This window comes from Bacillus sp. SD075, assembly GCF_017355165.1.
GTDB lineage: Bacteria > Bacillota > Bacilli > Bacillales > DSM-1321 > Peribacillus.
The window spans coordinates 1-115,343 of sequence record NZ_JADILK010000011.1 but is presented as its reverse complement, the minus strand read 5'-3'; the positions used below and the strand labels follow the sequence as shown (position 1 = coordinate 115,343).

Below are 115,343 nucleotides of genomic sequence, written 5' to 3'. Positions count from 1 at the left end.
ACAGACCTTCCTCAAAAAATCGATATGGTACGGGTTAAGGAAAAGGCGGCATCCCATAAAATTGTTTCCACTTCATTATTGGAGGATCGCGGGGTCGATGAATTGGAGGAAGCCATCTCTTCTTTATTTTTCGAAGGTTCTTTAGAAACGGGAGACCTGACCTATGTTTCAAATGCCAGGCATATAGCTTTGCTGGGACAGGCGTTACAGTCTATCGAAGACGCAATTGAAGCTATTGAAATGGGTACGCCGGTTGATTTGGTTCAAATCGATTTCACGAAAGCATGGGAACTTCTTGGAGAAATTATTGGCGAAAGCGTTCAGGACAATTTAATCAACCAATTGTTCTCTCAATTTTGTTTAGGAAAATAAGAGTAAAAGGAGGAAAAGGATATGCAATACGAAGCAGGTAGCTATGATGTCATTGTTATTGGTGCGGGCCATGCTGGCAGTGAGGCAGGACTTGCAGCTGCAAGGGTCGGAGCCAAAACGTTGATGATCACCATTAACTTGGATATGGTCGCCTTTATGCCATGCAATCCCTCCGTTGGCGGGCCGGCAAAAGGGATAGTCGTTAGGGAAATTGACGCTTTAGGCGGTGAAATGGGGAAAAATATCGACAAGACCCATATTCAAATGAGGATGCTCAATACGGCTAAAGGCCCGGCTGTTCGTGCGTTGCGGGCGCAGGCAGATAAATTTCTCTATCAACAAGAAATGAAAAAGACGATAGAAGACCAAGAAAATTTGACCTTGATTCAAGGAATGGTAGAGGAATTAATTGTTGAAAATGACGTATGTACGGGTGTCATCACTAAAACAGGCGCGATGTACCGTGCGAAAACTGTCGTAATCACGACGGGAACATATTTACGCGGTGAAATCATTTTAGGTGAACTGAAATATTCAAGCGGCCCTAATAATCAGCAGCCTTCCATCAGGCTTTCTGAACATTTAGAGCAGTTAGGATTTGATTTGGTCCGTTTTAAAACGGGAACCCCGCCACGTGTGAATAGTTCTTCCATAGATTACAGCAAAACGGAAATTCAGCCTGGCGATGAAGTGCCACGTGCCTTTTCTTATGAAACAACAAAGTTCATAACGGATCAATTGCCATGCTGGTTAACATACACGAATGAGGGGACACATCAGCTCATCGATGAGAATCTACACCGTTCACCAATGTATTCCGGAATGATTAAAGGAACTGGTCCGCGTTATTGTCCATCGATAGAAGATAAAGTCGTACGTTTTAATGATAAACCACGGCATCAAATATTCCTGGAACCTGAAGGTCGCAATACAAAGGAAGTATATGTGCAAGGTTTATCCACCAGTCTGCCTGAAGATGTACAAGTGAAAATCCTGCAAACAATTCCAGGACTTGAAAAGGCGGAAATGATGCGTGCTGGATATGCAATTGAATATGATGCTATCGTTCCTACACAGCTATGGCCTACGCTTGAAACGAAGAAAATCAAAAATCTTTATACTGCTGGCCAAATTAACGGGACATCCGGCTACGAGGAAGCAGCAGGACAAGGATTGATGGCCGGTATTAATGCAGGATTGAATGCAATGGGTAAAGAAGAACTGATTTTAAGCCGTTCGGATGCCTATATTGGTGTTCTCATTGATGACCTTGTAACGAAAGGCACGAATGAACCATACCGTTTGCTGACTTCACGTGCAGAATACCGTTTATTATTGCGTCATGATAATGCCGATTTACGCTTAACGGAAATTGGATTCAATATCGGAATGATTAAAGAAGAACGCTACAATCGATTCCTCATGAAAAAAGAAGCGGTTGAAATGGAAAAGGAACGACTAAAATCAAACTTCATCAAACCGACCAAAGAGGTACAAGAAGTCATTACTGCAAGTGGCGGCAGTGAGTTAAAGGATGGAATCCGTGCCTCCGATTTATTGAAACGGCCTGAAATGGATTATTCCCATATTCAGAAGTTGGCGCCAAGTGATGCCGAACTGAGCGATGAGGTGACGGAACAGGTCGAAATCCAGATCAAGTATGAAGGATATATCGAAAAATCCTTGCAGCAAGTCGATCGCCTGAAAAAAATGGAGAATAAAAAGATTCCAGAGAATATCGATTATGATGCAATTTCTGGTCTTGCTACGGAAGCACGTCAAAAATTAAAGCAGGTCCACCCACTATCAGTAGCCCAGGCTTCAAGAATTTCCGGTGTGAATCCCGCTGATGTTTCCATTTTGCTTGTTTATTTGGAACAAGGTAAGATTGCCAGAGTATCTCAGTAATGGAAATACCCGAAAAGGATTGAAGAAAACATGAATATTGAACAGTTCCAACAAGCACTGCTGGAGAAAGGGATCAAGCTTTCTTCTCAACAGCTTGATCAGTTTGACACTTATTATCGATTATTGGTGGAATGGAACGAAAAGATGAACTTAACAGCCATCACCGATAAAGAAGAAGTTTATCTTAAGCATTTTTATGATTCAATCAGTGCAGCCTTCTATTTTGACTTTAACAAATCCTATCGAATTTGCGATGTGGGGGCTGGAGCTGGATTTCCAAGTATTCCATTGAAGATCTGTTTTCCTGATATCCACGTCTCGATTGTGGATTCCTTGAATAAGCGAATTTCTTTTTTGAATCACCTTGCGGATTCCTTGCAGTTAAAGGGAGTTTCCTTCTATCATGACCGGGCGGAAACCTTCGCCCAAAAACAGGAGCATCGCGAATCCTATGATATTGTCATGGCAAGGGCAGTAGCCAGGATGTCGGTTTTAAGTGAACTATGTTTGCCGCTCGTTAAACTGGATGGGACGTTCATTGCCATGAAAGCAGCTAGTGCACAAGATGAAATGGACACAGGGAAGAAGGCGATTTTTACGTTAGGCGGAAAAATCGAAGAAATTCATCCTTTCACATTGCCAGAGGAAAATAGTGAAAGAAATATCATTACTGTAAAAAAAGTGAAAAAGACGCCTAAAAAGTACCCGAGAAAACCAGGGACACCGAATAAGCAGCCTATAGAATAATCTTTGCAGAATGATTATGTTTTTATAGTTAGCGCAGTTGATTCAGATATATGGCTGGTACTTGCCCTTCTTTTCTTTTACTATAAATGTATGACTTTGTTATTCTCACTCAATACGGCATTTGCCAACAAGAAGGCATTTTCGGTACATGTTAAAACATGTGCCCTGTGTTGGATGATTCAGGGAAATAATCTACGGCAAGCCAGCTGATATGTATAATAACTGGCTGTCCCTTTCTCATTATTGCCTAGATGGCGCCAGTCGACATGTTTTTTACAGTGAAGGGCCATATGTATAACCATGTCGGGAAATGTATGCAGGACTTGTCCTTTAAATAGAGAATATGTTATTTGGGAGTTTTAAAAGGTGGTGTAGGAAGATGAAGCATCCTTTTTCGCGGTTCTTTGGGTTTGGCGAAAAGGAAGAAGAGCAACTAGAGATGGAGACACCTAGCAATAATAATGAAGAGATAAGAAAAATTTCCATTTCTGATATTGTGCCTAATCGATTTCAACCAAGGACCGTTTTTAATGACGATAAAATTGCTGAATTGGCTCAAACGATTCATACACATGGGATCATTCAACCGATTGTAGTAAGGGCTTATGGTCAGGGGAAATATGAAATCATTGCAGGTGAGCGACGTTTCCGGGCCATGCAAAAACTTGGCTGGGAATTGGCACCGGCTATAATCAAGGATTTCACCGATACAGAAACGGCTTCCGTTGCGCTGATAGAAAACCTTCAGCGTGAAGAATTGACACCGATTGAAGAAGCTTTGGCTTACGGAAAACTATTGGAACTGCATAGTTTAACCCAAGAAGCTCTGGCACAAAGACTGGGAATAGGCCAATCTACCGTGGCGAATAAGCTTCGGCTGCTGAAGCTGCCACGGGAGGTTCAGGATGCACTTCTTCAAAAGCAAATTACGGAACGCCATGCCCGCTCGTTGATACCGTTAAAGAGTCCTGAAAAGCAGCTTAAACTGCTTTTGGAAATCATCGAAAAAGGGTTAAACGTCAAACAGACCGAAGAGCAGGTCGTCAAGCTCTTAACAGGTACTGTGCAGAAGCCGAAACCTAAGAGAAAAGCGTTTAGTAAAGACATGAGGATTGCCGTGAATACCATACGCCAATCACTCAGTATGGTTACAGACAATGGAATAAATTTGGATGCAGAGGAAGAAGAATTCGAGGAGTATTATCAGTTCACGATTAAAATACCCAAGAAAAAATCTTGATTCCCTATCCTTAGCCCGCTTGGTAGTCTCCGATTACCAAGCTTTTTTTATTTTCCCTCCAAAACTGGTATTTCCACCTTAAAAGCATTCAACGTTTCCCGAATTTTTAATTGATTCTAGATATATTTCAAAGTTTAAGAGGAATTTCAGAAAACGATTTCTTCCAGTAACATTCATGATAAAATAGAAAGAAATAAATGGATTTACGGTAAAAATCAATAGATATAGCGTGATGAAGATAGTTGAAAGCAGGTGAATTCGTGGGTAAGATTCTCGCCATTGCCAATCAAAAGGGCGGTGTTGGAAAAACGACAACTTCTGTCAGTCTAAGTGCCTGTCTTGCATACATAGGACAGAAAGTCTTAATGGTCGATATTGACCCGCAGGGAAATGCAACAAGCGGTGCAGGCATTGACAAAGCAGATGTGGAACAATGTATTTATGATGTATTGGTCGATGATGTCGAAGCCAGTACCGTTATCATGGAAACAAAGGTAGAAAACCTATATGCTATACCTGCGACTATTCAACTTGCAGGTGCAGAAATTGAACTTGTCCCAACCATCTCAAGGGAAGTCCGATTAAAAAGGGCGTTAGAAGAGGTACAAAGCCAATATGATTACATTGTGATTGACTGTCCTCCGTCATTGGGTTTGCTTACGCTTAATGCCTTAACGGCCGCTGATGCGGTTTTGATTCCGGTACAATGTGAATATTATGCATTGGAAGGTTTGAGTCAGCTATTGAATACGGTCCGCCTCGTCCAAAAACATTTGAACCATGATTTAAAAATCGAGGGTGTGCTATTGACGATGTTGGATGCAAGAACAAATCTAGGTCTCCAGGTCATAGAAGAAGTCAAAAAATACTTTCAGGATAAAGTCTATCAAACTATCATTCCCCGCAATGTCCGTTTGAGTGAAGCACCGAGCCATGGAGAACCGATAATTATATATGATCCAAAGTCACGAGGAGCGGAGGTCTATTTAGAACTGGCAAAGGAAGTGGTATCAAATGGCTAAAGGGCTTGGCAAAGGACTTAACGCACTTTTCAACAGTGGGGAGATCAGTAAGGATGAAATCGTGCGCGAAATCAAATTAAGGGAATTAAGGCCAAATCCTTATCAGCCCCGTAAGAGCTTTCGGCTTGAAGCTATAGAGGAATTAAAGAAATCTATCATGGAACACGGGATTTTACAGCCGATTATTGCCCGGAAAAGTATTAAGGGATATGAAATCGTGGCTGGGGAAAGGCGTTACCGTGCTGCCAAGGAAGCTGGTTTGGAGACAGTTCCGGTCGTTGTGAGGAAATTGAGTGAACAGCAGATGATGGAACTGGCGATTTTGGAAAACCTGCAACGAGAAGATTTGAATCCCATCGAGGAGGCAGCCGCTTATCAAACGCTTCTTGAAAAATTGGAATTTACTCAGGAGCAGTTGGCCAATCGGCTGGGAAAAAGCCGACCACATATAGCAAACCATCTTAGATTACTCTCTTTGCCTGAAGGGATTAGGAGATATATCTCCGATGGGGAAATTTCGATGGGGCATGGCCGGGCATTGCTAGGTTTAAAGAAAAAGGAGATGCTTAAGCCGGTAGTGGATAAAATCCTCAAAGAAGGTATGAATGTCAGACAGCTAGAGCAATATATACATCAGTTGAATGATACCGTTTCACGTGAAACCAAACCTAAGAAACAACAGAAAAAAGATATATTCATAAAACAACGGGAGACAAGTCTGCGTGAAAGACTAGGAACGAGCGTAACGATAAAACAAAGCAAGAAAAAAGGAAAAATAGAAATAGAATTCTTTTCAAAAGAAGATTTAGAGAGAATTTTGAACTTGATCGATCAAGAGAACCTTTCCTCTTAGATCCCCTTTATGGAAAGATCGTGATGACATATGCAGAAAATTAGGTGGATGAGATGGTATTATTAGGGGCTTTGGTGAATGGTGCCTGTATTATAATCGGTTCGATTTTAGGAAGGTTTTTACAAAATATACCTGAAAAGATAAAAGAAACGGTCATGAGCGGTATCGGTTTAGCCGTCATGGTCTTAGGTTTGCAGATGGGATTTAAAAGCGATAATTTCCTTGTTGTCATTATAAGTATTGTCGGAGGAGCTGTCCTTGGTGAATGGATGAATCTTGAGGGTAGGCTTAATTCTTTAGGCAATTGGATTGAACGCAGGATGAAAGCGAAGGAAGGAACTTCGATATCTCAGGGGTTTGTAACGGCTACGCTCATATTTGGAATTGGGGCGATGGCCATTATTGGTGCCTTGGATAGCGGCATCCGGAATGATCATGACGTTTTGATAACAAAAGCGATCATCGATGGATTTACAGCACTGGTCCTCGCCAGCACGCTTGGCATAGGGGTGCTTTTTTCAGCATTTCCGATCATTCTTTATGAAGGATTCATCGCGATTTTTTCAATGCAGATCAATACGATGATCCCAACTGCTTTAATGGATTCCTTCATATTGGAAATGACAGCAACTGGGGGAGTCATGATTTTGGCAATTGGTTTGAATATTATCGGTGTCACCAAAATAAGGGTGGCGAATCTGCTTCCAGGCATATTGATCACTGCCATCCTGGTTACTTTCATGTATTATGTATAAAAAAGAAGGAAGGAGATCACCCCTTCCTTCTTTTTGATGATAAGCATAAAACGATCAAAGGGTTTTTTCCTGCTTGAATGACCATGTGAAAGGAGTGATGGAGGGTTTTATTGGATAATGATTTTGTGCTTCAAAAATCCCCTCGGCAATGGTTTTGGCCATTTTTAGTACAAGATTAAGACGTGTGTTCTGCAAGACCATGAACTCCATGAATCCACTTACATTCACGATTCCTGTAATATGAGCATTTCCAACCGATGGAAGATCTTTATTGACCCCAGCACCTGGCTTTACGGGTCCCTGGCCGATTTGAACTATGCCGACACTTTTCATTTTGCCCAAGCAAGCATCGATTCCGATTATAAAGGGATTGGCATGAATCTTTTTAATTGCATTTAATTTTTCCTGTAAATTCATCGCATGTATAGGATCATCCAGAGTACCATAAACATGGAATGAAGAAGAACCGTTTTCAGTTTTCTCACTAAGCAGAGTGCCGACAAGAGGTCCGAGTGAATCGCCTGTGGAACGGTCTGTACCTATACAGACGATGACGATTGGTTGAAGCTTTCCGGTTGGAAGGATGTTGATTAATTCCTGGGAAATTTGTTTGGATGCATCCATATCTTCATGCAGGATGCGACTCAATCTATTTTTATTATTATTAAATAGACTAGAATTCAGATTCATCGGCTCAACTCCTTTACTTTATTTGGTATTACAGTATACGGATAAAAAGGGGAAAATATACGGTATTTAACATTTTGGATGAAGGAATTTTTTGTAGGAAATACAAACAGGTGAAGGGGATATGGATCGACGTTCTTCCTCTACCAATTGCTCTCATTTATATTTTCTAGTAAATAATTACTTGAATATCTTTGGGGGACTTCTAATTCTTTTACCTATATACCCATAATTTTTTTGTACAGAAACCATTATTTATTGATAAAATAGAGAAAATCTCTCTAATTCGTGGTTATCTCCATACATGGAAGGGTAGAGGTATAGGTCCATATGGGAAAAAACATATGGAAGATATAAAAGTTTTGCAGTTATTTGCAGTTGGCAGGGGGAAAATATGGATCGCATTTATGATAACGTTACAAAAGAGATATTGGACGAAAAGATATGGTTGCTGATGGGCGAGGGCATTATTAAAATCTTCCTTGTTCTGTTATTATCGCGTATCATTATTTCAATAGGAAAGACTATTCTGAATAAATTTTTCAAAGCACGTTTAAGAAGTCCCATTCGGGTATCGGAACGCAGGGAAGCAACTCTCATTAAATTGCTGGAAAATATCATTACCTATGTCATCAATTTCATTGCCTTGATGATGATTCTGGAGATTTTTGGGCTAGAAGTAATGCCATTACTCGCCGGTGCTGGTGTTCTCGGTTTGGCCATTGGGTTTGGTGCCCAAAGTTTGGTCAAGGATATAATTACAGGGTTCTTCGTTATTTTTGAAGATCATTTCTCGGTTGGGGATTATATTAAAATAAATAATTTTGAAGGGGAAGTCATTGAAATCGGGCTTCGTACTACGAAAATTAAAAGTGGTACAGGGGAATTGCACTTCATACCCAACGGTAGCATCATCCAGGTTACGAATTATTCCATTTTAAACAGTATGCCTGTGGTAGATGTGACCATACCTAACGATGGATCTGTCGAGCGTGCTGAGAAGGTGCTGATTGATCTTTTAAACAGCATGGAAGGTAAATACGAAGCCTTGGTCAAAGCACCTGAATTTTTGGGGATTGAAAGAATCAGTCCTGAAGAAGTCGTCTTTCGGATTAAAGCGGAAACAAAGCCGATGCATCACATCGAAATCAGCAGGATATTAAGAAATGAAATTAGTGCTGCGCTTGATTCAAGTGGGATTAAATCTACATACAATGGCAGCGAGTCATAGGAGTTAGGGGGCTCATGGTTATGGAAGAAAAGGAATTTGCACTTAAGGATATTGTGGAAATGAAGAAACCACATCCCTGTGGAGTCAATAAGTGGAGAATAATAAGGCTTGGTATGGATATCCGGATAAAATGTGAAGGGTGCGGTCATAGCGTGATGCTGCCCCGACGTGAATTCGCGAAGAAAATGAAAAAAGTTCTGCAAAAGCATGAGGAGTGATCATGCTTTTTTTGGAGTGAAAGTAATCCTGTCATCTCAATGATTTACTTGTCTTTTTAGGAAGCGAAATCTATAATTGGGAAAGGTTTAGGTAATTGGATGGTCTTGATGGAAGATCCGTTCTTTTCCCATATGTACGAATCATCTTGAAGGAGTGGAAATATAAATGGCTTTAACAGCTGGTATAGTCGGTTTGCCTAACGTAGGTAAATCCACTTTATTTAATGCAATTACTCAGGCAGGTGCGGAATCTGCCAACTATCCTTTCTGTACGATCGACCCAAACGTCGGGATCGTGGAAGTGCCAGATCACCGTCTTCAAAAATTGACTGAATTGGTAAAACCGAAAAAGACGGTTCCGACAGCTTTTGAGTTCACAGATATCGCTGGGATTGTAAAAGGAGCAAGTAAAGGAGAAGGGTTGGGTAATAAATTCCTTTCCCATATCCGTCAAGTCGATGCGATATGTCAGGTCGTCCGTTGTTTTGCAGACGATAACATCACGCATGTTTCCGGCAAAGTAAATCCAATCGATGATATCGAAGTCATCAACCTTGAATTGATCCTTGCCGATTTGGAATCTGTCGTCAAACGCATTGACCGTGTCGGAAAAATGGCCAAGCAAAAAGATAAAGCCGCTGTCGCAGAACATGAAATCCTTGTGGCTCTAAAAGAAGCATTGGAAGATGAAAAGCCAGCACGGTCCGTCGAGTTTACTGAAGAGCAGCAAAAAATCGTGAAGGGCATGCATTTACTTACAGCGAAGCCGACGCTTTACGTGGCGAACGTGAGCGAAGATGAAGTGGCGAACGCTGATGATAATGAATATGTACAGCAAGTTCGTGAATATGCTGCAAAGGAAAATGCTCAAGTCATCGTGATTTGTGCCAAAATCGAAGAGGAAATTGCAGAGCTTGAAGGTGAAGAAAAGGAAATGTTCCTATCTGAGCTTGGCATCGAGGAGTCAGGTCTTGATCAGTTGATCCGTGCTTCCTATAATCTGCTTGGATTGGCAACATACTTTACAGCTGGTGTACAGGAAGTGCGTGCTTGGACATTCCGCAAGGGAATGAAAGCCCCTCAATGTGCCGGCGTCATTCACACGGACTTCGAACGTGGTTTCATCCGTGCCGAAACGGTTTCTTATACCGATTTACTTGAAGCGGGCAGCCATGGTGCTGCAAAAGAAGCGGGTAAAGTCCGTTTGGAAGGAAAAGAATACATCGTTAACGATGGCGATGTTATCCATTTCCGTTTTAACGTGTAAGATTCAAAGACTCTACCATTCCATGTAGGGTCTTTTTTTGAGACTTAAATCATTAGATTACAATTAATTGTAATAAGTCGATCAGTTCGTTGCAAAGCATCTTTAACTATGCTATAATTTTATCTTGTGAGTAATTATAAATAATTGCTCCTTGCCCAATTGGGCCGCTTAGACCAAAAGGAGGTGACAGTGATGAGAAAATACGAAATTATGTATATCATCCGTCCAAACATTGAGGAAGAAGCTAAAAAAGCTTTAGTTGAACGTTTCAACACAATCCTTTCTGATAATGGTGCGGAAGTAGAAGCAAAAGAATGGGGTAAACGCCGTCTTGCATACGAAATCAATGATTTCCGTGATGGTTACTACATGCTTCTTAAAGTTAACGCTGAAAGTGCTGCGATTCAAGAATTCGATCGCCTTGCTAAAATCAGTGAAGACATTATTCGCCACATGGCTACTAGAGAAGAAGTATAATTCGATATTTAATATAAATTCTAATCTTGTTTCACATGGAACAAGCTTGAAACCTAGGGGTTGATTCTGATGATGAATCGCGTAGTTTTGGTAGGACGCTTAACTAAAGATCCTGAATTACGATATACACCTAATGGAGTTCCCGTAGCTACCTTTACTTTAGCTGTGAACCGTAGTTTTACGAATCAGCAGGGTGAACGTGAAGCGGATTTCATTAACTGTGTAGTTTGGCGTAAACCGGCAGAAAATGTAGCTAACTTCTTGAAAAAGGGCAGTTTAGCTGGCGTGGATGGACGTGTCCAAACACGTAATTATGAAGGACAAGACGGCAAACGCGTATATGTGACGGAGATTCTGGCTGAGAGCGTTCAATTCCTTGAACCACGAAGCAGTTCAGCGGGTGAAAGAAATGAAGGCGGTTCTTACGGTGGGGGTCAAAGAAGTTATGGCAATAACAACGGAAATGACAATAATTCGTATGGACAAAATCCTAATCAGAATCAACGTAGCAATAACAACTACACTCGTGTAGATGATGATCCATTTGCAAATGACGGTAAAACAATCGACATTTCAGATGACGATCTTCCGTTTTAAACAGCGGTTTAAAATGAAAATTAAAAATGCAGGGAGGGAAATTTATTATGGCAATGGGTGGACGTAAAGGACGCGGTAAGCGTAAAAAGGTTTGTTATTTCACATCTAACGGAATCACTAAAATTGATTACAAAGATGTAGATCTTCTTAAAAAATTCGTCTCAGAACGCGGTAAAATTTTACCACGTCGTGTAACTGGCACAAGCGCTAAATATCAACGTAAATTAACGATTGCTATCAAACGCTCACGTACTATGGCATTACTACCATACGTATCTGGTGAATAATAAATTGGCACATTGAGGAGCGATCCTTAATGTGCCTTTTTTATAATTTGTCCCTTGTGCATGAAAACCGCTAATTGCGGTTTTTTTATTTTCAAAAGGAAGTTTTCCGGCGGTTTCCTTAAAAAAATAATCATATCCTAAAAAAGAATGTGATGTTTGAAATATCCTGGCCGTAACGGATACAATATAAAGATGGATAAAAGACATTAAAAATAACAGGGGGTGAAAAAGGATGAATAGCGGGAAACGTATTGCCGAGGGAGGAGCCCTTCTGGCACTATATTGCATTTTATTGTTCATTACCATCCAAGTCCCACTATTGGGTATCTTCACTACTTTCTTTTTACCCATTCCTTTCATGCTGGTCACAATCAAGCAAAAGTTATCGTGGAGCCTTGGTTACCTATTTGTAGCTTCGTTATTGTCGATCCTCATCGGGACGATATTATCTGTTCCGCTGACCCTGCTCATGGGGGCAACGGGAATTGCGATCGGCTATTTTTTGAAAAAGGACAAACCGATGGCACCTATGTTCATAAGTGCAGTCCTTGTCTTCCTGGGAGGCATTTTATTAATATATGCAGCTTCCGTATTGTTAACGGATGTTAATTACATTGAAGAATCGATGAATATGGCTGAGGGTTCCCTCGAAAATACAATCGGCATCATGGATTCGTTTGGACAGGCTCCGACGGAACAAGTCCAAAAACGGATGTATGAATCAATCGATATGATGAACACGCTGATGCCAAGTTTGTTCGTCTTAATGTCAGTCATCATGGTTTTATTGATTTTCTTTGCTGCGCACCCCATTGTGAAGAGATTCAGTGATAAGGCGTTAAAATGGCCCCATTTTCGAGATCTGCGACTCCCGAAAAGCCTTTTATGGTATTATTTAATTACAATGCTTCTTGCTCTTTTTGTGAATACGGACAAGAACAGTTTTGTATATATGGCCATAACGAACCTTTTTTTCATACTGCAGTTCTTCATTTTATTACAAGGATATTCGTTGATATTCTATATCGCTCATGTTAAGTCATGGGCTAAGGCCATACCTGTTTTAATCGTGGTTTTTTCTTTGCTTCTGCCAATTCCGATTATTACGACGGCCGTCCGATTTTTAGGTATAATAGATTTAGGCTTTCCTTTTAGGGAGAAAATCAAGAAAAAGGAATAGAAGACTTTTTTGTAAAACAGATGCTTTTAGGAGCTGAAACTATGCCATCTTATTTGAAAGAATACTCGATTAAGTCCCCCTTGTATGGGGTGCTGGCCGCGGTCGTTTTACTTTTGGGCGTACTGGCTTATTATAATTGGGTTATTGCACTTGTTGGACTATTGATTCTTGCTGGTTTATTTTATTTAACATTAAGAATGGTAGAAAAAAAGCAACGAAAGACAGAAGAGTATATTACGACTTTATCCTACCGTTTAAAGAAGGTAGGCGAGGAAGCATTATTGGAAATGCCGATTGGGATCATGCTGTTTAATGAGGATTATTACATTGAATGGACCAATCCATTTCTGGCATCTTGTTTTAGTGAAGACTCCTTGGCAGGAAGATCGCTATACGATGTTGCGGACTCGATAGTACCGTTAATCAAGCAAGAGATCGAGACAGAGACGCTTACCCTCCATGACCGGAAATTCAAGGTGGTCCATAAGCGTGAGGAAAGGCTTCTTTACTTTTTTGATGTGACGGAGCAAGTGGAAATTGAGAAATTATATGAAGATGAGCGAACGGCAATTGCGATCATTCTTCTTGATAACTATGATGATTTGACACAGGGCATGGATGATCAGCGTAAAAGCAGCATTAATAGCTTGGTTACCTCGCTTCTTGATAAATGGGCAAGGGATAATGGCGTTTTCTTTAAACGGGTTTCCTCGGAACGATTCATCGCCGTCTTTAATGAGCATATCCTTCAGCAGCTTGAGAAGGGTAAATTCTCGATTTTGGATGAAATCAGGGAAACGACGGCCAAGCAAAATGTACCATTGACCTTGAGCATTGGGGTCGGCTCGGCCGTGTCATCCTTACCGGAACTAGGCACGCTTGCACAGTCCAGCTTGGATCTCGCTTTAGGGCGGGGCGGTGACCAGGTAGCCATCAAGCAAGCGAATGGAAAAGTGAAATTCTATGGCGGCAAAACCAATCCGATGGAAAAACGCACGAGGGTCCGTGCCCGTGTGATTTCCCATGCATTGAAGGATATAGTCCTTGATAGCGATAAAGTCATTGTCATGGGCCATAAAAACCCGGATATGGACGCAATCGGTTCAGCGATCGGCATCTTGAAAGTTGCCCAAATGAATGAACGTGAAGGCTATATTGTCATTAACACGCAGCAGCTCGATAGCAGTGTCCTTCGCTTAATGGAAGAGATCAAAAATAAAGAAGAGCTGTATGCCCGGTTCATAACACCTGATGATGCTTTTGAAATGATTACGGATGAGACCTTGCTGGTTGTGGTCGATACACATAAACCTTCCATGGTAATTGAAGAACGATTATTGAATAGGATCGATAAGGTTGTGGTCATTGACCATCATCGCCGGGGCGAGGAGTTCATCAAGAACTCATTGCTCGTCTATATGGAGCCATATGCATCTTCAACAGCAGAACTTGTAACCGAACTGCTTGAATATCAGCCGAAACGCTCAAAGATTGATATGCTGGAGTCTACGGCGCTTCTTGCGGGTATCATCGTCGATACGAAAAGCTTCACCTTAAGAACGGGCTCACGTACTTTCGATGCAGCCTCTTATCTAAGGGCGCATGGAGCCGATACGGTACTTGTCCAGAAATTCTTAAAAGAAGACGTGGATACCTATATCAAACGTTCGAAGCTCATTGAAGAAGTCATCTTTTATAAAAAGGGAATCGCCATTGCCGCGGCAAAAAACGATCAGGTTCATAATCAGGTGCTCATTGCTCAGGCAGCGGACACCCTATTGACCATGGATGGCGTTGTCGCTTCCTTTGTAATGGCTAAGCGCTCTGATGATACAGTTGGCATAAGTGCGCGTTCTCTTGGTGATATCAATGTACAGGTGATCATGGAAATGTTGAATGGAGGCGGACATCTAACAAATGCAGCCACTCAACAGGTATGCTCCATTGATGAAGCCGAAAGTCGATTAAAAGCAGCTATTGATGAATATTTAGAAGGGGGACAAAAAGAATGAAAGTAATATTTCTTAAAGACGTTAAAGGTAAAGGAAAAAAAGGGGAAGTTAAAAATGTCGCAGATGGTTATGCACATAATTTCCTGATTAAGCAAGGATTGGCCGTTGAAGCAAATAATACAAATGTAAAAACATTGGAAGCTCAGAAAAATAAAGAGGAATCACTTGCAGCAGAAGAGTTGCAGCATGCTGAAGAATTAAAAGTTCAACTGGAGAAATTAACGGTTGAACTATCTGCCAAAGCCGGTGAGGGCGGGCGTTTATTCGGTTCCATCACGACTAAACAAATTGCATCAGAGCTTCAGAAAAAACATGGTATCAAGGTTGATAAGCGCAAAATGGAGCTTGCTGACGGAATTCGTTCTTTAGGGCATACAAAGCTTCCAGTCAAGCTTCATCCTGAAGTCACAGCGACACTGACTGTGCATGTGAAAGAAATTAACTAATTTTAGTTGTTTCATATCTGTGAAAAATTGATAAAATAGAGATAGACGAAAAATGTGATTGGGCATGTTGTCCTTTCACTTTTTTCTTTTTCACTAGAAACATATAAAAGGTATCCTCTTAGAATGGGAGGTTTTAAGATATGATAGAACAATTTCAGGATAGGATTCCCCCTCAAAATATAGAAGCCGAACAAGCTGTACTAGGAGCCATTTTTCTTGAGCCCTCTTCATTGACCGTTACATCGGAAGTTTTGATTCCAGAGGATTTTTACAGAAGCTCTCATCAAAAAATCTTTAATGTGATGCTTAAATTGAATGATGAAGGAAAAGCTGTCGATTTGATCACGGTGACAGAGGAACTGGCTGCGACAAAAAACCTTGAAGAAGTTGGCGGAGTTTCTTATTTAAGTGAATTGGCTGGATCGGTACCTACCGCGGCCAATATTGAATATTATGCCCGCATCGTCGAGGAGAAGTCATTGCTTCGTCGTTTAATCAGGACAGCAACCAACATCGCTCAGGAAGGCTACAGTCGCGAGGACGAGGTCGAGGAGCTGCTCGGGGAAGCAGAAAAAACGATCATGGAAGTGGCTCAGCGTAAGAATTCCGGGGCTTTTCAAAATATCAAGGATGTATTGGTGCGGACGTACGATAACATAGAAGTTTTGACTACCCGTAAAGGGGATGTCACGGGAATACCGACAGGATTCGCTGAACTGGATCGAATGACAGCAGGGTTCCAACGTAATGACCTCATCATAGTGGGCGCCCGTCCTTCTGTTGGTAAAACCGCTTTTGCATTGAATATCGCTCAAAACGTTGCGACCAAAACGGAGGAGAATGTAGCGATTTTCAGTCTTGAAATGGGTGCAGAGCAGCTCGTTATGCGTATGCTCTGTGCGGAAGGAAATATCAACGCTCAGAATTTACGGACAGGTTCCTTGACTGACGAGGATTGGCGTAAACTGACGATGGCGATGGGAAGCTTGTCGAATGCAGGCATTTATATCGATGATACGCCAGGTGTGAGGATTGGTGAAATCCGTTCAAAATGCCGTCGTTTGAAGCAGGAACATGGACTAGGCATGATATTGATCGATTACCTGCAGTTGATTCAAGGCGATGGCCGTTCAGGCGACAATCGTCAGCAAGAGGTATCCGAGATTTCACGTTCACTCAAAGCGCTCGCTCGTGAACTTCAAGTGCCCGTCATCGCCCTTTCCCAGCTATCGCGGGGAGTGGAACAGCGTCAAGATAAGCGCCCGATGATGTCTGATATCCGGGAATCCGGGAGTATCGAGCAAGATGCTGATATCGTCGCATTCTTATACCGTGATGATTATTATGATAAAGAATCCGAGAATAAAAATATCATCGAAATCATTATAGCGAAACAGCGTAATGGTCCAGTAGGCACGGTTTCGCTTGCATTCGTAAAAGAATACAATAAATTCGTTAACCTTGAACGTCGCTTCGATGATGATTCGATGTCTCCAGGCGCATAGGGAGCTGCCTGCCATTCATGCAATGGCGGGCTTTCTTTGTTTTGGGAAAAAGATGGGCCTTGTGATAATAGAAAAGGAAAACGAAGGGTACAATAATGGTTGACAATCCATAACCCAATGTAAAACCGGAAAGATCTTTCTTATATTTACGAACGAAGAATTTATTGAAATGTGTATTGTTCGGATTTTGTATTGACTTCCAGTTTGGATTATTGATAAAATAGGTTTGTTTGATAAGAACCGGTTAATGATCGGTATTACGTGAACCTTTGGAGGTGCTTTATTCAGATGTCATCAGTTGTAGTAGTCGGTACACAATGGGGAGACGAAGGTAAAGGTAAAATAACAGATTTTCTATCCCAGAATGCGGAAGCCATCGCTCGTTACCAAGGTGGGAATAATGCGGGGCATACAATAAAATTTAACGGCGTTACCTATAAACTGCATTTAATTCCGTCAGGGATTTTTTATAGTGATAAGATTTGTGTCATTGGAAATGGTATGGTGGTTGATCCAAAAGCTCTTGTAGAGGAGCTTGCTTATTTACATAGCCACGGAGTGAGTACGGATAATCTTCGTATCTCGAACCGTGCACATGTCATTCTTCCTTACCATATCAAATTGGATGAAGTCGAAGAAGACCGTAAAGGCGCCAACAAAATTGGAACGACTAAAAAGGGAATCGGCCCTGCATATATGGACAAAGCTGCCCGTAACGGAATCCGCATGGCAGACCTATTGGACCGTGAAATTTTCGAGGAAAAATTGTCTCAAAATCTTGTCGAAAAAAACCGTATGTTCGAACGTTTCTATGAAACGGAAGGTTTTAAAATCGAAGATATCCTGGAAGAATACTACGAGTACGGACAACAAGTGCAGAAATATGTTTGTGATACATCCGTTGTATTGAATGATGCACTTGATGAAGGAAAACGGGTATTATTCGAAGGTGCACAAGGTGTTATGCTTGATATCGATCAAGGAACATACCCATTCGTCACTTCATCTAATCCAGTTGCAGGTGGAGTTACAATCGGTTCTGGTGTAGGTCCTACGAAAATCAACCATGTGGTTGGAGTATGTAAAGCATATACAAGCCGTGTGGGCGATGGTCCTTTCCCAACAGAATTACATGATGAAGTCGGCAACCAAATCCGGGAAATTGGCCGTGAATATGGTACAACTACCGGCAGACCACGCCGTGTAGGCTGGTTTGATGCTGTTGTCGTCCGCCATGCTCGCCGTGTCAGCGGGATTACCGATTTATCATTGAACTCGATTGACGTATTATCAGGTCTTGATACGGTCAAAATTTGTGTGGCTTATGATTACAAAGGCGAGATCATCCATGAGGTTCCAGCGACTTTGAAAGCGATTGGCGAATGTAAGCCAGTCTATGAAGAGCTCCCAGGCTGGTCAGAAGACATCACAGGTTGCAAATCATTGGATGAGCTTCCAGAGAACGCTCGCCACTATGTAGAGCGTGTATCTCAATTGGTAGGCATTCCTTTGACCACTTTCTCTGTCGGTCCTGACCGTAACCAAACGAATGTCGTGAGAAGCCCTTGGCGTCTAGCGTAATTCATGAAAAAGGAGCTGGCTATTTTTTGCCGGCTCTTCTTTATTAAGATCCATGCATTTGATTTCAAGTTCGGGAGGCCTCCGAATGAATGGATTGAAACAGTAGGGAAAATAAAAAAGATAAAAAATTTTTTTTATTTCAAAAAACTATTGCCTAAACTATGTTTACCATGATATTATCAAAAGCGTCGTCACAATAGAACAAGTCATTAACAAGTTGCTTGAAGATGTGAAGTTCACATCCTGCAAAGAAACATTTCATTAGAACGAGCCATTAGCTCAGTTGGTAGAGCATCTGACTTTTAATCAGAGGGTCGAAGGTTCGAATCCTTCATGGCTCACCATTTTTTCCGGCCCATTGGTCAAGCGGTTAAGACACCGCCCTTTCACGGCGGTAACACGGGTTCGAATCCCGTATGGGTCACTTCTTTATATAAATGATTTACTGGTCCCGTGGTGTAGCGGTTAACATGCCTGCCTGTCACGCAGGAGATCGCGGGTTCGATTCCCGTCGGGACCGCCATTTTATTTTTTGAAAATAGAATATTTGGCTCAGTAGCTCAGTCGGTAGAGCAAAGGACTGAAAATCCTTGTGTCGGCGGTTCGATTCCGTCCTGAGCCATCCTTTTAAAAACGCCTTTCCTTTAGGGCGTTTTTTTGTTTTGCCTCCGATGTATTTGAATGAAATCTTGTTAATAGATTGTTAACGATTTGTAACATACAATTTCAACCAATTCGGGATATGACTCGCTTTTAGCCCTACTGGGCTTAGTTCCACTCCTTTTTCCGCAGTTTATTAAATTTTCCCATTACCGTATTTATTGGTACTTGTTGTCACCATTTATACAGTTCTATTACATTATGAAGTCTGTTTCTTGTTTTTTTTCTTAATATGGTAGAGTTATGAGTGATAAAAATCATTATAGAAATCAGTCATAAGCATGTGGATATTTAAATCGGACTAATAAAACTCAGAATAAATTTGATTAGTTTCTTAATTGGTGACTGAGCCGTTAAGGAGGACAATATATGTTTAATTCGAAAGGTAAGGGGATCATCCTGTTGATGGTTTCCGTCATTTTAGTGCTTGCAGGAAATCGGGCAACTGCTGCTGGTCTATCGGATACTACAACCATACAGCATGTTTATCTTAACGATGAGTTCGTCGGAAGTGTGACGGATGAAACGGATATCGAAAAGATCGTAGCCGATAAGGTAGAAGAAGCACAGGAAGATTATCCTGGTTTTGCATTCGATAGGGAGTCACAGCTGACGTTTGTACCTGAAGAGGTATTCGATGAAGAGGTAAACGAGAATGAGACTGTTAAGGGAATTCAAGATCAGTTGAATGTGAAAGCAGAGGCATATGAAATCGACATAGATAATCAGGCGGTCGCTTATCTTGCGTCAAAGGATGATGCCAAGGACGTTCTGGAGAAAATCACTTTATTATATGTAAATGAAGAGGAATACGCTGAATACGAATCAGGTAAAAAAGATGCGGATTCGATAAAAGAGCCAGGAAATAGAATTCTGGACATCCAATTTTCACTTCCCGTTACGTATAAAAAGACAACGGTATACCCAAACGAAATCAAGAGCGTCGATAAAACCCTTTCCATGATAGAAGAAGGAAAGGAAGAAATGACGATCTATGAGGCAAAGGAAGATGAGGAACTTGAAGCCATTGCCACTAGGCATGATATGGACCTGGATCACCTGCTGGAGCTAAACCCGGGACAGGATGAGAACAAAGATGTTAAAGAGGGCGAGCGTCTCTATGTGACCCAGCGTACCCCTTATGTGAACGTAATGGTAGAAAGAGAAGTGTTTAAGGAAGAGAGGATTCCTTTTGAAAAGAAAGTTAAGGAGGATGACGAACTTCCTAAGGGCGAACTCATTACTGAACAAATAGGGAATGAGGGGATTCTTGCGTTCACCTATAATGTATCTGAAACAAACGGAAAGAAAATCAGTGAAACGATCGTAAAAAAAGAAGTCACGGAAAAAGCCAAAACAGAAATCATTAGAAAAGGCACGAAGGTCATTCCTTCACAGGGCAGCGGTACATATTCATGGCCTGCAGATGGGGGCTATATTTCCAGTAAGCAGGGCCAGCGCTGGGGGAAACTCCATAAAGGTATTGATATTGCCCGGCCAGCCACCAGGACCATAACCGCAGCAGATCATGGGATAATCGAAACTGCCGGAAACTCCGGGGGATACGGAAATAAGATCACGATCAATCATCATAATGGGTATGAGACAGTCTATGCCCATTTGGATTCGATAGATGTAAAAGCAGGACAAAAGGTTGAAAAAGGCATGAAAATTGGCATGATGGGTTCAACAGGGAACTCAACTGGTGTCCACCTTCATTTTGAGATATATAAAAACGGGTCACTCGTAAATCCGCTAAACTATATAAGTCAGTAATCGCTGGAAGTCTTCGAAAAATATTCGAAGACTTCTTCTGCTTCATATATAGATGAGAATAATAGGAAAAAGGTGATTTAATGCCTATAAGATGATAAAGTAGAATAGAGGCATTTTGCTTTCATTCCGGTGTTCAGCCCCTTTTATTGGGTATATATATATACCTTTGCTGAATTAGGTTGCCAGCTTGGTGCAAGCAGAAGGAAAAGTGAATAAGGTCCCGGATAAGGACATGGTTTTTAATAGATTCAGTTCAGTTATTAAAAAGGAGATAAGTATATGGATAAAAAGATACTGGTAGTGGATGACGAAAAGCCAATTGCTGATATATTACAATTCAATCTAAAAAAAGAAGGCTATGAAGTTTTTTGTGCTTATGATGGCAATGAAGCCCTCAAAATGGTAGAAGAACGGCAGCCTGATTTGATTTTACTTGATATCATGCTACCGCAGCGCGATGGGATGGAAGTTTGCAGAGAGGTAAGGAAGAAGTATGAAACGCCGATCATCATGTTAACGGCAAAAGATTCAGAGATAGATAAGGTCTTAGGACTGGAGCTTGGTGCAGACGACTATGTGACAAAGCCATTTAGTACCCGGGAAATAATTGCCCGCGTTAAGGCGAACTTAAGACGTCAGCAGGCTGTACCGGTTCCCGACCAAGAAAATGAACCGAAGGAGATTACGATAGGAACGCTCACTATCCATCCGGATGCCTATGTGGTCTCCAAGCGGGGCGATACGATTGAATTGACGCATCGCGAATTTGAGTTGCTTCATTACTTAGCGAAGCACATTGGTCAGGTCATGACTAGGGAGCACTTATTGCAAACCGTGTGGGGCTATGATTATTTTGGTGATGTACGGACGGTCGATGTAACGGTCAGACGTCTTCGTGAGAAGATTGAAGACAATCCAAGCCATCCTGGCTGGATTGTAACTAGAAGAGGGGTCGGTTATTACCTGCGTAACCCTGAACAGGAGTAGTTTCTATGAAAAAGGTTGGTTTTTTTCGCTCAATTCATTTTAAATTTGTTCTGATTTATGTATTGCTCATTTTCGTAGCGATGCAAATAATCGGGGTATATTTTGTTGGGGAATTGGAAGAAAATCTTGTCGGGAACTTTACGAAATCAATAAAAGGTCACGTGAACCTGCTGACTTACAGTATTGGTGAAGAAATGGAAAAAGAGAGGGGAGAGGAAGATCCAACCCTCGAAGAAGCGATTGATACGATATTGAAAGACCGGGATAATTCATCGAATGATATTTCGGAAGTACGTGTCATCGACACCCGGAGCAGACGTGTGATCGGAACTTCAGCCCCAAGTAACCAGGATATTGTAGGGAAGAAGACAACAGAGGTCCTTATTAAGAATACGCTCATTTATGGAAAAGAAGATAATGATGTATTTCGGGATCAGAAAACAGGCAGGCGGCTCTGGGTCCTTTCGACACCCATTGAAGCCAATGGGGAGGTCATTGGCGCCGTCTATGTAATAGCTGAGATGGAAAATGTCTTTGAACAGATGGATGAAATCAATAGCATCTTCATGACGGGTACGGCCATCGCCTTAGTCATTACGGCCATCTTGGGGATCCTGCTCGCACGAACGATCACTAGACCTATGTCTGACATGAGAAAGCAGGCCCTGGTGATGGCAAAAGGGAATTTCTCCAGAAAAGTTAGGGTATATGGAGATGATGAAATTGGCCAGCTTGCCGTCACTTTCAATAATTTGACCAAAAAGCTTCAAGAGTCGCAATCAAGTACAGAAGGAGAGCGGCGTAAGCTATCATCTGTGCTTGCCAATATGACGGATGGCGTGATTTCAACGGATAGGCGCGGTCGGGTGAACTTGATTAATGAACCGGCAGCACAATTATTGAATGTCTCGCGTGAAACCGTCATGAACCAACCGATCATTGAGGTTTTGGGTCTTGAAGAAGAATATAAATTTGAGGATTTACTGGAAGAGCGAGAGTCTGTAATCCTGGATTACAGCAAAAAAAATCGGCCTTTCATTTTGAGGGGGAACTTTTCGGTCATTCAAAAGGAAACGGGATTCGTTAATGGTTTGATTACTGTTTTGCATGATATAACAGAACAGGAAAAAATCGAGAGTGAACGCAGGGAATTTGTGGCCAATGTATCACATGAACTGCGGACTCCGCTAACGACGATGAGAAGTTACCTGGAGGCATTGGCTGAAGGTGCATGGAAGGACGAGGAAATCGCTCCATCCTTTTTAAGTGTGACCCAAAATGAAACGGAGCGAATGATCAGGCTTGTTAATGATCTGTTGCAACTTTCGAAAATGGACAGTAAAGATTACAGGCTTAAAACAGGCTGGGTGAATTTCAATAAGTTCTATGACCATATCATCGATCGTTTTGAAATGACGAAAAATGATGACATCACGTTTAAGCGTGATTTGCCGAAGGAAGCTTATTTTGTGGATATTGATGAAGATAAAATTACCCAGGTTCTCTATAATGTAATCTCCAACTCATTAAAGTACTCACCTGAAGGGGGTCAAGTGACTTTCCGCGTCAGGGCATCTGATGGCTTTATCATTGTGAGCATCACAGATCAAGGAGTGGGTATCCCGAAAAACGTCATTGATAAAATATTCGATCGCTTCTACCGCGTGGATAAAGCAAGGGCCCGTAACTTAGGCGGGACAGGGCTTGGTTTAGCGATTGCAAAAGAGATGGTCGTGGCGCATGGCGGGAAAATATGGGCGGAAAGTGTGGATGGAAAAGGAACTACCGTGTTCTTTACACTTCCTTACGAACAGGAAGAAGAGGATGATTGGTCATGAATTTTGAACGTGCAAAAAGTATCATACTGATTGTTTTGGTTGGGACAAGCATTTTTTTGACATGGAGCATCTGGACGTACGAGCCTGAATATGATCCATTTGAGCAATCTTCGGAATTTATAAAGATTAAAAGCGATGTTCAGATTGTCAGTGATGTCATTAAACCAGTCAGTATCCTTTTCCATGGCAATGGGCAACATTTCCAGACTTCCAATTTGGTAGAAATAAGTGAAATGGAAAAAGAATTTTCGCAATGGCGTTTCAGCGGTATAGAAGAAGTGTCCGTAAAAAGGCTGCAAAGGAAATTTGACGATTTTGTCCATGAAGATGGATCGATTGAAATCGAATTTTCTGATGATATTCCCATCGCCCTTTATAAAACGGTATTGAATATAAGGGATAAGGAAGTGCCTGGATTTTCATTTGATCGAATCATCATTAAACAAAAGGATATCGTCGGTAATGAATCTGCCGTTTATTTTGTTTCCTACGATCAAGAGAAGGTTTATCAAGGTATGGTTGACTCTAAAAAACTACGGAATTTCATGGATTCATTTTATACGGGTTCTTACGATGAACACCCTGAATACACGGCCGAAACCATCAACAGCAAAAGGACGCTGTTCGTCCCGGAAAACCCAGTGGAGATCAACAGACTTGAATATTATATTGACTATTTGGATATTGGAAACTTGAAAAATGCGTTATTTAATTTTCCGAAGTTCGTACGCCAGGAATCCGTTTCGGTCGGTGAGGAATACACGGATGGGACTAGACTTATGACGGTCAATAAAGAGAATTACTTAATTTCCTATATCAATCCGGCACAAAAGAGCAAGTTATTTGGCAGTTCCAGTGACCTTTTGCAAAAAAGCATTGATTTCATCAATGATCATGCAGGTTGGGAAAATAACAATTACCGCTTTGCCTATATGTCGGAGAATGAACAGCGAGTGGTATTTCGCTTATTCGTAAATGGTTATCCGGCCTTCAATGAATCTGGAATGACAGAAATCGAGCAAATTTGGGGGAAAGAAGAAATTTATAGCTATGACCGTCCATACTTTTCACTTGACTCAGTCCTACCCTCAGAAGAATCGGTAAAGACTTTACAAAGTGGTAGAGAAGTATTGAATCAGCTAAAATCGAAAGATAATATTGATTTCAAAAGCGTGGAGGATATCTCGATTGGCTATAAACTGAATAAATCTCTGGATTCCAAACTTGTAACTCTAGTTACACTCGAGCCCACTTGGTATTATCGTATCGGTGATAAATGGTTTATTGTGCCTTTTGAAGAAGATTCGGGGGGCGATCAAAGTGGATTGGAATAATACAAAGTCGATTTTCATCATGGTTTTCTTCATTTTGAATATTTTTCTCCTTTATCAATTCCTGGAAAAGATTAATGACTCCCAATATGAAAGTTTTACGGAGTCCTCAACGGAAGAACTGTTGAGAGAAGATGAGATTTCAATAGAAACCCCACTTCCGAAACAAAAGTTGAAGGATCAATTCCTGATTGCCCAAAGCAAGACTTTCGAGAAGAAAGATATACAGTACCTGAAAAATCAAAAAGCAAAAATCATCGATGATAATAAGCTTGTGGGTACATTTAAAACACCAGTTGGCATGAAATCAGAAATCCATGCTGCAGATCTTGATATATTCCTGAAGGAGTATATATTAAAGGGAAATGAGTATCATTTTTGGAGCTATGATGAAATTAGCCAGACCATCATCTGCTATCAAGTGGCAGATAAAAAGATGTTTTTTAATAATAGTAAAGGGAAGGTCACTTTATATCTGAACAGGAATGGTGAAATCGTTTCCTATGAACAGATGTATTTAGAGGGGATCGAAAAATTCAATAACCCTAAAGAATTGGTATCCGCTTTAACTGCTATTAGAGCATTGTATGATAATGGTGATATTGATCCCAAAAGCAAAGTCACGAATGTAAAATTGGGTTTTTACAATTCGCTGCAGACTACATCTGTGTCACATTTACTTGTTCCAACATGGTGGGTGGTCATTGATGACGAAACGGATCTCTTCGTGAACGCTTTTGATGGAGAGGTCATTGAATTGAATACAGAAGAAAAAATACTGGAGTGAGTATAGATGACAATGCATTTTAGTGTTCTCGCAAGCGGGAGTACAGGAAATGCCTTATTCGTGGAAACGGAGGATCAATCGTTCCTAGTCGATGCCGGATTAAGCGGCAAAGCCCTGGAAGCATTGTTTCAGGATATAGGCCGTGATATGTCGAAGCTATCCGGTATCCTTGTTACCCATGAACACAGCGACCATATTAAAGGTCTTGGCGTGGTTGCCAGAAAACATAAACTCCCAATATATGCGAATGCAAAAACATGGAATGCGATGGATCGGTCAATCGGTGAAATTGCAACCGAACAAAAATTTACATTTGAAATGGAACAGGTCAAAACGTTCGGCAGTCTTGATATAGAATCTTTTGGCGTTTCACATGATGCGGCAGAGCCGATGTTTTACGTCTTTCATCATGAAGATAAGAAACTTGTGGTCATTACCGATACAGGGTACATAAGTGATCGGATGAAAGGAATCATCTCGAATGCCGATGCTTATGTGTTTGAAAGTAACCATGATGTGTCCATGCTGAGGATGGGAAAATATCCATGGAGCATCAAGCGCCGGATTTTAAGTGATGTCGGACATGTTTGTAATGAAGACGCTGCCCTTGCAATGAGTGAAGTGGCCGGTGATAAGACCAAGCGGATTTATTTGGCCCACTTAAGCCTTGATAACAATATGAAGGATCTAGCAAGAATGTCGGTGGAACAGACGTTAAAGACAAAGGGTATCGTCGTTGGTGAACAATTTTCCTTATATGATACTGACCCGAAAAGACCAACGGAACTTGTTACGTTATAAATAAAAGGAATGGATGAGGGATACCTTGTCCATTCCTTTTTATTTTTAAAAATTTCGATTCGTAAGGTACGAATCGGATTAAAAGGGGTATCGTTTGGTTAGAACTGTATAGGTAAAAGGAAAATGGCTGTATACTAGTCAATTTTACGTTTTCCCTTAAATAAAAGCATGCATTTTTTTAGAAAAAATCCGGTATATGAGTATAATTGAAGAAGGATACCAAACAATAGAATTGCTATAATTCATTCTTAAAATGAGAGGATGGGGCGGTCTTGGGTTATTATGATCAGAATGATGAGAACCAAAATAAACGGAAAAAAAGTCATACCAGCTATTTTCTAGCAGGCCTGGGGGGGGTCATCATCGGGGCCTTACTTATGTTACCGGGAAGCGGGCTGTTAAATAACGAAGATAACGAAATTACAACGGAAAAATCAAAGGGGAATAAGTCCACGGAGGAGGCCCAGCAAAACCTTACAGTTGATGTAACAAGCGCCGTCACCAATGCCGTTGATAAAGCCAGCGACGCAGTGGTCGGCATCACTAACATTCAGGAAACGAACTTCTGGGGTCAAGGGAGCAACGCAGAGGACAGTTCGGCAGAAGCCGGCACTGGTTCTGGAGTCGTCTACAAAAAAGATGGCGGCAAGGCCTATATCGTCACGAATAATCACGTCATTGAAGGCGCTAATGAACTGGAAGTGACATTAAGTGATGGAACTAAGTTGCCAGCTGAACTGCAAGGTAGTGACCCATGGACAGATTTAGCCGTCATTGTCGTTAATGGTGATAAAATCAAAACCATTGCTGAATTCGGGAAATCCGGCAAATTGAAACCTGGGGAGCCCGTAATTGCCATTGGTAATCCATTAGGCCTTCAATTCTCGGGATCGATTACACAAGGGATCATCTCTGGTTTGGAGCGCACGATAGAGGTGGATATCAATGAGGACGGACAAGTGGATTGGAATGCGGAGGTCATCCAGACCGATGCAGCGATTAACCCAGGTAACAGCGGGGGGGCACTCGTTAATATGTCGGGCCAGGTCATCGGCATAAATTCGATGAAGATTGCAGAAAATGCAGTGGAAGGAATCGGTCTCTCCATCCCAATCGATTCAGTTATACCGATTATTAATGATATAGAGGAATTTGGTGAAGTGAAACGTGCATTCTTGGGTGTGAATTTGGCATCAGTAGAGGAAATTTCCCAATATCATCAACAAAATACATTGAAGTTGCCAAGCAAAGTTACTTCTGGCGTTGCAATAACCGGCGTTCAAAGCAACTCTCCGGCATCCAAAGCAGGATTGAAGGAATTTGACGTCGTTGTTGGAATGGATAATGAAAAAATCCATGATGTCGTGGAATTGCGAAAGTACCTTTACAATGAAAAGAAAATTGGTGATAAGGTTAAAATCATTTATTACCGTGACGGTAAGAAAGAAACTACGGAAGTCACGCTTTCAAGCAGCGAAATTTAAAACACAAAAGGACAGGGGGCAGAAAATGCTTCTTGTCCTTTCTACTTCCTTGCGATTTTCTGATTTTTTGTTACGATTACCTGTGGATATATACTGAAATGAAAGATTTCAAGTGAATTGTGGATAATTGTGGACGGAAGTACTGGGAATAATGAGTGGGAAAGGAGATATGAAAGATGAAATTATATTGCTGTCAGGAACACGTGGACATGGCGCTGGATGAAGTGGTTTACGAATGTGAAACCTATCCTGTTTTAACGTTGGTTTCCGAAGAAAATCAGTTATCAACAACCTGTGAATATTGTCGAAACGTGGCAATATATCTAGTAGGGAACTAATATTCCCATACAAGATGTGGATAGTTTTTGTGGATATGTGGATAACTTTTGTGGATAACATGTTTGTAACCTGTTCTTAACCTTTTCCAGAGAATAAAGCGAAGGGTGAAATGGTTTATATTCAAGCCTTTGATCGTACGAATGATCCATCATAATTTTTTATCGGATCTGGTCTATGTCCAGCGTAATTTCTTTAATAAACATTAAAAAATAATGAAAGTTACCGTTGCCGCTCTCAGGGGCAGCGGTTTTTATATTAAAAGCATTAAAAATTGGAAAGGATATGCTTGTTTTGCTTATAGGTCACTGTAAGGTATGATAATAAGGAGGCAAATCCAACAATTGATAGTAAAAACATAAAGAAAGCTAGAGGATATATATGAAAATAACGATTATTACTGTTGGCAAGCTTAAGGAAAAATACTTAAAGCAAGGAATTGCTGAATATACAAAAAGGTTAAGCGCCTATGCTAATATAGAATTTGTTGAAGTACCGGATGAAAAAGCTCCGGAGAACCTGAGTGCAGCGGATATGGGCATTGTAAAGCAAAAGGAGGGTGAACGAATCCTGGCGAAAGTCAGCCCAGACACCTACGTAATAACACTTGAGATCAATGGAAAACAGCTTACTTCAGAGCAGCTGGCCACTCAAATGGATCAGCTCGCCACTTATGGAAAGAGCAAAATTGCCTTTGTTATAGGCGGGTCGCTTGGGCTTGGCACTGAAGTGTTATCAAGAAGTGATTATGCCCTTTCCTTTTCGAAAATGACTTTTCCGCATCAATTAATGAAACTGGTTCTAGTGGAGCAAATATATCGGGCTTTTCGGATAAATAGAAATGAACCATATCATAAATGAATGAACTAATTCCCGGGGAATTCCCCGTAAGGTTAATGGGTTAAAATATTAAATCTTAATGTAATGAAAAGAGGGTAACGAATGAATAAAGAGTCCATTTATGGTTTAACATTCGAACAATTGACAGCATGGCTTTTGGACCATGGCCATAAAAAATTCAGAGCTTCCCAAGTCTGGGAGTGGCTTTATAGAACACGTGTAACGAGTTTCTCTGAAATGACAGATGTTAATAAAGAGTGCATAAAATTACTTGAAGAGAACTTTGTCATCCAGACTCTGACCGAGCATGTTAAGCAAGAATCAGCAGATGGTACGATTAAATTCTTGTTTAAATTACAGGATGGAAATCTTATCGAAACGGTTATGATGAGACATAAATACGGAATTTCGGTTTGTGTCACCACCCAAGTAGGCTGCAATATCGGCTGCAGTTTCTGTGCCAGTGGATTATTGGCCAAAAGCCGTGATTTGTCCAGCGGGGAAATAGTGGAACAAATCATGAACGTTCAACTGCATCTGGATAAGTTGGAACAAGAGGATGTTGTAAGCCATGTTGTAGTAATGGGCATTGGTGAGCCGTTCGATAATTTTGAAAATATGATAGACTTTTTGAAGGTGCTCATCGACCATAAGGGTCTCGCTATTGCTGCTAGGCGGATTACTGTTTCGACGAGCGGTCTTGCCAAAAAGATTTATGAATTCACCGATACCCAATTACAGGTGAATCTGGCCATCTCATTACATGCGCCGAATAATGAACTCAGGACACGAATCATGAAAATAAACCGAGGTATTCCGATAGAAAAATTAATGAAATCTCTTGATTATTATTTAGAGAAAACGAATAGGAGAATTACGATTGAATATATCCTATTGAAAGATGTCAATGACCATCAAGAAGAAGCCGAGCAACTCGCCAACCTTCTTGATGACAAAAAGCATCGGCTCTATGTCAACCTGATTCCATATAATCCGGTAGATGAGCATAGTCAATATCAAAGAAGTGAAAAAGAATCCGTTCTCTCGTTTTATGATACGCTGAAAAAGAGAGGCGTAAATTGTAAAATCCGCCAAGAACATGGAACGGATATTGATGCGGCTTGCGGCCAGCTAAGAAGCAAACAAATCAGGAAAGCTGAAGCCCAGTAATTCACTAAGGAAAACAACAAAAAAGAGGTCGCATATTTCGCGGCCTCTTTGGCGTGATTTGATTATTTAGCAATTTCCTTTACCGAGGCGACTTCATATGTTGTAAGCTCGCTGCCTAGAATTGGAGATTCCTTTTTTGCTTCACCGGAACCTGGTTCAGGACGTTTATGTGCAGCTTTGAATGCATCACTATTTCTCCAAGCAGTAAAGTTATCAAGGTTTTCCCAGTACATATTAACGCTCAGTTCATCGTGGTCCGACAAATTCTGCGTTAATAATACTTCAACTTTTACGAAGCCTTCAATAGTATCAAGTGGACCTGGTGCAGTAAATCCTGGGGCCATGACTGCACCCATCCCTTTTTTGACTCTGATTCTATTCGTTACGATTATCATAAATCAGCACTCCTTTTGGACATCGGTTTAGAAGCTACACCCTATTTTGACTTTTATATCATACATATTTTAGCATATTGAAAGTAGCAGGGTCCATTTTGATTAACTCAGATCTTGATTGCCAGATGACCATCGTTTTAATGAAGACGGACGTTTCATTATATTGAAATAAGACAATTGGATTTGGTTATTACAAGGTTTATCGAGGCATATCGCGTATAATAGAACCTTGTATAAGGAAATTATGATTTTGGAAACAATAAAGCAACATACTAAACAACAAAAGAGGCTGTTATATGAATGAATTAAGTTTTACTGATTATACATTAAGCGATGAAATTGTAAGGGCATTAGAAAGCTTGGGTTATCAACGTCCGACCGAAGTACAGCGTGAAGTGATTCCAGTGGCGCTGAAAAAGCGGGATCTTGTCGTTAAATCCCAAACAGGAAGTGGCAAGACCGCTTCATTTGGCATACCGATATGCGAAATGGTTGATTGGGAGGAGAATAAGCCACAGGCGCTTATTCTAACACCGACACGTGAGCTTGCTGTACAGGTCAAAGAGGATATTACGAATATAGGCAGATTTAAAAGGATTAAGGCTACTGCGGTTTATGGGAAACATCCATTCGCACTGCAAAAAGCGGAATTGAAACAAAAAAGCCATGTAGTCGTTGGGACCCCGGGGCGTGTTCTGGATCATATCGAGAAAGGGACATTCGCCTTGGAACGCTTAACTCATTTAGTGATTGATGAAGCGGATGAAATGCTGAATATGGGCTTCATAGAACAAGTGGAAGCCATTATTAAAGAACTACCGAAAGATAGAGTAACCATGCTGTTCTCCGCTACGTTACCTGAAAGTATAAAAAAGCTATGCAAGCAATATATGAAAGATCCTTTGGACATTGAAATCAAAGCAAAGGGTTTAACGACGGAGAAAATTGAACATGCTCTTATTGAAGTGAGAGAAGATGATAAGTTTTCCCTGCTTAGAGACATCACCATCACGGAAAATCCCGATAGCTGCATCATTTTCTGTCGGACGAAAGATAGGGTAGACCAAGTATGCGAACAGCTGCTTGAAATGGAATATCCGTGTGATATGATTCACGGGGGCATGCTTCAGGAAGATCGCCTTGCAGTGATGAATGAGTTCAGAAGAGGTGAATTCCGCTATTTGGTTGCGACTGATGTTGCTGCACGTGGAATTGACATTGATAATATAACCCACGTGATTAACTATGACCTGCCATTGGAAAAGGAAAGTTACGTACATCGGACAGGAAGAACGGGCCGTGCAGGCAAAAAAGGAAAAGCCATTACTTTTGTGACGCCGTACGAAGATAAATTCCTTACGGAGATTCAAGGCTATATCGGTTTTGAAATCCCTAACATGAATGTTCCTTCAAAAGAGGAAGTCTCCAATAATAAAATGGAATTCGAAGCGAAACTGGAAGCTCGTCCAAAGATCAAAAAAGATAAAAGTGAACAATTGAATAAACAAATCATGAAGCTGTATTTTAATGGTGGCAAGAAAAAGAAAATCAGGGCTCTGGATTTTGTCGGAACTATCGCAAAAATTGATGGAGTGAATGCAGAGGACATCGGGATCATTACGATCCAGGATAATGTTTCTTATGTGGAAATATTGAATGAAAAAGGACCGCTGGTCTTGAAAGTGATGAAAAATACGAAAGTAAAAGGCAAACTTTTGAAGGTTTCAGAGGCCTTTAAGAACTAAGGGCGTTGAATAAAAAGAAGCATGAAGACCGAAAATTGGTCTTTTCGCTTCTTTTTTTTATATGTTTTTTTCCCGTCCCCAGTGTTAAGACTGGGGACGGGAAGAATTCGACCTCCCCTGGAATAATTCCTCCTCAATGAAATCACATTTTTGTTTTGTGAGGAAGGGGGATCCTTTTTCTGAATTCTGTTTATCCGTCAAAATAGAGTGGTATATGAGGAAGGATAACGCAATTATTTCGAATAAAGTAAATACATACAACACGATTTAATCTGAATGAATTCTTAGACATGGAGGGGAATGAGTGGGATGACGAAAGCAAATGAAAGCGGAAGAATCGATGGGCAAAGTAAGCAGCGACAGCTGGATCAATACCGAGTGGACGATAATGGGAAAAAGATGACGAGTAACCAAGGTTTGCGTATTTCTGAGGACGAGCATTCTTTGAAAGCGGGAACCCGTGGTCCAACTTTGATGGAGGATTTTCATTTCCGTGAAAAAATGACACATTTTGACCATGAGCGTATTCCTGAGCGGATTGTCCATGCCCGTGGATCTGGCGCACATGGATATTTTCAGGTATATGAACCGTTGTCAGAATATACAAAAGCCAAGTTTCTTCAAGACCCTTCAGTCAAGACACCAGTATTCGTTCGTTACTCCACGGTAGCAGGTTCCCGCGGATCGGCAGACTCGGTCCGTGATGTAAGAGGGTTTTCTACAAAGTTTTATACTGAGGAAGGAAACTATGATTTGGTCGGAAATAATATTCCGGTATTTTTTATTCAGGATGCCATTAAGTTCCCGGATTTAATCCATGCGGTTAAACCAGAGCCACATAATGAAATACCCCAGGCTGCGTCAGCCCATGATACTTTCTGGGATTTCGTCGCCAACAATGAAGAAACGGCTCATATGATCATGTGGCATCTTTCTGATAGGGCCATACCAAGAAGCTTCCGGATGATGGAAGGGTTTGGTGTCCATACATTCCGTTTTGTAAATGAACAAGGCGTGTCCCATTTCGTTAAATTCCATTGGAAGCCTGTACTGGGAGTTAAATCCCTTGTCTGGGATGAGGCACAGAAAATTGCAGGGAAGAACCCTGATTTTCACCGCCAAGATCTGTGGGAAGCGATAGATACCGGAAATTATCCTGAATTTGAATTTGGCGTGCAAATGATTAAGGAAGAAGATGAATTCAATTTCGACTTTGATATCCTTGATCCCACTAAACTATGGCCGGAAGAACAAATTCCGGTGAAAATAATCGGGAAAATGGTTTTGAACCAAAATACGGATAACTTTTTTGCAGAGACGGAACAGATTGCTTTCCATCCGGGGCATGTTGTACCGGGTATTGATTTTTCAAATGATCCGCTGCTTCAAGGACGTTTATTCTCCTACACCGATACCCAGCTATCCCGATTAGGAGGACCGAACTTCCATGAGCTGCCGATTAATAGGACGGTTGCCCCCGTTCATAATAATCAACGCGATGGCATGCACCGAATGTCAATAAATCCAGGGCCGGTCAGCTACCACCAAAATTCCCTTGCAGGTAACTCTCCAGAACCTGCTTCGGAAGGGGAAGGCGGCTATGCACATTACCAGGAAAAAGTCGATGGCAGGAAGGTCCGTCAGCGGAGTGAAAGCTTCAAGGATCATTACAGCCAAGCAAAACTATTTTGGAATAGCATGACGGAAGTGGAGAAGGAACATATTATTCAGGCTTTCCACTTTGAAGTGGGAAAAGTGAAAAGTAAGGACGTTCAGCAGCAAATTGTCGAGATGTTCAGCAATGTAGATGTCGGATTGGCTAAAACAATCGCGATTGGAGTGGGCGTGAAACCTCCTGCCAACAAGAGTGGGGTCCAAATGGATTTGGCTTCTCCGGCCTTAAGCCAGGAGCAAATGAAAGTGAACACGGCGGCAACAAGAAAAGTGGCCATATTGGCTGCAGATGGTTACAACGGGTCAGAGGTTAATCAAGTTTTGAAGTCCTTTAAATCGACAGGTATAACGGCTGAAATCATCAGTAATAATCGTGGAGTGATTACAAGTTCTGAAGGACAGCAGGTTGAGGTGAATCAGACATTCCTGACAGCCGATTCGGTACTTTTCGATGCTATATATGTGGCAGGAGGCCAGGAGAGTGTCGATGCTCTAATGGTATCCAAGGAACCAATTTACTTTGTTAATGAAGCCTACAATCATTTCAAAGCGGTTGGTGCGGGAATTGAGGGAGCCAAGATCTTATCGAAGGCAGGCATCGTTTCCAATGATCCAGCTGCAGGCATTGTAACTGTTACGGATAAAAATAGTGGTTCTGCCTTTATCGAGGCAATTGCCAAGCACCGTCACTGGACACGCGCTTAATATTGGATGCCCCCCTAGGCTTGGAGTCTGGGGGGATTCAATAAACACATATTAAGTTACTTTGCCTTTTCTTCAAAAAGCGATGCAATGCCAACAATCACTTTAGTGGCCAGGATCATGTTATCGACGGAAATAAATTCATATTTGCCATGAAAGTTCTCCCCGCCCGTGAAGATGTTGGGTGTTGGCAGGCCCATATACGATAATTGAGATCCGTCCGTACCACCGCGTATTGGTGAGATCTTCGGTTGTATACCGAGTTGCTCCATTGCTTCATGGGCAATATCCACGATTTCCTTCACGGGTTCAATTTTTTCCTTCATGTTGAAGTACTGGTCCTGTATTACAAGCTGGATACGGTTTTGTCCATATTTTTCTTTTAAATCTTCGGTCATTTCAGTTATATAATCCTTACGCTCATTAAATTTCTGACGGTCGAAATCCCTGATGATATAAGAAAGCTTGGTCACTTCCACATCCCCGTGAAATGAAAGCAGATGATAAAATCCTTCATAACCCTCCGTATATTCCGGTGCTTCTGCCATTGGGAGCTTATCATGGAATTCCATGGCGATTTTCGCCGAGTTCACCATTTTTCCTTTAGCCGTACCAGGGTGAATATTCGTCCCTTTGATCAGGATTTTGGCCGATGCTGCATTGAAGCTCTCATATTCAAGTTCTCCAATTGGGCCGCCGTCCACCGTGTAGGCAAATTGTGCATCAAAAGCATCTACATCAAACTTATGGGGTCCCCTGCCGATTTCCTCATCGGGAGTAAAAGCAACACGGATTTTTCCATGCTTGATTTCCGGATGCTGAATCAAATAATCCATGGCAGTCATGATTTCAGCAATTCCAGCCTTATTATCTGCACCCAACAGGGTTGTCCCATCCGTTGTAATCAAGGTATGCCCTATATAGTTCTTAAGCGATGGAAAATCCTCAGGTGAAAGAATGATCTCCAATCTTTCATGTAAAGTAAGATCTTTGCCATCATAGTTGTCTACGATTTGCGGTTTTACATCTTTTCCAGTGAAATCCGTTGCTGTATCGACATGGGCCAAGAATCCGATTGTGGGGACATCCTTATTTGAATTGGACGGCAAGGTTGCCATGACATATCCGTTCTGGTCAATTGTCACATCCTTCATCCCAATGGATTGAAGTTCCTTGACCAATGCATTTGCCAAGGTCAGCTGTCCGGGTGTAGAGGGACATGAGGGATTTTCTTCATTCGATTGGGTATCCACCTTCACATAAGAAGTGAATCTTTCAATGATTTCATTTTTTTTCACTTTTCCTTCAACTCCTTTTTCCCTTATCTTACCATGCTTGATTGGGATGAGAAAATTATCTTTCTCTAGGTTACTGTTACTTACAGATCATTTGAAATCTTCGAGGATGGTTTCGTCAGCAAAGAACAGCATATCTGCAAAAGACATGCCGTTCTTTGCTATCTCTTTTTATAGTGGATTATTCAAGGCCCATACGGATACGCTTTTCCCATGAACGGGAAAGGTCGCGAAACCATCTTCTTCAATGGTAATGTGGTCATCCCTATGGCAAGTTAAATCACTCCAGGTTTCACCAGCCCGATGTTCACCGACGAACATCCTTTTTTCACTGTTGTGATCTCCATTCGAGATAATGACGGCACACCCCGAGCCTTCTAGCTCTTCAACTCCGTGCCGGACCCAGCCTATCGTATTGGGATTATCAAAGTAGTCCGTCTGTTCTCCGTAAGCTTTTTCATACCTGGCAAATAATAGGCGTTCTAGAATATCCTTTTTCCCAGGCACTGGAGAAGGTCCACCGATTCCATAATAGTCCCCGTAAAAGACACACGGATAACCGCAAAGTCTCAGCAAGGTAAGTGCATATGCCGATGGTTTAAACCAGTCCTTTACCCAAGATTCCAGTGATTCATGAGGCTGGGAGTCATGGTTGTCGACAAAAGTGACGGCCTGTGCCGGATTGGTTTGGACGAGGGTATCATCAAAGATGGTTGAGAGGTCGAAGTCTGTTCCTGCTTTTGAGGCCTCATGAAATTTATAATGCAGGGAAACATCGAACAAGTTGAGGTCATGATTGGTATGCTCTAAGTAAGTTTGACAAGCTTTAACATCCGCCTTCCAAAATTCGCCGACCATGAAGAAATGTTCTTTTGTATAAGGAATGAGTTCTTGGAGAAATTCATTGATGAACTCATAATCGATATGTTTAACGGCGTCCAATCGAAAACCATCGCACTTTAACGTATCAACCATCCATTTCCCCCAGCTAATCATTTCCTGACGAACTTCCGGCAGGCTGTAATCGATATTGGCAAACATTAAATAATCATAGTTGCCGAATTCATCGATGACATGCTGATTCCAGTGCTTATTTTCGCCTGTGATTCGATATACACCCATTTTGTCGTTTTCAGCATCATAGTCCGTGCCATTAAAATGAGTATGGTTCCACTTAAAATCAGAGTATTTATTTTTGCGGCCTGGAAAATCGAATTTAGTCCAGCCTTCCATTTCAAATGGTTCTGAGATATCTTCCATACGGTTGTCTGGATTGACTTCAATAACTTCAAATTTTTCGGTTCCGTCAGCTCCTGCTTTATGGTTCATGACTAAATCGATATAAACACAAAGTCCGTAGTTATGACAGGTGGCTATTGCTTGCAGCAATTCATCTTTGGTCCCGTATTTGGTACGAACTGTTCCTTTTTGGTCAAATTCCCCCAAATCGTAACCGTCATATATCCCATACCCATTATCCCCAACGGATTGCCCTTTGGTAACTGGCGGAAGCCAAACGCAGTCAATTCCCATATCCTTCAACTTGGAGGCTGCATCTGTCAATCTGTCCCAATGAGAACCATCTGCCTCAAGATGCCACTCAAAAAATTGCATCATCGTATGATTTCTTTTCATCCGTTCCCCCCCTGACCCCGACTCGTTTTTAACAAAAGTAAAACTGTACGATCGGATAAAATAATAATGGAAATCTTTACCCCCTAAATTCAGATGATAAACAAGTGAACAACCCTCTTGATTGAGGTTCATTTACCTCTCTATTTTACTATTTTATACCAAATAAGGGTATTTTATATGAAATAGCAGCTAAAAATTATTCAAATGTGGAGGAATAACCCGGAAAAGGCAATACGCCAAATCAATAAAAAAGGTATCCCGAATATTTTGGGATACCTCAGACTGTAGATAATGCGGGGAAAGCAGTTTGTCTACAGTTTTCATTAAAAAATGTTCCCGGCGTTTTCGGAAATCCGTCCCTTTCCGCCGACTGTCTGCCAAGCCTCATCAAAGCAAGCGCTTGCGGGTTCTTGGCTAGCCAGGTATTCGGCAGGAGTGTCGCAAATTTCTTCAACCCAGTGGGGGTTTCAAAAATAAAGTATACTCCAGTTTAATCATGTTTCGGGATGGATGCATTCCTCCCCCCCTTTTTCATATTGGAGGGGATAGACTATTATCCTTTTTTACCTCTCCTTTTAAAGAAGTGGGCGAAAGCCATTGCACCTAATAATAAGATTAGGAGCACGGAAGATAGAATGATCGTATCTTTGGAGGAGCTACTGTTACCCGTTCCCTTTTGGCCCCTGTTCCCGTTTAAACCATTTTCGCCGCCGCCCATGTTTGGTGGTTGCTGGCCTGCATGTGCGTCATCGCCCATATTAGGAGCGCCGCCGTCCATGCTGCTCTCTGTCTCAGCTTCCACAACCAGGTCTCCAGAAAGCTGTGCCAAGATGGAGTCAGCACGTTGGATAGCGAAGTCAACCAAGGTTTCCTCGCCTGACGTTGCTTCTGTATACTCGTCCATTGTATAAAACTTGGTCGGATCCCTTTTCACATATGGTGTGATCAATGTAGAAATTTCAGAGGTCATTGTTGTCATATTTTCTTCAGAGAAAAAATCCGTGGCAATGTCGTCTAGATAATCATCATATTTTTCACGGTATCCGTCGTTGGAAAGCAGGGCATTCAATAAAGGACGATCTTCAAGGGTCGTACCTGAAACAGGTTCGGTAATGCTGAAGTTGATATTACTTTCATTCATGAAATTTGAACTCATATCCACCATTCCGCCACCGCTCTTATTCGGTGCTTCTCCAACGAGTTCCATGTCTTCTTGCTTAGCAATATCATCGTTATTCTCAGCCGTCGCTCCATCTTTTTGGTCAACGTCCATTACATTGCCTTCATTTTTATTTGCTTGATCGTTTTCTCCAGCCTGTCGCCGGCCGCCTCCGGAATAACCACCAAATGACATATTATAGTCCCAAGGCAATATCGAAAAGATCCCGTTCTCTTCATATAGGTAGTAATTGTGCTTTTTATCACCTTGATAGTGGTCGAGGTTGACAAGGGCAGTATTGGCTGCGAAATAGCGCAACATTTCATCGACGTCAAGTACTTCCTCCACGTTCCCACCATTATTGATGGCATCAAGCATTTTGATCATGGCGGATTGGTCCGAATGATCGTTTGTCTTCAAGTTTATTCCTGTGTAGTCATCAATGTCATCACTGATCCACTTTAAATCGCTTCCCGTACCATCCGGATAATAGAGGTCGCCTGTGCCATCAGTGAAGTTGGTGCTTAGGAAGGTTTCCTCTATGGCTTCCACACCTAGATAGAGTCCCCATTCCTTTCCGTTGATGGTCACGTACATATAGGAATGTCCCGGTGTCGCAATTCCCATCTTGTCCATTAATTCATAGGAGAGGTATTCTCTCATATAAGTGGGATCACTGTAATTATTGTTTAGGGCCAACTTTTTCAGGCCATGTAAATCTTGATCTTCCTGATAATAATCAAAGTCTATCTTCCAGCTGTATCGATCTGAATCGCCCATTTGAACAACTGAATTCAAGGAAAGGTTTCCCTTGGTGCGAAATCCCACATTTTTTACCGTCTCCCCATCTATCGTTACATCGGCATTAACGATTTCCTTTTCAGAGGGGTTATCCAGCATGGAATCTAAATCCTCATCAGCCAATGTTATATCAACGGTTGTCACCTTACTTTGGTCAAATACAGATTCTGTATATTTCCCTTTAGTGGCTTTTTCCACTTGAAGATGGGGAAGGAAGAACATCACTGCTAAAAAAATTATTATCAATAATCCAATGGCGGCTACAACATATCTTGTTTTTAACATGCCAAAGCTCCTTCCTCCTGTAGACTTAAATAGAGGGATGGGTATGGATTTTTATGTCCGCCATCTATCTTAAGCTGTGAAGTTGCCATCATAACTTAACATGATGGCAGAGTGAACGCTGTTCATGTCCTTGACTTGATTAATGAATTCCGCATTATTATCTCTTAATCGAATTTCATATGTCACTTCAAGGTTATTATCTGCCATGACGGATTTCGATTTGACGGAATGCTTTTTCACCTTGTTGGATATCATTTCTTCTAACGTTTTTTCAATTGATGCATCTGAATATTTAACGATTAATAAAAATGGATTTTCAATAGTGATTCGATTGGCAAATATGAGCATGACGATACCTATTAAAATGGCCCCGATGATAACCAGTGGAATTAATCCTGCCCCGCATAAAATCCCGGAGGCAGCTGCCCAGAATAGGAAGACCAAGTCCATGGGATCTTTGATGGGTGTCCTGAACCGTACGATGGAAAGTGCACCTACCATCCCTAGGGAGATGACGATATTAGTTGATATGCCCATGATGATCAAAGCCGTGGCCATTGTCATGATGATGAGGGAAATATTGAAATTGTGTGAGTACATCACACCGGAAAAGGTCTTCTTATAAATGACGTAAATGAACAATCCGATGGCAAATGCCAACAGTAATCCAATTAGGGAGTCAATGATTGAAAAGCTCTCGGTCTTGTCCAAAAAGCTTGATTTGAAAATATCATTAAAAGTGGTGCTAGTTGTTGTCGTCGTATCCATTTGCTATTCCTCCATCTATTATGTGTTTACTGCGATCAGCCGTATCTTCTGCTTAATTGATATTTTGAAAAAGCGGTTTTTCTAGTATCGATGATGGATAACAATTGTTTGATGATATCCGGAAGAAATTCGTCAAACTTTATTTCCAGGATGACACAATCTGGGTCTAAAGCATCGACAACGATCAATTCGGGATTCAGGAAGTCCGTATCCCGATAGCTCGTTTTCACATTACTGTCAAAGGTGACCCTCACATTTCCGTACTCATAGATGAATACTTCCCTTTCATAGTCAACGACGGTTGTCGGCTTGATTTGGAAAAGGGTCATTTGAACGTATAAGTCCCTGAGGATATCCCTTGAATCTTCGGACATCCAAGCTATATCCCCTGAACGAATCCGTTCGTATTCTCTAGCAGAAATCCTGCACTTCTGTTTATAGGTAAGGTTATTCCGCTTACTCTTTTTTTCTAGATTGATGAAATCGGTATTATGATCATAAAGTCTGGCCCTGAACTTATCCCTGTGATAGAACCCCTCAGTTTTTTGCCGCAGGATTTTATTGTCAAAGTTATCGAAATAGATACTTCGAATTAAGTATTTCCCATCCAGCCCATGGGGATCAAGCCTCATGAAGTTTTGCAGGTTATTTCTTAATAAGTGACAATCCGCTTTGGTGATTGCATGTTTGAGTTCCCGCCTTCCCTTCAAACCATCCATTGTTGTTCCTCCTTTTCTTTGATTTTTTGACTGCGTTCAGCTTATAAACAGAATCTTAATAAAACCTTAAGAACATTTTTATGTTCAATAGATATATAGAGAATCCGCCCCAGTTTTAACCTTTTCTTAATTTTATTGGAATTTACTAGAAGAAAGATGAGCGAATTTACTCATTGAGAATAATTATCATTATCAGTAGAATGAGTAATGTAACGATGATAATGATAATTATTCTCAATTAATTCAATACATGGAGGTTCACTATGTTAACGAATACGCTTACTAAAAATGATCAACTACTTGAACAGCAAAATACAAGGGAATCAAATGCCCGATCTTATCCTAGAAGATTACCCATGGCTATCGATAAAGCGGAGGGAATTTACCTAACAGACATGGATGGAAAACGATATATTGATTTTCTTGCCGGGGCTGGGACATTAGCACTTGGACACAATCATCCGGCAGTGCTTGAAGCGATGGAAAAAATTCTTAAGGATAAACGTCCTTTACATACATTGGACTTTACGACGCCGGTCAAAGAGCAGTTCGTCGATGAAATTTTTGAATGCCTGCCTGAGGAATTCAGGAAAAATGCAAAAATTCAATTCTGTGGTCCTACTGGCGGGGATGCCATTGAGGCAGCACTTAAACTGGTTAAAACAGCAACAGGCAATAGAAGCATTTTATCCTTCCAAGGAGCTTACCACGGGGCAACGCATGCAACGATGTCGATCAGCGGCAATACAAAACCAAAGGAAAAAATACAAGGGCTAATGCCGGATGTACATTTCCTGCCGTATCCCTATCAATATCGCTGTCCTTTTGGAATAGGCGGGGAAGAAAGCCATAAAATCAGCAGCCAGTATATCGAAAATCTATTGAATGATCCCGAATCAGGATTATTGGCACCTGCAGGAATGATTTTGGAGGCAGTCCAAGGCGAGGGAGGTTCCATTCCAGCTCCAATCCCATGGCTTAAGGAAATCAGAAGAATAACAAAAGAGAAGGGCATTCCGCTAATTATCGACGAAGTTCAATCAGGTATCGGCCGTACAGGGAAAATGTTTGCCTTTGAACATGCAGGAATCGTTCCGGATGTTCTCGTACTATCCAAAGCAATAGGCGGAAGTCTTCCATTATCGGTGGTGATTTATAACAAAGAGCTGGATCTATGGTCGCCAGGTGCACATATCGGTACGTTCCGCGGAAATCAAATGGCGATGGCAGCAGGAACAGCAACTTTAAAATACATGAAAGAGACGAACCTTGTGGAGCATTCCGCTAAAATGGGAGAAATCTTAAAGGGTATTCTTAAGGATTTGCAAAAAGATATTAAGCAGATCGGTGACGTCAGAGGCCGGGGATTAATGGTCGGTGTAGAAGTGATCAATCATGAAGAACCGCAAAATGCGAATGGGAGCCATCCTGCAGATTCGCAACTTGCCAGTGCCATTCAACAGGAGTGTTTTCAAAGAGGGCTGATCCTGGAAGTTGGCGGCAGACATGGAAGTGTAGTGAGGTTCTTGCCTCCGTTGATCGTAACGGAAACCCAGCTTCGCGAAGCCACTGCAATTTTTGAACAAGCTGTTCGTGCAGCTGTTGCAAGAGGGTGAATGATCAATGATCGAAATGATAAATAAAACGGATTTTGCTTATTCTCGATTGTTCTTGAATAACGAAGAAGGCTTCAATAACTACAGCCAGTCATTAAAAATCATTGAAAAAAAGCTGACGGACTTTTTGAATGGGAACCATTCACCATACTCAGGGAAAAAACCGTATGAAATAGAAGCAAGATTACGCGAGCTGACCCTCGCTTCTCCAAAAGGGCAGACAATGGAAGCATTGGCGGATGAGCTGGAAGAGTTTGTTATTAATGACAGCATCAATGTGCACAGCCCCACTTGTATCGGGCATTTGCATTGTCCGACATTAATACCTGCCGTGGCTGCGGAAATGATTATCGGTACGTTGAATCAATCCATGGATTCATGGGACCAAAGCTCGGCGGCAACCTTCGTTGAAGAGCGTTTAATAGAGTGGCTGTGCAGCCAGGTAGGGTTACCGGAACAAGCGGATGGTATTTTCACAAGCGGTGGAACCCAATCTAATTATATGGGCCTGCTATTGGCGAGGGACGCTTATTGTAAGCGTTTCTGGGGCGTTGACGTTCAACAGCAAGGCTTACCGGCCGAAGCGAATAAATTGAGGATCCTATGCTCTGAGGCTGCCCACTTTACAGTTCGTAAGTCAGCAGCACAGATGGGGCTTGGTGAACAGGCCGTAATCACGATTAAAACGGATTCAAATCACCGTATGTCCATAGCTGAATTAAATCATCAATTGCTGCATTTGGAGGAACAGGGTTTACTGCCATTTGCCATCGTTGCAACTTGTGGAACAACGGATTTTGGTTCAATCGATCCATTACACGAATTGTCCGAGGCTGCAAGGAAGAATGGGATATGGCTGCATGTGGACGCCGCATATGGAGGCGCGATGATTTTAAGTAAGGATTACAAGACGTTAATCAGCGGTATTGAACGTGCCGATTCGATTACGGTTGATTTTCACAAATTATTCTATCAACCCATCAGTTGTGGTGCATTTCTTGTCTCTGACAGCAAATCATTTCAATATATCCAGCATCATGCCGATTACTTGAATCCACAGGAAGATGAAGCGGAGGGCATGGTTCACTTAGTCAATAAATCGGTTCAAACGACAAGAAGGTTTGACGCACTGAAACTCTGGATGTCATTGAAGGTCGTTGGACTGGATTCCTTTGCCGAAATGATCGACTATACATGTCACCTTGCACGTGAAGTGGCTGTGAAGATCGATAAAGAAGAAGGATTCACCGTATTGAATAAAGAACCTGAATTGAATGCGGTTGTATTTCGTTATAATCCCGAGGGAGAAAGTGAACAGTTAGTAAATCTATTAAATAAACAGATTCAGCAAGAATTATTGAAGAGCGGACGGGCATTTTTAGCAAAAACGCGTTTTGAAGGACAGGTATATTTAAAAATGACACTATTGAATCCAATGACAAGGCTTGAACACATAGAGGGAATTTTAGACGAAATTCAAGTATTGGGTGAAATGTTCATGATGATGGAGGAATGAAGATGAATGGTAAGCAAATAGCTGAAAGGGCGACGATGCAAAGCTTTCTGAATTGTTATTTCCGGGAAACCGGAAATTGCGGTTTAGGAGAAATGAAAAACTGGCCCAATTTGGAGGGGACCATTCCGGGTCCATTATTAGTCAGTAAGCTCATATCCCAAGATATTGCATTGCTTGTTCCGCTTAAATATTGGTCGGAAACGGGGCGGCATATTTTCGACTTCCCGATTTACTATCAAACGGCATCCAAACAAGTACATGAATTAGATTACGTGACAATGGTATCGATTGTTTCTAAAGAATTATTGAATGAGCAGGGCCGGACGGACAGTGAAGATGAATTGATGCTGCGTGTCATCCTTAGCAGCCAAAATATACAACGGTATGTTGAAGCCAGGACGGAAGACATTGATGCACTTCAAAGTCCTGATTTCACCTACATCGAAGCCGAGCAGTCGCTTTTATTTGGGCACCTGTTCCACCCGACACCGAAAAGCAAGCAGGGCATTTCAGAAAAAGATGAATGGATCTATTCACCTGAATTAAAAGGGGAGTTTCAGCTGCACTACTTCCTGGCAGAACCTTCGATTGTCATCGAGGATTCTAGTGAAGTCCAATCGGCAAGTGAGATCATTAAACAGGAATTAGCCGGCGACTTGGAGATTCCCAGCGAATTCAGAGAAACGTATTGCCAAAAGGAAAGCCGATATCTCATCATCCCGGCACATCCGCTACAGGCAAAAGTGCTTATAGAAAAAGAAGAGGTCAAGAGGCTAATCGAACAAGGGTCACTAGTTTATTCAGGGCCGCTTGGAAAAAAATTCACGGCCACCTCTTCATTTAGAACGGTATATAGTGCCACCTCGAGATATATGTACAAATTTTCCGTTCCGGTTAAAATCACGAATTCTTTACGTGCAAATCTGCAAAAAGAACTAGATCGTGGTGTGGAAATTGCAAAATTAATAGATACTAAAGTGGGCGACGACCTAAAAGAACGGCACCCCTCCTTCCGTATCATCAAGGACCCTGCTTACCTAACGATCAAGACAACCGAGCAAGAATCAGGATTCGATGTTGATATTCGGGAGAACCCTTTTTATGAAAACGGTGAACAAGCAAGCCTGATTGCCGGCTTATGTCAGGATAATGCCTATGGTGCACCATCAAGACTAGGGGCGATCATCCGCAAATTATCAGCTGATGAAAACCGCAGTACCGAAGAAGTAAGTAAGGATTGGTTCAAAACTTATCTGTCAATGACATTGAAACCGATGCTTTGGCTATTTGAAGAGTATGGGATTGTTTTAGAAGCCCATCAACAAAATTCCATCATTCAACTTCAAGATGGGTACCCAGCCACTTTTTATTATCGTGATAATCAAGGGTATTACTATTGTGAGTCCAAAGTGGACAGGCTGCTGAAGATCTTGCCTGAACTAAGTGAAAAAAGCTTCACGGTTTGTTCTGATGAAGTCGCTGAAGAAAGACTGCAATACTATTTCTTTTTTAATCACTTATTAGGCTTAATCAATAATTTTGGAACGGAAGGATTAGTCTCAGAAAAAGCACTATTGCAGCTTGTTCAGGAACAACTTGAAACCAGCAGCGGGGAAAGCGAAGATGAAGGGTTGAATCGAGTTGTTTCAAGGTTGCTCCATGCCCGGGAATTATCTTGCAAGGCTAATTTACTGACGAGATTTCATGATATGGATGAGCTTGTTGGTTCACTGGAGACACAGTCCGTTTATACAACGATTGATAATCCGTTCGCGCAGGGGGTTATGGCCGTCCATGAAAAATAGTTATGAAGAAATGCTGAAGGACTGTAATCAACAGCTTTCATTTGTCAAAGTTGAATTTGAGAGGGATATAGATACCTTGCATAAATGGATGCATGAAGATCATGTGATACCCTACTGGAATTTAAATTTCACAAAAGAAAAATTCGCTGTTCATTTAAAAAAGGCATTAGCTGATACACACCAAACGCTCTATTTGGGCTGCCTGGACTCCATTCCCATGAGCTATTGGGAATCGTATTGGGTAAAAGGCGATATCATCGAAGATTATTATGAATCCGAAGAGGGAGACCAAGGCATTCATTTACTCATTGGTCATCCGGATTATCTAGGAAAAGGACTGACTTTGCCGTTTCTACGTGCAATGGTGAAGTACCAACTACTTACTGCAAAAACAAAAAAAGTGATGGCTGAACCGGATATTCGAAATGCAAAGATGATTTACTTATTTGAAAAGTGTGGGTTTACGCCAATTAAAGAAATTGAGCTCCCTGATAAAACAGCATTGCTAATGTCATGTACACGGGAGAATTTCGAGAGGAAGTGGAAGTATGGAGAAGCAACAATCTATCTATGACCTGGTAGGGATAGGGATAGGTCCCTTCAATCTTGGACTTGCGGCCCTTTTGGAGAAAACCCCGGAGTTGAATGCCGTCTTTTTTGAGAAAAAGCAGGAATTTAATTGGCATGAAGGAATGCTGTTGGAAGGGACAACTCTGCAGGTACCGTTCTTTGCCGATCTGGTTAGCATGGCAGATGTGACAAGCCCATATAGTTACCTGAATTATTTACAGCAGCATGATCGGCTTTATCATTTCTACTTCCTTGAAAAATTCTTGATTCCACGAAGAGAATATAACGACTATTGCCGCTGGGCTGCCCATCAACTTGATAGCTGCCGTTTTGGAAAAGCGGTGGAGGCGGTTGAATATATAGGGGATCAAGATGAACCGTGCTATCAAATCAGTGTAAGGGATGCACAAACACAAAAGATCGATGTCTATTATAGCCGTCATGTAGTCATGGGAATTGGCAGCGCCCCGACTGTTCCATCGGCCTTTCATCCATATATGGGAGAGAGCATCCTGCATTCGGCCGATTATTTGCGGAATAAGGAAAATGTCTTAAAGAAAAAATCCGTGACGGTTGTCGGGTCTGGACAGAGTGCAGCCGAAGTCTTCCTGGACTTGCTTAATGAGCAGGAGGAGTATGGATACCAGCTAAACTGGTATACAAGATCCAAGGGATTTTTCCCTATGGAATACTCAAAACTCGGGTTAGAATACTTCACTCCAGATTACCTTGATTTCTTTTATCGGCTGCCACAGGAAAAGAAGGATGAAATTTTGCCGAAACAGGATCTATTGTATAAAGGGATCAGCGCTGCGACAATTGCGGCAATTTTTGACAAGATGTATGAAAAATCGATTGGAAATGCCGAACTTTCCATTGAACTTCAGGCCATGACGGAAGTTGCGGCAGTTACCCCCGCTGAAAATGGCTGGAGATTGAAATGCCGACAGTGGGTGGAAGATAGCGAATTTGATGTGGACACAGAGGCGATTGTTTTTGGAACGGGCTATAAATCAACCCTTCCGGCATTCCTTGAAACCATGGAAGATCATTTAGTCCGCGATGACTTGGGGCGTCTAGCCATAACGAAAGACTATCGGGTAGGAACGGCCATCTCTACACCGAATCACCTTTTTATTCAAAATGGCGAGATGCATACACATGGTGTGGGAGCCCCGGATCTAGGCTTAGGGGCATTCCGGAATTCGATTATCATCAATCAATTGGCAGGTAAAGAAGTTTATCCATCCGAGCCAAAGGGTGCATTTCAGTCATTCCGTGTGAAATCACCCGTCATGTCTTACTAAGAGAAGGGAAGGGAGAATTATATGCAGTTCATAAAAGAAGTGGAAAAAGCGGTTTCAGAAAAAAATTGGTCGATAGTAAACCAAAACCTGCTGGCCAAGATGATTTCCGAGTATATGTATGAAGGTATGATCCATCCAGCTGTTCTGAACGAAAATGCAGCAGGAAACCTATATGAGTTAAAGATAAATGAAGGGAAATCTTATCGGTTTTTGGCCTCGCACCGCCTTTTTGACAGCTATGAAGTACAAGCCGAGTCGATCCAGGTAAGTGAAACGGAAGGTTTTACAAAAGCCAATGATGCCATTCAATTCATTCTAGACATTCAGCCATTAATTGGGATGACTGCAGAAACAACGGGACATTTAATCAAAGAATTCCATCATACGCTGCTTGCGGATCTCCAATTGCTATCCAAACCTGAACAAGATGCGGATGATTTAGTCGAACTGGATTATGCATTACTCGAAGGAGAAATGAGCGGTCACCCTTGGATTGCATATAACAAGGGAAGAATCGGATTCGGTTATGATGATTATTTGAAGTTCGCTCCAGAAAACCAGAAGGAAGTTCAGTTATCTTGGATTGCCGTCCATAAAACGAGGGGCGAGTTCAATTCAATCGAAACGTTATCCTACAAGCAATTGATGGAGAATGAACTGGATGGGGAAACCCAAAAATCATTTGCAAAAAGATTGACGGAAAAAGGGCTGAACGCAGAAAACTATTACTACCTCCCAGTCCATGAATGGCAGTGGAAGAATGTAATCATCCAGAACTTTACCGATGACTTGGCTAAAGGGATGATCGTAGCTTTGGGAAATGGTCCTGATGAGTATCTGCCTCAACAATCCATTCGGACATTCGTTAATGTATCGAATAAGGATAAACACCATGTAAAGCTGCCGATGAGCATTTTAAATACGCTGGTTTACCGCGGATTGCCAGCGGAGCGCACGGTCATTGCCCCAAAAATCACAACGTATATAAAGAACATTTATGATAAAGATTCATTCTTGAAAGAACAATGCAAAGTAGTGCTTCCTGGTGAAGTGGCCAGTTTAAATGTTGATCACCCGTATTATTCCAAGCTAGAGAATGTACCCTATCAATATTTAGAGATGCTTGGTGGCATTTGGAGAGAAAGCATTTATAGCTACATGGAAGAAGGCGAAAAGCCCATTACGCTTGCGTCCCTTTTACATGTGGATAGCAAAGGGAAACCATATGTGGAGAGCCTTATTGAAAAATCGGGATTGACGGCAGAAGCTTGGACAGCTCAATTATTCGACGTCATTCTATCACCATTACTACATTTTATCTATCAATATGGATTGGTCTTCTCGCCACATGGTCAAAATACCATTTTAGTCTTGAAAGATTATAAGCCTCACCGTTTGGCCATCAAGGATTTTGTAGATGATGTAAACGTCAGTGATCAGCCGCTTCCCGAATTAAGTAGTCTTCCTGACGATTTAAGAAAAGTACTAAGAAGTGAGACCCCCGAGGGGCTGGTTCAATTCATTTTCACAGGACTTTTCATCTGTCATTTCAGATACTTGTCAACACTTCTGATGAAGAGGTCCCTATTGGATGAGAATGCTTTTTGGGAAGGCGTGGCCCAAACAATCCTTTCACATCAGAAAAAATTCCCGATGTTACAGGATCGTTTCGATACATTCAATTTCTTTGCACCAAAATTAACGAAACTCTGCCTGAATAGAAATCGGATGCTCCAATATGGATATAGCGATGGGGAAGACCGTCCGCATGCATCTGAGTTTGGGCATGTGAATAATGCCCTTTATGAAAAGTTACCTGCAAAAACGCTATAAAATTAAACTGGCTCAGACTCTTGATCCAGTTGCAGGCTGTAGACAAACTCGTTAAGAATGGAGTTTGTCTACAGTTTTTTTAGGTTTGTCGGCCCTCGGCGCAAAGTGCGCCGAGGGTCTCCCTTGGACGTTTTATTCACGCAGGAGTCTCGTACACCTGTTCCAATCAACTTTTGTTTTAGGATGTAAAATCCTATATATGCGAAACGCAAAGAGACGAAATATCCGCCTAAAAAAGGATTGTGTTAGCCTCTTTGGTTCAAATTCCCTAAAAATTATCTTTGGAATAGGGCTTGCCGTTCATATAAATTGGTGATAAGCTATTGTGTAAACGGTTACACAAAATTATTGAGGGTGATATATTGGCAACTATTCGGGATGTTGCAAAGGAAGCTGGAGTTTCTGTTGCAACGGTTTCCAGGGTTATGAATGGCAGTGGCTATGCACATGAGGACACAAAAAAGGTGGTCATGGCAGCTGTTGAAAAATTAAATTATAAACCGAATGAAGTGGCAAGATCCCTCTATAAACGTAAATCCAAATTGGTTGGTTTGATTTTGCCGGACATTACGAATCCCTTCTTCCCAGAAATGGCAAGGGGTGTCGAGGATTATCTGCAGCAATTTGGATATCGGTTAATTTTTGGAAATAGTGATGAAAAAAGAGATAAGGAAATAGAATATATTGACACTTTTCTGCAAAATAATGTAGTGGGCATGATTGCTTCGACTAGTGAAGAAGCCAACGAAAATTTTGATAATCTGGATATTCCAGTTGTCCTTCTCGACCGTACAGCAGAGAAATTACCAGCTGTTTATTCGGATCAAAAGACAGGCGGGAAGCTGGCAGCACGCGTATTGCTGGATAGAGGCAGTACGAATATCGTCCTCATTAGGGGGCCAGTCGAAATAAAGCCTGTATATGAACGGTACATGGCAGCATTGGAAGAATTGAAACAAGCAAAAGTGAACGTGCAAGTCATGGATTCATCCCTAACTCTTCAGGGAGGCCAAACTTGCGTGAAGGAGCTGTTTGAGCAATACCCGGAAACCGATGGAATCATCGCTTGTAATGATATTGTTGCAGCGGCTGCACTTCAAGAAATCTTAAAACGGGGAATACGGATACCGGAAGACATACAATTGATCGGCTATGATGATATCGCCTTCACAGCGTTATTGCACCCGCCGTTATCGACCATTCGGCAGCCAGCCTATGAGATGGGGGCACAAGCGGCGGAAATGCTAATTAAACGGATTCATCAAGAAAAACTGGAAGTAACACATAAAAAGCTCCCTGTTTCTTTTGTGGAGAGACAAACAACGAGACGGAAGGCGGAGAACACATGATTAGAATTGCAGTAGTGGGAAGTTCATCAATGGACTTAGTTGTGACATCAACCAAGCGGCCAATGGCCGGTGAAACGGTTTTAGGAGAGTCCTTTATTACGGTTCCTGGTGGAAAGGGAGCCAATCAGGCTGTTGCAGCGGCACGTCTTGGTGCAGAAGTGTCGATGGTTGGATGTGTAGGAGATGATGTCTATGGAGAGATCATCTTAGAAAACCTGAAAAAAAATCATGTAAACACGAAGTATGTGGAACCGGTTACAGGTTCGGCCTCCGGGACAGCACACATTACTCTTTCGGAAGGTGATAACAGCATTATTGTCGTAAAAGGTGCGAATGATTTCATTACTCCTGAATATGTACAAAAAGCGAAAAAGGTGATAGAGGAATCGGATATTGTGATGGTTCAGCAGGAAATACCTGAGGAAACGGTGGAATATCTGGCGGAATTGTGCAACATGCTTCATAAGAGATTACTATTGAACCCTGCTCCCGCCCGCAACCTAAGCGAGGCTGTCATTCAACAGGCATCATTCCTTACTCCGAATGAACATGAATTCGAGATACTATTCAATGGGAGAGATAGAACGGAAGTCTTGACTGAGCACCCCAATAAATTATTCATTACCGAAGGGAAAAATGGCGTCCGCTATTTTGACGGACACGAAGAAAAGGTTATTCCAAGCTTTGAAGTGGAAGCGGTGGATACTACAGGGGCAGGGGATACATTCAATGCTGCCTTTGCCGTGGCTGTTGCAGAAGGAAAGAGTTTTGACGAATGTTTGTTATTCGCGAACAGGGCGGCCTCCATTTCCGTGACGAAGTTAGGAGCCCAAGGTGGCATGCCGCAAAGGATAGAGGTAGAGAGGGGCTTTGAAGCATGAAACGTCAAGGAATCATCAATAGTTCAATAGCCAAGGTCCTGGTTGACCTTGGTCATACCGATTATATTGTCGTAGGTGATGCCGGGCTGCCGGTGCCACCTGGAGTTTGCAAGATAGATTTAGCATTGACGCCTGGAACACCATCATTTCAGGATGTCGTCCGGGCGATTCACGAAGATATGGTTGTTGAAAAAGTTATCGCTGCCACGGAAGTGAAGAGTAAGAACCCGGAACAGCATCAATATATGGAGCAGCAATTCGGAGCGGCGATTGAATATGTTTCCCATGAGGATTTTAAAAGGCTGACAAGTAACGCGAAAGCAATAATCCGGACCGGGGAGACGACGCCATATTCAAATTGCATATTGCAGTCTGGAGTATTCTTTTAAAGAAATGAGATGATGAGCATGCAAATCGAAATGCACAATATTTATAAAGCATTTGGTCAAAACAAGGTATTGGAAGGTGTTCATTTTTCTTTAGAGGCAGGGGAAGTACATGCACTAATGGGGGAAAATGGTGCAGGGAAATCAACCTTGATGAACATTTTGACCGGGTTGCATAAACAAGATCAAGGAACGATTGAGATCAACGGTAAAAAAACCTCATTCAAGGATTCAAAGGAAGCCGAGGAGGCGGGAATGGCGTTTATTCGTCAAGAATTGAATATTTGGCCAGAAATGACCGTGCTGGAGAATCTATTTATTGGCAGGGAAATGGTGAATGCCTTCGGTGTCCTGAAGACGAAACAAATGAAAGCGCGTGCAAACGAGATTTTTAAAACGCTTAATATTTCCCTTCCTTTTGATAAGGAAGCCGGATTTTGTTCTGTCGGGGAACAGCAAATGATCGAAATTGCCAAGGCGCTCATGACGGATGCCGAAGTCATCATCATGGACGAGCCAACAGCCGCTTTAACTGATAGGGAAATAGAGAAGCTCTTTGAAGTGATGAAGGGACTTACCAAAAAGGGTGTATCGCTTGTTTATATTTCTCACCGAATGGAAGAAATATTCGCCATTTGTGACAGGATTACCGTCATGCGTGACGGAAAAACAGTGGATACGCAAAGAATTGCAGATACAAATTTCGATGAAGTCGTTAAAAAAATGGTCGGGCGCGAGCTGGAGGACCGTTTTCCTCATCGTGAAGCGGATCCTGGGGACATAGTCCTTGATGTAAAAGGGTTAACTAAAAAGGGGCTTTTTGAAGATATCCATTTCGCAGTTCGGCAAGGTGAGATTGTCGGTGTAGCCGGATTGATGGGAGCAGGCAGAACAGAAATAATGCGCGCCCTTTTTGGTGTCGACCAAATAGACAGCGGTGAAATTACCATCGAAGGCAAGAAAGTTTCCATACGAAAACCAACGGATGCAGTCCGACACGGCCTGGCTTTCATTACGGAAAATCGTAAAGAAGAGGGGTTGATCCTGGACTTTTCTGTAAGGGAAAATATTGGATTGCCGAATCTCAAGAGTTTTGCTCCTAACGGTATCGTAAAAACGGAAGATGAGATGAACTTTGCCGAAATGATGATTAAGCGGCTCCACGTAAAGACTTCTTCTGCTGAAACGGTAATTGGCAATCTATCCGGAGGAAATCAACAAAAGGTGGTAATAGCCAAATGGATCGGCACTTCCCCTAAAGTTTTAATTATGGATGAACCGACCAGAGGCATAGATGTTGGTGCAAAACGTGAAATTTACGAGTTGATGAATGAATTGACGGAGCGAGGCATCGCCATCATCATGGTTTCGTCAGAACTTCCGGAAATCATTGGAATGAGTGATAGAATCCTTGTGGTTCACGAAGGTGAGATCACGGGGGAATTGTTAAAGCAGGAAGCGACACAAGAAAAAATTATGGCATTGGCGACAGGGGGGAACTAGGATGAAACTTGAGGCTACAGGGAAAAGCGGGATTTGGCAGAAATTTGGTCCGTTACTCGCCCTGGTACTTTTATTTATCGTGATAACCGTTTTAAATCCATCATTCATGGAACCGAATAATATTTTGAATTTATTGCGTCAAACCTCTATCAATGCACTTATTGCATTTGGAATGACCTTTATCATATTGACAGGTGGCATAGACTTGTCCGTAGGCTCCATTTTAGCTCTATCCAGCGCACTTATGGCTGGTATGATGGTCTCGGGATTAGATCCGATTTTAGCCATATTAGTAGGCATTCTACTAGGTGCGATAATGGGTGTAATCAATGGGATTCTCGTTTCAAAAGGAAAAATGGCGCCTTTCATCGTGACACTGGCCACCATGACGATTTTCAGGGGATTAACGCTTGTGTATACGGATGGAAAGCCGATTACTGGAATTGGCGATTCTGTAATGTTCCAGATGCTGGGGAGAGGTTACTTCCTGGGAGTGCCAGTACCGGCCGTTGTGATGGTCATCGCTTTCCTAATCCTATGGTTCCTGCTTCATAAAACATCTTTTGGCCGAAAAACATATGCCATTGGCGGAAATGAAAGGGCTTCCCGTATTTCGGGGATTAAAGTTGACCGAGTCAAGGTGGCCATATATGGTCTGGCCGGTACGATGGCAGCAATCGCTGGTGCCATTTTAACCTCCCGCCTGAATTCGGCACAGCCGACAGCAGGCCAATCCTATGAAATGGATGCCATTGCAGCCGTGGTGCTAGGCGGAACGAGCCTTTCAGGCGGTAAAGGACGGTTGTTCGGTACGCTGGTGGGTGTCCTGATCATCGGTACATTGAATAACGGCATGAATTTACTTGGTGTATCCTCCTTTTACCAGCAAGTGGTAAAAGGTGCAGTTATATTAATCGCGGTCTTACTTGACCGTAAAAAATCATAAGAAGAGGTGTAATCAATGAAAAAAATAGTATCGATCATCATGGTTCTTTCTTTAATGGTCTTAGCTGCCTGTTCAATGGATTCTGGTCTAAAAGATGATAAAAAAGAAAAGAAAGGCTCCATGAAAGACGTGAAAGTCGGAGTCAGCATTTCTACTTTAAACAATCCATTCTTCGTTTCCTTAAAAGATGGTATTGAAAAAGAAGCAAAAGAAAAGGGAATGAAGGTCACAGTTGTTGACGCCCAGGATGATACGGCAAAACAAATTAGCGGAATTGAAGATTTAATTCTTCAAAAGGTTGATGTCCTCCTTGTGAATCCTACGGATTCTGCGGCAATATCTTCAGCCGTTCAATCAGCAAATGAAGCGGGCATTCCCGTTATCACGATTGACCGCTCTTCTGACGAAGGCGACATTGAAACGTTCATCGCTTCCGACAATGTGGCTGGCGGGGAAATGGCTGCGGAATATCTAGTTAAAGAGCTTGGCGAAAAAGCGAAAGTGGTAGAACTTGAAGGGGTATCCGGAGCATCTGCAACTCGTGAACGCGGGAAAGGTTTCCACAATATTGCGGACAAGCAGTTAGACGTCCTGACAAGCCAAACGGCGGAATTCGACAGGACAAAAGGGCTTAACGTCATGGAAAATATTCTGCAAGGCAATAAAGACATCCAAGCGGTATTCGCCCATAATGATGAAATGGCACTTGGGGCCATTGAAGCAATCAAGGCAGCAGGAAAAGACATCATCGTGGTTGGTTTTGACGGAAATGATGATGCATTGAAAGCAGTTGAAAATGGTGAACTAAAAGCTACAATCGCCCAACAACCGGCACTTATCGGTGAAGAAGCGGTTAATGCGGCTGAGAAAATCCTAAAAGGCAACAAAGTGGATGACACAATATCCGTTCCATTGAAATTGGTCACCAAAGAATGATTGTCTCCCCATCACAAAAGAGTGTCGGAACTTTTCCGGCACTCTTTTTGTAGTTAGAAAGAAATGTTTTAATCTCATTGATGTTATCTAAGCGTGGATATTCAGCTTGAATTGATATGAATAAGAGAATAAAAGAAAGTGAGTGAGTTCACTCTTTGAAGGCGGCCCATGTCAGAACCGCCTCTTCAATTAATTGATTGATGGTTAGAGTATACCTTGAGTCAGCATAGCATCCGCCACTTTAAGGAATCCGGCAATATTTGCCCCAACAACCAAGTTGCCAGGCGCACCATATGCTTCTGCAGCCTCTACACTGTTTTTATAGATGTTTTTCATGATCTCATGCAGCTTTGCATCGACATCTTCAAAAGTCCAAGGCATTCTGGCGCTGTTTTGGGCCATTTCGAGTGCAGACACGGCTACGCCGCCTGCATTGGCCGCTTTTGCTGGTCCAAAAAGGATGCCGTTATTAAGGAATACATCAATGGCCTCAAGGGTTGAAGGCATATTAGCACCCTCACCGACTGCCTTCACATTGTTTTTGATGAGTAATTTTGCAGCTTCTTCATCGATTTCATTTTGTGTGGCACAAGGCAGTGCGATGTCACATGGTACAGACCAAATGCCGTAGCTTCCTTCATGGTATACAGCTTCCGGGTGCGCATCGATATACTCGCTCAATCGTTTTCGTTCCACTTCTTTTAGGCGTCGTACTGTATCCAGGTTCAGACCATTTTCATCATATATGTAGCCATTGGAGTCGCTGCATGCAACTACTTTTGCTCCTAGCTGTGTTGCCTTTTCAATGGCATAAATGGATACATTGCCAGATCCGGAGATAACGACAGTGCTGCCATGGAATTGTAACCCTTTGTCTTTTAGCATTTCTTCGACAAAGTATACCGTTCCATATCCAGTCGCTTCTGTACGGGCCAAGCTTCCGCCGTAACTTATGCCCTTACCAGTCAGAACACCAGCTTGATAGCTGCCTTGCCTCTTTTTATACTGACCGAACAGGTAACCGATCTCCCTTGCACCGACTCCGATATCACCAGCCGGTACATCTGTATCTGGGCCGATGTAGCGAGCTAGTTCTGACATGAAACTTTGGCAAAAACGCATGATTTCCGCGTCCGATTTTCCTTTTGGATCGAAGTCCGATCCGCCTTTTCCCCCACCAATCGGTTGGCCTGTAAGTGAGTTTTTAAAGATTTGCTCGAAACCAAGAAACTTTATGATGCTCGAATTGACAGTGGGATGGAATCGGAGACCGCCTTTGAATGGCCCGATTGCACTGTTGAATTGTACACGGAAACCACGGTTTACTTGAACACTTCCCAGGTCATCAACCCAAGAGACACGGAAGGTGATCATTCTTTCGGGTTCAACCAGTCTTTCCAATATTCCGCTTTTCATATATTCGGGATGTTTCGCAAAAACGGGGACCAATGAAAGGAATATCTCCTTTACGGCTTGGTGGAATTCACTTTCGTGGGGATTACGCTCCTTTACCTGTGCGTATACTTGACTTACGAACTCTCTGGCCTCTTGTAATTCCTTATGTTCGACTTCCTGTGAAGTTGTCATTGGTTTCTCTCCTTTAGATATAAAGTCATAAATTATTAAATAGGGTTAGTCTATCGGTTTTTATATGATACTTTCATGGTATAATTTAAAAATGAAATAAACAATCTGAATATTAGATAAATAACATGCTGTTTTGATATGAAAGAGGGAGCTTAGATTGGAATTAAGGCAAATCGAATATTTCATTGAAGTGGCAAAGCGTGAACATATGACGGAAGCAGCAGTGGACTTGCATGTTGCCCAGTCTGCTGTCAGTCGCCAAATTTACAATTTAGAAGAAGAGCTGGGTGTGCCCTTGTTTATCAGGGAAGGCCGAAAGATTAGATTGACACCTATAGGACATACATTTTTATCTCATATGGAACAAGCTATGGATATAATCGATCGTGCCAAGCGTGAGATGGCTGAAAGCCTGGATCCAGAAAAAGGGACAATCCGCATTGGCTTTCCCAGTAGTTTAGCTTCTTATATATTGCCAAGGGTCATTTCCGACTTCAGGGAAAGTTATCCGCAGGCAAAATTCACATTGAAACAAGGTTCATATCGCTACCTGATAGATTCTGTTATAAAGGGTAACATAAACATGGCCTTGATTGGCCCACTGCCGGTGAATGAAAAGAAAATCAAAGGTGAAACGCTATTTATTGAAAACTTAGTTGCCCTTTTACCAGAAAGCCATCCTTTGTCAATGAAGAAATCATTATCCTTAAATGAGCTTCAAGGAAACCCGTTCATCGTATATCCAAAGGGATATGTTTTAAGGGATCTCGTTATGAAAGCATGCAAACTGCATGGCTTTGAACCGGAGGTGGCATTCGAAGGAAAGGATACGGATGCTATAAAAGGCCTAGTGGCAGCAGGTCTCGGTATAACACTGATTCCTGAGATTTCCTTGATCGATAGCTTGCCTCGTTTTACGGTTAAATTGCCGCTGGAGGATCCATCTGTAACCAGGGCTGTGGGGGTCATCGTTCCGACTGATAGGGAACTGATGCCAACGGAGAAATTGTTTTACCAATTTTTGAGGGACACTTTTGCAAAATTGGAAGGTTTTCAATAGAATGTGAGGGGTATCTATTAGAAAAGTCATAAATCCAGCTAGTGAGAGAATCCTTGAATCGGGTTCTTTTTTTTGTTTTGGTCGCAAATGTATCGAAATATCTCAATTTAGCACATCCTCAAAAGGAATAATTTATTTTGAAATAATACTATATTTGTTTTTATTGCATAAGAATGTGTTAAAACTCATTTTTTGAAAACGCTTTTATTTTATTAGTATAAAAATACTACTTACATTATCAGAAAATTCATGTTATTATACGGGCAGACATTAAAGGTACAGGTGCGCTATACTAAATAGGTTTTTAAAATGAATATCTTTATTTTTTTTCATTTTTTAAATTGAATATTCTGATAATTAATAAGGAGTGGAGATAAAGTGAGCAGGAAAGAATACATCAGCGATCGAATGTACAGGGCATCAACAGGGATAGCCAACGCTGTTTTGGTTACATTAGGGATCGGGTTATTGTTCGAATCCATAGGGGGATATTTAGGTTGGGAGGTCTTCCTGGCAATAGGCGGGGCCGCGAAGGTCTTGCTAGCACCAGCTTTAGGTGCAGGTATCGCATATCAGCTAGGGGGAAATTCATTAATAATCTTTAGCGCCATGGCTTCAAGTGCTGTTGGAGGTGCTGCCATTCACAGAACTGCTGAGGGTGCCTTCACGATTGTTACGGGTCAGCCACTCAGTGCTGTCTTGGCAGCAGTAATTGCAACATATATAGGTAAGCGCCTAATCGGCAAAACAAAGTTGGACATCATGGCCATCCCAATGGGAGCAGTTCTTGTTGGTGGAGTTTCGGGGTATGGCCTGGCTCTTGTCACCACTCCGCTTCTAACATGGATAAGCAGTCAAACCACAGCTGCGGTCGAGGGTTCTCCCTTAATCGGTTCCATGGTCATAGCTTTGGTATGGAGCATTTTATTGATGACACCGGCGTCTTCCGCTGCACTGGCGATCGCCCTGCAATTAGATCCCGTTTCCAGTGCTGCAGCTTTAATCGGATGTACCGTTCAGTTTGTCGGCTTCACTGTCATGTCTTATAAAGATAATGATATGGGGGGGTTCCTGGCACAGATGGTCGTTACGCCCAAAGTGCAATTTCCTAACTTAATCAAAAAGCCATTATACGTAGTTCCGCCTTTTGTGGCGGCAATCATCTGTGCCCCTATCGCTACCTTGGCATTCGATTTTCAAGTGCCGTATGAGCTTGGAGGTATGGGGTTAAGTTCAATGATTGCCCCTATTGCCATCATAACCGGTCAAGGTTTGTACACGTTCATGGTTTATGTGGCAGTGGGTATGGTATTGCCAGCGGTGATCACACTTGCCTTGCATCGGGTACTGAAGATGATGGGTAAAGTTAAACCAGGCGATCTTCATTTGGAAGTCTCATAATCAAAGTTTTCTTAGGAACCAGCCTGGTTAAGGAACCGGGCTGGTTTTTATTTATAAGGGGAATAGGGTAAAATGGGGAGGATAGCATTTGCATAGATAGGATGATATATATGGGAAAAGAAATAGATATAAAAGTGAAGGCTAAGTTCGTGAGTAAAATGGGCAAGGGGTTTCCCTTGATTGTTAAAGAGTCGATAGCCAACCTTAACGACCTTCAGGAAGAGGGGTCCTTAGTGCGTTTGGTGGATGAAAACAACCGCTTCCTAGCAAAGGGGTATTATGGTAAACAGAATAAGGGCTACGGCTGGGTATTGACCCGAAGAGAGAATGAAAAGATCGATCAATCCTTCTTTAACGGTAAAATCCAGGCGGCATATGAATTTCGAAAGTCTTTTTTTGAAGATGGGGACACTACAGCTTTCCGCTTGTTTAATGGGGAAGGTGATGGAATTGGCGGTTTAATCATTGATCATTATGATGGTCACTATGTCATTAGCTGGTATAGCAAAGGGATATATTCCTTTAAAGACTACATCATTAAGTCATTGCAGGAAACAGTCAAAGTCAAGTCGATTTATCAGAAGAAACGCTTTGATACAAAGGGGCAGTACGTGGATGAAGACGATTTTGTCATGGGTGAACAGCCGGCATTTCCGCTTCTTGTAAAGGAGAATGGAGTCCATTTCGCTGTTTATCTGAATGATGGGGCAATGGTCGGTGTCTTCCTTGATCAACGTGATGTCAGAAGAAAAATCCGGGATGAATACGCAAAAGGGAAAACGGTGTTGAATATGTTCTCCTATACGGGGGCATTCTCCGTGTTTGCCGCTTTAGGCGGTGCTGTCAAAACAACGAGTGTCGACCTGGCGAATCGCAGTTTACCAAAGACGATTGAACAGTTCAGTGTGAATGGAATAGATCCTGAAGCTCACAATATCGTCGTGATGGATGTCTTTAAGTATTTTAAATATGCAGTGAAGAAGGCTTTGAAATTTGAAATGGTCATCCTTGATCCGCCCAGCTTTGCCAAATCGAAAAAGTTTACTTTCAGTGCCGGAAAAGACTATACAAATCTATTGAAGGATGCCATTTCCATTACGGAAGACAATGGGATCATTATCGCCTCAACTAATTGCAGTACGTTCGACATGAAAAAATTCAAGAACTTCATTGATATCGCCTTTAAGGAAATGAATGGAGAATACGAGGTCATCGAACAGTTTTCATTGCCGGCTGATTTTAAAACAATTCCAGAATATAAGGAAGGTGACTATTTAAAAGTAGTCTTCATTAAGAAAATTAAAGGATAAAAAAGGCGTCCACAGTTCAAGCAGAGCTGTGAATGCCTTTTTTTATAATGAAAATGTTTCATGTGGAACGAATGGACGTTCGGAGTCACTGGATAGGCCGTTCACCTTGCAAACCTTTCGATAAATGAAAAGAAGCTTTCATGCGAATGCTGTTAGCGATGCAAAACTGGGCTGCATAGTAGGTAAGCATGATAAGGGGACCAGAAAAGGCAACATCATCGATAAATTTGTTCCAAGATAAAATGGAGTCGGAAATCATGAACAGGACCCCGCCGATGATTGCGGCCGTATTGCCGGTCATAAATGCCGCCCAGCCCATGAGGGAGATGACCGTTACATAACAGATTACAGGGATGATGAGGTCATGTTCACCTTTTTCAATTAAAGAACGTACAATTTCACGGCCAATCCATGTGGAGTAAATGCTAATCGGAAGTATCGTCGCAAATCGAAACCATGAGAAGGCCCACAGTCTAAAGAATGCCGAAATATAGAAAAGGTGGCCGATCAAGAAGGCGGAAAGCCCGATGACGAACCAGATCAACAAACCATCTCCAAGCATGCAGAAGAATAAACCAAGAAGTATTAAGGAGGGGTAACGATCCCGTCTGCCCACATTTGTGCAGGCGTAGAGTAAAATCAATAACATGGGGATGACCTTGAACAAGACTTTAATGATTAAAGGATCTTCGGGTATAAAAAAAATATAGAATAGTCCCGTGAAAAGGATTGCAGCAGGCAAGCATTTCATTAACATTCAATTCCCCCCTTCAATCTTTAATTCTATATAAGGGGAAGGAACCCCTTGTCCATTAAAGAACTGTTTGAAAGAAAGTCGCGAAAATGAAAAAACTGACTCCTGTTTTAACCAGGAGCCAGTTCAGTTATAAGAATCATACGGCCGAATCTTCTTTAACGAATGCTTGTTTTAACCAGTTTTTTCCCTCGACAAGCCTTGTGACAAGCATGGCACAAACCGTGTTTCCTGTTGAGTTAAGCAGTGTAGCGGGAGCATCGATAATCGTGGATATAACGGCAATGATAGGAAGGACTTCAACAGGGAAGCCAAATACACTAAGAATCAACATTTCCCCAATCATGCCGCCCCCAGGGATGGCACCCATAACAGCTCCAACCAAAAAGGCAACAGCAAGTATACTTAAAATGCTTGATATGCTTGTCATATCCTTTCCAAATAAACTGAATAGGAAAACGATTTTCAATACCCCTCCGAATACCGAACCATCCTTATGAGTGTTGGCTCCGAGTGGGATGACAGTCTCCGCTATATCTTTAGGTACGCCCATTTTCTTGACTGATTCCAGATTGACCGGAATGGATGCGGCACTGGAACAAGTTGCGATGGCTGTAATGGATGGTGTCAGTGCATTTTTCCAAAATAGTTTAACTCCATCTTTCCCACCTGCGATAAAGGCATACAAAGTGAAGAAGCCAAAATAATAAATCAAGGCCAAGACTAGATAAAGAATGAAAGTTCGGGCATAGCCTTCTAAAATCTGTGGCCCAAGCTGCCCGATAATCGCCGCGAAATAAGCACCAAGTCCAATTGGGGCATAGTACATGACGATTTTTACGACCTTCATCATGACAGCTGTACCCGCCGTCAAAAACTCAGTAATCGGTCTTGCTTTTTCACCGACCAGTGCAGTGGAAAGCCCGATCAATACTGAGAAAACGATAAGCTGAAGCATATTGCTTCTGGAGAACAGTTCTGGAAAGTCTGAAACGGTTACTGTGTTTACCAGTTGACTGAAGAAAGAAACTTCTTCGATGGTCTCCTCGGAAGAACTGTTTTCCATCAGTTCTTTAATGGCTGTCGTATCTGTGCCTTCCAAGGGATTGACGATGGTTGTCCCAATAAATCCAATGACGGCAGCTAAAGCGGCTGTTGTCAGGAAAACGAGAACGATACTGCCCATGATTTTTCCGAGGCGATTCATTCCGCTCATATTGGCAATCGCTGAAGCAATGCTGAAAAATACCAATGGCACGATGATCGTGAACATCAGATTTAAGAATAAGTCCCCTAGCGGCTGTATGACCGAGGTTTTCTCCCCGAAAACCACCCCTGCTATTCCACCGATAATAATGGCAGTGAGCAGTATTAAAGAGGATCGATAGTTTTTGATAAAGCTCTTCATTAAAATTCCGTCCTTTCAGGATGAAGATATCAATAAAAATATACTTCATTATCAACTCTAAAATGAGGTTTGACAATATTTTTTTATAGGAAGGAATGTTAAAAGAAGAAATGCAATAAATAAATAATAGGGAATGGGTTGTGAAAATATCGTGAAGGAGGGATAGAATGGCATTTGTTGAGGTGGAAGAAAGCGTTCGGTTGTTTTATGAAGAAAAGGGCCAGGGGAGACCGGTTATTTTTATCCATGGTGTATGGATGAGCAGCCGGTTCTTTAGAAGGCAGCTTCCATACTTTTCAGGAAAATATAGAACGATCTTACTTGATTTAAGAAGCCATGGCCAGTCAAATCATGTGCATTACGGAAACACGGTCTCCGTTTATGCAAAAGATCTTCATGCATTCATTGGTGAACTGGGATTAAGGGATGTCATACTTGTAGGCTGGTCCATGGGGGCATTTGTCGTCTGGGATTATCTTAAGCAATTCGGTGAGGAAAATATTCATTCAACGGTGATTGTGGATGAATTGGCGTCTGATTTTAAGTGGCCTGATTTTAATATCGGTGCATTTGATATGGACACATTGATTGCTTTCATGACTGAAATTCAAACGAATCGTGCCCCATTTTTGAAAAGCTTCCTTGCTTCCATGTTCAACAATGAATTATCTGCAGAGGATGCAAGCTGGATGCTTGGGGAAGTGACCAAAATGCCAGAATCCATTGCTAGTAGCATTCTATTTGACCAATCGATTGTGGACTATCGTGATTTCTTACCGGAAATCAATATCCCGACACTTCTCTGTTTTGGAAGGCATGAAAAAGTCATTCCTGTAGCTGCAGGGGAACATTTGCATAAAAACATTCCGAATTCCAAACTAGTAATCTTTGAAGATAGTTGCCATTGTCCTTTTATGGAAGAAAGCGATTTGTTTAATGAAACAGTGGATTGCTTTATTCAAAAGGGAGTATAGACTTATATGATATGAAAAAGGGGATGCAGGGTTCGTGCCCGCATTCCTTTTCTTTATGGTTTTAAATGAATTTTTCTACTAACTAAACGGTTTCGGCAAGAAATAAAGGGAATACTGGTACTAAGGAAGTCAGTAGTGCAAGTTAATGGAATTGATAAATTAAAAGGAGCATTTTTATATCCTTTTCACAGGAATTGGGCTATTATGAGGTGGATTTAAATTGGTATGATCGTTAACTGTTATTGAGAGAAACTCATGCAGGAAGTGATGGAGAGGATAAAATGGATGATCGTTTACCATACAATGAAATTATAGATGTATGTTTACTTGCGGGAAAAATCATGCTTCAGAACGGAGCGGAAACTTCGCGGGTGGAAGATACGATGGTAAGAATCGCTGCAGCGTTTGGATGCGGTGAGTCACATAGTTTCTCGACCCCTACAGGAATTATATTTTCGCTGGATGGTATGCACCCAGCGTCAAAATTAATTCGAGTTTCCCAACGTTCTACAGATTTACATAAGGTGACGCTGGTTAACAGTATATCCCGAAGCATTTCCAGCAAGGAAATGACACCGGAGGAAGCTTATCTAAGGTTAAAACAAATCGAAAAGGCCGGGATGGGGTATCCCATGTGGGTACAGGTCTTTGCTGCATTTATAGCGAGCGGCTGCTTTTTGATCATGTTCCAGGGACAGTGGAATGATTTCATTTGGTCCTGTATAGCAGGAGGAATGGGATTCTCATGCCTGCTTTATTTGCACTGGTTACTGGAAGTTCGTTTTTTTGCTGAATTCATCGCCTCTTTAGTCGTAGGCTTAGTAGCTATGTTTTTTGTCCAGATTGGAGTTGGAAGTCATTTGGACACGATAATCATCGGAGCGGTGATGCCGCTTGTGCCAGGGCTATTAATTACGAATGCTGCCAGGGATTTAATTGCAGGACATTTGGTTTCGGGTCTATCCAAGGGTGCGGATGCAGGTTTGACTGCTTTAGCCATTGGGGCAGGAATATCGGCTGCGTTTGTTTTCTTATGATTTTAAGGGAGGAAGAATGATGATTGCACAGCTTATTACAAGTTTCATTGCCTCGGCCGCCTTTGGAGTCATCTTCAATGTACCAAAAAATTCATTGTTTCAATGTGGTTGCGTAGGGATGTTAGGGTGGATCTTATACTTTGTTCTGGTTGAAAATGAGATAAACAGCATCATTGCAACATTAGCAGCTGCATTTATCGTTGCGGTTATCAGCCAGTATTTTGCTAAAAGGTATAAGACGCCAATCACGATTTTCAATGTATCGGGAATCATCCCCCTTGTGCCTGGAGGTTTGTCGTATGATGCGATGAAGCACTTTGTCGGAAATGATTTTTATGTTGCCGTTCAGTTGGCGGCCAAGGTTTTTATGCTGGCAGGTGCCATTGCGATGGGGCTGATCTTTGCAGAAGTCATGAACCAGTTGGTAACAAAGTATAATAAAAGGAAGGTAAGATTGGGAAGTTAGAGGGGGTATTATAAAAACTTCCTGATAAATATGTTTCTAAATAAGGAGGAAGGAGAGCAGGTCGAACACCCTGATCTCCTTCCTCTTTTTAATATTTTGAAATAATGATAAATCTAACTTATTAAGGATTTTTCATCCCAGTGTTTGCTGTAACCAAAATCTCGTCGAATTTTTTGGCATCAGCTTTCTTGCTTGACAGAAGTGTTCCGACGATTGCCGCGATAAAACCAATCGGGATGGAGATGATGCCTGGATTGGCCAGCGGGAATAATGGCTCCCCAACGAATATTGCCGCTCCCTCTACCGGTGACCAGACATTGGGACTTAGGAACACAAGCAATAAAGAACTGATGAGTCCAACTAACATGCCCGTGACAGCCCCAGCTGTGTTAAAGCGTTTCCAGAATACCGTGAAGACAATGATGGGAAGATTGGCGCTGGCAGCGACGGCAAAGGCAAGTGAAACAAGGAAGGCAACATTCATGTTTTGGGCAAATAAGGCAAGTATGATGGAGAGGACGGATACTCCGATGGATGCCCAACGAGCAGCCACTACTTGTTCCTTGTCAGTGGCTTGACCTTTCCGGATGATGTGGCCATAGAAGTCATGGGCAAAAGCAGATGCTGCCGATAGAACGAGACCTGCTACAACCGCTAAAATGGTAGCAAAAGCAACTGCAGACACAAAGGCGAACAGGAAGTCACCTCCAATGGCTTCGGCAAGCAGGGGAGCAGCCATATTACCCGCCGCATTCGCGGCTATGATCTTGTCGTATCCAACAAAAGCTGCCGCTCCAAAGCCCAGGAAAATGGTCATTATATAAAAGATGCCAATGATCCAAGTGGCATATACTACGGACTTTCGGGCTGTGATGGCGTCTTTTACCGTAAAGAAACGGATGAGAATGTGAGGAAGTCCAGCTGTACCGAGTACAAGCGCTAAATTAAGGGATAAAGTATCCAATGGATCCTTGAATTTGTTACCCGGGTTGAGGAAATCCCCGCCTAAAGGGGTGGCCGTTTGCATTTGCTTGAACATCTCGATCACGCTAAAGTCGAATTTCGAGAACACGATGATGGAGATGATGAAAGTACCTGCCATCAATAAAATGGCTTTTACGATTTGGACCCAACTGGTGGCGGTCATACCGCCGAATACAACGTAGACGGTCATTAAAATACCTACAATGATAACGGAGTATAGATAATCAATTCCAAGTAAGAGCTTTATAAGGGCACCAGCACCGACTAGTTGGGCAATCATATAAAAGGTTGAAATGGAAATGGTGTTAAGGGCAGCGACCCCGCGAACTTTCTTTTCATTGAAACGGGCAGCGATCATGTCCGCCAGTGTATACTTACCAAGGTTACGAAGCGGTTCAGCCACGATATAAAGAACGACCAGATAGGCAACCAGGAAACCTATGCTATAGAAAAAGCCATCAAATCCAGAGAGTGCGACCATGCCTGCTATTCCTAAAAATGAGGCGGCTGACATATAATCACCCGCAATGGCCCAGCCATTCTGCCAGCCAGTCAGGCTGCTGTCCGCCGTATAAAAGTCCGCGGTCGTTTTGGTGCGCCTTGAAGCAAAAAAGGTAATGACCAATGTTAGCCCGACAATGATTAGAAATAATATGAAAGCAAGTATATTCATTGTAAATTCACCTTTATCCTTTCGCTTCTCTCACGATTTTTTCAACTAATTGGTCAAAAGTCGCAGCTTTTTTGGAATAGAGTATGCATAAGGTCCAAGTCATGATAAATTGAGCGAAGGCAAAGACCCAAGCCCAACTGATTGGGCCGAGTGCATTGGAATTAAGGACTTTAGAATAGGAAGTTAATATAGGTAAGGTGAAATAAAAGACTATGAAAAAGATGGATAGTGGGACGATGAAATTGCGTTTTTTCCTTAGGAGTTCTTGAAAAGACTGGGATTGGACAATCTTGGTGCAGTCAATGGAAGCGCTTACTCCAGTTTCCTTAGGTATTGAATCGTTTGGTGCCAAGTTGGTTCCCCCTTCATTAAATATTATTTTGGTTTTCATTCCCCATTTTTTGATAACAGTATCAGTATATATTTTTCAGAATATATTGTAAATTCATAATTGTTAAATTAATATTTTTTCGTTTTACATAGTGTTAATGAGAGAAAAGGATACAAAGCAAAAGTAAAGGCAGGTATGAATGAACGGCCATGAAATCAAATCCTATCATTAAGGAAAAGTTAAGCTTCTTTCACGATACTGGTTTCAACGAAGGAATCTGAAAGGAGAAAAATAATGAAAAAGTTGATAATGATAGGTACGGTTTTAGTTTTGGCGATTGGGGGTTGCGTTTGGTTTTCCATGAAGGACAATGCTGAGCCCGTTATTGCAAAGTCGGTGACGGCTACAGTTGAAAAGGGAGATCTTGAAGTTCTAATAAGCGGTTCCGGATCGGTCGCCGCAGTCAATAGTGAGGATGTCACTTCCCCTGTAACGAATGAAGTGGATGAAGTTCTTATAGCGAAGGATGAATTGGTTGAGAAAGGTGATGAACTAATTACCTTCACGGATGGAAGTGACCCGATAACGGCCCCATTCGATGGTACCGTGACAACATTGGATGTGGAAGAAGGGGATCGTGTATCAAGCAGTGAAGTGGTGGCACACGTTACCGATTATAAAAAATTGAAAACGACGATCAGTGTTGATGAATTGGATGTTCCAAGTGTTAAAAAAGGACAAACAGTTGAAATGAAAGCCAGTGCTTTTGAAGATGAAACGTTTACGGGGGAAGTGACCAGTGTAGCAAAGGAAGGTACATATGAGAATGGGGTTTCTTCGTTCGATGTCACAATCAAAATTGACAAGCCCGGCGATATAAAAATTGGGATGTCAACTGAAGTGAGCATTTTGACGAATAGTGTAAAAGATGCTTTATTTATTCCGATTGAAGCAGTCCAAATTGACGGTGAAGAAAAATATGTGAATATACAACAAGCCGGTACAACTGAAGGAACGGCCAGTACAAAGACAGCTGTTGAGACTGGGATCAGCAACGATAGGTATATTGAAATAACTTCGGGTCTTGAAGAGGGCCAGTTTGTTTCCTTGCCTGTCACCATCAATGAAAGCTCCACTGGCAGTGGAGGCGATGGAATGAGGGGTGGCCAAGGAGGCGAAATAAGAATGCCGGGCGGCAGCGGAATGCCGAGCGGCGGTATGCCAAACAGTGGCGGAATGCCAAGCGGCAAGGGAGGTCAGTAATATGGCGAAACCCATCATAAAAATTAAGAACATGTCTAAATCATATGAATTAGGCGGTGAAACGGTTAAGGCACTTCAAGATGTCTGTCTTACAATCGATAAAGGCGATTTCATTTCCATCATCGGTCCTTCTGGATCAGGGAAATCGACGTTCATGAATATGATTGGCTGCCTTGACAAGCCTGACATAGGTGAATATCTTCTTGATGGAAAAGAAGTGGAAAAGTTGAAGGATAATGAGTTAGCCGCCATTCGTAATATTAAAATAGGATTTATCTTTCAAAATTTCAACCTGTTGGCAAAACTGACAGCGTTGGAAAATGTCGAACTTCCCCTGGTTTATAGAGGGGTAAGCGTGAAGGAAAGAAGAAAATTGGCCAATGTGTGCCTTGATATGGTTGGCCTGAGTGACCGGAAGAATCATCTGCCGACCCAACTGTCGGGTGGACAGCAGCAAAGAGTTGCCATTGCAAGGGCACTTGCCGGTAACCCTCCCGTTTTATTGGCGGATGAGCCGACGGGGGCTCTGGATAGTAAAACGAGTGAGGAAGTGCTGCAGATGCTGAAAGGATTGAACGAAAAGGGACAAACAATCATTCTTATAACCCATGACTTGGAAGTGGCAAAAGAAGCAACTCGGGTCGTCCGGATACAGGATGGTCAGCTATTTGAAAACGGAGGTGATTGGATTGAACTTGGGCGAATCAATGAAGATGGCTATACGCAGTATCAAAACCAATAAAGTCAGAGCATTTTTAACCATGCTTGGGATCATTATTGGAGTTGCTTCCGTAATCGTCCTGGTTTCGATTGGTCAGGGTTCCTCTCAGTCCGTTCAGGATGAGATCAATAGCCTGGGAACGAACCTGATAACGGTAAGTGTCACGGATACCGACTCCGTTAAGCTGACGGATGATACAATCGAACAGTTTAAAGGCCTGAGCGGGATATCTGAAGTGGCGCCAGTAGTCACTGAACGCGTATATGCTAAAAACGGGGAAGCTTCGGCACAGGTTTCAATGACCGGTGCAACTTCCTCCTACCTATCGGTTAGGGATCTAGAGCTCAGTCAGGGCCGGTTTTTGACGGATATGGAAACGGAATTACGCTCCAAGGTCGTTGTCCTGGGGTCGAATACAGCCAACACGCTTTTTGAAAATCAAAAAGCTGTGGACCAGAACGTTCTGATCGGCGGCGTTTCCTATCGAGTGATCGGTGTCCTTGAGTCAGTAGGCACCTCAATGGGATCGAGTGGGGATGATGTAATCATTGCACCGATCACCACTGCCGAAAGGGCTACAGGCAGCACGACAATCGGAACCGTATATTTAAAAGCGGAGAATGAGAATATCATAGATAGGGCGATGTACCAGGTACAAGGTACGATGACCACATTTTTCCCAGAACAGAGTGATAACTATTCGGTGTCCAATCAAGAAGATCTGATGGATACAATGAGCTCTGTGTCGGATACGTTCACACTCATGCTTGGCGGTATTGCCAGTATTTCGTTACTGGTAGGGGGAATTGGAATCATGAATATCATGTTGGTTTCCGTTTCAGAGAGAACGAGGGAAATCGGGATTAGAAAAGCAATTGGGGCAAATCGGAAATCGATTCTTCTCCAGTTTTTAATTGAAGCGATGGTCTTGAGCTGCTTAGGGGGATTGTTGGGAGTTGTAATTGGATTGGGAATCGCAAAATTGATTTCAGTTTTTTCAAGTTTAACGATTAGTTATTCATGGTCGGTGACATTGTTTGCCTTCTTATTTTCCATTTTAATCGGGATAATGTTTGGCGTATTTCCTGCCAATAAGGCATCCAGGTTAAGTCCAATCCAAGCACTGCGTCACGAATGAACACTCAATTTGAAAGAAAGCATGCGAATAAAAGCCCGCTTTCTTTTGCATATGAAAAAAGATAAAATCAACATATATCACAATTGATGCGGTTGGGAGGTACCCTGCATGAAGGTTTTGGTGGTAGAAGATAATGTTTCATTATTAGAATCGATCCGACAAATTCTGACGGATGAATATGTAGTCGATACAGCGGATAATGGGGAAGATGGGCTATTCATGGCTCAGCAAAGTATATATGATATCATCATCTTGGATGTGATGCTTCCGGGAATCGATGGATTTGAAATCGTACGGAAAATCAGGGAAGCAAAAATCGATACAAGTGTCTTGTTTTTGACAGCAAAAGATGGGCTTGAGGATCGTGTCAGAGGATTGGAAATGGGTGGCGATGATTATTTAGTCAAGCCTTTCCAGGCACCGGAACTTAAGGCCAGGATTCGCGCCTTGCTTCGAAGGAGTGGCATTATATCACTTGATCAGCATGTGAAATACCGTGATATTGAACTATTGGAAAAAGAAAAGGATATTTTGGTTGATGGAAAGGTCATTAAAATGACATTGAAACAGTTTGAATTACTGGAGTATTTAATTCGAAATAATGGAAAAATATTGACCCGTGAGCAGATTTTCGACCGTATCTGGGGGTTTGATTCAGATACGACGATCGCCATTGTGGAAGTGTTCATCCATCACCTTAGAAAAAAATTGGAACCTTTCCATTATCATAAAGATATTCAAACCGTTCGGGGTATTGGTTATATGCTAAAACAACCATAAGGGGATCATTATGTTCCAAAAAACACGGCTTCAACTAACATTATTGAATTCTATCGTCTTTATTGTCTTAATAGCCATACTAAGCAGAACGATTTATTTTTATACGGAAAATCAGATCTATAGGGATGTCAATGATTCACTTAAAAAGGATTACAGGGATTTCAATAATGGGGGCATGCCAGGCGGACGTCCGCAAGGTGAGGTTCTCCTAGGTCCGGGGCCAAGCGTCATCGTTTGGGGACCGGATGAGACGATCATTGAGCCAAGACTGAGTGTAGACAATTTCATTAAGGTCAATGAGCCGGAATTTTACCCAAAAAGATTTGATGAGATTGAAGAAATATCGGTAAATGGGCCGACGTTTCGTGCACTTTCCACCAAGGTCGATACAGATTATGGAGAGCTGACGGTACAATTCATCAGGAATGTGGATACAGAAAAAGAAATGCTCGATCGATTGCTGCTCATATTGTTTGCTGGTGGAGGAATTGGAAGTCTAGTGGCGGTAGGAGCAGGCTATCTTCTGGCAGGACGGGCCCTAATTCCGGTCAAGACAGTTTGTCTCGGATGCTTCGCATGAAATTCGAACGCCGCTTGCTGTCATTCAATCGCGGGCTGATTTGCTATTTCAATCGCCTTCAGCGACAATCGAGGAAAAGGCCGTTGATATATCCATCATTTCGAAAGAAGTCCGGCGATTGAATAAGCTTGTTAATGGGCTTTTGACCTTGACCAGAACGGATTCGAACCAAATGGAGGTTAGGAAATCGAACTTTTTCCTTGATGACTTACTTATCGATATCGTGGAACAGTATACGGATATAGCTTTGTTTCAAGAGAAATCAATCATTAGCCATACCCCCGAACAGGTCGTATTTCATGGGGATAAAGAGAGAATTCATCAGCTATTGGTGATCTTGGTGGATAATGCCATGAAATTTACCGGGGAAGGCGGGGAGATTTCTCTATCCTGCATCAAGAATTCTTCATCCGTCATTCTTACCGTAGAGGATAATGGAAAAGGCATTCCGCAGGAAGATCTCCCCTTGATTTTTAACCGTTTTTATCAAGTGGAGCAATCCCGTTCAGCAAATGAAGGCTCCGGCTTAGGTCTATCCATTGCCAAATGGATTGTGAACACACATCAAGGGAACATCAAGGTTACGAGTGAACAGAATGAACGAACCCGTTTTGAAATCACTTTTCCGAGAAATCAAAGGAAAAAATAATCCACCTTAAGATGCCATCCCTTAGTAAAAAGACCCTTACTTTTATCCTTGCTGCTTAAGGAAAAATTAAGGGTCTTTTTAGATAATCATCTTATAAATACATTTATTTTCGGAGGAGAATCATTGATGAAAAGAACGGGTAAGTTACACTTTTTGGTTGGAATATTGGCCTCGGTCCTTTTAATGGCCCAAGCAGTCATCGGGATCATGATGTATATGGATGGCAGCGGCAACGAACCCATTAATGGACAGGCGATGATGGGACAGCCTGCCGAACGTAACACAACAGAATCGGCTAATAGCAGTACGGCGACCGATGATTCGACCACGGAAACGGCATCTAATGATACGCAGGGCAATATGGGGGAAACTATCCAAGGCGGTCCTAATGGTTCTGGAACGCCAGGAGAGATGCCAAACGGAGGCGGTCTCCAAGGCAGAGACTCTTTTGCAGGGAGATTGATCGACTTTTACCAAGGGGAAGGTAGCCTGGCTGCATCCATCATCATTTTTGTAATCGGAGGAGTCGGATTAGTGACATCGGTGATATCCAGAAAAATAGAAGCCTAAATAGCCGATACTATTCGAGGAAAGAGATGGTTCCTTTCGAAGGGGAACCTTCTTTTTTAATTCACGAAACCCATTATTGTCACTAATTGTTATTTTAAAAAGGGAAATAATAATTGCACTAAAAAAAATATTAGTTTAATATAGACTTCTGGAGAGGTACGTACATGTATTTTGGATGAAAGAGAAAACGTTTGCATAATTTTTTTGAGGGTAACCTACTATTAATGCACGATCATTAAATTCACCCTTAGTGGAGGCAGATATATGAAATTTCTGATTGCAATTTTAGGACTGCTTATTGTTTTTGGACTAGCCATACTAGTCAGCAGTGACCGGAAGAAAGTTAAAATTAAACCGATCATCCTCATGGTGGTCATTCAGCTTATTTTAACTTATTTATTATTAAATACGAAGTTTGGCTTAGTGATCATCAATTCGATTGCCGATGGGTTCGGAAAACTTTTAGAATGGGCAAATGAAGGAATCACCTTTGTATTTGGCGGGATTGTAAACGAAGGGGCAGCGCCATTCTTTTTAAATGTCCTTCTTCCTATCGTCTTCATCTCAGCATTAATTGGGATTTTACAGCATTTCAAGATCCTTCCGTTCATCATGAAGTGGGTTGGATTCCTGCTAAGTAAGGTGAATGGGATGGGTAAATTGGAATCTTACAATGCGGTAGCATCAGCAATAGTAGGCCAATCCGAGGTTTTCATAACCTTGAAAAAACAACTCGGTGCCATTCCGCCATCTCGCATGTATACGCTTTGTGCATCAGCCATGTCAACCGTATCGATGTCGATCGTCGGTGCCTATATGACGATGATTGAACCAAAGTACGTGGTGACGGCAATTGTTATTAACATGTTCGGTGGATTTATCATTGCATCCATTATCAATCCTTATACCGTAACGGATGATGATGATATCCTTGTTGTCGAAGACGGGGCAGAGAAGCAATCTTTCTTCGAGATGCTTGGGGAATATATCATGGATGGGTTTAAGGTTGCCATGACTGTAGCAGCGATGTTAATTGGTTTCGTTGCATTAATTGCAGGAATCAACAGCGTATTCGACATGATTTTCGGCATCAGCTTCCAAGACATCATGGGGTATATCTTTGCACCGTTTGCCTTTATCATGGGGATTCCGATTTCAGAAACCGTGACTGCTGGCGGAATCATGGCGACGAAGCTAGTAACCAATGAATTCGTTGCCATGCTTAGCTTAGGGGAAGCATCAGCAGGCTTGAGCGAAAGGACGATAGGGATCGTTTCTGTTTTCTTGGTTTCATTCGCTAATTTCTCATCTATTGGAATCATTGCCGGTGCAGTCAAAGGACTTCATGAAAAACAGGGAAATGTAGTAGCCCGTTTCGGCTTGAAGCTGTTATACGGTGCGACTCTTGTCAGCATCCTATCAGCGATCATCGTTAGTGTGATACTTTAATTAATGGATCTGACACAAAAGGGCACTTGGGTTTACACCTAAGTGCCTCTTTTATATTTGTGCTGCAAAGATAGAAATCCATTGTTTTTGAATTTGAAGGTATGTGGCTTGCTGGTATATAATACATAAAATGACAATCGGAAAGGGGAGTTCTAGGATGACGATGGCTGGAAAAGAAACGGCTATCTTTGCAGGAGGCTGTTTTTGGTGCATGGTTGCTCCCTTTGATGAAATGGATGGTATTATTTCAGTGACATCAGGCTATACAGGCGGTAATTTTGCTGCGCCTAGATATAAACAAGTGATTACCGGATCAATCGATCATGTTGAAGCGGTGCAAGTGGTATTCGATCCATCGATCATTTCCTATAAAACGTTATTAGAGATATTCTGGCGCCAAATCGATCCTACGGATGAAGATGGACAGTTCTCGGATAGGGGAAAGCAATACAAGGCGGCCATTTTCTATCTTAATGAACGTCAGAAACAGGAGGCGGAACGATCGAAGGAAGATTTAATGAGGAGCGGACGGTTTAAGAAACCTATTGTTACGGGTATTCTACCCTCAGGGAAATTTTACGAGGCTGAGGACTATCATCAAGAATTCTATCGGAAAAATCAATTTCGTTATGCATTGTATCGTAAAGGCTCAGGTCGTGATGCATTCATTAAAGAAAATTGGCCTAAGGATAATGCCCACCTTAGAAAGACGTTAACGGAGAGGCAGTTCCGCGTCACACAGGAAAATGGCACGGAGCCTCCTTTCGATAATGTTTATTGGAATCATTTTGAAGAAGGCATCTATGTGGATGTCGTTTCTGGGGAGCCTCTATTCAGTTCGCGGGATAAGTATGATAGCGGTTGTGGGTGGCCAAGCTTCACGAAGCCCATCATGTCGGCAAGTGTGAATGAGAAAATGGATCTCAGCCACCGAATGACCCGGACCGAGGTGCGCAGCAGGGACGCCGATTCACACCTTGGACATGTTTTTCCCGATGGTCCAAGTCCTAAAGGCACGAGATATTGCATAAACTCTTCTGCCCTTCGATTCATTCCTAGAGATGAAATGGAGAGAGAGGGATATGGAGACTTATTATTACTTTTTAAAATGAAATAACTAGTGAGATAGGGGAACACAAATGGATAAAATAGATGAAAATTTATATCGATATATCCTTGATAATTCATCCAAGATTACGGAAAACTGGCTGGCTTTAAGGGAAAAGCAGTCTGGATCCATCTATTCAATAGATTCTAATGATGAAATCGAAAAGCTTCTCAGAGAACAGAATACATTGACCATCAAGACAGTGACCAGTGCTTTACTTGAAGATAAAACGGCATTTATTGAAACGATGGAGCGGTGGGCCACACTTGTCGCGAAGAGTAGGGTTGAATCGGACACGCCCATTTACGAAGTGCTGGAGGCGCTTAATAAGGTTCGGGAAACATATTGGACCTTCATAACGGATTATATGCTAAAGGATACGGGGATAACGAAGGATACGATCATCCGGTGGAGTCGGATGATTAATCGTGCATTCGATCAATTGAACCGTCAGTTCACTGAGCAGTATTACCTTTTGACAAAAGAACGTTTACTTGCTCAACAGAACCTGATTAATGAACTGGGCGCACCTGTCATTCCCATTGTTGATGCCATTGCGGTATTGCCGTTAATCGGTGAAATTGATACCTACCGGGCAAAGGAAATCTTGAATGTGACTCCAAGCAAATGCATTAGCAAAAATATCACTCACTTATTCATCGATTTATCGGGAGTCTCCCTTTTAGATACGATGGTTGCCCAACAAATCTATCAATTGATAAGTACCCTGAACCTGTTAGGCATTCAATCGACCATTTCAGGGATTCGTCCTGAAGTGGCCCAGACATCGATTCAGTTAGGCCTTGATTTTAATCAGGTTTCCACATATAGTACACTTAAACAGGCGCTTTCCAAGCAAGGGATAAAACTTTACGAGAAAAAATGATATAAGGGTGCAGAGAATGAAAAAGAACCAGATCCCGCTAGGAATCTGGTTCTTTTCGTGATTCTATAATTTAAATGAACTTTTCAACCCAACGATTTGGTTGAAGACCAAGTGATCGGCCGAAGTGAGTTTTGAATCAACATTGTAATAGCCATGCCTGAAGAATTGGAATTTATCCTGAGGCTTAACATCTTTCATGTTAGGCTCGACGAATCCTTGTAATATTTCTACTGAATCAGGGTTTACCCGGTCCAAAAATGATTTTTCTTCCTCTTCATCATTTTCCTTATCCAAGATTAAAGGCTGGTAGTTGCGGAATTCTGCTGATACGGCTTGTGAAGCTTCGACCCAGTGCAATGTACCTTTTACTTTACGGCCAGTGAAGCCCGATCCGCTTTTCGTTTCAATGTCGTATGTGCAGCGAAGTTCAATGACGTTACCGGTCTCATCTTTTATCACTTCTTCACATTTAATGAAATAAGCATGTTTCAAACGGACTTCATTGCCCGGGAAAAGGCGGAAATACTTTTTAGGCGGGTTTTCCATGAAATCGTCCTGTTCGATATATATTTCACGTGAAAACGGGATTTGGCGTGTGCCCATTTCCGGAACTTCCGGATTGACTTCAGCATCCAGCCATTCTATCTCGCCTTCCGGATAGTTGGTGATGACCACTTTAAGCGGATTTAGGATAGCCATAGTCCGAGGAGCCTTCAGTTTTAAGTCTTCCCGCACGAAATGATCAAGCATTTGAGAGTCTACGACACCGCTTGTTTTTGCGACACCTATCTCTTGGCAGAATGCACGGATCGCTTCGGGTGTATATCCGCGTCTGCGCAAGCCTGAAACAGTAGGCATCCGTGGGTCGTCCCAGCCGTCCACGAAGCTCTCATCGACAAGCTGCTTCAATTTTCGCTTGCTCATTACTGTATTGGTCAGGTTAAGTCGGCCAAATTCATATTGTTTTGGTTGGCTTTCCATTTCACAATTTTCAACGATCCAGTCATAAAGAGGGCGTTGATCTTCGAACTCAAGCGTACAAATGGAGTGTGTGACTCCCTCGATGGCATCTTCAATTGGGTGGGCAAAGGCATACATTGGGTAGATGCACCATTTGTTGCCGGTATTATGGTGTTCAGTATGGGAGATACGGTATATGACGGGATCACGCAAATTAATGTTAGGTGAGCTCATATCGATTTTTGCACGCAATACTTTTGCGCCGTTGCCGAATTCACCGCTGCGCATCTTTTCAAATAGTTCAAGATTTTCCTCGACGGTTCTATTGCGGTAGGGGCTATCTTTCCCTGGCTGGGTCAGCGTTCCGCGATATTCACGGATTTGGTCGGCATTAAGGTCGTCCACATATGCCAGTCCCTTATTGATGAGCAGCACAGCCCTTTTATACATTTCATCAAAATAGTCGGAAGCGAAGAAAAGGTTATCCCAGTCGTAACCGAGCCATTTTACATCTTCCTTAATGGAGTTGACAAACTCAATATCCTCTTTCAATGGATTCGTATCATCGAAACGAAGGTTAGTTTTCCCATTGAAATCATCAGCCACCCCAAAATTCAAAATGATTGATTTGGCATGCCCGATATGTAAATATCCGTTCGGCTCAGGAGGGAAGCGGGTGATGACATGATCATGTTTTCCGGACTCTAGGTCATCTTTTATAATATTTTTAATAAAATTCGAAGAGTTATTTTCCAACTGAATTCGACCTCTTTCATTTATATACTTCTTTTAATTTTACCTGTATATATACCATAAATACAGATATTTTTCCATGTTCGAGCCAGAATCACGGTTTATCTGAAACAATTCATCAAGTATTTAGTTTGTACAATCCGAGCGAAAATATCCCTGAAACATTGAACAGGTAGTTTAGGGAACTACCTAACTGGATATTAAGGAAACCAATAAATCCTTTTTCATTCAAAAAAGCAATACAGGAATTCACGCCTGTATTGCTTATAATCTCGCTAGCAGACAGATTTTAGAATTGAAATCAAAAGACTGTCGTTTGCAAAAATTCTTTTGTACGCTCTTCCTTTGGATTGGTGAAGAATTCTTTTGGCGGCCCGCTTTCGACAACCCTACCATTATGCATGAAGACAATCCAATCCCCGACTTCACGTGCAAAGCTCATTTCATGTGTAACGACTACCATTGTCATCCCTTCCAAGGCAAGTTCCTTCATCGTGGCAAGAACTTCACCGACAAGTTCGGGATCCAGAGCCGAGGTGGGCTCATCAAAGAGCAGGATATCAGGTTTCATGGCAAGGGCGCGGGCTATGGCAACACGCTGTTTCTGGCCACCTGAGAGCTTGCTTGGATAGACATCCGCTTTATCTGATAAACCGACTTTTGCAAGCAATGCCTTTGCTTCTTCAATCGCTTGGGTCTTAGGGACCTTTTTGACGTGTGTCGGTGCTTCGATGACATTTTCCAGTACGGTCATATGAGGGAAGAGGTAGAAATGCTGAAATACCATTCCGACTTTTTCGCGGATTTTATTAATATCATGGGTACCCGGATTAATTTCCGTTCCTTCAATGAGGATTTGGCCGCTGTCTTTCTTCTCTAAATAATTCAAACAGCGGAGCAGGGTGCTTTTTCCGGAACCGCTTGGTCCGATCAGACAGACAACATCGCTATCGAGTACCTTCATATCAATATCTTTAAGTACATGCAGATTTCCATACGATTTATTTAAATTCCTTATCCGAATCATTTCTTTTTGTTCCATTTCAATTCCCCCTATCGATCACTAATGGACAGTTTCTTTTCGAATAAATTGACGATAATGGTCAGGAATGCCACTAGAATCAAGTAGTAGACCGCTACAATCAATAAATAAGTCATTTCATCGAAATTATTAGAGCCTAACGTAGTCGCCACATTAAACAGCTCATTCATGGATATGAAGGCTGCAAGTGATGAATCCTTCAGTCCGATGATGAATTGGTTGCCAAGCGGCGGCAATGCGCGGCGGAAGGCTTGAGGCAAGATGATTCTCCTCAAGGTGAGCGAATTGCTCATGCCAAGGGAACGTCCGGCTTCCATTTGACCTTTGTCGATGGATTGGATTGTACCACGTAAAATCTCTGAGATATAAGCTCCATTATGGAAGGCCAGGGCCAGGGACGCCGCCCAGAAGTCCGGCAGTAAGAAGAGATTGCTGATACCGAAATAGAGGATGAATATCTGTACGATAAGCGGTGTTCCCCGTACAAGGAATACATATGTATCGGAAATCCATGCAAGAATTTTTATATTGGATATTTTTAAAAGTGCAAATAGCAATCCGATGACGATCCCTACCAATATGGAGACTACCGTCAGTTCCAATGTGAGGAGCATGGCCCGGATGAATACGTCCGAGGAGCTAAATAATGTATCAAAAAAATGTGAAAAACTTGGCAATGTAATGACTCCCTTTCTATTAATCTTTATTCAGGCTTAGTTGTGATGTCCTCACCAAAGTATTTTTTGCTGATTTCCGCAAGTGTTCCATCTTCCCGGAGGTTTTCAAGAGCTTCGTTGATGCGTGCAAGCAGCTGAGGGTTGTCGTTTGGCAGGACGATGGCCTGCTCGCTTCGTTCGATCAATTGCCGTCCTTCGATGTCGAAACCTTCCTTGGTCGCTTCCTTGCCGGTTACGAAGTCCGTGATGACGGCATCATGACGTCCTCCACTTAATGCTTTCAGGGCCGTGATATCACTGTCATAGGTTTTTACATTGGTTGTATATTTTTCTGCTGTGGTTGCATACGTGGAGCCCTTAGAAGCCGCAACTTCCTTTCCCCTTAAATCTTCTACCGTTTTAATATCACTATCCGAGCGGACGAAAATTTGAGGACCTGAGTAGTAATAAGGGGTCGAGAAGGCAACATGTTTACTTCGTTGTTCATTGATTGTATGGCTGGCAACCGCGGCATCTGCCCGACCGGTTTTAACACCTTCCACAATGCCTTTGAACTTTATCCGTTTAGGCACAGGTTCTAAGTCGAGTTCCTTTGCAATGGCATCGCCGACTTCAATATCGAAACCTGTTACGGTCATGTCATCATTGACATAACTGAATGGCTTGAATTCGCCTGAGGCAGCGAAAACAAACTGATCCTTATTGATCAGCTTACTCCCATCCTCTAGCCGATCCTTTTCAGCACATCCGGACAGAATTCCAAGAACAACCAGAATGGATACAATGAATGTAACGGATGATTTCATGATAATTTCATTTCCCCCTTTTAAAAAAACTAATAGAATGTTCTATACCCCTTATGAGGTAGTGAATAACCTCATTAACTAGGGAAAATAAAACTGAAGTAAAAAATGGCGTCCTGACCATGCCGAAATTTCATTCAAGGATCCCCCTTCACTATGCATTTTATAAAGGTTCTTGGCCGTTGCCTTCATTACCTTTCAAAATACCGGTAATTTGCGGAAAAAATGACAAATTATTTAATAAAGTAAGAAATTTCGGCTAGATTCCACTTTAAGGATGAAGATTTAGACTTTATCGAGAGAGAAAAATCGAAGTAAAACCGTAACCAATGAATGGGGTGGAATAAAACTGTGGAGGATTTCAAAAATGGCCCATATGGATGCCAACAAAATCCCGTATTGATTGACTGACTTTAATTTTGCCTATGAATTGAAGTATAATATAGCAAAATAGAAGAAGGGCAGTTGGGAAAATGGTGAGCAACTTTGTGCAAGAACAGTTACAGGAGTTTCGCGAAAAGAATCAAGATAGAGGCCGTTTAATTATAAAATGTCCGGACCAGCCAGGAATTGTTTCGACAGTTACAGCCTTTCTTAAAGAGTATGGTGCAAATATTGTTGAATTGAGTCAGTATTCGATGAATCCTGAGGGAGGTACCTTTTTCACCAGGATCGAATTCGATTGTCCAGGATTGAAGGATAAGGCAACGGATATGCAGCGGGCATTCCAGGAAGTTTCGACAGCATTCTCGATGCAATGGACATTTAACCATGTGAGTGATCTGAAGAGGACGGCAATCTTCGTTTCCAAGGAACCGCATTGCCTTCTGGAATTGCTATGGGAGTGGCAAAGCGGGGATTTATTGGCTGATATTGCGCTAGTCATCAGCAATCATGAAGATACAAGGCAAATTGTCGAATCGATGGGCATCCCATTTTATTACATTCCTGCGAATAAGGATATACGTAAGGAAGTGGAGACAAAACAGCTTGGACTCCTGGAAGAATTCAAAGTGGACCTTATTGTATTAGCTAGGTATATGCAGATATTAACGCCGGATTTCGTAGCGGCCCATCCAAACAAAATCATCAATATACATCATTCATTTTTACCTGCATTCATTGGTGCCCGGCCTTATGAAAGAGCTTATGACAGAGGGGTCAAGCTGATTGGGGCGACTTCCCATTATGTGACGAATGATTTGGATGAAGGTCCGATCATCGAGCAGGATATTGAACGTGTGGACCATCGTGATTCCGCTGGGGATATGAAGAAAATCGGTCGTTCAGCTGAACGCAGGGTGCTGGCACGTGCTGTTAAATGGCATTTGGAGGACCGCGTCATTGTTCATGAAAATAAAACGGTAGTCTTTTAAAATGAAAAACCCCCTTTGGATTGCCAAGGGGGGTTCCTTTTGCGACAAAAGGAGGTTCGGATTGCTGCCATCCTAGAACCATGATTTTAATACTGAATTATCCTGCATGTTTTTTAACTTGATTATAGGAATGAAACCCTTACTAGATTGCAGAAATTTGCGACACTCCTGCCGAATAACTGGCTAGCCAAGACCCCGGAGACGCTTGCCGGCGAGGTGGCTTGGCAGACAGTCGGCGGAAAGGGAGCGGATTTCTGAAATCACCTGGAACTTTTTTAAACGCATTGAAAGTAAACTAGTTTTTCTCTAATTTGTCCACAGTCTGATTCCCCCCTTTAGGTTGCCAAGGGGGGTTTTTAGGATGGAATTTAGTGAGTTTCTAGTACGTGTATTCCACCCTTACCGAGGCAGTGATGTTCAATTCACCAGGCTGAATCGGGGTAGTCGCCATTTTTGAAAGGGTACTTGTTTGAAAAAGCATTGGAGTTGCCGTTTCAGATAGTTCTTCAACCCTATTAGGGACTGGGTTCAATGAGATTCCTAGCGTTCGGGACATGGAGAGTGCTTTTTCGTATGCATTTTTTAAAGCTAGAGAAAGTGCCTGGTTATAGTATGCATCTGGATTGGATAAAGAGAAGCGGATGCTGGTGATTGAATTGGCGCCGCTTCTGACGGCCGTATCGATTATGCTGCCTATTTTCTCGATGTCGGTCGTCTGGGCTTGTATGATGTGCTGGACTTTGTAGTTCTTGAACAATTCCTTTCCGTCAATATAATCATATTGTGGATCGATCCTGTAATCACTCGTTTTCAATTGCTCTTCGGGAATGCCTGCGGATTTAAGTGATGCGATGACATTTGCGATTGCTTGGGAATTGGCTTGCTGGGCCTTTTGCGGGTCCTCATCCTCTGTTATGACTCCCAGGGTGATCGTGGCTTGATCCGGAGCAGCAGATAGCGTCTCAGAGCCGGAAACTTTCAATATATGTTCATCGTCGCGGTAATGATCCCTAACGGGGGCATTGTATTCTTGATTCATTTCGACACCAGCCTTTTTATAGAGATAATCTCACCCCTATTGTACGAATTATGAATGGGAAACATGATTGAAATATCCCCCTTTGTCATTAATTCATCGAACAATCACAAAAAAAACACTCGGCCTGGACCGAGTGCACATTACTTATGAATGACTTGAACCCTGCCCACCTGGCCATCAGTCAATCTTACTTTAATTCCATGAGGGTGGGTGCTGGAGTTGGTTAAAATATCCTTTACAGTGCCGCTTGTCAGTTTTCCGGTGCGTTGATCTGCTTTAAGTACTATGTCCACAGAGGCACCTGGGGTAATATCTTTCCGGTTTTTACCGTTCATGTTCGATTCATTCCTTTTCAGAGTTATTTGCAGCCATTCAACCATGCAGTAACTTCAGTATAAGGAAAACGGCGGGTCCAGTCGACTATTAGATAAAATCACAAATTGGCAGTCAGCGAATTTTCTTCAATGGTTCGACAGCAGGGCCATTCAATACTTCACCAGCGATGGAGTAGCGGGAGCCATGGCATGGGCAATCCCAGGTACGGTCGCCGCTATTCCAGGCAACTTCACACCCCATGTGTGTACATGTGGAATCAACAATATGAAGCTGGCCATCATGGTCACGGTAACACCCAGCTTTGTCTCCATCCACCTTCACGATTGCTCCTTCATCAATTCCTATGTCTTCCGGCGTTTTATGATTGACAGCCAATTTGCCTTTGATGAGATGCTTCGCCACATCAGCATTATCTTGGAGAATATTCTTCACGCCTTTTAAACGGGCAGGATCATACAATTCCGCATATCGGTTATCTTTTTGCAAAATCCGGTCAGTTAAGATCATGGCGGCTATCGATCCATTCGTCATTCCCCATTTCGCATAGCCGGTAGCTATCAGGACGTTTTGTTGGTTGGCTGTTACTGGACCGACGAAGGGGATATTATCCGGTGTCACGATATCCTGTGCCGACCAGCGGTAGGGAATGTCCTTCACATTGAAATACTGGGCACTGAAGTCCTTCAGTGCTTCATAATGCTCGATCGTCGAGATTCCCTGGCCTGTTTTATGGCCATCACCGCCAACAAGTATAAGTTTTTCCCCATTGTCCAATTCCGTATAGCGAAGGGAGCGGCTAGGGCTGTCTGCACTGTAATACATCCCGCCTGGATACTCCTGTTCAGTCCTGATGCCAAGCACATAGGACCTACTTACATGAACACGGGCAAAGTATAAGCCCTTTTCATCATTGAAAGGGAAGTGTGAGGCCACAATTACCTGATTGCTTTTGATGGAATGTCCCGTATCCGTCAGAACGGTTGGTGGATCGCCGTCTTCAATCTTCATTGCCGTTGTCCGTTCATAGATTGTGCCTCCTGCATCGATAATTGTCGAAATGAGGGACGTTAAATATTTTAATGGGTGAAACTGTGCTTGATCTTTCATTATCACAGCAGCTTTACATGGAATGGAGAAAGGGATATTCTCCGCGTAATCGCCCCGAATGCCAAGTTTTTGATAGGCTCTCAGTTCTTTTTGGATTTTGCTTATATATTCTTCCGTATTTGCGTACACATAGGCATCCTGTGCAGTCAAATTACATTCGATGGAATGTTCTTCTACCAAGTCTTTAATCAGCTTCATTCCATCTATATTCGCTTCATAATAAAGCTTGGCATTCTCTTCGCCATGGTCAGTGATCAACTGGTCGTAAATCAGGCCATGCTGGGCCGTGATTTTTGCTGTAGTGTGTCCCGTCGTTCCAGTAAGTATTTGGCCTGCTTCAATCAGTGTGACTTTAACACCTTGTTTAGCTAGTAGGTAAGCAGATGTGATTCCGGTAATTCCGCCGCCTACTATTAAGACATCAGTGGTTAAATCTGTATCTAATTTAGAAAAAGTAGGGAATGTCAACGCGCTGCGCCAATAAGGTTCCGGAAATCGGGGAAGGTCTGTATTTTTTTCAGTCATTTGAATACCTCCATACAGTTCATTAGTGAATCGTCCATTTATTACCATACCCAAATCCGCTATTTATACGCTTATTTTTGTAAGAAGAAAGACTAAAAAAAATACATTATTTATTTATGTTTACATTTATGTATACATGTAAACATAAATAAATAGTTTGTACACAAATAAGTATACATGTTTACAAACACGTACACATGACTATATATAAGGTGTGTACATATTTGTTCCTAATGTATACAAAAGTGAATACAATTCGGCAAATGAAAATAAAGCTACAGTTAATGAAGCATCGACTAATATAGAAATCTCTTCTATCGAGAGTGCTCCACCTTATTTTTTCTATAAAAAAAGGGGGTGTTTTTAGATGAGTTGTAGAATCGCAGCAGTAGACGTAGGAAATGATGCAATTGTCATTGCAAACGAATTGAAGATCAGCCGGTCATAGGAATCGAAGAACTCGATGTAAACAAACCTTGGAAGGGATACATATTAGAGTCCATTCACGAGACTTACAAAAAAGACAATAATGCCATTTATCGTGTCGGAAATTTAGCGACAAAAAGTGATAACCCAACAGAACTAGATTTGGGGAGCAATAAATCAGAGGAGGACCAAACATTAGTATTTGCGTATACATAAGTATCTTGTACATTCAATAGAATGTTCTTCTATCATTCCTTTGATAGCTCCGTTCCTTCAGTGTTGGCCTCATATAGTATAGTCTGGCCTATTCCTCACTGTGATCAGTAATAAATTGGTCGTAAATCAAGCCGTGCTGGACCGTGATTTTTGCGGTTGTGTGGCCTGTTGTTCCATTAAGGGTCTCATCTGCTTCAATGAATGCGGCTTTCACAACTTGCTTGGCTAATAGATAAGCTGAAGTGATACCCGTAATTCCGCCACCAACAATTAAGACATCAGTTGCCATATCTGTTTTTAGCTTAGAAAACGAAGGAAGGATAAAGTGCTGCGCCAATATGGCTACGGATATTGAGGAAGTTCTTTATTTTTTCGATGATTTTAATATCTTCATACGTTTCATTAGTGGTTTGTCCAATTTATTACCAAGACCAAGTTCTCCTTCTTTACGCTTTCTTTTATAAGAAGGAGATTATTAAAAGTTGGTTTTTTTGTTTGTTTGCAATATTGTATACATGTAAACAAAAATAGTTGGTTTGTACACAAATAAAGTAAACATGTTTACAAATGCGTATACATGTCTATATATAACGTGTGTACATATTTGTTCCTAATGTGTACATAAATGAATACAATTCGACAAATAAAGCTACAACTTATGAAGCATTGACTAATATAGAAACCTTTTCTATGCTTAATAGAGTGCTCCACCTAAATTTTTTTTATGAAAAAGGGGATGTTTTTAGATGAGTTCTAGAATCGCAGCAATAGACGTAGGAAATGATGCAATTAAAGCTATTTTTGGAAAGCTAGAGTCTGAACTATATATACCAAATGTCATTGCAAAAGACATTGAAGATCGTCCGGTCATAGGAATCGAAGAACTCGATGAAAAAAACCCATTGGAAGGGTTACATATTAGAGTCCATTCACCAGCATTGCAAGACAATAATGCCATTTATCGTGTCGGGAATTTAGCGACAAAAAGTGATAACCCAACAGAACTAGATTTGGGGAGCAGTAAATCAGAGGAAGACCAAACATTAGTCATGCTTTTTGCTGCTATTGCATTGGATGCTGCCAAGCAAGGGAATAATGATAAGTTCAAAAAAGTAAATAACGTTGTCGAAGCGAATTATACGCTTGGAACAGGTCTACCTCTTCGGGAAGTTAAGGAAGGGAAAGATGTTGGGTACCGTTCGAAGCTACTGGGATCCGTTCACCAAGTAGAATTTTTAATTACACCTAAATACCAAGGTATTAAGGTTAATATCAAATTTGATGAAGTGAAAGTCTATCCAGAGGGCTTCGCCGCATACATTAATTTAGTCATGGACAATGATTTGAATATCATTAACCGTGAATTAATAGATAGAAGAATTCTCATTCAAGATATTGGCGGACTATCGACAGATATCGCGGTCATTAAAAACCGTAAAGTTGACGATGATAAGGCGCAAGGGTTCAATCTAGGAGTAGCTGAGGCTCTTGAATCTATTCGTGAAGAAATCAGAAAGAAACACGGTGTCGAGCTGGATAGCAGACGAGATGTCGTTGAAATCATCACGAAGAAAAACGATCGTAACCATATTATGGTTCGCGGAAGCCGGACAAGCGTCCATGATATCGTTGACCGGATTTTAGGAGAACTTGCGAAAAAGCAATATCGCCATCTGCGCAACGTATGGCAGAAAAACTCGCAAACGGAAATCTGCTATTTTGTTGGCGGAGGTTCGATTGTCTTGAAAGATTACCTGAAAACGCTCAATCAGAATTTTGATGGCTACAATATCGACTTTTTTGAAGATGAACGGGAAAGCGTTTGGATGATGGCCAACGCCTATTATAAATTGATTTCGGATTTTAATCGCCGGAATTCAAAGGAACAGCAGCAATCCCACCAAAAGAAGAAAGAACAAAGATCAGGTGCTGTTAAATAGGTGAGAGAATGAAAAAAACAGCTTCTTCTGAAATCAAAAGAGGACAAGCCATCACTTTTCGTATCCCTTCAGATGTATCAGATTATACGTTAAGGCAGCTGCAGAAATTGAAGGAAACTGAAAGAAGGAATTTTTCCAGTAAAATTGCCGAGTATGTTCTCGATGGAATCGGACAATCGACCCATCAGGAACGGGAAATGATTGCCCTGCCCATGCCGAACAAGCTTAGCAAATCTCAGCGTGACTGGCTCAAGCATTCCCACTCAGAAGCTATGCTTGGAACGATTATGTACCATCTTTTATCCGATCCTTTACGCGCAACAGCCTTGCTAGCCTCATTAGACAGCAATGTAATTAATGAGGAGATTTATTTGCAGGATGAGCCCGAAGAAAAGGATAATGATGTGGTGCAGGCAGAAATATCTAAGAAAGATTTGGATGACTTTGATTGGAGTTTGGAAAAAACCACAAAACTAGTGGAGGAACCAGAACCTGAAGAGGAAAATCTTGATGATCTTCTTGGTGATTTTCTCGATCAAATGAACCAGTGAGTGAACATATGGGGGATATCCGGCGACAAGTTGGATATCCCCCCTTTTTCTTTGCGGGGGTTAAAAAAAAGAGGAACCACAAGGGATACCTCTTAAGATGATCAAGCCAGGAAAATCAGTTGGTAAAGGAATAGAATGGCAAACAAGTAGACGAACGGATGCACTTCACGGAATTTGCCTCTTGCCATTTTTAATATGGGATAGGCGATGAACCCGAGTGCTATCCCGTTGGCGATGCTTGATGTTAAAGGCATGGCGACAATGACCAAAAAGGCTGGAAATGATTCATCAAAGTGTGTCCAGTCAATTTCATTAATGCTTTTAATCATCATGCTTCCGACGATGATCAAGCTAGGTGCCGTGATTGCCGCTACATTTGAGACAGCTCCTATCAGCGGGCTGAAAAAGGCGGTTATTAAGAATAGGATGGCCACCACCAACGCGGTTAAACCTGTCTTGCCGCCCGCTCCTACACCAGCTGATGATTCAACCGAGGCAGCGGTCGGGCTTGTGCCGAACATGGCGCCGACAGTAGTGCCGATCGAATCTGCAAAGAAGGCACTGCCGGATTTTTCAAGCTTATTCTCCTTCAGCAATCCAGCTTGACGGACAATGCCCAATAAAGCACCGGTAGTATCGAAAAGCATGACAAGCAAAATGGAGAAGACGACGCCATAAAGCCCGTAATTAATCACATCGGCGATAGAGGTGATTGGATTGGCGACTATGATCCCTTCAGGTAAGGAAGGGGTGGAAACCAGGCCGTTAATTTTCAATTGGCCTGTAAAGAAAGCGATTATGGCAGTCACGATCATTCCGATAAATATCGCTCCCTGCACATTGCGAACGATCAGTACGATCGTTATGACCAAACCAACCAATGTAAGCGCGACACTGGGATCCTTGAAGCTTCCGAGTGTAACCAGGTTGGATTCATGCTGTGTGACGACACCTGACAAACGAAGTCCGATGAAAGTGATGAAAAGCCCGATACCGGCACTGATTGCATGCTTCAAGTTATTAGGGATGGCCTCGATCAATTTTGAGCGAAAAGAGGTTAGGGATAAAAGGATAAAGATGATACCGGTAATAAAGACTGCAGAGAAGGCAACTGTGTATGAGATATCATGGGTTCCCAATACCGAGTATGCAAAATAAGCATTCAATCCCATTGCCGGTGCTATGACAATTGGGTAATTGGCTAAAAGGGCCATGCATAGTGTACCGACTATTATTGCGAGTATGGTTGCCGTGAATGCCTGGTCGAATGGGACACCCGCATCAGAAAGGATCATGGGGTTTACAACGATGATATAAGCCAGTGTCAAAAAGGTTGTAAGCCCCGCAAGTATTTCCGTCTTAATATTTGAATTCCGTTCTTTTAATTTAAACATGCGGTCACTCCTTTTTTATATACAAAAAATCCTTGCAAAAATATACAAGGAGGAGATGCTTACCCTTTTTCAAGTAAGTAGCTCGATATATGGATAATTAAATCTTATAAATTATATTAGAAAAATAACTAAAGTACAATAGGATGAAAAATTTTAAGGTACAGGTTTTCTCGAAAATAGATAATGATATACTAACAAATAGCTTAGACTAAGGATAATGACTTTGAAGTAAAGGAAGCTGTTACCATTTAAGTGGATTTATCAGTAAATTAAATGAAGAAATTCAGAAAGTAGGCCCATACATGAAATTCATCGACCTTGGCGTCAGCCCAGCGATTAACAACATATTAAAGCAAATAGGAATATCCGCCCCTACCCCGATTCAGGAGAAATCGATACCCGATATCCTTGCTGGAAGGGATGTCATCGCGAAGGCGCAGACAGGAACGGGGAAGACTTTGGCATTTTTGCTACCAATCCTGGAAAAAGTCGATCCCGCCGCATCACACATACAATCACTGATCGTCACGCCAACAAGGGAATTGGCTTTGCAAATCACTGCTGAATTGAAAAAATTCGCTGATGAAATCGAAGGGCTTCAAGTGCTTGCAGTTTATGGCGGACAGGATGTCGAGCAGCAAATGAAAAAGCTGACAAGAAACATCTCCGTGGTGGTCGCCACGCCAGGCAGGTTATTAGATCATTTACGAAGAGGCACCATCGATCTCTCACAAACTGGAACGCTCGTCCTGGATGAAGCTGATCAAATGCTTCATATTGGGTTTTTACCAGAAGTGGAGGAGATCATGGGACAGCTTCCAGAGGAGCGCCAAACGCTTCTCTTTTCAGCGACGATGCCTGAACAGGTTCATCAATTGGCTAAACGCTACATGACTAAACCATTAACTGCCGCTGTGAAGGCAGAGCAAGTAACGGTCGAGAAAATCAGGCAGCTCGTCATCGAGACGACCGATCGTGCCAAACAGTCTTCATTAATCAACATGATCAAAGAAGAACAGCCATACCTTGCAATCATATTTTGCCGTACAAAACGTCGCGTTTCGGTATTGAATGATGCCCTGAAGGCAGCTGGATTCAATTCTGAAGAGCTTCATGGTGATCTTTCACAGGCAAAGCGGGAACGTGTCATGAAAAACTTCAGAGACGCAAAGCTTCAATATTTAGTGGCGACGGATGTTGCTGCACGAGGGCTTGATGTAGAAGGCGTGACCCATGTGTTTAATTATGATGTTCCCGAGGATGCAGAAAGTTACATCCACCGAATCGGCCGGACGGGCCGCGCGGGTGAGAATGGCTTGGCTGTAACTTTCATAGCAACGAAGGATCTTCAGCTATTAAGCGATATAGAAAAAGGAATCTCCATGAAAATCGAAAGAAGGACGATTGAAGGAGTGAAAATGTTCCAGCCCGATGAGGTGAGGCAAAAAAGGAAGCGTTATGATGACTCTTCCGATGAGGGCACCCGCCGCCCGCGTTCGGGAGGGGGAAGGAAACATCGGGAACGGATAGATACGAGAGGACCGAATCGAGGCAGTCACCGTTCTGTAAATCAAGCGGACAATCGTGAAGTCGAGAGGGAGAAACCGCGGGGAGGCCGGATGGAAAACAGCCGCGGACCCAAGCGTGAGGATTCACGGGGAAGCCGTTCGGAAAACAGCCGTGGACCAAAGCGTGACAATCCACGAGGAGATAAAAAAGATAGCCGAAGATCTACTAGTACACAAGGGCCAAGTAATCGCAGGGGTGGATCTGGCGGCAGCCCAAATAGAGGGAGAAACCGGTAAAAGGGGGAAACGGGAGTGGAAAAGCCTTGGTTGGCAGAATATCCAGTTTCGCTGGATCTGGCAGGGAAATTGATCATCCTGCAGTTTCCGGAAATTGAGTTGAAAGAGATCAAGCAACTTGGGGAGGGCTTCGATAACACGGTCATACAAATCAATGGGGAATTTGTATTCCGTTTCCCACGCCGTCCTATTGCAGTTACGTTGATTCAGGTGGAAAATCAGCTTTTGCCATCCATTGCAGGCACTTTTCCGCTTGCTATCCCTGAACCGATCTTTTTTGGGAAACCAAGTACCTTGTATCCTTATCCTTTTACCGGTTATAAAATGGTAAAGGGACACTTGCCTGTAGAAGGAACTTTGGCAAATAAGGCCGAATCGGCAAAAAGGTTCGCCCATTTTTTGAAAGTCCTTCACAGTTTCCCTGTGGAAAGGGCCATGCGTTTAGGTGTGCAGCCTGATGGGATGATGAGGCTTGATGTATCCTATCGAAAGAAATCGCTAATGGAAAATGTCTCAAATCTATTAAAGCTAGGATACTTTGAACAGGCGTATGCGGTTAAGGATTTTATTGAAGAGCTAGGGGAACCGGATGTCCAGCATCCGATTTCACTCGTTCACGGAGACATTCATATCCGGAATGTGTTACTTGATGACGAAGGCGTCCTTGCAGGTATCATTGATTGGGGAGATGTTCATGTCGGGAATCCAGCCATTGATTTCTCTTTTTTATTCAGTTATTTCCCAAAAGAGGCGCGCCGAGGCTTTTATGAAATCTATGGTGAAATCGATAAGGAAACAGAGAGCCTAGCCCGGTTCAGAGCGATATATATGCTTGTTACATTACTCGTTTATGGGATAGACCGCCATGATGAAGAGCTGATTGCCATTACGAGTACCGGTTTGGAATTTGCTATAGAAGAATAATTGTCAAGTTCTTTTAATGTTTAGGAGGTTCATATGAAGGCAAGTTATTATCATTCAATCACATTAATGGCGAACATGTTGGATCAAGCCAATATTCCATACCAATATACAGGTCGATCTGCTCTGTTCGTGCAAGGAGTGGATATTGATCAATATAAGAAAATCGACATGGATGTACAATGGGATGTCTTTAATGAGGCATTCAATCTCTTTTCTGAATACTCCCCAACAAAGCCTGAAAGAAGTCCTGAGACTGCCTTCTTTCTAATGGATATCGAGGGGGTATCTGCCACTGTTCACTGCCGGTTTAACACGACCATTAAAACCGACCCTTATCGTTTGTCTATAAAGATGGGGGATATGGAGGTTTGGTGCAGGTCGTTATACAGTTATTTATATGACGAAGAAATGAGAAAGTACAGTACCGAGATTCATGCTTATTTATCTGCCGAGCAGCAGGGGTTCACAGCGGAAAATGAACAGGCGTGGAACCAGAATAATTATTTAGCGCTTGTCAATCGTTATGGAAATCCTGTGGAATTGGCATCGAAAATAAAGCAAAATCCAAAATGGAGACTGTACCCTTTTTTTAAATATATGGGAGATATATCTGGTAAAAAAATTACTCATTTGATGGGATCGAACGGTGTTAAAGCAGTTGCCCTCGCCATAATGGAAGCTGAAGTGAAAGTTATTGATTTTTCCAAGGAAAACGCAATGTTTGCAAATGAGCTGGCCAGTGGGGCCAATGTCTCCATCGAGTATATCGTTTCGGATGTACTTTCACTATCATCCAAGCATGAATCCGGGAATCAGGATTTGGTTTTAATGGAGCTCGGTGTGCTTCACTACTTAATAGATCTGCAGCCGTTATTTGATAAAATTAAAATGATGCTGAAACCTGGAGGACGATTCATACTGCATGAATTTCACCCGATTTCAACAAAGCTCATTACTTCAAATGGTAAAAAACATAAAATCACAGGCAACTATTTCGCTCCGGCAATCGAAAACAATGAGGTCGCTTTTTCAAAGCATATGCCGGATGAGGAAAAAGGGAGCCTTTCAAGAGTTGTACAGCGTAAATGGACAATCGGGGAACTTATAACGTCAATTGGCCAATCAGGGCTTGTTATAAAAGTACTCGAGGAAGAACCGAATCATAAAATCCATGATATTGGGCTTCCGAAAACATATACCTTGGTGGCGGAACGAGTTTAAGCTGCATGTTGAGTGAATGAAAGCTGACTGAAGGAGCCTTTTCAGTCTGCTTTTTATTTTATAATAAAGGGGATGCCGCTTCTGCGACATCCCTAAAAAATTAATTCTGGGCAGACCATTCCTCTACATCCCATACCTTGGTTACCCAATCTTCATAGAAATCAGGTTCATGGCATACGAGGACAATCGTTCCTTTATACTCTTTCAATGCTCGTTTCAGTTCTTCTTTTGCAACTACATCCAAATGGTTGGTCGGTTCATCGAATAACAGCCAATTGCTTTCGGTAAGCATGAGTTTACACAGGCGCACTTTTGCTTGTTCTCCACCGCTTAAATGGCTCATTGGACGTGTAATGTGCTCGTTTTTCAAACCGACACGGGCTAGGATCGCACGTACTTGCGGTTGGTCCAGATGCGGAAATGCATTCCATACTTCATCGATCGGCGTTGTGTTGCCTGCTTTCACTTCCTGTTCAAAATAAGAAGAAAAAAGGAAGTCCCCAAGTGATCTTTTACCGCCTAGAGGATCGATTTTACCTAAAATCGTTTTTAAGAGAGTGGATTTACCAACCCCGTTACAGCCGACCACGGCAATTTTTTCTCCTCGTTCGATGGTCATGGATAGCTTCGGAAGCAATGGGCGATCATATCCGATTTCCAGATCTTCACCTTCAAAGACATATCGGCTGCTCGCACGAGATTCTTTAAAGTCGAATGTAGGTTTCATTGCAGTTTCTGGTCGATCTATACGTTCCATGCGATTCAATTGCTTTTGACGGCTCTTTGCGCGGCCGGTCGTTGAATAGCGGGCTTTATTTTTTGCAATGAAATCTTCCTGCTTCTTAATGAATTCACGCTGTTTTTCATATGCGTTAATATGTTGGTTTTTATTCAATTCGGCCAGCTCAAGGAATTTTTCATAAGTTGCCGTGTAACGGGTCAGTTTAGAAAATTCAAGATGGAAGATGACGTCGACGACGCCGTTCATGAACTCAGTATCATGCGAAATCAATAGAAATGCGTGTGGGTATTCCTTTAAGTAGCTGCTCAGCCAGCGGATATGCTCCACATCCAAGTAATTGGTAGGCTCGTCGAGCAGCAGGACTTGCGGTTGTTCTAATAGTAACTTCGCTAATAAAACCTTTGTCCGCTGTCCGCCGCTCAGGGCAGAGACATCACGGTCCAATCCGATTGCATCCAACCCTAGACCGCGTGCCGCTTCTTCAATTTTAATATCCAGATTGTAAAAACCGCCGGCTTCCAGCTTGTCCTGGATTTCACCCATTTGTTCCAAGAGTTCTTCAAGTTCTTCCGGAGTGGCCGTACCCATTTTTTCCGTAACTTCATTCAGTGCCTTTTCCTGCTCGAATAAAGGTAAGTAGGCATCCCTTAAAACGTCGCGAATCGATTTACCTTTGGAAAGTATCGTATGTTGATCAAGATAGCCATATTCGACACCAGGTGTCCACTCGACCCGGCCTTCATCATGGATGAGTTGTCCTGTAATGATATTCATCATCGTCGACTTCCCGACACCATTCGCCCCGACCAGGCCTACATGTTCACCGGCCATCAGGCGGAAGGATACATCCTTGAATAAAGTACGGTCGCCAAAGCTGTGTGCTAATTTATCTATAGAAAGTAAGCTCATTTTATATTGAACCTCCCAATTAATTTGAAAAAATCCCTACGTTTCATCATACTAAAATCTGCACGGGATTGCTATCTAATCTATTAATTTACATATATGTGGGTAAGGGGGAGCCTCTCGAAGGGAAACCCTTAATGTGAACCAATGCCATGCTATGCATTATCGCCCTGTCATAAATTATATGAGATAATAGAGAAACCAGTTTAAAAGCGAAAGGATGTTATTATGAGTAAAACAGTCGTACTGGCCGAGAAACCCTCGGTCGGCAGAGATATAGCAAAAGTGTTGAATTGCGGGAAAAAGGGGAATGGATTTTTCGAAGGCGAACAGTATATCGTCACTTGGGCATTGGGGCATTTGGTCACCCATGCAGATCCGGAATCTTATGATGAAAAATATAAAACGTGGCGCCTTGAGGACCTGCCCATGCTGCCGCCTACTTTGAAATTGGTCGTGATCAAGCAATCAGGCAAACAATTTCAATCGGTTAAAACACAAATGAATCGCAATGATGTCAAGGATGTCATCATTGCAACGGATGCAGGCCGTGAAGGGGAACTCGTTGCGCGCTGGATTCTCGAAAAAGCGAATGTGAAGAAGCCCGTCAAACGGCTTTGGATTTCCTCCGTAACGGATAAAGCGATCAAAGATGGATTTAAGAATCTGAAGGATGGCAAGGGGTATGAAAACCTATTTGCTTCTGCCGTGGCAAGGGCGGAAGCGGATTGGATCGTTGGGATGAACGCGACACGTGCCCTAACGACGAAGCACAATGCTCAGTTATCCTGCGGGAGGGTCCAAACGCCGACACTCGCGATGATTGCAAAAAAAGAAGAAGAAATAAAACAATTCCAGCCTAAGAAATATTATGGCGTTTCGGCAATTGCGGAATCCAATTTGCGCCTGATCTGGCAAGATGCACAATCAAAGGATATCCGCACATTTGATAAAAACAAGGCAGAAAAGGTTCTTGCAGCCGTGAAGGGGAAAAGTGCAGAAGTGGCTGAAGTGAACAAGTCCCATAAGAAAAGTTTTGCCCCTTCATTATATGATTTAACAGAACTTCAACGGGATGCCAATAAGAAATTCGGCTATTCGGCGAAAGAGACGTTATCGATCATGCAGCGCTTATATGAAAGTCATAAAGTCTTGACTTATCCAAGAACGGATTCACGCTTCTTATCAACGGATTTGGTTGATACGCTAAAAGAAAGATTACAGGCTGTAAGCATTAAACCATATGCCCAGTATGCATCGAGGATCATGCGCAGCCCGATTAAAACCAATAAATCGTTCGTGGACGATAGTAAGGTTTCCGATCACCATGCTATCATCCCCACTGAGCAAACGCCGCTGCCAGGAAAACTGAGCGACAAAGAATCGAAAATCTATGATTTGGTCGTTAAAAGGTTCCTTGCTGTATTGATGCCGCCTTTTGAATTTGAACAAACGACCATCACCGCAAAAATGGGGCAGGAAACGTTCATGGCAAAAGGGAAGGTCGTCCTGAAATCAGGATGGAAGGAAGTCTATGATCACCAATTCGATGAGGAAGAAGTTAAGGATGGACTTGCTGAGCAACTGCTTCCGAACGTTCAAAAGGGTGACAGTTTAACCATTTCGACTGTGAAACAAACAGAGGGTGAAACGAAACCGCCGGAACCATTCAATGAAGGGTCGCTTCTTTCGGCAATGGAGAATCCCGCACGCTTCATGGCAGGGGAAAGCAAAGAGCTCATCAAGACCCTTGGTGAAACTGGCGGGATTGGAACTGTTGCAACGCGTGCTGATGTTATTGAAAAACTGTTCAATAGCTTCTTGATAGAGAAGAGGGGAAAGAGCCTTCATGTTACCTCGAAAGGGAAACAACTTCTTCAATTGGCACCTGAAGACTTGCGATCTCCAGCTTTGACAGCTCAATGGGAGCAAAAGTTAACTGCGATAGCAAATGGGAAGCTGCCAAAACAGGCCTTTATCGGTGATATGCGCGCCTACGCCAAAAATATCGTCCATGAAATCAAAAATAGTGACCAAAAATTCAAGCATGATAATGTGTCAGGAACGAAATGCCCTGATTGCGGCAAGCTGATGCTTGAAGTGAATAGTAAAAAGGGTAAAATGCTTGTTTGCCAAGATCGTGAATGCGGCAACAAAAAAAGTGTTTCACGTGTAACAAATGCCAGATGCCCGCAATGTCACAAAAAGATGGAAATGCGCGGTCAAGGAGCAGCACAGACATTCACCTGTAAATGCGGTTTTCACGAAAAACTTTCTTCTTACAATAAACGAAAAGGGCAAAATAAGAATCAAAAAGTATCCAAAAATGAAGTATCCAATTATATGAAAAAGCAAAATAAAGAAGAGCCGATCAATACTGCATTGGCGGATGCTTTGGCAAAACTGAAATTCGATAAATAAAAGAAAGAGTCCTTCACTTTTAGTGCCATGGTGAAGGGCTCTTTTTTATGGAGTTAATTGCATGGAGCAGGTAGGGGGAAATTTCCTTGTCGGCTTCCAGACAACAAGGTTGCTGCTTTATGAAGGAAGAATTGGTATAAAAGAAAAAGACGGCAGAAAGGGATGGAGGGCTTGCTCCATCCCTTTCCATATATCTACTGTTCAACTTCATTCAGTACGGTGCCATGTCATTCATATTCAAGTGTTTTGTCAGTGTGTGTTTATCCGAATCTACTCGTATGAGCGTACTGAATGGCTGCTGATCACCCGGACTGAAAATTGCTTCATCATTCTCTGGATTCCATAGGCTGTAAATACTCATGATCAGTATTCTCCTCCTTTGGGTGAGAAAACTAGTAATTCCCTTCTTGATTATCATCCAACTCTTCAATTGACTCTAACGCTGATCACCGGGACTAAACACCGCTGCGTCATTCTCTTTGTTCCATTGGCTTCTGATTGTACTCATCATGCACATCATCTCCTTTGGTGAGAATGTCTTACAGTATTTGTATACCCGGATAGGACAGGTTAAAACATATATTTTTGAAAAAACATGATTATGTATCTGAAATAACAAGTGGTAACATGCCGAGTTTGCGTCAGCTTCCAAATATTCAAAATGCCCCATGGTGGACTGACGTTTTTCCAGCAAGTAACGCTCAGCTGTAGGCTTCGTACCTAGGAAACGTACATTTTCTGTAAGGGTCCTTGGCTGAAAAGTTGGGAAAAAATCCGCACTTATGAAAATTAACGAACCTTTTCTACTATGTTGACAAATCATTATTGTAAAGTGATATAATTTTAAATTGTATGCATGACAAAAGGTAGGAGATAGAATCAAATGAATCAAAAATTAATTAATACTGAGAGTAAGTTCAGACCCGAAATCGAAGGGTTGCGCGTTGTTGCCGCACTGCTGGTGGCAGTTTATCATATATGGCTTAATCGTGTTTCTGGCGGGGTTGATGTATTCTTTGTAATTTCAGGTTTTCTTATTACTACTTCAATTGTTTCCACAATCAACCGAACAGGGGAGTTTCGTTTTCTTCCATATGTCACAAAATTAATGAAAAGATTACTTCCTTCTGTATTTTTTATTCTTGCAATTGTTCTGGTTTTAAGTTGGTTTTTATTACCTAAATCAATTTTAGATAAAACTATACATGAAGTATTTGCCTCCATGTTCTTTTATCAAAACTGGCAACTGGCTTTTTCGAGCACGGATTATTTAGATTCCAGCCAAATGAAGACACCGGTTGAACACTTTTGGGCTTTGTCTATACAAGGACAATTTTATATCATCTGGTTTTTAGTATTCACTTTAATTTTATTTTTGATAAAAAAATATAAATTAACTAAAATTAAAACATTAATCAATACTGTTTTAGGAATATTATTTGTTTCTTCTTTTATATACTCAATATATTTAACCTCAGTTAATCAGCCATGGGCTTATTTCATTACGATGACACGTGTATGGGAGTTTGCTTTAGGCAGTTTGCTCTGTATCAATTTATCATCCATTAAGGTAAATAAATATATTGCCACAGTGATAGGTTGGCTTGGATTAATCGGTTTAATTTTAACCGGAATAGTCTTCAATGTATCTGAAATGTTTCCGGGGTATATTGCCTTATGGCCAATGACCTGCGCATTATTCATTGTTTTGTCTGGTACACGCGATACAAAATATGGTGTCAAACGCTTTTTAGGTTCACCTGTAATGGTGAAGCTAGGTGGAATTGCTTTTGGAATCTACTTGTGGCATTGGGTATTATTGGAGTTCTATCGTTATAATGTCCAGGAAACTCCAGGATTCATCGTGGGAACCCTTATTATTATTTCATCAATTGCCCTTTCTTTTTTAATGACTCGATATATAGAAGAACCAATCCGAAGCTCAAAGGACAATAAATTCTCATTCAATAGAATCGGGATAATGGGCTGTGTGAATGTACTCTTGATCGGATCTCTTTTGATTGGAGTATATATAGGCCAAAATAGGCTGGAAAAAAATATTACCGAGAAAAATTATCCAGGGGCGTTAGCTGTAAAAAACCCTGATGATATACCTGATCAGGAACCAATTCCATCATATTCTGAAGTCTTCGATGATTTACCAAAAGCGCATTTGGACGGCAGTAACCAAGGGTTGAAGGAAAGTGACTTGAAAATTGGGGAATATGGCGAAACTGAAAATTACGATGCTACTATTGCCCTGATTGGGAGTTCCCATTCAGAACATTGGTTAGGTGCCATATTAGAAGCAACAAAAGATGATAATTATCGTGTATTGAATATGACCCGTTCAGGTACACGTTTTTCAACAGGTTATGCGGATGATGATTTGAAAGGTATCTGGGTCAATAATGTTCTCGATTATCTAAAGGATGCAGATGTAGACCTTGTCATTTCTCACGCCACAGCTTCCGATACGCCTAATAATAAAATACAACAACAGATGGTTGATCAACTGCAGTATGTTAAAGATGAATATGGTATGGAAGTGTTAGCGGTTCGTGATGATCCAAGATATAGTTTTAATGTACTGGAATCATTAGAAACAGATGGACTAGAAGAAACGACAAAAAAAATGAATTCAGTAGATAATCAGAAAGACGAGAGCTTTTGGAGACAATTTGAAAAAGAGAATAAATCATTGCATAAAATTGACTTAACAGATTACTTTAAAGTGAACGGTAAATTTCAGCCCATTATTGGTAATGTTATAATTTACCGAGACAATAGACATTTAACGAATACTTATTCAGAAAGTTTTGGACCCATTTTTGAAGAAAAAATCAACGAGATAGACTTAGAGTGAAAAGTAAGGTATAGCCAAAGGGAAATTTGTAAGTATAAATATTAGTCATCTTGTGAAATGAAAAATCTGAGTTCTGTGTTTTACAGGGCTCAGTTTTTTTGATATGTCTGGTTGAAGCAGTGGTTACTTGGCCTAATTTAGCTTTGAGGCCTGCATTTTCCTCCATCCCATAAATCACTTGTTCTTATACCAACATAAAAAAGCCCTGTTACTCCGCGAAAGAAGCGCGTGGTAACAGGGCTTTTTTATGAGCGTCCCAGATAGGAATCGAACCTACGACCTACAGCTTAGGAGGCTGTCGCTCTATCCTGCTGAGCTACTGGGACATATATAAAAGTCGACGACTTATTTATTATATTTCTTATAGGCAAACTTTTCAAGCTAATAGCTTATACTTATGAAAAAAAATCGTCATAAATCTTAGCAGGCCACTTAGGCTCATATTTCCCTTTTTTCATTAAATGGAAAACTTTATTATTCACTAATTTTTCGGTACTATAATACTAGAAAAAATTAGGGGAATGATAGTGAAAAGATATAGAGTTTTAAGGATAGTGGCATTGCTGGGGATTTTGATTTTACCTGGCTGTTCACAAGGGATATTAGAGAGTATAGGCACAAAGACGGCTGGGCCGATTGCGGAAGATGACATTGAAGTTGCCGAAGCAGCTGAGAATGGGACCGGACAGGATTTGGAGGATCAAATCGATACGAGAGACTGGATAACGGCCAAGTCCGCGGTCCAGCTTCCAATCTTGATGTATCACAGCATTTCAGATGGGAATGGCCTTCGGGTTCCAAGGGAGGAATTCCAATCTCAGGTGGCTTGGCTTCGGGAGAATGGTTACTATACATTATCCCCTGAAGAGGCATTCCTCGTTTTAACCGAGAATCGGATGCCTAGTGAGAAGTGCGTCTGGATACTTTTGATGATGGCTATGCAGATAACTACGAGGCATTCCCAATATTAAAAGAAAATGATATGAATGCAACTGTCTTCATGATCGGGAAGACCATTGATCAAGGTCATCACCTGACTGAATATCAAATGATGGAGATGAGCAGGGATGGGATTTCGATCGAAAGTCATACAATCAACCATTTGGAGCTGAACCGCATGGCGGCAGAGCAGCAAGAAGCGGAAATGGTTCAGTCAAAGGAGCTATTCGACCGTATCCTAGGACAGGACACGACAGTGCTTTCCTATCCGGTTGGCCGGTATAACGAAGAGAGTCTCAGGCTGACGGAAGAAGCCGGATACAAGATGGCAGTCACTACCGAACCTGGGGGGGCTTCAAGGGACCAAGGGATGCATGCCCTGCATCGAGTTAGGATTTCACCGGAGTTATCAGTCGAGGGGTGTGCTTCACTGATTGAAAATGCTTCAAATCATTGAAGGTGGACGGGCCATTTTGAAGCCAGTCAGAAAAATCATATAATAATCGGTTCTTACATGGTGTATAATGAAGGCAGTGAAATTTATATATGAACGATTTGGTGTCTTAATGACTTAAAAGGGAAGTTGGTGAAATGCCAGCGCGGTCCCGCCACTGTATATGGGAGCTGACGGCTGTGTACCACTGTATTGTAAATATGGGAAGGTGCCGTTGACGATGACCATGAGCCAGGAGACCTGCCAGAATTCGTACACCTGTAACCTACGCGGATGGGAAGGTGTGTGGCAGGCCCAAAGAGTCCGTATTGATATGTTGCCATACAAGCATCTTCCGTTTAACGGGAGGTGCTTTTTGTTTTGGGGGACCTTCCGGAAATGCGTTTTCTTTAATAGGTGGGAAGAAATTAAATGAAAAGATTGTGGGGAATGAAAATGAAGAAAATTTTTGGTCTGATACTGTTGATGTTGCTTACTGCGGGCATGATGGTTGGCTGCAGTGATGCTACTGATGAAGGAAAAGAAAAGCAGCAAACGAATCATGGTCAAAACGAAGCTTTCCCGATTACGATTAAAGATGCAACAGGGGAAAAAGTAGCGATAGAACAAAAACCGAAGAAAATCGTTTCGTTGATACCAAGTAATACGGAAGTGGTCTTTGCACTTGGTTTGGGTAAAAAGGTCGTTGGTGTTTCCGACAATGATAATTACCCGGAAGAAACGAAAGAAATTGAAAAAGTTGGCGGAATGGAAATGAACACGGAGCTGATTGTCTCCATGAAACCTGACCTTGTTCTAGCGCATGCATCAAGTGCCCATAATTCAAATGAAGGTTTACAGCAGCTCAGGGATGCTGGAATAGATGTCCTTGTAGTCAATGATGCACAAAGCTTTGACCAAGTCTATGAGTCTATTGAAATGATTGGACAGGCAACGGGAGAACATGATAAGGCAAAAGAAATCGTTGCGGATATGAAAACGAAGCTCAAGGACATCCAGGAAAAAGTCAAATCCGTAAAGGAAGCGGATAGGAAGACCGTGTTAGTGGAAGTTTCGCCTTCACCGGAAATATACACACCTGGAAAAAATACTTTCATGAATGAAATGCTTACTATTATTTCAGCGGATAATGCTGCTGCTGAATTGGACGGTTGGGCAAAAATTGATGAAGAGTCGATGATTGCTGCCAATCCGGATGTCATCATTACAACGTATGGTTATTATACGAAAGATTCAGTAAGTGAAGTGAAGGGCCGAAAAGGATGGCAAGACGTAAATGCTGTTAAGAATGGCCAAGTCTTTGATGTCCATTCTGATCTGGTTACCCGTTCCGGTCCACGCTTAATAGAGGGAGTAGAGGAACTTGCCAAATCAGTCTATCCGAACCTATTTGACAACTAAATGGACGTTTGCTTATTTGATTGCGTTGTTATTTTTGTTATTCGCAATGACGATAGGCATTTCCTTTGGTTCGGTGCCAGTCCCGATCCCCATACTTATGCAAATAATTGGCAAGGAGATTTTCCATTTACCGATTGCGGCTGATCCGGATGCGATGCTAACGAATATCGTGATGAATATACGCTTGCCGCGTGTGTTGCTTGCGGGTTTGGTTGGGGCATCGCTTGCGATTGCGGGTGCAGCATTTCAGGGACTGCTCCGGAACCCACTCGCTGATCCTTACACATTAGGTATTTCATCAGGAGCATCAGTCGGCGCCGTATTGACAATCTTCTTGAATATATCACTGCCATTCATCGGTTTATATACTCTTCCGGCATTGAGCATCATATGCTCAGTGCTCACGATGCTCTGCGTACTGACTTTTGCAAAAAAGATGGATCGATCGATGAAAGTGGAAACGATCATTTTAACAGGAATCATTTTCAGCTCGTTTTTAAGTGCCTTCATTTCATTGATGATTGCACTGACGGGTGAGGAATTAAGACAAATCATCGGCTGGCTGATGGGAAGCGTTTCTATGCGCGGCTGGAATTATATTGCAATCATTTTGCCGTTTTTTATTATTGGTTCGTTGACCTTGATCATGAATACAAGCGAATTGAATGCGATGACTTTCGGGGAAGACCGGGCAAAACACTTAGGTGTGAATGTTAAGCGGCGGAAAATGTGGATCTTGATAGCCGGTTCGATTTTGACAGGGGCATCCGTTGCCGTTTCCGGGACGATTGGCTTTGTAGGATTGGTCATTCCCCATTTTGTCCGAAAGATTTGGGGGCCTGACCATAAACATTTGCTTCCATTGTCATTGCTGATAGGAAGTGGATTCTTAATATTGGCGGATTTTGTAGCACGGTCGATCATTGCCCCATCGGAACTGCCGATCGGTGTGATCACCTCACTTATCGGAGCACCTGCATTTGCTCTGATTTTATTAAAGAGACGGAGAGAAGGGTAAAAGCGGATGCTTGAAGTTAAAGGGTTAACAGGCGGGTATGACAACAAAGCTGTTTTGGACTCTGTCTCTTTTGATGTGCATAAAGGGGAATTATTCGGGATTCTAGGTCCTAATGGCAGCGGAAAAACGACGCTTTTAAGTATGCTTAGCGGGGTGCTCGATTATAAGGGCGGAAGCATACGGATAAGAGGTAGGGATTTGAAGGATTATTCGTCTAAACAACTTGCACAGGTCATTGCTGTGCTCCCTCAACATTCCTCATTGGCTTTCTCCTATACGGTAAAAGAGACGGTATCACTTGGGCGATATGCCCATCAATCAGGTTGGTTCCATAGTTGGTCAGCAGAAGATGAAACGATTGTCCAACGGGTTATGGAACAAACGGGAGTAGCTGATTTTCAGAATCTTCATTTTGACCGTTTATCAGGAGGGGAGAGACAGCGTGTCTTGCTGGCACAGGCACTTGCCCAAGAGCCGGAAATTCTTTTTTTGGATGAACCTACGAACCACTTGGATCTCTCCTATCAAAAAGATCTTCTTGATCTAATGAGGAAAATGGCAAAAGAGCAGAAGTTGACCGTTATTTCAATTTTTCATGACTTGAATTTGGCTGGATTATATTGTGATCGGCTTATGTTGCTTGAGAAAGGGCAAATTCAGGTTGTTGATGTGCCGAATGAAGTCCTCCAACAGGAACGGATTCAGGGTGTATATCATACAACGATCGAAAAACATCCACATCCCGCCCTTCCGAAACCGCAGATGTTCATCGTTCCGGATAAGCATGGACATGATACCACGCCATTGGAAATTGATGATTCTTATCTGACAGTCGGACCTGAGATGATTCAATTGGATTCTCCGATCATGCTTAGAACGATGTCTTCTGGAGTGACTGGTTCGGGGACGGGCTGGCATAAATATTTTGTGAATAGGCACGTCCATCATGGCTATGATTGCGAGGATCATCATGTTGAAATGGCCGACTATTTAAAAACCCATGGTTTTGAACCCCAGGAAACGGTAGGGATGATGACAGCTGTCTTGCTCGATACGTATGCCTTCAAACTATTAAGAGGTGAAGATTTCTCTGTTTTTATTATCGTGACGGCTGGAGTAGGAAATGCCATCGATGCTTCTTTAGCTGACCGGCATTCTTGGAATTCCGCTCCAGGAACGATAAATACATGGATATTCGTAAATGGGCATTTGGCAGAAGAGGCTTTCATCCACAGCATAGTTACCGCGACCGAGGCAAAAGTAAAAGCGCTTCATGATCTGCATGTCTTGGATAAGGTGACAAATACATGTGCAACAGGAACATCGACGGACAGCATTTTGATTGCGGCAACTCAAAGAGGGGCAAAACTTCAATATGCAGGCACCATCACCCCGTTAGGGAAGCTGATCAGTCGTGGTGTATATGATTGTACAGTGGAAGCATTAATGAATAATCGGAAACGGATTGAGGATTTATGATTTACCATCATCTTTTTGCAGTTACGCTGGCGTTTTTCATTGATCTAATAATTGGTGACCCGCCAAATTGGCCGCATCCAGTCAAATGGATAGGATCGATGATAAGCAAGATGGATCTGGCATTCAATAGAGGAACATATATGAAACGGAATGGACTTTTCATGTTGTTCATCGTCTTATCGGTGGTGGTATTGATTACTGGTCTTACCGTCTATTTAGCTTATCGAATCCATCCGCTTGCAGGTATCCTTTGGGAAGCTGTTGTCATTTCTACTACGATAGCTCAGAAGGGCTTGAAGCAAGCTGGCATGGACGTATGCCTTCCGCTGAATGAAAGGGATTTTCCTGAAGCGAGGCTAAAGCTTTCCTATATCGTGGGCCGTGATACTGCCGATCTTGATGAATCCGAAATCGTCAGGGGCACCGTGGAAACCGTAGCGGAAAATACCAGTGATGGTATTACAGCCCCTATGTTTTGGGCAGCCATTGGCGGTGCGCCGCTCTCGATGGTGTACAGAGCGATTAATACCTGCGATTCCATGGTAGGGTACAAAAATGATAAATATGGGCAATTCGGCTGGGCTTCAGCCAAGCTCGATGATATCGTCAACTGGATTCCCAGCCGGCTCACCGGGTTCCTGATGTTGCTGAGCTCGAAATCCGGCCATCATGGATTTGGTGCTAGGTGGAAGATATTATTCCATGATGCAAAAAAACATCCAAGCCCGAATAGCGGGTGGTGTGAAGCAGGCGTTGCTGCCATTTTGGGAATCCAGCTTGGAGGCCGGAATAGGTACAAGGGAATAGTTTCCGACCGTGCGAGGATGGGAGTTCCGCTTGTTCGATTGGAAGCAAAACATATACCACAAACGATTACCATCATGCATCGGTCATCTTTTCTATTTCTACTGATGCTATGGCTAGGGGGACTTATTCTTGACATTACCTTCTCATGGATCTAATCCTCATTATCTTTACGAAGCACTGGAAATCGAAATGCCAGAATCGGTTCTCGACTTCAGTGCTAACATCAACCCATTGGGTCCGCCTTTACGCATAAAGGAACAGTGGTCTGGTTTTTTTGAAGGAATCCTTCAATACCCAGATCCGCATGCCATTGAACTGACAAAATCAATTGCAAAAAAAGAAGCTCTTCCTGAGCAATCCGTTTTGATGGGGAACGGTGGTGCTGAAATAATCATGTTGGTAGCGAACGGTTTAGCGAATCAAAGGGTGCTAATCATACAGCCGGCCTTTGCGGAATATGCTGAAGCTTGTTTGGCAGCTGGATGTAACGTCGATTTTCACCAGCTTGATGATCCTGAGTGGCAATTGGACTTGGATCGTTTGATTCCCCGATTACCCGATTATGATGCAATTTTCTTATGTACGCCTAATAATCCGACAGGTGTTTCATTTAAGAGGGATGCCGTCAGGGAATTGATCATGGAATGCCAAAAAGCGAATTGCCTGGTTGTCTTGGATGAGGCTTTTTATGATTTTACGGAAGATGCCTTTAGTTATGCTTCTTTAATCAATGTATTTCCTCATTTACTCATTCTAAGATCAATGACTAAAATCTTTGCAATTCCGGGTTTGAGACTAGGCTATTTGCTTGCGGCACCTGACATCATAAAACGGGTAAGAAAGTATAAACCGCATTGGAGCGTCAACCATGTGGCACTTGAGGTAGGGAAAATCTGTCTTGCAGAAGAAGCCTATATGAAAAAAACAAGAGACTATATTGCATGGCAAAAGCAAAAACTATTCCGGTTTTATGAGGAGCAAGGGTTGAATGTCTCCGATAGCACAGTTAATTTTTATTTGGTTAAAGATGAATCCTTATCCCTTTTCCCTTTTTTGCTGAAAAAGGGAATCGTATCGCGCCATACCTATAATTTCCCGGGTTTGGATGGAAGGTGGCTTCGGTTTGCAGTGAAGAGTGAACATGATAACGAAGCACTGATGGAGGGGGTAAGACAGTGGAGAAAGCAAGGCTCTGTTTTATAACCGGGGGTGTCCGTTCCGGAAAAAGCAGCTTCGCAGAAAGAAAAGCCCTGGAGTATGCACTCCAAATGGATGGCAACTTGCATTACCTCGCCTGTGGCCGTGTCAGTGATGTTGAAATGGCTGAACGGATCCTTAGGCACCGGAAAGATAGAGAAAGCAGCCCGATTGCTTGGAAAACTTCCGAATACGCAACGGATATTACAAGAATAGGCGCGGACATTGATCAGGATTCCATAATTCTGCTCGATTGTCTGACAACCCTGCTTGATAATGAACTATTTGGTTCTGGCATTCCGCTAGAAGAAGAATTTTTAGCTAGCGTTTTTTCAAAAATAATAACCGGGATCAAGGAGATAAGAAAACAATCCAGCTGTTTAATAGTCGTGAGCAATGAATTGGTGCAGGAACCGATTTTCCAGGATGATTTCCTCCATATATACGGAAAAATACTGGGCCAGCTCCATCAAACGATCGTCGGGCAGGCGGATGAAGCCTATCTTGTAGAAGCGGGAATTCCATTGCGGAAGAAAGGGGGCATGCAGGAATGAGCGGAGTGATCGGATTTATAATTAACCTGCAGTTCTTTACGGTTTTTCCCATAAAGAAGCAGCTTCCGATGGAGAAGAAATATATTCACCGTGCCATTCAAACCTTTCCATTAGTAGGTCTTCTGCTAGGCTTGATATTGGGCGGTGTTTTGTATGCACTAGTGGAATGGACCCCCTTGTCATCGCTTGCGATTGCCTTTTTCCTTTGGTTTTTGACGATGGCATTAACGGGGGGGCTGCACCTTGATGGTTGGATCGATGCAAGTGATGCTTTTTTTTCCTATCAGGATAAAGAGCGGCGACTGGAAATCATGAAGGATTCCAGGACAGGTGCATTCGGTGTCATCTCCGTCATCGTCCTTTTGGCTGCCCGGTTCATATTTATCTATGAAATTGTCGAAAGGGTAAATGAATGGACATACTTCTTGATCATTGCCCTTCCACTCTTAAGCAAATGTGTGATGGGTTATTTACTCATCCAGATGCCGCTGGCTAAAAAAGAAGGGCTCGGTGCTTTTTTTCAAAGTGCAGGAAGGAAAAGCAGTTTGCCCATTTATTGGCTGTACCTCCTTGTGAGTCTGGCGTTTGCCTGGATCATCGATTTTAAGCTTGTCACCTTATTTTTCATCATGTGCCTGGCTGCGATGTTTTTCCTGGTTTATATAAAATGTAAAATCGTCAGTTGGTTCGGTGGGATAACCGGAGATGTACTGGGGGCATCCGTGGAAGGGGTTGAGCTTTGGTTATGGGTGACATTGTGGCTATTACACTACTTCGCCATGGGCTGACAGTAGCAAATGAGCGAAAGGCTTATTTAGGATGGACGGATTCTCCATTAAGTATCGAAGGAGAAAAGGAAATACTGGACTTAAGGGGCTCTTACCCGCAGTATGAAAAAATTCATAGCAGTGATTTGCCCCGTTGTGTGGAAACCGCACGACTGTTGTTTCCACATGCGGTTCCTGTCCAAAACTCTTTGTTCCGTGAGATGAACTTCGGCAGTTGGGAAGGGCGGACGTATCATGAGCTGAAGGCAGATGGAGAGTATCTTAATTGGCTGGAACGTCCAATGGAGGCACTGGTGCCTGGGGGTGAAAGCTATCCGGCATTTTCCGAACGTGTTAATAATGGCTGGAACCAATTGATAGCCTGTAAGGAGAACCGAATGGCCCTAATGACGCATGGAGGGGTAATTCGTGATTTATTGGTCCGCCATGCCCCGAACGAAAAGAATTTTTTTGATTGGGAGATTTCCCATGGCAGGGGATACGAGCTGATATGGGAAGACCGGAACAGCTTAAGGAGGGGAGACCGCTGCACTTTGTTACAGGAGGCGCCTATAACGGAAAAACTGAATGGGTAAAGCAATTGTATGGTTTGGAAGATGATGTCCTATGGCTATCCGGTTATCGTAAAGAACGGCCGGAATTGATTGATTTTCAAGGCAAGACTGTTGTATTGCAAGGGTTGGATGCATGGATTCAACAAGATGCAGAAAAGCTGGATCCAGATTCGATTCGAAAAAAATGGAAGGAAATCATCGATGATTGGCGAATATGGGAGAAAGAACGGGATGAACACAACTGTATTGTGATCGGTTCTGATATTTCCAAGGGCATTGTCCCGATGGAAGCAAGAGATCGCAGATGGCGCGATGCCTGCGGCTGGGTCTTTCAAGATGTAGCATCCTTATCAAGGCGCGTCGATATCATCTGGTATGGAATTAACCAGCGAATAAAGTAGAGGAGGTAATGGGGATGAAAATTTATACACGTACAGGGGATAAAGGACAAACAAGCGTAATTGGTGGTCGGCTCTACAAGGATGACATCCGTGTAGAATCTTATGGAACGGTGGATGAAGTGAATAGCTATATCGGTCTTGCGGTGACAGAATTGGATCCTGCGATATTTACGGATGTATTGGCCGATCTAGAGAAAATCCAGCATGAGTTGTTTGACTGTGGCGGCGATTTGGCAACCGTTTCCGAGAAGGCCCCGCAAAAGCTGACGGATGAGGCCATTACCTATTTGGAAGAACGGATAGATGCCTTCATACTCGAAGCGCCAGAGCTGGAAAAGTTCATCCTGCCTGGCGGCTCAAAAGCGGCTGCAACCATTCACATTGCCCGTACCGTTACAAGAAGGGCGGAACGATTGGTCGTTTCATTGATCAAGTCGGGTGCGGCCGTTTCACCATTATCACTTCAGTATTTAAATCGTTTGTCGGATTACTTCTTTGCTGTTGCACGGGTGATCAATTTCCGTCTTGGTGTGAAAGATGTGGAATATATCCGCAGCGCAAATGTGTTCCGTGGAGGGAAAAGAAAGGAAAAAGAGTAAACATGGACGTAAGAAAAATTAGTGCAATTGCTATATTCGTCGCCTTATCGGCAGTAGGGGCAATGATTAAAATCCCTTCCCCGATTGGGAGTATCGCTTTGGATAGTTTTCCAGCCCTTTTGGCTGCCATCATACTTGGCCCGGTATCGGGGGCTATTGTAGCTGGGCTTGGTCATATCATTTCGGCATTCATCGGCGGCATGCCACTGGGGCCATTCCACTTTTTGATCATGGTCGAAATGGCAGTCCTCGCATGGATGTTTGGCATTTTATATATACACGGGAAAAAAGTAGGTGCGTTTTTCCTTTTCTTTATCGGCAATGCCTTCGTTTTAGCCCTGCCATTCGCAGTTCTGATCAGCCCTGGTTTTTACACGTTACTGGTACCGGGATTAACGGCGGCGACGGCGGTAAATGTAGGATTGGCGGCTCTTTTACTGCCACGCTTGGAGCCTGTTTTGAAAAAAATGATTTTTAAAGATGGACTCGTAAAATGAGTGATTCATTGATTTTACCATTTTCCGAATCAGAATCATTGATTGTTTCAAGTGATAATAGCGGTGGAATCGGCCAGAAGGAAAAGGATCTTGTCCATGTCCCTTATGATGTCGTTGGATATTATTCCTTTCGGGTTGCGGTCATGGAGTGTTTGGGCGTTGGCGGAAGTCCAGTATCCGTCGTTCTAAATAATTTCTGCGGGGATGAAGCCTGGGAGGATTTGGGCAGGGGTGTCAGGAAGGGGCTGAAGGAATTGGGAATGGGGAACCTTCCCATTACTGGCAGCACAGAAAGTAACATGCCGCTTCTTCAATCAGCACTTGGTCTTATGGTGATTGGTAAACGAGTAGAGGAATGCGTTAAAAAGCAGCATCCTTTACGGAAAATCGCTCTGATCGGCAGACCGCTCGTTGGAGAAGAAGTAATGGAACAGCAAGAATGGATCGCACCATTACCTTTATATAAAAGCCTCTGTGAAATGGAAGGCGTTCAGGCACTTCCAGTGGGCTCAAAAGGGATAGCATATGAATGGGAGCATCTGGATCAAAGCGGTGAAGGTGTTTCTGTGCATATAAGTAATAAAGTCGATATTGAAAAATCATCAGGACCATCAACTTCCTTCCTCATTGCTTATCCTGAACAACTGGAGGAAGAAATCAAGCACCGATCCGGCCCTCTTTTTATTGGTGAGTGATCATTTCATGATTGAATCAGGTATCGAGTTTAGTTCACAATGAACTGGTTCGATGCTTTTTTCATTGAAATCTTCCCTTTAGGGATGCCTTATCCTGATTTAGAGTGAATGATTGAATAACTCTTTCTATGTATTGTTATGTTATTCCTGTAAAATATTCTTCTGAGCTTAGTTAGATAGAGAGAGTAAAGGGATTCCAAAGGTTGGGATTGATCCCTACCGATAGTTGTTGGTTTATGCGCTTGTTTACATCGTTATCAAAGCCAAAGCAAAATGGCACCCATTTATTGCGTTCCTTCTCGCCTCCATCATTTTAGGGATTACCGCAGGTATGGATAATCCGGATGTTGCAGATGCTGTTCAGACAGGGGGAGGTAATACTCTTGGTTAGATAGCACTAATTGTCGGTTTAGGTACCCTGCTTGGAAAGATGACGGCCGAGTCGGGCGGTGCAGAAAGGGTTGCGAATACCCTTTTGGATATGTTCGGTGAATAGAAAGTCCATTGGGAGATGATGTTGAAAGTTGCCTTCATGGTAGGGATGTCCGTATTCTTCGAAGGTGGGCTCGTTTTCCTATTCCAACCGCATATACGATTGCAAAAAATAAGGGTTTATTCTTTTGGGGAATCGGGATTTCCATGTTAGCCGATTATCGACTGTACATGGTTTAATGCCTCCACATCCAGCAGCGAAGATTGCATTCAGGAATTCTTTGCAAATGCCGTTAAACAACTGCGGTAGGTATCGTGCTGCCGATCATCTCTTCTATACCAGGAGTTATTATTGAATGGCTGGTCCTTGCGATCGGTTCAGGTTCATTAATTCTATCACACGTGAATGATGCAGGATTTTGATGATCAAAGAGTTCTTTAATTTAAGTCGCACAAACGTTAAAGTCTTGGACGGTCATGGAAACGATTATATCAGTCGTTTCACTTATCCTAATCTTACTACTATTGAATTCAATTGTTTAAGAGAGAGGAGATTGATGTAAGTATGGGACATTCAGGTTATATGATGGGGATCGATATTGGTACGACGAGTACGAAGGTTGTTCTTTTTTCAAAAGCGGGGGAGGTTGTCCAATCTTGTTCGAAGGGATATCCCCTTCACAGTCCAACTCCTTCCGTAGCGGAACAAGATCCCGAAGAAATTTATAAAGCGGTCATCATCGCAATAGGCGAGGTTATGATTGCAAGCGGAATAGAAAAGCAAGAACTGGGCTTCATATCGTTCAGTTCAGCGATGCATAGCTTGATCGCAATGGGGAAAGATGGCAGCCCGCTGACGAATAGCATTACATGGGCCGATAATCGTAGTGTTTCCTATGCGGAGAAATTGAAGGCTTCGGAACAGGGGGGACAATTGTATCACAGGACGGGAACACCCATTCACCCAATGTCCCCAATCACGAAAGTAATGTGGTTAAGAAGTGAGCATCCCGTGACTTTTAACGAAACGGACAAGTTTATAGGAATTAAAGAATACATCATCTATAAGTTTTTCAATGAGTATGTGATGGATTATTCGCTCGCTTCTGCAACGGGCATGTTCAATTTGAATGACCTGAAGTGGGATGAAGAGGCACTCACCATTGCTGGGATTGGGGCTGACAAGCTGCCGACACTTGTCCCTACAACGCATATCCTCTCAGGCTTAAGTGAGGAATTAGCTGCAAAAATGAATATTCATGCTGGTACCCCGTTTGTGATTGGAGCGAGTGATGGTGTGCTTGCCAACTTAGGGCAAAACGCAATCAAGCCAGGCGTTCTGGCAGTGACAATCGGAACGAGCGGTGCGGTAAGAACCGTCAGTGACCGGCCGCTTACCGATCCCAAAGGCAGGACATTCTGCTATGCCCTTACTGAGAATCATTGGGTAATCGGCGGACCGGTCAACAATGGGGGAATCACCTTCCGATGGGCACGCGATCAATTGGGCCGAGTGGAAATCGAAAAAGCGAAGGCTTCGGGACAGGACTCCTATGAGATCCTGACGGATATGGCTTCTAATATTGCACCTGGTTCTGATGGGTTGATATTCCACCCGTATATGGCAGGGGAACGGGCGCCGTTATGGAGTGCCGATGCAAGGGGCTCCTTCTTCGGACTGGCGCTTCATCACACTCGTGACCATATGGTCCGGGCAGTGCTGGAGGGTGTGATGTATAACTTGTACAGTGTCCTACTTGCTGTGAAGGAGTTGACGGGCGGCCCCGAGAAGATTCATGCAAGCGGCGGATTTGTCCGCTCAAAGCTCTGGCGCCAAATCATGGCGGATATATTCAATCAAAACGTGACAATTCCTGAAAGCTTTGAGAGTTCGAGCTTAGGTGCAGCTGTTCTTGGATTATATGCTTTAGGCGAAATCGAAAGCCTTGACGAGGTTGAGGGGATGGTTGGTGAAACGAATGAACTTGTCCCAATCGAAGAGAACGTTAAAGTGTATGAAGAATTAATGTCGATTTATTTATCCGTGAGCAGGCAATTGGAAGGCGACTACAAGAGGATCGCTGATTTCCAAAGACGTCATTTAGAATAATTTTTAGGGGAAGCACAGATGCATAAGCACTGTGCTTC

General features: G+C 42.3%; 100 protein-coding genes, 5 tRNA genes, 5 pseudogenes and 1 riboswitch (1 of these 111 running past the window's edge). Of the genes and pseudogenes, 86 read left to right on the top strand and 24 right to left on the bottom strand.

What is annotated here, in order from left to right; genetic code table 11:
* The 7 genes from mnmE to IOC57_RS10835 form a co-directional block, all read left to right on the top strand.
* Positions 1–372 carry the 3' portion of a tRNA uridine-5-carboxymethylaminomethyl(34) synthesis GTPase MnmE gene (gene mnmE / locus IOC57_RS10865; RefSeq protein WP_207438730.1) on the top strand. 1,014 nt of this gene lie to the left of the window's left edge, so 372 of the gene's 1,386 nt are visible here — the last part of the coding sequence; its start codon lies off the left edge, out of view; the stop codon is at positions 370–372.
* Positions 373–393: 21 nt separating this feature from the next.
* Positions 394–2,280, top strand: a complete 1,887-nt coding sequence (gene mnmG / locus IOC57_RS10860; RefSeq protein ID WP_207438729.1) for a tRNA uridine-5-carboxymethylaminomethyl(34) synthesis enzyme MnmG — start codon at positions 394–396, stop codon at positions 2,278–2,280.
* A 30-nt stretch (positions 2,281–2,310) separates the two neighbouring features.
* Entirely contained in the window at positions 2,311–3,027 is a 717-nt protein-coding gene (gene rsmG, locus IOC57_RS10855; RefSeq protein ID WP_207438728.1) for a 16S rRNA (guanine(527)-N(7))-methyltransferase RsmG, read from the top strand.
* A 379-nt stretch (positions 3,028–3,406) separates the two neighbouring features.
* Positions 3,407–4,267 carry a nucleoid occlusion protein gene (gene noc / locus IOC57_RS10850; RefSeq protein ID WP_207438727.1) on the top strand — a complete coding sequence of 287 codons (861 nt, stop codon included), beginning with the start codon at positions 3,407–3,409 and terminating at the stop codon, positions 4,265–4,267.
* Between the two features lie 260 nt (positions 4,268–4,527).
* Positions 4,528–5,289, top strand: coding sequence for a ParA family protein (locus tag IOC57_RS10845; RefSeq protein WP_034316249.1), 762 nt, complete (start codon positions 4,528–4,530; stop codon positions 5,287–5,289).
* Entirely contained in the window at positions 5,282–6,142 is an 861-nt protein-coding gene (locus IOC57_RS10840) for a ParB/RepB/Spo0J family partition protein (RefSeq protein WP_207438726.1), read from the top strand. The genes IOC57_RS10845 and IOC57_RS10840 overlap by 8 nt, the downstream gene beginning before the upstream one ends.
* Positions 6,143–6,195: 53 nt before the next feature.
* A complete protein-coding gene (locus IOC57_RS10835; protein WP_207438725.1) occupies positions 6,196–6,897 on the top strand; it encodes a DUF554 domain-containing protein in 702 nt (233 codons plus the stop codon).
* A gap of 54 nt (positions 6,898–6,951) precedes the next feature.
* Here the strand turns inward: IOC57_RS10835 and yyaC are convergent, their stop codons facing one another.
* Positions 6,952–7,587, bottom strand: a complete 636-nt coding sequence (gene yyaC / locus IOC57_RS10830; protein ID WP_207438724.1) for a spore protease YyaC — start codon at positions 7,585–7,587, stop codon at positions 6,952–6,954.
* A 391-nt stretch (positions 7,588–7,978) separates the two neighbouring features.
* Here yyaC and IOC57_RS10825 point away from each other — a divergent pair, with 391 nt between their 5' ends.
* From IOC57_RS10825 to rlmN, 25 genes are all read left to right on the top strand, one after another.
* Positions 7,979–8,815 carry a mechanosensitive ion channel family protein gene (locus IOC57_RS10825; protein WP_207438723.1) on the top strand — a complete coding sequence of 279 codons (837 nt, stop codon included), beginning with the start codon at positions 7,979–7,981 and terminating at the stop codon, positions 8,813–8,815.
* Between the two features lie 20 nt (positions 8,816–8,835).
* Positions 8,836–9,033 carry a DUF951 domain-containing protein gene (locus IOC57_RS10820; RefSeq protein ID WP_034316158.1) on the top strand — a complete coding sequence of 66 codons (198 nt, stop codon included), beginning with the start codon at positions 8,836–8,838 and terminating at the stop codon, positions 9,031–9,033.
* A gap of 166 nt (positions 9,034–9,199) precedes the next feature.
* Positions 9,200–10,300: a redox-regulated ATPase YchF gene (gene ychF, locus IOC57_RS10815; protein ID WP_098370319.1), complete on the top strand. Its 1,101-nt coding sequence runs from the start codon at positions 9,200–9,202 to the stop codon at positions 10,298–10,300.
* A 192-nt stretch (positions 10,301–10,492) separates the two neighbouring features.
* Positions 10,493–10,777 (top strand): 30S ribosomal protein S6, encoded by a 285-nt coding sequence (gene rpsF, locus IOC57_RS10810; protein ID WP_034316153.1) that lies wholly within the window; start codon positions 10,493–10,495, stop codon positions 10,775–10,777.
* A 69-nt stretch (positions 10,778–10,846) separates the two neighbouring features.
* A complete protein-coding gene (gene ssb, locus IOC57_RS10805; protein WP_034316149.1) occupies positions 10,847–11,374 on the top strand; it encodes a single-stranded DNA-binding protein in 528 nt (175 codons plus the stop codon).
* Between the two features lie 47 nt (positions 11,375–11,421).
* Positions 11,422–11,661: a 30S ribosomal protein S18 gene (gene rpsR, locus IOC57_RS10800; protein ID WP_034316147.1), complete on the top strand. Its 240-nt coding sequence runs from the start codon at positions 11,422–11,424 to the stop codon at positions 11,659–11,661.
* Positions 11,662–11,893: 232 nt separating this feature from the next.
* The gene (locus IOC57_RS10795; RefSeq protein WP_207438722.1) at positions 11,894–12,841 is read left to right on the top strand and encodes a YybS family protein; all 948 of its coding nucleotides are present in this window, start codon (positions 11,894–11,896) and stop codon (positions 12,839–12,841) included.
* A 41-nt stretch (positions 12,842–12,882) separates the two neighbouring features.
* A complete protein-coding gene (locus IOC57_RS10790; protein WP_207438721.1) occupies positions 12,883–14,853 on the top strand; it encodes a DHH family phosphoesterase in 1,971 nt (656 codons plus the stop codon).
* Positions 14,850–15,299 (top strand): 50S ribosomal protein L9, encoded by a 450-nt coding sequence (gene rplI / locus IOC57_RS10785; RefSeq protein WP_207438720.1) that lies wholly within the window; start codon positions 14,850–14,852, stop codon positions 15,297–15,299. The genes IOC57_RS10790 and rplI overlap by 4 nt, the downstream gene beginning before the upstream one ends.
* Positions 15,300–15,439: 140 nt before the next feature.
* A complete protein-coding gene (gene dnaB / locus IOC57_RS10780; protein WP_207438719.1) occupies positions 15,440–16,804 on the top strand; it encodes a replicative DNA helicase in 1,365 nt (454 codons plus the stop codon).
* A gap of 288 nt (positions 16,805–17,092) precedes the next feature.
* A complete protein-coding gene (locus tag IOC57_RS10775; RefSeq protein ID WP_076368493.1) occupies positions 17,093–18,385 on the top strand; it encodes an adenylosuccinate synthase in 1,293 nt (430 codons plus the stop codon).
* A 268-nt stretch (positions 18,386–18,653) separates the two neighbouring features.
* Positions 18,654–18,729: transfer RNA gene (locus tag IOC57_RS10770), tRNA-Lys, on the top strand.
* 8 nt (positions 18,730–18,737) lie between these two features.
* A tRNA-Glu gene (locus IOC57_RS10765) sits at positions 18,738–18,809 on the top strand.
* 23 nt (positions 18,810–18,832) lie between these two features.
* Positions 18,833–18,908: transfer RNA gene (locus IOC57_RS10760), tRNA-Asp, on the top strand.
* A 26-nt stretch (positions 18,909–18,934) separates the two neighbouring features.
* Positions 18,935–19,007 (top strand) — tRNA-Phe (locus IOC57_RS10755).
* 407 nt (positions 19,008–19,414) lie between these two features.
* Complete coding sequence (locus tag IOC57_RS10750; protein ID WP_207438718.1) at positions 19,415–20,821, top strand: peptidoglycan DD-metalloendopeptidase family protein; 1,407 nt, start codon at positions 19,415–19,417, stop codon at positions 20,819–20,821.
* Between the two features lie 279 nt (positions 20,822–21,100).
* A complete protein-coding gene (gene yycF / locus IOC57_RS10745) occupies positions 21,101–21,808 on the top strand; it encodes a response regulator YycF (RefSeq protein WP_034316131.1) in 708 nt (235 codons plus the stop codon).
* Between the two features lie 5 nt (positions 21,809–21,813).
* Positions 21,814–23,646 carry a cell wall metabolism sensor histidine kinase WalK gene (gene walK / locus IOC57_RS10740; protein ID WP_207438717.1) on the top strand — a complete coding sequence of 611 codons (1,833 nt, stop codon included), beginning with the start codon at positions 21,814–21,816 and terminating at the stop codon, positions 23,644–23,646.
* Positions 23,643–24,980 (top strand): YycH family regulatory protein, encoded by a 1,338-nt coding sequence (locus tag IOC57_RS10735; protein WP_207438716.1) that lies wholly within the window; start codon positions 23,643–23,645, stop codon positions 24,978–24,980. The genes walK and IOC57_RS10735 overlap by 4 nt, the downstream gene beginning before the upstream one ends.
* The gene (locus tag IOC57_RS10730; protein WP_207438715.1) at positions 24,967–25,764 is read left to right on the top strand and encodes a two-component system regulatory protein YycI; all 798 of its coding nucleotides are present in this window, start codon (positions 24,967–24,969) and stop codon (positions 25,762–25,764) included. Before IOC57_RS10735 ends, IOC57_RS10730 begins: the two co-directional genes overlap by 14 nt.
* A gap of 6 nt (positions 25,765–25,770) precedes the next feature.
* Positions 25,771–26,565, top strand: a complete 795-nt coding sequence (locus IOC57_RS10725) for an MBL fold metallo-hydrolase (RefSeq protein WP_207438714.1) — start codon at positions 25,771–25,773, stop codon at positions 26,563–26,565.
* 272 nt (positions 26,566–26,837) lie between these two features.
* On the top strand, positions 26,838–28,049 hold the full coding sequence (locus tag IOC57_RS10720; RefSeq protein WP_207438713.1) for a S1C family serine protease: 1,212 nt from the start codon (positions 26,838–26,840) through the stop codon (positions 28,047–28,049).
* Positions 28,050–28,225: 176 nt separating this feature from the next.
* Complete coding sequence (locus tag IOC57_RS10715; protein WP_101223962.1) at positions 28,226–28,387, top strand: CxxH/CxxC protein; 162 nt, start codon at positions 28,226–28,228, stop codon at positions 28,385–28,387.
* A gap of 379 nt (positions 28,388–28,766) precedes the next feature.
* The gene (gene rlmH / locus IOC57_RS10710) at positions 28,767–29,246 is read left to right on the top strand and encodes a 23S rRNA (pseudouridine(1915)-N(3))-methyltransferase RlmH (RefSeq protein ID WP_207438712.1); all 480 of its coding nucleotides are present in this window, start codon (positions 28,767–28,769) and stop codon (positions 29,244–29,246) included.
* An 81-nt stretch (positions 29,247–29,327) separates the two neighbouring features.
* A complete protein-coding gene (gene rlmN / locus IOC57_RS10705) occupies positions 29,328–30,395 on the top strand; it encodes a dual-specificity RNA methyltransferase RlmN (protein WP_207438711.1) in 1,068 nt (355 codons plus the stop codon).
* Positions 30,396–30,457: 62 nt separating this feature from the next.
* Here the strand turns inward: rlmN and IOC57_RS10700 are convergent, their stop codons facing one another.
* On the bottom strand, positions 30,458–30,790 hold the full coding sequence (locus tag IOC57_RS10700; protein ID WP_207438710.1) for a heme oxygenase: 333 nt from the start codon (positions 30,788–30,790) through the stop codon (positions 30,458–30,460).
* Positions 30,791–31,086: 296 nt separating this feature from the next.
* Between IOC57_RS10700 and IOC57_RS10695 the strand changes: the two genes are divergently transcribed.
* Entirely contained in the window at positions 31,087–32,535 is a 1,449-nt protein-coding gene (locus tag IOC57_RS10695; RefSeq protein ID WP_207438709.1) for a DEAD/DEAH box helicase, read from the top strand.
* 309 nt (positions 32,536–32,844) lie between these two features.
* Positions 32,845–34,914 (top strand): catalase, encoded by a 2,070-nt coding sequence (locus IOC57_RS10690; RefSeq protein WP_207438708.1) that lies wholly within the window; start codon positions 32,845–32,847, stop codon positions 34,912–34,914.
* A gap of 56 nt (positions 34,915–34,970) precedes the next feature.
* Here the strand turns inward: IOC57_RS10690 and pepT are convergent, their stop codons facing one another.
* The 5 genes from pepT to IOC57_RS10665 form a co-directional block, all read right to left on the bottom strand.
* Positions 34,971–36,209 carry a peptidase T gene (gene pepT, locus IOC57_RS10685; RefSeq protein WP_207438707.1) on the bottom strand — a complete coding sequence of 413 codons (1,239 nt, stop codon included), beginning with the start codon at positions 36,207–36,209 and terminating at the stop codon, positions 34,971–34,973.
* 168 nt (positions 36,210–36,377) lie between these two features.
* Positions 36,378–37,841 (bottom strand): alpha-amylase, encoded by a 1,464-nt coding sequence (locus tag IOC57_RS10680; RefSeq protein ID WP_207438706.1) that lies wholly within the window; start codon positions 37,839–37,841, stop codon positions 36,378–36,380.
* A 553-nt stretch (positions 37,842–38,394) separates the two neighbouring features.
* Positions 38,395–40,086, bottom strand: a complete 1,692-nt coding sequence (locus tag IOC57_RS10675; RefSeq protein WP_207438705.1) for a CotH kinase family protein — start codon at positions 40,084–40,086, stop codon at positions 38,395–38,397.
* Between the two features lie 69 nt (positions 40,087–40,155).
* On the bottom strand, positions 40,156–40,854 hold the full coding sequence (locus tag IOC57_RS10670; RefSeq protein ID WP_207438704.1) for a DUF4956 domain-containing protein: 699 nt from the start codon (positions 40,852–40,854) through the stop codon (positions 40,156–40,158).
* Positions 40,855–40,889: 35 nt separating this feature from the next.
* A complete protein-coding gene (locus IOC57_RS10665; RefSeq protein WP_207438703.1) occupies positions 40,890–41,573 on the bottom strand; it encodes a polyphosphate polymerase domain-containing protein in 684 nt (227 codons plus the stop codon).
* Positions 41,574–41,836: 263 nt separating this feature from the next.
* Between IOC57_RS10665 and IOC57_RS10660 the strand changes: the two genes are divergently transcribed.
* The 12 genes from IOC57_RS10660 (at position 41,837) to rbsB (ending at position 56,221) form a co-directional block, all read left to right on the top strand.
* Positions 41,837–43,189, top strand: a complete 1,353-nt coding sequence (locus tag IOC57_RS10660; protein ID WP_207438702.1) for an aspartate aminotransferase family protein — start codon at positions 41,837–41,839, stop codon at positions 43,187–43,189.
* 7 nt (positions 43,190–43,196) lie between these two features.
* Positions 43,197–44,705 carry a pyridoxal phosphate-dependent decarboxylase family protein gene (locus IOC57_RS10655; RefSeq protein ID WP_286184729.1) on the top strand — a complete coding sequence of 503 codons (1,509 nt, stop codon included), beginning with the start codon at positions 43,197–43,199 and terminating at the stop codon, positions 44,703–44,705.
* Between the two features lie 2 nt (positions 44,706–44,707).
* Positions 44,708–46,510, top strand: a complete 1,803-nt coding sequence (locus IOC57_RS10650) for an IucA/IucC family protein (protein WP_207438701.1) — start codon at positions 44,708–44,710, stop codon at positions 46,508–46,510.
* Positions 46,500–47,084 (top strand): GNAT family N-acetyltransferase, encoded by a 585-nt coding sequence (locus IOC57_RS10645; RefSeq protein ID WP_286184728.1) that lies wholly within the window; start codon positions 46,500–46,502, stop codon positions 47,082–47,084. The genes IOC57_RS10650 and IOC57_RS10645 overlap by 11 nt, the downstream gene beginning before the upstream one ends.
* Positions 47,059–48,387, top strand: a complete 1,329-nt coding sequence (locus IOC57_RS10640; protein WP_207438700.1) for a lysine N(6)-hydroxylase/L-ornithine N(5)-oxygenase family protein — start codon at positions 47,059–47,061, stop codon at positions 48,385–48,387. The genes IOC57_RS10645 and IOC57_RS10640 overlap by 26 nt, the downstream gene beginning before the upstream one ends.
* A 21-nt stretch (positions 48,388–48,408) precedes the next feature.
* Entirely contained in the window at positions 48,409–50,220 is a 1,812-nt protein-coding gene (locus IOC57_RS10635; protein ID WP_207438699.1) for an IucA/IucC family protein, read from the top strand.
* 362 nt (positions 50,221–50,582) lie between these two features.
* Complete coding sequence (locus IOC57_RS10630; RefSeq protein ID WP_207438698.1) at positions 50,583–51,569, top strand: LacI family DNA-binding transcriptional regulator; 987 nt, start codon at positions 50,583–50,585, stop codon at positions 51,567–51,569.
* A complete protein-coding gene (gene rbsK, locus IOC57_RS10625; RefSeq protein WP_207438697.1) occupies positions 51,566–52,450 on the top strand; it encodes a ribokinase in 885 nt (294 codons plus the stop codon). Before IOC57_RS10630 ends, rbsK begins: the two co-directional genes overlap by 4 nt.
* A complete protein-coding gene (gene rbsD, locus IOC57_RS10620) occupies positions 52,447–52,839 on the top strand; it encodes a D-ribose pyranase (RefSeq protein WP_207438696.1) in 393 nt (130 codons plus the stop codon). The genes rbsK and rbsD overlap by 4 nt, the downstream gene beginning before the upstream one ends.
* 18 nt (positions 52,840–52,857) lie before the next feature.
* Complete coding sequence (locus IOC57_RS10615) at positions 52,858–54,339, top strand: sugar ABC transporter ATP-binding protein (protein ID WP_207438695.1); 1,482 nt, start codon at positions 52,858–52,860, stop codon at positions 54,337–54,339.
* 1 nt (position 54,340) lies between these two features.
* Entirely contained in the window at positions 54,341–55,285 is a 945-nt protein-coding gene (locus IOC57_RS10610; protein ID WP_101223945.1) for an ABC transporter permease, read from the top strand.
* Between the two features lie 15 nt (positions 55,286–55,300).
* Positions 55,301–56,221 carry a ribose ABC transporter substrate-binding protein RbsB gene (gene rbsB / locus IOC57_RS10605; RefSeq protein ID WP_207438694.1) on the top strand — a complete coding sequence of 307 codons (921 nt, stop codon included), beginning with the start codon at positions 55,301–55,303 and terminating at the stop codon, positions 56,219–56,221.
* Positions 56,222–56,425: 204 nt separating this feature from the next.
* Here rbsB and gdhA read toward each other — a convergent pair whose 3' ends face one another.
* A complete protein-coding gene (gdhA, locus tag IOC57_RS10600; RefSeq protein ID WP_207438693.1) occupies positions 56,426–57,808 on the bottom strand; it encodes an NADP-specific glutamate dehydrogenase in 1,383 nt (460 codons plus the stop codon).
* Positions 57,809–57,965: 157 nt separating this feature from the next.
* Here gdhA and gltC point away from each other — a divergent pair, with 157 nt between their 5' ends.
* From gltC to IOC57_RS10585, 3 genes are all read left to right on the top strand, one after another.
* The gene (gene gltC / locus IOC57_RS10595) at positions 57,966–58,868 is read left to right on the top strand and encodes a glutamate biosynthesis transcriptional regulator GltC (RefSeq protein WP_207438692.1); all 903 of its coding nucleotides are present in this window, start codon (positions 57,966–57,968) and stop codon (positions 58,866–58,868) included.
* A 408-nt stretch (positions 58,869–59,276) separates the two neighbouring features.
* Positions 59,277–60,269 carry a PTS sugar transporter subunit IIC gene (locus IOC57_RS10590; protein ID WP_207438747.1) on the top strand — a complete coding sequence of 331 codons (993 nt, stop codon included), beginning with the start codon at positions 59,277–59,279 and terminating at the stop codon, positions 60,267–60,269.
* A 110-nt stretch (positions 60,270–60,379) separates the two neighbouring features.
* Entirely contained in the window at positions 60,380–61,579 is a 1,200-nt protein-coding gene (locus tag IOC57_RS10585) for a class I SAM-dependent rRNA methyltransferase (RefSeq protein ID WP_207438691.1), read from the top strand.
* A gap of 85 nt (positions 61,580–61,664) precedes the next feature.
* Here the strand turns inward: IOC57_RS10585 and IOC57_RS10580 are convergent, their stop codons facing one another.
* Positions 61,665–62,336 (bottom strand): lysoplasmalogenase, encoded by a 672-nt coding sequence (locus tag IOC57_RS10580; protein WP_207438690.1) that lies wholly within the window; start codon positions 62,334–62,336, stop codon positions 61,665–61,667.
* A gap of 136 nt (positions 62,337–62,472) precedes the next feature.
* Positions 62,473–63,741 carry a dicarboxylate/amino acid:cation symporter gene (locus IOC57_RS10575; protein WP_207438689.1) on the bottom strand — a complete coding sequence of 423 codons (1,269 nt, stop codon included), beginning with the start codon at positions 63,739–63,741 and terminating at the stop codon, positions 62,473–62,475.
* Between the two features lie 167 nt (positions 63,742–63,908).
* On the opposite strand from IOC57_RS10575, the gene IOC57_RS10570 reads away from it, so the two are divergent.
* The 3 genes from IOC57_RS10570 to IOC57_RS10560 all read left to right on the top strand — a co-directional run bounded on the left by IOC57_RS10570 (position 63,909) and on the right by IOC57_RS10560 (position 66,218).
* Positions 63,909–64,715, top strand: a complete 807-nt coding sequence (locus tag IOC57_RS10570) for an alpha/beta fold hydrolase (RefSeq protein WP_207438688.1) — start codon at positions 63,909–63,911, stop codon at positions 64,713–64,715.
* A gap of 281 nt (positions 64,716–64,996) precedes the next feature.
* Entirely contained in the window at positions 64,997–65,752 is a 756-nt protein-coding gene (locus IOC57_RS10565; RefSeq protein ID WP_207438687.1) for a threonine/serine exporter family protein, read from the top strand.
* A gap of 16 nt (positions 65,753–65,768) precedes the next feature.
* On the top strand, positions 65,769–66,218 hold the full coding sequence (locus IOC57_RS10560; RefSeq protein ID WP_207438686.1) for a threonine/serine exporter family protein: 450 nt from the start codon (positions 65,769–65,771) through the stop codon (positions 66,216–66,218).
* A gap of 121 nt (positions 66,219–66,339) precedes the next feature.
* On the opposite strand, the gene IOC57_RS10555 is transcribed toward IOC57_RS10560, so the two are convergent.
* Together IOC57_RS10555 and IOC57_RS10550 are read right to left on the bottom strand one after the other, a co-directional pair.
* Complete coding sequence (locus IOC57_RS10555; RefSeq protein ID WP_207438685.1) at positions 66,340–67,875, bottom strand: solute symporter family protein; 1,536 nt, start codon at positions 67,873–67,875, stop codon at positions 66,340–66,342.
* 13 nt (positions 67,876–67,888) lie between these two features.
* Positions 67,889–68,227, bottom strand: a complete 339-nt coding sequence (locus IOC57_RS10550; protein ID WP_286184724.1) for a DUF485 domain-containing protein — start codon at positions 68,225–68,227, stop codon at positions 67,889–67,891.
* Between the two features lie 273 nt (positions 68,228–68,500).
* Between IOC57_RS10550 and IOC57_RS10545 the strand changes: the two genes are divergently transcribed.
* The 9 genes and pseudogenes from IOC57_RS10545 (at position 68,501) to IOC57_RS10505 (ending at position 77,350) form a co-directional block, all read left to right on the top strand.
* Complete coding sequence (locus IOC57_RS10545; protein ID WP_207438683.1) at positions 68,501–69,469, top strand: efflux RND transporter periplasmic adaptor subunit; 969 nt, start codon at positions 68,501–68,503, stop codon at positions 69,467–69,469.
* 1 nt (position 69,470) lies between these two features.
* On the top strand, positions 69,471–70,211 hold the full coding sequence (locus IOC57_RS10540) for an ABC transporter ATP-binding protein (protein WP_286184722.1): 741 nt from the start codon (positions 69,471–69,473) through the stop codon (positions 70,209–70,211).
* Positions 70,138–71,328 carry an ABC transporter permease gene (locus IOC57_RS10535; protein ID WP_309487693.1) on the top strand — a complete coding sequence of 397 codons (1,191 nt, stop codon included), beginning with the start codon at positions 70,138–70,140 and terminating at the stop codon, positions 71,326–71,328. The genes IOC57_RS10540 and IOC57_RS10535 overlap by 74 nt, the downstream gene beginning before the upstream one ends.
* Positions 71,329–71,436: 108 nt before the next feature.
* Positions 71,437–72,108, top strand: a complete 672-nt coding sequence (locus IOC57_RS10530) for a response regulator transcription factor (protein ID WP_207438682.1) — start codon at positions 71,437–71,439, stop codon at positions 72,106–72,108.
* 10 nt (positions 72,109–72,118) lie between these two features.
* Positions 72,119–73,337, top strand: a pseudogene (locus IOC57_RS10525) (sensor histidine kinase).
* Positions 73,338–73,463: 126 nt separating this feature from the next.
* On the top strand, positions 73,464–73,907 hold the full coding sequence (locus IOC57_RS10520) for a hypothetical protein (RefSeq protein WP_207438681.1): 444 nt from the start codon (positions 73,464–73,466) through the stop codon (positions 73,905–73,907).
* Between the two features lie 264 nt (positions 73,908–74,171).
* On the top strand, positions 74,172–75,356 hold the full coding sequence (locus IOC57_RS10515; RefSeq protein ID WP_207438680.1) for a NupC/NupG family nucleoside CNT transporter: 1,185 nt from the start codon (positions 74,172–74,174) through the stop codon (positions 75,354–75,356).
* A 157-nt stretch (positions 75,357–75,513) separates the two neighbouring features.
* The gene (gene msrB / locus IOC57_RS10510; protein WP_207438679.1) at positions 75,514–76,473 is read left to right on the top strand and encodes a peptide-methionine (R)-S-oxide reductase MsrB; all 960 of its coding nucleotides are present in this window, start codon (positions 75,514–75,516) and stop codon (positions 76,471–76,473) included.
* Positions 76,474–76,495: 22 nt separating this feature from the next.
* Positions 76,496–77,350, top strand: a complete 855-nt coding sequence (locus IOC57_RS10505; protein WP_207438678.1) for an STAS domain-containing protein — start codon at positions 76,496–76,498, stop codon at positions 77,348–77,350.
* Between the two features lie 63 nt (positions 77,351–77,413).
* Here the strand turns inward: IOC57_RS10505 and IOC57_RS10500 are convergent, their stop codons facing one another.
* The 4 genes from IOC57_RS10500 to IOC57_RS10485 all read right to left on the bottom strand — a co-directional run bounded on the left by IOC57_RS10500 (position 77,414) and on the right by IOC57_RS10485 (position 81,588).
* Positions 77,414–79,066 (bottom strand): glutamine--tRNA ligase/YqeY domain fusion protein, encoded by a 1,653-nt coding sequence (locus IOC57_RS10500; protein WP_207438677.1) that lies wholly within the window; start codon positions 79,064–79,066, stop codon positions 77,414–77,416.
* A 298-nt stretch (positions 79,067–79,364) separates the two neighbouring features.
* Positions 79,365–80,105: an amino acid ABC transporter ATP-binding protein gene (locus IOC57_RS10495; protein ID WP_286184721.1), complete on the bottom strand. Its 741-nt coding sequence runs from the start codon at positions 80,103–80,105 to the stop codon at positions 79,365–79,367.
* Positions 80,106–80,116: 11 nt separating this feature from the next.
* A complete protein-coding gene (locus tag IOC57_RS10490; RefSeq protein WP_048685680.1) occupies positions 80,117–80,782 on the bottom strand; it encodes an amino acid ABC transporter permease in 666 nt (221 codons plus the stop codon).
* A 26-nt stretch (positions 80,783–80,808) separates the two neighbouring features.
* Positions 80,809–81,588 (bottom strand): transporter substrate-binding domain-containing protein, encoded by a 780-nt coding sequence (locus tag IOC57_RS10485; RefSeq protein WP_207438676.1) that lies wholly within the window; start codon positions 81,586–81,588, stop codon positions 80,809–80,811.
* Positions 81,589–82,061: 473 nt separating this feature from the next.
* Here IOC57_RS10485 and purU point away from each other — a divergent pair, with 473 nt between their 5' ends.
* A complete protein-coding gene (gene purU / locus IOC57_RS10480) occupies positions 82,062–82,961 on the top strand; it encodes a formyltetrahydrofolate deformylase (RefSeq protein WP_207438743.1) in 900 nt (299 codons plus the stop codon).
* Positions 82,962–83,340: 379 nt separating this feature from the next.
* Here the strand turns inward: purU and IOC57_RS10475 are convergent, their stop codons facing one another.
* From IOC57_RS10475 to IOC57_RS10465, 3 genes are all read right to left on the bottom strand, one after another.
* Positions 83,341–84,000 (bottom strand): SIMPL domain-containing protein, encoded by a 660-nt coding sequence (locus IOC57_RS10475; RefSeq protein WP_207438675.1) that lies wholly within the window; start codon positions 83,998–84,000, stop codon positions 83,341–83,343.
* Positions 84,001–84,140: 140 nt separating this feature from the next.
* Complete coding sequence (locus IOC57_RS10470) at positions 84,141–84,335, bottom strand: YwbE family protein (protein WP_034316239.1); 195 nt, start codon at positions 84,333–84,335, stop codon at positions 84,141–84,143.
* 112 nt (positions 84,336–84,447) lie between these two features.
* Positions 84,448–85,968, bottom strand: coding sequence for an FAD-dependent oxidoreductase (locus IOC57_RS10465; RefSeq protein ID WP_207438674.1), 1,521 nt, complete (start codon positions 85,966–85,968; stop codon positions 84,448–84,450).
* A gap of 367 nt (positions 85,969–86,335) precedes the next feature.
* Here IOC57_RS10465 and IOC57_RS25845 point away from each other — a divergent pair.
* A pseudogene (locus IOC57_RS25845) lies at positions 86,336–86,607 on the top strand (ParM/StbA family protein); the annotation flags it as partial.
* Positions 86,608–86,698: 91 nt separating this feature from the next.
* Here the strand turns inward: IOC57_RS25845 and IOC57_RS10460 are convergent.
* Positions 86,699–86,899: an FAD-dependent oxidoreductase gene (locus IOC57_RS10460; RefSeq protein ID WP_207438673.1), complete on the bottom strand. Its 201-nt coding sequence runs from the start codon at positions 86,897–86,899 to the stop codon at positions 86,699–86,701.
* A gap of 457 nt (positions 86,900–87,356) precedes the next feature.
* Between IOC57_RS10460 and IOC57_RS10455 the strand changes: the two genes are divergently transcribed.
* On the top strand, positions 87,357–88,550 hold the full coding sequence (locus tag IOC57_RS10455) for a ParM/StbA family protein (RefSeq protein WP_048680510.1): 1,194 nt from the start codon (positions 87,357–87,359) through the stop codon (positions 88,548–88,550).
* Between the two features lie 8 nt (positions 88,551–88,558).
* Positions 88,559–89,101: a hypothetical protein gene (locus IOC57_RS10450; protein WP_207438672.1), complete on the top strand. Its 543-nt coding sequence runs from the start codon at positions 88,559–88,561 to the stop codon at positions 89,099–89,101.
* Positions 89,102–89,202: 101 nt separating this feature from the next.
* On the opposite strand, the gene IOC57_RS10445 is transcribed toward IOC57_RS10450, so the two are convergent.
* Complete coding sequence (locus IOC57_RS10445) at positions 89,203–90,495, bottom strand: NCS2 family permease (protein ID WP_207438671.1); 1,293 nt, start codon at positions 90,493–90,495, stop codon at positions 89,203–89,205.
* A gap of 302 nt (positions 90,496–90,797) precedes the next feature.
* Between IOC57_RS10445 and IOC57_RS10440 the strand changes: the two genes are divergently transcribed.
* From IOC57_RS10440 to IOC57_RS10430, 3 genes are read left to right on the top strand one after another with little or no spacing between them, the layout of a single operon-like run.
* On the top strand, positions 90,798–92,300 hold the full coding sequence (locus IOC57_RS10440) for a DEAD/DEAH box helicase (RefSeq protein WP_207438670.1): 1,503 nt from the start codon (positions 90,798–90,800) through the stop codon (positions 92,298–92,300).
* A gap of 15 nt (positions 92,301–92,315) precedes the next feature.
* Positions 92,316–93,224: a phosphotransferase gene (locus tag IOC57_RS10435; protein ID WP_207438669.1), complete on the top strand. Its 909-nt coding sequence runs from the start codon at positions 92,316–92,318 to the stop codon at positions 93,222–93,224.
* A 33-nt stretch (positions 93,225–93,257) separates the two neighbouring features.
* Positions 93,258–94,445 (top strand): class I SAM-dependent methyltransferase, encoded by a 1,188-nt coding sequence (locus tag IOC57_RS10430; protein ID WP_286184719.1) that lies wholly within the window; start codon positions 93,258–93,260, stop codon positions 94,443–94,445.
* A 100-nt stretch (positions 94,446–94,545) separates the two neighbouring features.
* Here IOC57_RS10430 and IOC57_RS10425 read toward each other — a convergent pair whose 3' ends face one another.
* On the bottom strand, positions 94,546–96,096 hold the full coding sequence (locus tag IOC57_RS10425; RefSeq protein ID WP_207438668.1) for an ABC-F family ATP-binding cassette domain-containing protein: 1,551 nt from the start codon (positions 96,094–96,096) through the stop codon (positions 94,546–94,548).
* A gap of 225 nt (positions 96,097–96,321) precedes the next feature.
* On the opposite strand from IOC57_RS10425, the gene IOC57_RS10420 reads away from it, so the two are divergent.
* Positions 96,322–98,514: a DNA topoisomerase III gene (locus tag IOC57_RS10420; RefSeq protein ID WP_207438667.1), complete on the top strand. Its 2,193-nt coding sequence runs from the start codon at positions 96,322–96,324 to the stop codon at positions 98,512–98,514.
* A 211-nt stretch (positions 98,515–98,725) separates the two neighbouring features.
* Here IOC57_RS10420 and IOC57_RS10415 read toward each other — a convergent pair whose 3' ends face one another.
* The gene (locus IOC57_RS10415) at positions 98,726–98,875 is read right to left on the bottom strand and encodes a hypothetical protein (protein WP_207438666.1); all 150 of its coding nucleotides are present in this window, start codon (positions 98,873–98,875) and stop codon (positions 98,726–98,728) included.
* A gap of 522 nt (positions 98,876–99,397) precedes the next feature.
* Between IOC57_RS10415 and IOC57_RS10410 the strand changes: the two genes are divergently transcribed.
* On the top strand, positions 99,398–101,380 hold the full coding sequence (locus IOC57_RS10410) for an acyltransferase family protein (RefSeq protein ID WP_207438665.1): 1,983 nt from the start codon (positions 99,398–99,400) through the stop codon (positions 101,378–101,380).
* Between the two features lie 252 nt (positions 101,381–101,632).
* Here IOC57_RS10410 and IOC57_RS10405 read toward each other — a convergent pair.
* Positions 101,633–101,706 (bottom strand) — tRNA-Arg (locus IOC57_RS10405).
* A 201-nt stretch (positions 101,707–101,907) separates the two neighbouring features.
* Here IOC57_RS10405 and IOC57_RS10400 point away from each other — a divergent pair.
* The 16 genes and pseudogenes from IOC57_RS10400 (at position 101,908) to gntK (ending at position 115,305) form a co-directional block, all read left to right on the top strand.
* Positions 101,908–102,776 (top strand): annotated as a pseudogene (locus IOC57_RS10400) (polysaccharide deacetylase family protein).
* A gap of 82 nt (positions 102,777–102,858) precedes the next feature.
* A riboswitch (cobalamin riboswitch) is annotated at positions 102,859–103,035 on the top strand.
* Between the two features lie 173 nt (positions 103,036–103,208).
* Positions 103,209–104,174: an ABC transporter substrate-binding protein gene (locus tag IOC57_RS10395; RefSeq protein WP_207438741.1), complete on the top strand. Its 966-nt coding sequence runs from the start codon at positions 103,209–103,211 to the stop codon at positions 104,172–104,174.
* Complete coding sequence (locus IOC57_RS10390; protein ID WP_286184718.1) at positions 104,137–105,192, top strand: FecCD family ABC transporter permease; 1,056 nt, start codon at positions 104,137–104,139, stop codon at positions 105,190–105,192. The genes IOC57_RS10395 and IOC57_RS10390 overlap by 38 nt, the downstream gene beginning before the upstream one ends.
* A 6-nt stretch (positions 105,193–105,198) precedes the next feature.
* Positions 105,199–106,671: a heme ABC transporter ATP-binding protein gene (locus tag IOC57_RS10385; protein ID WP_207438664.1), complete on the top strand. Its 1,473-nt coding sequence runs from the start codon at positions 105,199–105,201 to the stop codon at positions 106,669–106,671.
* Positions 106,668–107,633, top strand: a complete 966-nt coding sequence (gene cbiB, locus IOC57_RS10380) for an adenosylcobinamide-phosphate synthase CbiB (RefSeq protein ID WP_207438663.1) — start codon at positions 106,668–106,670, stop codon at positions 107,631–107,633. Before IOC57_RS10385 ends, cbiB begins: the two co-directional genes overlap by 4 nt.
* Entirely contained in the window at positions 107,608–108,681 is a 1,074-nt protein-coding gene (cobD, locus tag IOC57_RS10375; RefSeq protein WP_207438662.1) for a threonine-phosphate decarboxylase CobD, read from the top strand. The genes cbiB and cobD overlap by 26 nt, the downstream gene beginning before the upstream one ends.
* Complete coding sequence (locus IOC57_RS10370; RefSeq protein WP_207438661.1) at positions 108,654–109,229, top strand: bifunctional adenosylcobinamide kinase/adenosylcobinamide-phosphate guanylyltransferase; 576 nt, start codon at positions 108,654–108,656, stop codon at positions 109,227–109,229. Before cobD ends, IOC57_RS10370 begins: the two co-directional genes overlap by 28 nt.
* Complete coding sequence (gene cobS / locus IOC57_RS10365; RefSeq protein WP_207438660.1) at positions 109,226–110,017, top strand: adenosylcobinamide-GDP ribazoletransferase; 792 nt, start codon at positions 109,226–109,228, stop codon at positions 110,015–110,017. The genes IOC57_RS10370 and cobS overlap by 4 nt, the downstream gene beginning before the upstream one ends.
* Entirely contained in the window at positions 109,975–110,592 is a 618-nt protein-coding gene (locus IOC57_RS10360; protein ID WP_207438659.1) for a histidine phosphatase family protein, read from the top strand. The genes cobS and IOC57_RS10360 overlap by 43 nt, the downstream gene beginning before the upstream one ends.
* The gene (locus IOC57_RS10355) at positions 110,508–110,972 is read left to right on the top strand and encodes a bifunctional adenosylcobinamide kinase/adenosylcobinamide-phosphate guanylyltransferase (RefSeq protein WP_286184717.1); all 465 of its coding nucleotides are present in this window, start codon (positions 110,508–110,510) and stop codon (positions 110,970–110,972) included. Before IOC57_RS10360 ends, IOC57_RS10355 begins: the two co-directional genes overlap by 85 nt.
* Positions 110,973–110,986: 14 nt before the next feature.
* Positions 110,987–111,571, top strand: coding sequence for a cob(I)yrinic acid a,c-diamide adenosyltransferase (locus IOC57_RS10350; protein WP_207438658.1), 585 nt, complete (start codon positions 110,987–110,989; stop codon positions 111,569–111,571).
* A gap of 2 nt (positions 111,572–111,573) precedes the next feature.
* On the top strand, positions 111,574–112,068 hold the full coding sequence (locus IOC57_RS10345; RefSeq protein WP_207438657.1) for an ECF transporter S component: 495 nt from the start codon (positions 111,574–111,576) through the stop codon (positions 112,066–112,068).
* Positions 112,065–112,763, top strand: coding sequence for an ATP-binding protein (locus IOC57_RS10340; protein WP_207438656.1), 699 nt, complete (start codon positions 112,065–112,067; stop codon positions 112,761–112,763). Before IOC57_RS10345 ends, IOC57_RS10340 begins: the two co-directional genes overlap by 4 nt.
* A 226-nt stretch (positions 112,764–112,989) precedes the next feature.
* Positions 112,990–113,259: pseudogene (locus IOC57_RS25840) on the top strand (GntT/GntP/DsdX family permease).
* A gap of 248 nt (positions 113,260–113,507) precedes the next feature.
* Positions 113,508–113,738: pseudogene (locus IOC57_RS10325) on the top strand (GntT/GntP/DsdX family permease).
* A gap of 22 nt (positions 113,739–113,760) precedes the next feature.
* Positions 113,761–115,305, top strand: coding sequence for a gluconokinase (gntK, locus tag IOC57_RS10320; RefSeq protein ID WP_207438654.1), 1,545 nt, complete (start codon positions 113,761–113,763; stop codon positions 115,303–115,305).
* Positions 115,306–115,343 lie beyond the last annotated feature (38 nt).

Bases quoted from the DNA above. Each gene is read 5' to 3' on its own strand.
- mnmG (WP_207438729.1), top strand. From the start codon at position 394: ATGCAATACGAAGCAGGTAGCTATGATGTCATTGTTATTGGTGCGGGC.
- rsmG (WP_207438728.1), top strand. From the start codon at position 2,311: ATGAATATTGAACAGTTCCAACAAGCACTGCTGGAGAAAGGGATCAAG.
- noc (WP_207438727.1), top strand. From the start codon at position 3,407: ATGAAGCATCCTTTTTCGCGGTTCTTTGGGTTTGGCGAAAAGGAAGAA.
- IOC57_RS10840 (WP_207438726.1), top strand. From the start codon at position 5,282: ATGGCTAAAGGGCTTGGCAAAGGACTTAACGCACTTTTCAACAGTGGG.
- IOC57_RS10835 (WP_207438725.1), top strand. From the start codon at position 6,196: ATGGTATTATTAGGGGCTTTGGTGAATGGTGCCTGTATTATAATCGGT.
- yyaC (WP_207438724.1), bottom strand. From the start codon at position 7,587: ATGAATCTGAATTCTAGTCTATTTAATAATAATAAAAATAGATTGAGT.
- IOC57_RS10825 (WP_207438723.1), top strand. From the start codon at position 7,979: ATGGATCGCATTTATGATAACGTTACAAAAGAGATATTGGACGAAAAG.
- IOC57_RS10820 (WP_034316158.1), top strand. From the start codon at position 8,836: ATGGAAGAAAAGGAATTTGCACTTAAGGATATTGTGGAAATGAAGAAA.
- ychF (WP_098370319.1), top strand. From the start codon at position 9,200: ATGGCTTTAACAGCTGGTATAGTCGGTTTGCCTAACGTAGGTAAATCC.
- rpsF (WP_034316153.1), top strand. From the start codon at position 10,493: ATGAGAAAATACGAAATTATGTATATCATCCGTCCAAACATTGAGGAA.
- ssb (WP_034316149.1), top strand. From the start codon at position 10,847: ATGATGAATCGCGTAGTTTTGGTAGGACGCTTAACTAAAGATCCTGAA.
- rpsR (WP_034316147.1), top strand. From the start codon at position 11,422: ATGGCAATGGGTGGACGTAAAGGACGCGGTAAGCGTAAAAAGGTTTGT.
- IOC57_RS10795 (WP_207438722.1), top strand. From the start codon at position 11,894: ATGAATAGCGGGAAACGTATTGCCGAGGGAGGAGCCCTTCTGGCACTA.
- IOC57_RS10790 (WP_207438721.1), top strand. From the start codon at position 12,883: ATGCCATCTTATTTGAAAGAATACTCGATTAAGTCCCCCTTGTATGGG.
- rplI (WP_207438720.1), top strand. From the start codon at position 14,850: ATGAAAGTAATATTTCTTAAAGACGTTAAAGGTAAAGGAAAAAAAGGG.
- dnaB (WP_207438719.1), top strand. From the start codon at position 15,440: ATGATAGAACAATTTCAGGATAGGATTCCCCCTCAAAATATAGAAGCC.
- IOC57_RS10775 (WP_076368493.1), top strand. From the start codon at position 17,093: ATGTCATCAGTTGTAGTAGTCGGTACACAATGGGGAGACGAAGGTAAA.
- IOC57_RS10750 (WP_207438718.1), top strand. From the start codon at position 19,415: ATGTTTAATTCGAAAGGTAAGGGGATCATCCTGTTGATGGTTTCCGTC.
- yycF (WP_034316131.1), top strand. From the start codon at position 21,101: ATGGATAAAAAGATACTGGTAGTGGATGACGAAAAGCCAATTGCTGAT.
- walK (WP_207438717.1), top strand. From the start codon at position 21,814: ATGAAAAAGGTTGGTTTTTTTCGCTCAATTCATTTTAAATTTGTTCTG.
- IOC57_RS10735 (WP_207438716.1), top strand. From the start codon at position 23,643: ATGAATTTTGAACGTGCAAAAAGTATCATACTGATTGTTTTGGTTGGG.
- IOC57_RS10725 (WP_207438714.1), top strand. From the start codon at position 25,771: ATGACAATGCATTTTAGTGTTCTCGCAAGCGGGAGTACAGGAAATGCC.
- IOC57_RS10715 (WP_101223962.1), top strand. From the start codon at position 28,226: ATGAAATTATATTGCTGTCAGGAACACGTGGACATGGCGCTGGATGAA.
- rlmH (WP_207438712.1), top strand. From the start codon at position 28,767: ATGAAAATAACGATTATTACTGTTGGCAAGCTTAAGGAAAAATACTTA.
- rlmN (WP_207438711.1), top strand. From the start codon at position 29,328: ATGAATAAAGAGTCCATTTATGGTTTAACATTCGAACAATTGACAGCA.
- IOC57_RS10700 (WP_207438710.1), bottom strand. From the start codon at position 30,790: ATGATAATCGTAACGAATAGAATCAGAGTCAAAAAAGGGATGGGTGCA.
- IOC57_RS10695 (WP_207438709.1), top strand. From the start codon at position 31,087: ATGAATGAATTAAGTTTTACTGATTATACATTAAGCGATGAAATTGTA.
- IOC57_RS10690 (WP_207438708.1), top strand. From the start codon at position 32,845: ATGACGAAAGCAAATGAAAGCGGAAGAATCGATGGGCAAAGTAAGCAG.
- IOC57_RS10680 (WP_207438706.1), bottom strand. From the start codon at position 37,841: ATGAAAAGAAATCATACGATGATGCAATTTTTTGAGTGGCATCTTGAG.
- IOC57_RS10675 (WP_207438705.1), bottom strand. From the start codon at position 40,086: ATGTTAAAAACAAGATATGTTGTAGCCGCCATTGGATTATTGATAATA.
- IOC57_RS10670 (WP_207438704.1), bottom strand. From the start codon at position 40,854: ATGGATACGACGACAACAACTAGCACCACTTTTAATGATATTTTCAAA.
- IOC57_RS10665 (WP_207438703.1), bottom strand. From the start codon at position 41,573: ATGGATGGTTTGAAGGGAAGGCGGGAACTCAAACATGCAATCACCAAA.
- IOC57_RS10660 (WP_207438702.1), top strand. From the start codon at position 41,837: ATGTTAACGAATACGCTTACTAAAAATGATCAACTACTTGAACAGCAA.
- IOC57_RS10655 (WP_286184729.1), top strand. From the start codon at position 43,197: ATGATCGAAATGATAAATAAAACGGATTTTGCTTATTCTCGATTGTTC.
- IOC57_RS10650 (WP_207438701.1), top strand. From the start codon at position 44,708: ATGAATGGTAAGCAAATAGCTGAAAGGGCGACGATGCAAAGCTTTCTG.
- IOC57_RS10645 (WP_286184728.1), top strand. From the start codon at position 46,500: ATGAAAAATAGTTATGAAGAAATGCTGAAGGACTGTAATCAACAGCTT.
- IOC57_RS10640 (WP_207438700.1), top strand. From the start codon at position 47,059: ATGGAGAAGCAACAATCTATCTATGACCTGGTAGGGATAGGGATAGGT.
- IOC57_RS10635 (WP_207438699.1), top strand. From the start codon at position 48,409: ATGCAGTTCATAAAAGAAGTGGAAAAAGCGGTTTCAGAAAAAAATTGG.
- rbsK (WP_207438697.1), top strand. From the start codon at position 51,566: ATGATTAGAATTGCAGTAGTGGGAAGTTCATCAATGGACTTAGTTGTG.
- rbsD (WP_207438696.1), top strand. From the start codon at position 52,447: ATGAAACGTCAAGGAATCATCAATAGTTCAATAGCCAAGGTCCTGGTT.
- IOC57_RS10615 (WP_207438695.1), top strand. From the start codon at position 52,858: ATGCAAATCGAAATGCACAATATTTATAAAGCATTTGGTCAAAACAAG.
- IOC57_RS10610 (WP_101223945.1), top strand. From the start codon at position 54,341: ATGAAACTTGAGGCTACAGGGAAAAGCGGGATTTGGCAGAAATTTGGT.
- rbsB (WP_207438694.1), top strand. From the start codon at position 55,301: ATGAAAAAAATAGTATCGATCATCATGGTTCTTTCTTTAATGGTCTTA.
- gdhA (WP_207438693.1), bottom strand. From the start codon at position 57,808: ATGACAACTTCACAGGAAGTCGAACATAAGGAATTACAAGAGGCCAGA.
- IOC57_RS10590 (WP_207438747.1), top strand. From the start codon at position 59,277: ATGTACAGGGCATCAACAGGGATAGCCAACGCTGTTTTGGTTACATTA.
- IOC57_RS10585 (WP_207438691.1), top strand. From the start codon at position 60,380: ATGGGAAAAGAAATAGATATAAAAGTGAAGGCTAAGTTCGTGAGTAAA.
- IOC57_RS10580 (WP_207438690.1), bottom strand. From the start codon at position 62,336: ATGTTAATGAAATGCTTGCCTGCTGCAATCCTTTTCACGGGACTATTC.
- IOC57_RS10575 (WP_207438689.1), bottom strand. From the start codon at position 63,741: ATGAAGAGCTTTATCAAAAACTATCGATCCTCTTTAATACTGCTCACT.
- IOC57_RS10570 (WP_207438688.1), top strand. From the start codon at position 63,909: ATGGCATTTGTTGAGGTGGAAGAAAGCGTTCGGTTGTTTTATGAAGAA.
- IOC57_RS10565 (WP_207438687.1), top strand. From the start codon at position 64,997: ATGGATGATCGTTTACCATACAATGAAATTATAGATGTATGTTTACTT.
- IOC57_RS10560 (WP_207438686.1), top strand. From the start codon at position 65,769: ATGATGATTGCACAGCTTATTACAAGTTTCATTGCCTCGGCCGCCTTT.
- IOC57_RS10555 (WP_207438685.1), bottom strand. From the start codon at position 67,875: ATGAATATACTTGCTTTCATATTATTTCTAATCATTGTCGGGCTAACA.
- IOC57_RS10545 (WP_207438683.1), top strand. From the start codon at position 68,501: ATGAAAAAGTTGATAATGATAGGTACGGTTTTAGTTTTGGCGATTGGG.
- IOC57_RS10540 (WP_286184722.1), top strand. From the start codon at position 69,471: ATGGCGAAACCCATCATAAAAATTAAGAACATGTCTAAATCATATGAA.
- IOC57_RS10530 (WP_207438682.1), top strand. From the start codon at position 71,437: ATGAAGGTTTTGGTGGTAGAAGATAATGTTTCATTATTAGAATCGATC.
- IOC57_RS10520 (WP_207438681.1), top strand. From the start codon at position 73,464: ATGAAAAGAACGGGTAAGTTACACTTTTTGGTTGGAATATTGGCCTCG.
- IOC57_RS10515 (WP_207438680.1), top strand. From the start codon at position 74,172: ATGAAATTTCTGATTGCAATTTTAGGACTGCTTATTGTTTTTGGACTA.
- msrB (WP_207438679.1), top strand. From the start codon at position 75,514: ATGACGATGGCTGGAAAAGAAACGGCTATCTTTGCAGGAGGCTGTTTT.
- IOC57_RS10505 (WP_207438678.1), top strand. From the start codon at position 76,496: ATGGATAAAATAGATGAAAATTTATATCGATATATCCTTGATAATTCA.
- IOC57_RS10495 (WP_286184721.1), bottom strand. From the start codon at position 80,105: ATGGAACAAAAAGAAATGATTCGGATAAGGAATTTAAATAAATCGTAT.
- IOC57_RS10485 (WP_207438676.1), bottom strand. From the start codon at position 81,588: ATGAAATCATCCGTTACATTCATTGTATCCATTCTGGTTGTTCTTGGA.
- IOC57_RS10475 (WP_207438675.1), bottom strand. From the start codon at position 84,000: ATGAATCAAGAATACAATGCCCCCGTTAGGGATCATTACCGCGACGAT.
- IOC57_RS10470 (WP_034316239.1), bottom strand. From the start codon at position 84,335: ATGAACGGTAAAAACCGGAAAGATATTACCCCAGGTGCCTCTGTGGAC.
- IOC57_RS10465 (WP_207438674.1), bottom strand. From the start codon at position 85,968: ATGACTGAAAAAAATACAGACCTTCCCCGATTTCCGGAACCTTATTGG.
- IOC57_RS10460 (WP_207438673.1), bottom strand. From the start codon at position 86,899: ATGGCAACTGATGTCTTAATTGTTGGTGGCGGAATTACGGGTATCACT.
- IOC57_RS10455 (WP_048680510.1), top strand. From the start codon at position 87,357: ATGAGTTCTAGAATCGCAGCAATAGACGTAGGAAATGATGCAATTAAA.
- IOC57_RS10450 (WP_207438672.1), top strand. From the start codon at position 88,559: ATGAAAAAAACAGCTTCTTCTGAAATCAAAAGAGGACAAGCCATCACT.
- IOC57_RS10445 (WP_207438671.1), bottom strand. From the start codon at position 90,495: ATGTTTAAATTAAAAGAACGGAATTCAAATATTAAGACGGAAATACTT.
- IOC57_RS10440 (WP_207438670.1), top strand. From the start codon at position 90,798: ATGAAATTCATCGACCTTGGCGTCAGCCCAGCGATTAACAACATATTA.
- IOC57_RS10430 (WP_286184719.1), top strand. From the start codon at position 93,258: ATGAAGGCAAGTTATTATCATTCAATCACATTAATGGCGAACATGTTG.
- IOC57_RS10425 (WP_207438668.1), bottom strand. From the start codon at position 96,096: ATGAGCTTACTTTCTATAGATAAATTAGCACACAGCTTTGGCGACCGT.
- IOC57_RS10420 (WP_207438667.1), top strand. From the start codon at position 96,322: ATGAGTAAAACAGTCGTACTGGCCGAGAAACCCTCGGTCGGCAGAGAT.
- IOC57_RS10415 (WP_207438666.1), bottom strand. From the start codon at position 98,875: ATGAGTATTTACAGCCTATGGAATCCAGAGAATGATGAAGCAATTTTC.
- IOC57_RS10410 (WP_207438665.1), top strand. From the start codon at position 99,398: ATGAATCAAAAATTAATTAATACTGAGAGTAAGTTCAGACCCGAAATC.
- IOC57_RS10395 (WP_207438741.1), top strand. From the start codon at position 103,209: ATGAAGAAAATTTTTGGTCTGATACTGTTGATGTTGCTTACTGCGGGC.
- IOC57_RS10385 (WP_207438664.1), top strand. From the start codon at position 105,199: ATGCTTGAAGTTAAAGGGTTAACAGGCGGGTATGACAACAAAGCTGTT.
- cbiB (WP_207438663.1), top strand. From the start codon at position 106,668: ATGATTTACCATCATCTTTTTGCAGTTACGCTGGCGTTTTTCATTGAT.
- cobS (WP_207438660.1), top strand. From the start codon at position 109,226: ATGAGCGGAGTGATCGGATTTATAATTAACCTGCAGTTCTTTACGGTT.
- IOC57_RS10360 (WP_207438659.1), top strand. From the start codon at position 109,975: ATGGGTGACATTGTGGCTATTACACTACTTCGCCATGGGCTGACAGTA.
- IOC57_RS10355 (WP_286184717.1), top strand. From the start codon at position 110,508: ATGGGAAGACCGGAACAGCTTAAGGAGGGGAGACCGCTGCACTTTGTT.
- IOC57_RS10350 (WP_207438658.1), top strand. From the start codon at position 110,987: ATGAAAATTTATACACGTACAGGGGATAAAGGACAAACAAGCGTAATT.
- IOC57_RS10345 (WP_207438657.1), top strand. From the start codon at position 111,574: ATGGACGTAAGAAAAATTAGTGCAATTGCTATATTCGTCGCCTTATCG.
- IOC57_RS10340 (WP_207438656.1), top strand. From the start codon at position 112,065: ATGAGTGATTCATTGATTTTACCATTTTCCGAATCAGAATCATTGATT.
- gntK (WP_207438654.1), top strand. From the start codon at position 113,761: ATGGGACATTCAGGTTATATGATGGGGATCGATATTGGTACGACGAGT.